General features: G+C 37.9%; 113 protein-coding genes and 1 riboswitch (2 of these 114 only partly in view). Of the genes, 47 read left to right on the top strand and 66 right to left on the bottom strand.

Going from position 1 to position 115,343, the window contains the following annotated elements:
* The 3 genes from ABJH98_RS03340 to ABJH98_RS03330 all read left to right on the top strand — a co-directional run.
* Positions 1–650, top strand: partial view of an ABC transporter permease gene (locus tag ABJH98_RS03340; RefSeq protein WP_348306209.1) — the 3' portion only. The gene continues 70 nt to the left of window position 1, outside the view; the window shows 650 of its 720 coding nt (coding positions 71–720); its start codon lies off the left edge, out of view; the stop codon is at positions 648–650.
* Positions 651–701: 51 nt separating this feature from the next.
* On the top strand, positions 702–977 hold the full coding sequence (locus ABJH98_RS03335) for a hypothetical protein (protein WP_348306208.1): 276 nt from the start codon (positions 702–704) through the stop codon (positions 975–977).
* A 96-nt stretch (positions 978–1,073) separates the two neighbouring features.
* Entirely contained in the window at positions 1,074–1,235 is a 162-nt protein-coding gene (locus tag ABJH98_RS03330; protein WP_348306207.1) for a hypothetical protein, read from the top strand.
* A gap of 16 nt (positions 1,236–1,251) precedes the next feature.
* Here the strand turns inward: ABJH98_RS03330 and ABJH98_RS03325 are convergent, their stop codons facing one another.
* The 5 genes from ABJH98_RS03325 to pyrF form a co-directional block, all read right to left on the bottom strand.
* Complete coding sequence (locus ABJH98_RS03325) at positions 1,252–3,474, bottom strand: amino acid permease (RefSeq protein ID WP_348306206.1); 2,223 nt, start codon at positions 3,472–3,474, stop codon at positions 1,252–1,254.
* Between the two features lie 3 nt (positions 3,475–3,477).
* Entirely contained in the window at positions 3,478–6,204 is a 2,727-nt protein-coding gene (locus ABJH98_RS03320) for a hypothetical protein (RefSeq protein ID WP_348306205.1), read from the bottom strand.
* 212 nt (positions 6,205–6,416) lie between these two features.
* A complete protein-coding gene (locus ABJH98_RS03315; RefSeq protein ID WP_348306204.1) occupies positions 6,417–7,559 on the bottom strand; it encodes a class I SAM-dependent RNA methyltransferase in 1,143 nt (380 codons plus the stop codon).
* A gap of 95 nt (positions 7,560–7,654) precedes the next feature.
* Complete coding sequence (locus ABJH98_RS03310; RefSeq protein WP_348306203.1) at positions 7,655–9,016, bottom strand: dipeptidase; 1,362 nt, start codon at positions 9,014–9,016, stop codon at positions 7,655–7,657.
* Between the two features lie 116 nt (positions 9,017–9,132).
* Positions 9,133–9,933, bottom strand: a complete 801-nt coding sequence (gene pyrF / locus ABJH98_RS03305; RefSeq protein WP_348306202.1) for an orotidine-5'-phosphate decarboxylase — start codon at positions 9,931–9,933, stop codon at positions 9,133–9,135.
* A 564-nt stretch (positions 9,934–10,497) separates the two neighbouring features.
* Here pyrF and ABJH98_RS03300 point away from each other — a divergent pair.
* Genes ABJH98_RS03300 through ABJH98_RS03290 form a run of 3 tightly spaced genes read left to right on the top strand, consistent with a single transcriptional unit; the run spans position 10,498 to position 12,056 of the window.
* Positions 10,498–10,797 (top strand): hypothetical protein, encoded by a 300-nt coding sequence (locus ABJH98_RS03300; RefSeq protein WP_348306201.1) that lies wholly within the window; start codon positions 10,498–10,500, stop codon positions 10,795–10,797.
* Complete coding sequence (locus ABJH98_RS03295; protein WP_348306200.1) at positions 10,782–11,060, top strand: hypothetical protein; 279 nt, start codon at positions 10,782–10,784, stop codon at positions 11,058–11,060. The genes ABJH98_RS03300 and ABJH98_RS03295 overlap by 16 nt, the downstream gene beginning before the upstream one ends.
* A gap of 9 nt (positions 11,061–11,069) precedes the next feature.
* Complete coding sequence (locus ABJH98_RS03290) at positions 11,070–12,056, top strand: radical SAM protein (RefSeq protein WP_348306199.1); 987 nt, start codon at positions 11,070–11,072, stop codon at positions 12,054–12,056.
* Here the strand turns inward: ABJH98_RS03290 and ABJH98_RS03285 are convergent.
* The 3 genes from ABJH98_RS03285 to ABJH98_RS03275 form a co-directional block, all read right to left on the bottom strand.
* Positions 12,040–12,789, bottom strand: a complete 750-nt coding sequence (locus ABJH98_RS03285; protein WP_348306198.1) for a DUF2490 domain-containing protein — start codon at positions 12,787–12,789, stop codon at positions 12,040–12,042. The genes ABJH98_RS03290 and ABJH98_RS03285 overlap by 17 nt on opposite strands.
* A gap of 107 nt (positions 12,790–12,896) precedes the next feature.
* Positions 12,897–13,307, bottom strand: a complete 411-nt coding sequence (locus ABJH98_RS03280; RefSeq protein ID WP_348306197.1) for a hypothetical protein — start codon at positions 13,305–13,307, stop codon at positions 12,897–12,899.
* A 36-nt stretch (positions 13,308–13,343) separates the two neighbouring features.
* A complete protein-coding gene (locus ABJH98_RS03275; protein ID WP_348306196.1) occupies positions 13,344–13,760 on the bottom strand; it encodes a VOC family protein in 417 nt (138 codons plus the stop codon).
* A gap of 215 nt (positions 13,761–13,975) precedes the next feature.
* Between ABJH98_RS03275 and nqrF the strand changes: the two genes are divergently transcribed.
* Complete coding sequence (gene nqrF / locus ABJH98_RS03270) at positions 13,976–15,280, top strand: NADH:ubiquinone reductase (Na(+)-transporting) subunit F (protein ID WP_348306195.1); 1,305 nt, start codon at positions 13,976–13,978, stop codon at positions 15,278–15,280.
* A 180-nt stretch (positions 15,281–15,460) separates the two neighbouring features.
* Positions 15,461–16,615 (top strand): formimidoylglutamase, encoded by a 1,155-nt coding sequence (locus tag ABJH98_RS03265; protein WP_348306194.1) that lies wholly within the window; start codon positions 15,461–15,463, stop codon positions 16,613–16,615.
* On the opposite strand, the gene ABJH98_RS03260 is transcribed toward ABJH98_RS03265, so the two are convergent.
* The 6 genes from ABJH98_RS03260 to ABJH98_RS03235 form a co-directional block, all read right to left on the bottom strand.
* Positions 16,612–16,794 (bottom strand): PspC domain-containing protein, encoded by a 183-nt coding sequence (locus ABJH98_RS03260; RefSeq protein WP_348306193.1) that lies wholly within the window; start codon positions 16,792–16,794, stop codon positions 16,612–16,614. The genes ABJH98_RS03265 and ABJH98_RS03260 overlap by 4 nt on opposite strands.
* Before the next feature lie 61 nt (positions 16,795–16,855).
* Positions 16,856–17,059 carry a hypothetical protein gene (locus ABJH98_RS03255; RefSeq protein WP_348306192.1) on the bottom strand — a complete coding sequence of 68 codons (204 nt, stop codon included), beginning with the start codon at positions 17,057–17,059 and terminating at the stop codon, positions 16,856–16,858.
* Positions 17,060–17,226: 167 nt separating this feature from the next.
* The gene (locus ABJH98_RS03250) at positions 17,227–17,598 is read right to left on the bottom strand and encodes a hypothetical protein (protein ID WP_348306191.1); all 372 of its coding nucleotides are present in this window, start codon (positions 17,596–17,598) and stop codon (positions 17,227–17,229) included.
* Between the two features lie 66 nt (positions 17,599–17,664).
* Positions 17,665–18,903 carry a dipeptidase gene (locus ABJH98_RS03245; protein ID WP_348306190.1) on the bottom strand — a complete coding sequence of 413 codons (1,239 nt, stop codon included), beginning with the start codon at positions 18,901–18,903 and terminating at the stop codon, positions 17,665–17,667.
* A 92-nt stretch (positions 18,904–18,995) separates the two neighbouring features.
* Positions 18,996–20,873, bottom strand: coding sequence for an ABC-F family ATP-binding cassette domain-containing protein (locus tag ABJH98_RS03240; RefSeq protein WP_348306189.1), 1,878 nt, complete (start codon positions 20,871–20,873; stop codon positions 18,996–18,998).
* Between the two features lie 44 nt (positions 20,874–20,917).
* Positions 20,918–21,199, bottom strand: coding sequence for a hypothetical protein (locus tag ABJH98_RS03235; RefSeq protein ID WP_348306188.1), 282 nt, complete (start codon positions 21,197–21,199; stop codon positions 20,918–20,920).
* A gap of 125 nt (positions 21,200–21,324) precedes the next feature.
* On the opposite strand from ABJH98_RS03235, the gene ABJH98_RS03230 reads away from it, so the two are divergent.
* Together ABJH98_RS03230 and ABJH98_RS03225 are read left to right on the top strand one after the other, a co-directional pair.
* Complete coding sequence (locus ABJH98_RS03230) at positions 21,325–21,942, top strand: uridine kinase (RefSeq protein WP_348306187.1); 618 nt, start codon at positions 21,325–21,327, stop codon at positions 21,940–21,942.
* A gap of 108 nt (positions 21,943–22,050) precedes the next feature.
* Positions 22,051–22,467, top strand: a complete 417-nt coding sequence (locus ABJH98_RS03225) for a CBS domain-containing protein (RefSeq protein WP_348306186.1) — start codon at positions 22,051–22,053, stop codon at positions 22,465–22,467.
* Between the two features lie 82 nt (positions 22,468–22,549).
* Here the strand turns inward: ABJH98_RS03225 and rocD are convergent, their stop codons facing one another.
* Positions 22,550–23,785, bottom strand: coding sequence for an ornithine--oxo-acid transaminase (rocD, locus tag ABJH98_RS03220; protein ID WP_348306185.1), 1,236 nt, complete (start codon positions 23,783–23,785; stop codon positions 22,550–22,552).
* Positions 23,786–23,897: 112 nt separating this feature from the next.
* Here rocD and ABJH98_RS03215 point away from each other — a divergent pair, with 112 nt between their 5' ends.
* Together ABJH98_RS03215 and ABJH98_RS03210 are read left to right on the top strand one after the other, a co-directional pair.
* Positions 23,898–24,065: a DUF5522 domain-containing protein gene (locus ABJH98_RS03215; RefSeq protein ID WP_348306184.1), complete on the top strand. Its 168-nt coding sequence runs from the start codon at positions 23,898–23,900 to the stop codon at positions 24,063–24,065.
* Between the two features lie 45 nt (positions 24,066–24,110).
* Entirely contained in the window at positions 24,111–25,571 is a 1,461-nt protein-coding gene (locus ABJH98_RS03210) for an aminoacyl-histidine dipeptidase (protein ID WP_348306183.1), read from the top strand.
* Positions 25,572–25,626: 55 nt separating this feature from the next.
* Here ABJH98_RS03210 and ABJH98_RS03205 read toward each other — a convergent pair whose 3' ends face one another.
* Together ABJH98_RS03205 and ABJH98_RS03200 are read right to left on the bottom strand one after the other, a co-directional pair.
* Positions 25,627–26,934: an AarF/UbiB family protein gene (locus ABJH98_RS03205; protein WP_348306182.1), complete on the bottom strand. Its 1,308-nt coding sequence runs from the start codon at positions 26,932–26,934 to the stop codon at positions 25,627–25,629.
* Positions 26,931–27,599, bottom strand: a complete 669-nt coding sequence (locus ABJH98_RS03200) for a TetR family transcriptional regulator C-terminal domain-containing protein (protein ID WP_348306181.1) — start codon at positions 27,597–27,599, stop codon at positions 26,931–26,933. The genes ABJH98_RS03205 and ABJH98_RS03200 overlap by 4 nt, the downstream gene beginning before the upstream one ends.
* Before the next feature lie 159 nt (positions 27,600–27,758).
* Between ABJH98_RS03200 and ABJH98_RS03195 the strand changes: the two genes are divergently transcribed.
* The gene (locus ABJH98_RS03195; RefSeq protein ID WP_348306180.1) at positions 27,759–28,328 is read left to right on the top strand and encodes a hypothetical protein; all 570 of its coding nucleotides are present in this window, start codon (positions 27,759–27,761) and stop codon (positions 28,326–28,328) included.
* Here the strand turns inward: ABJH98_RS03195 and ABJH98_RS03190 are convergent.
* Entirely contained in the window at positions 28,325–30,589 is a 2,265-nt protein-coding gene (locus ABJH98_RS03190; protein WP_348306179.1) for a UvrD-helicase domain-containing protein, read from the bottom strand. The genes ABJH98_RS03195 and ABJH98_RS03190 overlap by 4 nt on opposite strands.
* A gap of 148 nt (positions 30,590–30,737) precedes the next feature.
* Between ABJH98_RS03190 and ABJH98_RS03185 the strand changes: the two genes are divergently transcribed.
* Both ABJH98_RS03185 and ABJH98_RS03180 read left to right on the top strand, forming a co-directional pair.
* Positions 30,738–32,051: a Na+/H+ antiporter NhaC family protein gene (locus tag ABJH98_RS03185; protein ID WP_348306178.1), complete on the top strand. Its 1,314-nt coding sequence runs from the start codon at positions 30,738–30,740 to the stop codon at positions 32,049–32,051.
* 9 nt (positions 32,052–32,060) lie between these two features.
* Positions 32,061–32,513 carry a GNAT family N-acetyltransferase gene (locus ABJH98_RS03180; RefSeq protein ID WP_348306177.1) on the top strand — a complete coding sequence of 151 codons (453 nt, stop codon included), beginning with the start codon at positions 32,061–32,063 and terminating at the stop codon, positions 32,511–32,513.
* On the opposite strand, the gene ABJH98_RS03175 is transcribed toward ABJH98_RS03180, so the two are convergent.
* Together ABJH98_RS03175 and ABJH98_RS03170 are read right to left on the bottom strand one after the other, a co-directional pair.
* Positions 32,510–32,845 carry a helix-turn-helix transcriptional regulator gene (locus tag ABJH98_RS03175; protein WP_348306176.1) on the bottom strand — a complete coding sequence of 112 codons (336 nt, stop codon included), beginning with the start codon at positions 32,843–32,845 and terminating at the stop codon, positions 32,510–32,512. The genes ABJH98_RS03180 and ABJH98_RS03175 overlap by 4 nt on opposite strands.
* A 65-nt stretch (positions 32,846–32,910) precedes the next feature.
* Positions 32,911–35,520, bottom strand: coding sequence for an ABC transporter permease (locus tag ABJH98_RS03170; RefSeq protein WP_348306175.1), 2,610 nt, complete (start codon positions 35,518–35,520; stop codon positions 32,911–32,913).
* A gap of 203 nt (positions 35,521–35,723) precedes the next feature.
* Between ABJH98_RS03170 and ABJH98_RS03165 the strand changes: the two genes are divergently transcribed.
* Both ABJH98_RS03165 and ABJH98_RS03160 read left to right on the top strand, forming a co-directional pair.
* Positions 35,724–36,206, top strand: a complete 483-nt coding sequence (locus tag ABJH98_RS03165; RefSeq protein ID WP_348306174.1) for a lipocalin family protein — start codon at positions 35,724–35,726, stop codon at positions 36,204–36,206.
* 7 nt (positions 36,207–36,213) lie between these two features.
* Entirely contained in the window at positions 36,214–37,047 is an 834-nt protein-coding gene (locus tag ABJH98_RS03160; protein WP_348306173.1) for a hypothetical protein, read from the top strand.
* Here ABJH98_RS03160 and ABJH98_RS03155 read toward each other — a convergent pair.
* Entirely contained in the window at positions 37,031–37,810 is a 780-nt protein-coding gene (locus ABJH98_RS03155; protein ID WP_348306172.1) for a DUF2520 domain-containing protein, read from the bottom strand. The two genes, ABJH98_RS03160 and ABJH98_RS03155, sit on opposite strands and share 17 nt — an antisense overlap.
* Positions 37,811–37,849: 39 nt before the next feature.
* Between ABJH98_RS03155 and ABJH98_RS03150 the strand changes: the two genes are divergently transcribed.
* The 3 genes from ABJH98_RS03150 to ABJH98_RS03140 are packed head-to-tail and all read left to right on the top strand — an operon-like array spanning position 37,850 to position 39,346.
* Positions 37,850–38,713 carry an alpha/beta hydrolase gene (locus ABJH98_RS03150; protein ID WP_348306171.1) on the top strand — a complete coding sequence of 288 codons (864 nt, stop codon included), beginning with the start codon at positions 37,850–37,852 and terminating at the stop codon, positions 38,711–38,713.
* A 42-nt stretch (positions 38,714–38,755) separates the two neighbouring features.
* Positions 38,756–38,998: a hypothetical protein gene (locus ABJH98_RS03145; protein ID WP_348306170.1), complete on the top strand. Its 243-nt coding sequence runs from the start codon at positions 38,756–38,758 to the stop codon at positions 38,996–38,998.
* A gap of 3 nt (positions 38,999–39,001) precedes the next feature.
* Positions 39,002–39,346: a type II toxin-antitoxin system PemK/MazF family toxin gene (locus ABJH98_RS03140; protein ID WP_348306169.1), complete on the top strand. Its 345-nt coding sequence runs from the start codon at positions 39,002–39,004 to the stop codon at positions 39,344–39,346.
* Between the two features lie 62 nt (positions 39,347–39,408).
* Here the strand turns inward: ABJH98_RS03140 and secDF are convergent, their stop codons facing one another.
* The gene (gene secDF / locus ABJH98_RS03135; protein ID WP_348306168.1) at positions 39,409–42,393 is read right to left on the bottom strand and encodes a protein translocase subunit SecDF; all 2,985 of its coding nucleotides are present in this window, start codon (positions 42,391–42,393) and stop codon (positions 39,409–39,411) included.
* 101 nt (positions 42,394–42,494) lie between these two features.
* On the bottom strand, positions 42,495–42,869 hold the full coding sequence (locus ABJH98_RS03130) for a hypothetical protein (RefSeq protein WP_348306167.1): 375 nt from the start codon (positions 42,867–42,869) through the stop codon (positions 42,495–42,497).
* An 81-nt stretch (positions 42,870–42,950) separates the two neighbouring features.
* On the opposite strand from ABJH98_RS03130, the gene ABJH98_RS03125 reads away from it, so the two are divergent.
* A complete protein-coding gene (locus tag ABJH98_RS03125) occupies positions 42,951–43,889 on the top strand; it encodes a glycosyltransferase (RefSeq protein ID WP_348306166.1) in 939 nt (312 codons plus the stop codon).
* A gap of 6 nt (positions 43,890–43,895) precedes the next feature.
* Here ABJH98_RS03125 and rsgA read toward each other — a convergent pair whose 3' ends face one another.
* Positions 43,896–44,819, bottom strand: coding sequence for a ribosome small subunit-dependent GTPase A (gene rsgA, locus ABJH98_RS03120; RefSeq protein ID WP_348306165.1), 924 nt, complete (start codon positions 44,817–44,819; stop codon positions 43,896–43,898).
* A 182-nt stretch (positions 44,820–45,001) separates the two neighbouring features.
* Entirely contained in the window at positions 45,002–45,631 is a 630-nt protein-coding gene (locus ABJH98_RS03115) for a peroxiredoxin (protein WP_348306164.1), read from the bottom strand.
* A 210-nt stretch (positions 45,632–45,841) separates the two neighbouring features.
* Between ABJH98_RS03115 and ABJH98_RS03110 the strand changes: the two genes are divergently transcribed.
* Entirely contained in the window at positions 45,842–46,942 is a 1,101-nt protein-coding gene (locus tag ABJH98_RS03110) for a DUF6588 family protein (protein ID WP_348306163.1), read from the top strand.
* Between the two features lie 190 nt (positions 46,943–47,132).
* Here the strand turns inward: ABJH98_RS03110 and ABJH98_RS03105 are convergent, their stop codons facing one another.
* Positions 47,133–47,303 (bottom strand): hypothetical protein, encoded by a 171-nt coding sequence (locus tag ABJH98_RS03105; RefSeq protein ID WP_348306162.1) that lies wholly within the window; start codon positions 47,301–47,303, stop codon positions 47,133–47,135.
* Between the two features lie 152 nt (positions 47,304–47,455).
* Between ABJH98_RS03105 and ABJH98_RS03100 the strand changes: the two genes are divergently transcribed.
* On the top strand, positions 47,456–47,911 hold the full coding sequence (locus tag ABJH98_RS03100; protein ID WP_348306161.1) for a low molecular weight protein-tyrosine-phosphatase: 456 nt from the start codon (positions 47,456–47,458) through the stop codon (positions 47,909–47,911).
* Positions 47,908–48,765, top strand: coding sequence for a fructosamine kinase family protein (locus ABJH98_RS03095; protein WP_348306160.1), 858 nt, complete (start codon positions 47,908–47,910; stop codon positions 48,763–48,765). The genes ABJH98_RS03100 and ABJH98_RS03095 overlap by 4 nt, the downstream gene beginning before the upstream one ends.
* On the opposite strand, the gene ABJH98_RS03090 is transcribed toward ABJH98_RS03095, so the two are convergent.
* Positions 48,748–50,034, bottom strand: a complete 1,287-nt coding sequence (locus ABJH98_RS03090; protein WP_348306159.1) for an aspartate kinase — start codon at positions 50,032–50,034, stop codon at positions 48,748–48,750. The genes ABJH98_RS03095 and ABJH98_RS03090 overlap by 18 nt on opposite strands.
* 143 nt (positions 50,035–50,177) lie before the next feature.
* Here ABJH98_RS03090 and fbp point away from each other — a divergent pair, with 143 nt between their 5' ends.
* A complete protein-coding gene (gene fbp, locus ABJH98_RS03085) occupies positions 50,178–51,191 on the top strand; it encodes a class 1 fructose-bisphosphatase (RefSeq protein ID WP_348306158.1) in 1,014 nt (337 codons plus the stop codon).
* On the opposite strand, the gene ABJH98_RS03080 is transcribed toward fbp, so the two are convergent.
* Genes ABJH98_RS03080 through yihA form a run of 3 tightly spaced genes read right to left on the bottom strand, consistent with a single transcriptional unit; the run spans position 51,188 to position 52,572 of the window.
* The gene (locus ABJH98_RS03080) at positions 51,188–51,499 is read right to left on the bottom strand and encodes a hypothetical protein (RefSeq protein ID WP_348306157.1); all 312 of its coding nucleotides are present in this window, start codon (positions 51,497–51,499) and stop codon (positions 51,188–51,190) included. The two genes, fbp and ABJH98_RS03080, sit on opposite strands and share 4 nt — an antisense overlap.
* Before the next feature lie 7 nt (positions 51,500–51,506).
* The gene (locus tag ABJH98_RS03075; RefSeq protein WP_348306156.1) at positions 51,507–51,938 is read right to left on the bottom strand and encodes a DUF5606 domain-containing protein; all 432 of its coding nucleotides are present in this window, start codon (positions 51,936–51,938) and stop codon (positions 51,507–51,509) included.
* A gap of 37 nt (positions 51,939–51,975) precedes the next feature.
* Positions 51,976–52,572 carry a ribosome biogenesis GTP-binding protein YihA/YsxC gene (gene yihA, locus ABJH98_RS03070; RefSeq protein ID WP_348306155.1) on the bottom strand — a complete coding sequence of 199 codons (597 nt, stop codon included), beginning with the start codon at positions 52,570–52,572 and terminating at the stop codon, positions 51,976–51,978.
* 192 nt (positions 52,573–52,764) lie between these two features.
* Between yihA and ubiE the strand changes: the two genes are divergently transcribed.
* Both ubiE and ABJH98_RS03060 read left to right on the top strand, forming a co-directional pair.
* Positions 52,765–53,487, top strand: coding sequence for a bifunctional demethylmenaquinone methyltransferase/2-methoxy-6-polyprenyl-1,4-benzoquinol methylase UbiE (gene ubiE / locus ABJH98_RS03065; protein WP_348306154.1), 723 nt, complete (start codon positions 52,765–52,767; stop codon positions 53,485–53,487).
* Positions 53,436–54,212 carry a porin family protein gene (locus ABJH98_RS03060; protein ID WP_348306153.1) on the top strand — a complete coding sequence of 259 codons (777 nt, stop codon included), beginning with the start codon at positions 53,436–53,438 and terminating at the stop codon, positions 54,210–54,212. Before ubiE ends, ABJH98_RS03060 begins: the two co-directional genes overlap by 52 nt.
* Here the strand turns inward: ABJH98_RS03060 and ABJH98_RS03055 are convergent.
* The 3 genes from ABJH98_RS03055 to ABJH98_RS03045 form a co-directional block, all read right to left on the bottom strand.
* Complete coding sequence (locus ABJH98_RS03055) at positions 54,209–54,505, bottom strand: hypothetical protein (protein WP_348306152.1); 297 nt, start codon at positions 54,503–54,505, stop codon at positions 54,209–54,211. The two genes, ABJH98_RS03060 and ABJH98_RS03055, sit on opposite strands and share 4 nt — an antisense overlap.
* A gap of 127 nt (positions 54,506–54,632) precedes the next feature.
* A complete protein-coding gene (locus ABJH98_RS03050) occupies positions 54,633–55,559 on the bottom strand; it encodes a GNAT family N-acetyltransferase (RefSeq protein WP_348306151.1) in 927 nt (308 codons plus the stop codon).
* A complete protein-coding gene (locus tag ABJH98_RS03045; RefSeq protein WP_348306150.1) occupies positions 55,552–55,959 on the bottom strand; it encodes an FdtA/QdtA family cupin domain-containing protein in 408 nt (135 codons plus the stop codon). The genes ABJH98_RS03050 and ABJH98_RS03045 overlap by 8 nt, the downstream gene beginning before the upstream one ends.
* A gap of 159 nt (positions 55,960–56,118) precedes the next feature.
* Between ABJH98_RS03045 and ABJH98_RS03040 the strand changes: the two genes are divergently transcribed.
* On the top strand, positions 56,119–57,186 hold the full coding sequence (locus tag ABJH98_RS03040) for a tetratricopeptide repeat protein (protein WP_348306149.1): 1,068 nt from the start codon (positions 56,119–56,121) through the stop codon (positions 57,184–57,186).
* Between the two features lie 3 nt (positions 57,187–57,189).
* Positions 57,190–57,789 (top strand): YigZ family protein, encoded by a 600-nt coding sequence (locus tag ABJH98_RS03035; RefSeq protein WP_348306148.1) that lies wholly within the window; start codon positions 57,190–57,192, stop codon positions 57,787–57,789.
* On the opposite strand, the gene rlmN is transcribed toward ABJH98_RS03035, so the two are convergent.
* Both rlmN and ABJH98_RS03025 read right to left on the bottom strand, forming a co-directional pair.
* On the bottom strand, positions 57,786–58,832 hold the full coding sequence (rlmN, locus tag ABJH98_RS03030) for a 23S rRNA (adenine(2503)-C(2))-methyltransferase RlmN (RefSeq protein WP_348306147.1): 1,047 nt from the start codon (positions 58,830–58,832) through the stop codon (positions 57,786–57,788). The two genes, ABJH98_RS03035 and rlmN, sit on opposite strands and share 4 nt — an antisense overlap.
* Before the next feature lie 22 nt (positions 58,833–58,854).
* Positions 58,855–59,265, bottom strand: a complete 411-nt coding sequence (locus ABJH98_RS03025) for a (4Fe-4S)-binding protein (RefSeq protein ID WP_348306146.1) — start codon at positions 59,263–59,265, stop codon at positions 58,855–58,857.
* A gap of 116 nt (positions 59,266–59,381) precedes the next feature.
* On the opposite strand from ABJH98_RS03025, the gene ABJH98_RS03020 reads away from it, so the two are divergent.
* Entirely contained in the window at positions 59,382–59,993 is a 612-nt protein-coding gene (locus tag ABJH98_RS03020; protein WP_348306145.1) for a DUF6134 family protein, read from the top strand.
* Positions 59,994–60,088: 95 nt separating this feature from the next.
* On the top strand, positions 60,089–62,899 hold the full coding sequence (locus ABJH98_RS03015; protein ID WP_348306144.1) for an insulinase family protein: 2,811 nt from the start codon (positions 60,089–60,091) through the stop codon (positions 62,897–62,899).
* Between the two features lie 5 nt (positions 62,900–62,904).
* Here the strand turns inward: ABJH98_RS03015 and ABJH98_RS03010 are convergent, their stop codons facing one another.
* From ABJH98_RS03010 to ABJH98_RS02885, 26 genes are all read right to left on the bottom strand, one after another.
* Complete coding sequence (locus tag ABJH98_RS03010; protein ID WP_348306143.1) at positions 62,905–63,414, bottom strand: phosphoribosyltransferase family protein; 510 nt, start codon at positions 63,412–63,414, stop codon at positions 62,905–62,907.
* A 6-nt stretch (positions 63,415–63,420) separates the two neighbouring features.
* On the bottom strand, positions 63,421–63,903 hold the full coding sequence (locus ABJH98_RS03005) for an Lrp/AsnC family transcriptional regulator (RefSeq protein ID WP_348306142.1): 483 nt from the start codon (positions 63,901–63,903) through the stop codon (positions 63,421–63,423).
* A gap of 281 nt (positions 63,904–64,184) precedes the next feature.
* On the bottom strand, positions 64,185–69,962 hold the full coding sequence (locus ABJH98_RS03000; protein WP_348306141.1) for a PKD domain-containing protein: 5,778 nt from the start codon (positions 69,960–69,962) through the stop codon (positions 64,185–64,187).
* 269 nt (positions 69,963–70,231) lie between these two features.
* Positions 70,232–71,452, bottom strand: coding sequence for a glycosyltransferase (locus ABJH98_RS02995; protein ID WP_348306140.1), 1,221 nt, complete (start codon positions 71,450–71,452; stop codon positions 70,232–70,234).
* A gap of 4 nt (positions 71,453–71,456) precedes the next feature.
* Positions 71,457–72,575: a UDP-N-acetylglucosamine 2-epimerase (non-hydrolyzing) gene (gene wecB / locus ABJH98_RS02990; RefSeq protein WP_348306139.1), complete on the bottom strand. Its 1,119-nt coding sequence runs from the start codon at positions 72,573–72,575 to the stop codon at positions 71,457–71,459.
* Positions 72,572–73,390 (bottom strand): glycosyltransferase family 2 protein, encoded by an 819-nt coding sequence (locus tag ABJH98_RS02985; protein WP_348306138.1) that lies wholly within the window; start codon positions 73,388–73,390, stop codon positions 72,572–72,574. Before ABJH98_RS02985 ends, wecB begins: the two co-directional genes overlap by 4 nt.
* Entirely contained in the window at positions 73,387–74,421 is a 1,035-nt protein-coding gene (locus tag ABJH98_RS02980) for an acyltransferase (RefSeq protein WP_348306137.1), read from the bottom strand. The genes ABJH98_RS02985 and ABJH98_RS02980 overlap by 4 nt, the downstream gene beginning before the upstream one ends.
* 78 nt (positions 74,422–74,499) lie before the next feature.
* Positions 74,500–75,339, bottom strand: a complete 840-nt coding sequence (locus tag ABJH98_RS02975) for a sulfotransferase (RefSeq protein WP_348306136.1) — start codon at positions 75,337–75,339, stop codon at positions 74,500–74,502.
* 1,188 nt (positions 75,340–76,527) lie between these two features.
* Positions 76,528–77,364, bottom strand: coding sequence for a 2OG-Fe(II) oxygenase (locus ABJH98_RS02970; protein ID WP_348306135.1), 837 nt, complete (start codon positions 77,362–77,364; stop codon positions 76,528–76,530).
* An 18-nt stretch (positions 77,365–77,382) separates the two neighbouring features.
* Positions 77,383–78,480, bottom strand: coding sequence for a hypothetical protein (locus ABJH98_RS02965; RefSeq protein WP_348306134.1), 1,098 nt, complete (start codon positions 78,478–78,480; stop codon positions 77,383–77,385).
* Positions 78,477–79,331, bottom strand: a complete 855-nt coding sequence (locus ABJH98_RS02960; RefSeq protein WP_348306133.1) for a hypothetical protein — start codon at positions 79,329–79,331, stop codon at positions 78,477–78,479. Before ABJH98_RS02960 ends, ABJH98_RS02965 begins: the two co-directional genes overlap by 4 nt.
* A gap of 30 nt (positions 79,332–79,361) precedes the next feature.
* Positions 79,362–80,024: a class I SAM-dependent methyltransferase gene (locus tag ABJH98_RS02955; protein ID WP_348306132.1), complete on the bottom strand. Its 663-nt coding sequence runs from the start codon at positions 80,022–80,024 to the stop codon at positions 79,362–79,364.
* 40 nt (positions 80,025–80,064) lie between these two features.
* Positions 80,065–81,054 carry an NAD(P)-dependent oxidoreductase gene (locus tag ABJH98_RS02950; RefSeq protein WP_348306131.1) on the bottom strand — a complete coding sequence of 330 codons (990 nt, stop codon included), beginning with the start codon at positions 81,052–81,054 and terminating at the stop codon, positions 80,065–80,067.
* A 9-nt stretch (positions 81,055–81,063) separates the two neighbouring features.
* Positions 81,064–81,525 (bottom strand): dTDP-4-dehydrorhamnose 3,5-epimerase family protein, encoded by a 462-nt coding sequence (locus ABJH98_RS02945; RefSeq protein ID WP_348306130.1) that lies wholly within the window; start codon positions 81,523–81,525, stop codon positions 81,064–81,066.
* Positions 81,509–82,582, bottom strand: a complete 1,074-nt coding sequence (gene rfbG / locus ABJH98_RS02940; RefSeq protein ID WP_348306129.1) for a CDP-glucose 4,6-dehydratase — start codon at positions 82,580–82,582, stop codon at positions 81,509–81,511. The genes ABJH98_RS02945 and rfbG overlap by 17 nt, the downstream gene beginning before the upstream one ends.
* On the bottom strand, positions 82,582–83,361 hold the full coding sequence (gene rfbF, locus ABJH98_RS02935; RefSeq protein WP_348306128.1) for a glucose-1-phosphate cytidylyltransferase: 780 nt from the start codon (positions 83,359–83,361) through the stop codon (positions 82,582–82,584). The genes rfbG and rfbF overlap by 1 nt, the downstream gene beginning before the upstream one ends.
* 43 nt (positions 83,362–83,404) lie before the next feature.
* Positions 83,405–84,157, bottom strand: coding sequence for an FkbM family methyltransferase (locus ABJH98_RS02930; RefSeq protein WP_348306127.1), 753 nt, complete (start codon positions 84,155–84,157; stop codon positions 83,405–83,407).
* 117 nt (positions 84,158–84,274) lie between these two features.
* Positions 84,275–85,429 carry a glycosyltransferase family 61 protein gene (locus ABJH98_RS02925; protein WP_348306126.1) on the bottom strand — a complete coding sequence of 385 codons (1,155 nt, stop codon included), beginning with the start codon at positions 85,427–85,429 and terminating at the stop codon, positions 84,275–84,277.
* A 4-nt stretch (positions 85,430–85,433) separates the two neighbouring features.
* Positions 85,434–86,558 carry a glycosyltransferase family 4 protein gene (locus tag ABJH98_RS02920; protein ID WP_348306125.1) on the bottom strand — a complete coding sequence of 375 codons (1,125 nt, stop codon included), beginning with the start codon at positions 86,556–86,558 and terminating at the stop codon, positions 85,434–85,436.
* Positions 86,555–88,306 carry an asparagine synthase-related protein gene (locus ABJH98_RS02915; RefSeq protein WP_348306124.1) on the bottom strand — a complete coding sequence of 584 codons (1,752 nt, stop codon included), beginning with the start codon at positions 88,304–88,306 and terminating at the stop codon, positions 86,555–86,557. Before ABJH98_RS02915 ends, ABJH98_RS02920 begins: the two co-directional genes overlap by 4 nt.
* Positions 88,303–89,274, bottom strand: coding sequence for a glycosyltransferase family 2 protein (locus ABJH98_RS02910; RefSeq protein WP_348306123.1), 972 nt, complete (start codon positions 89,272–89,274; stop codon positions 88,303–88,305). Before ABJH98_RS02910 ends, ABJH98_RS02915 begins: the two co-directional genes overlap by 4 nt.
* Before the next feature lies 1 nt (position 89,275).
* The gene (locus ABJH98_RS02905) at positions 89,276–90,193 is read right to left on the bottom strand and encodes a glycosyltransferase family 2 protein (protein WP_348306122.1); all 918 of its coding nucleotides are present in this window, start codon (positions 90,191–90,193) and stop codon (positions 89,276–89,278) included.
* Positions 90,190–90,876 carry a sulfotransferase family 2 domain-containing protein gene (locus ABJH98_RS02900; RefSeq protein WP_348306121.1) on the bottom strand — a complete coding sequence of 229 codons (687 nt, stop codon included), beginning with the start codon at positions 90,874–90,876 and terminating at the stop codon, positions 90,190–90,192. Before ABJH98_RS02900 ends, ABJH98_RS02905 begins: the two co-directional genes overlap by 4 nt.
* A 47-nt stretch (positions 90,877–90,923) precedes the next feature.
* Positions 90,924–92,678: an ABC transporter ATP-binding protein gene (locus ABJH98_RS02895; RefSeq protein WP_348306120.1), complete on the bottom strand. Its 1,755-nt coding sequence runs from the start codon at positions 92,676–92,678 to the stop codon at positions 90,924–90,926.
* Positions 92,675–93,991 carry a hypothetical protein gene (locus ABJH98_RS02890; protein WP_348306119.1) on the bottom strand — a complete coding sequence of 439 codons (1,317 nt, stop codon included), beginning with the start codon at positions 93,989–93,991 and terminating at the stop codon, positions 92,675–92,677. The genes ABJH98_RS02895 and ABJH98_RS02890 overlap by 4 nt, the downstream gene beginning before the upstream one ends.
* Positions 93,991–94,905 (bottom strand): polysaccharide biosynthesis protein, encoded by a 915-nt coding sequence (locus ABJH98_RS02885; RefSeq protein WP_348306118.1) that lies wholly within the window; start codon positions 94,903–94,905, stop codon positions 93,991–93,993. Before ABJH98_RS02885 ends, ABJH98_RS02890 begins: the two co-directional genes overlap by 1 nt.
* Positions 94,906–95,019: 114 nt before the next feature.
* On the opposite strand from ABJH98_RS02885, the gene ABJH98_RS02880 reads away from it, so the two are divergent.
* Both ABJH98_RS02880 and ABJH98_RS02875 read left to right on the top strand, forming a co-directional pair.
* The gene (locus tag ABJH98_RS02880) at positions 95,020–96,009 is read left to right on the top strand and encodes an NAD-dependent epimerase/dehydratase family protein (protein WP_348306117.1); all 990 of its coding nucleotides are present in this window, start codon (positions 95,020–95,022) and stop codon (positions 96,007–96,009) included.
* Between the two features lie 19 nt (positions 96,010–96,028).
* Complete coding sequence (locus tag ABJH98_RS02875) at positions 96,029–97,102, top strand: glycosyltransferase family 4 protein (RefSeq protein WP_348306116.1); 1,074 nt, start codon at positions 96,029–96,031, stop codon at positions 97,100–97,102.
* A gap of 1 nt (position 97,103) precedes the next feature.
* Here the strand turns inward: ABJH98_RS02875 and ABJH98_RS02870 are convergent, their stop codons facing one another.
* The 5 genes from ABJH98_RS02870 to ABJH98_RS02850 form a co-directional block, all read right to left on the bottom strand.
* On the bottom strand, positions 97,104–98,264 hold the full coding sequence (locus ABJH98_RS02870) for a tetratricopeptide repeat protein (RefSeq protein ID WP_348306115.1): 1,161 nt from the start codon (positions 98,262–98,264) through the stop codon (positions 97,104–97,106).
* 78 nt (positions 98,265–98,342) lie between these two features.
* On the bottom strand, positions 98,343–98,963 hold the full coding sequence (locus ABJH98_RS02865) for a PAS domain S-box protein (protein ID WP_348306114.1): 621 nt from the start codon (positions 98,961–98,963) through the stop codon (positions 98,343–98,345).
* 158 nt (positions 98,964–99,121) lie between these two features.
* On the bottom strand, positions 99,122–100,297 hold the full coding sequence (locus ABJH98_RS02860) for a homoserine dehydrogenase (protein WP_348306113.1): 1,176 nt from the start codon (positions 100,295–100,297) through the stop codon (positions 99,122–99,124).
* 2 nt (positions 100,298–100,299) lie between these two features.
* Entirely contained in the window at positions 100,300–101,472 is a 1,173-nt protein-coding gene (locus ABJH98_RS02855) for a PLP-dependent aspartate aminotransferase family protein (protein ID WP_348306112.1), read from the bottom strand.
* Between the two features lie 132 nt (positions 101,473–101,604).
* Positions 101,605–101,715: riboswitch (SAM riboswitch) on the bottom strand.
* Between the two features lie 86 nt (positions 101,716–101,801).
* Entirely contained in the window at positions 101,802–102,611 is an 810-nt protein-coding gene (locus ABJH98_RS02850) for a VOC family protein (RefSeq protein ID WP_348306111.1), read from the bottom strand.
* A gap of 160 nt (positions 102,612–102,771) precedes the next feature.
* On the opposite strand from ABJH98_RS02850, the gene sufB reads away from it, so the two are divergent.
* From sufB to ABJH98_RS02780, 14 genes are all read left to right on the top strand, one after another.
* Complete coding sequence (sufB, locus tag ABJH98_RS02845) at positions 102,772–104,217, top strand: Fe-S cluster assembly protein SufB (protein WP_348306110.1); 1,446 nt, start codon at positions 102,772–102,774, stop codon at positions 104,215–104,217.
* A 44-nt stretch (positions 104,218–104,261) separates the two neighbouring features.
* A complete protein-coding gene (sufC, locus tag ABJH98_RS02840) occupies positions 104,262–105,017 on the top strand; it encodes a Fe-S cluster assembly ATPase SufC (RefSeq protein ID WP_348306109.1) in 756 nt (251 codons plus the stop codon).
* Between the two features lie 11 nt (positions 105,018–105,028).
* Entirely contained in the window at positions 105,029–106,330 is a 1,302-nt protein-coding gene (gene sufD / locus ABJH98_RS02835) for a Fe-S cluster assembly protein SufD (RefSeq protein WP_348306108.1), read from the top strand.
* 5 nt (positions 106,331–106,335) lie between these two features.
* A complete protein-coding gene (locus ABJH98_RS02830; RefSeq protein ID WP_348306107.1) occupies positions 106,336–107,565 on the top strand; it encodes a cysteine desulfurase in 1,230 nt (409 codons plus the stop codon).
* Between the two features lie 25 nt (positions 107,566–107,590).
* Entirely contained in the window at positions 107,591–108,019 is a 429-nt protein-coding gene (locus tag ABJH98_RS02825) for a SufE family protein (protein WP_348306106.1), read from the top strand.
* 1 nt (position 108,020) lies between these two features.
* On the top strand, positions 108,021–108,335 hold the full coding sequence (locus ABJH98_RS02820; RefSeq protein ID WP_348306105.1) for an iron-sulfur cluster assembly protein: 315 nt from the start codon (positions 108,021–108,023) through the stop codon (positions 108,333–108,335).
* A gap of 103 nt (positions 108,336–108,438) precedes the next feature.
* Complete coding sequence (locus tag ABJH98_RS02815) at positions 108,439–108,855, top strand: BrxA/BrxB family bacilliredoxin (protein WP_348306104.1); 417 nt, start codon at positions 108,439–108,441, stop codon at positions 108,853–108,855.
* Between the two features lie 86 nt (positions 108,856–108,941).
* Entirely contained in the window at positions 108,942–109,496 is a 555-nt protein-coding gene (locus ABJH98_RS02810; RefSeq protein WP_348306103.1) for a thioredoxin family protein, read from the top strand.
* A gap of 124 nt (positions 109,497–109,620) precedes the next feature.
* Complete coding sequence (panB, locus tag ABJH98_RS02805; RefSeq protein WP_348306102.1) at positions 109,621–110,439, top strand: 3-methyl-2-oxobutanoate hydroxymethyltransferase; 819 nt, start codon at positions 109,621–109,623, stop codon at positions 110,437–110,439.
* Between the two features lie 2 nt (positions 110,440–110,441).
* A complete protein-coding gene (locus ABJH98_RS02800; RefSeq protein WP_348306101.1) occupies positions 110,442–110,726 on the top strand; it encodes a hypothetical protein in 285 nt (94 codons plus the stop codon).
* A 238-nt stretch (positions 110,727–110,964) separates the two neighbouring features.
* Positions 110,965–111,807, top strand: a complete 843-nt coding sequence (locus tag ABJH98_RS02795) for a 1,4-dihydroxy-2-naphthoyl-CoA synthase (RefSeq protein ID WP_348306100.1) — start codon at positions 110,965–110,967, stop codon at positions 111,805–111,807.
* 291 nt (positions 111,808–112,098) lie between these two features.
* Positions 112,099–114,321, top strand: a complete 2,223-nt coding sequence (locus ABJH98_RS02790) for an NADP-dependent isocitrate dehydrogenase (RefSeq protein ID WP_348306099.1) — start codon at positions 112,099–112,101, stop codon at positions 114,319–114,321.
* 399 nt (positions 114,322–114,720) lie between these two features.
* Complete coding sequence (locus tag ABJH98_RS02785) at positions 114,721–115,188, top strand: NADH-quinone oxidoreductase subunit A (RefSeq protein WP_348306098.1); 468 nt, start codon at positions 114,721–114,723, stop codon at positions 115,186–115,188.
* Between the two features lie 132 nt (positions 115,189–115,320).
* Positions 115,321–115,343: the beginning of an NADH-quinone oxidoreductase subunit B family protein gene (locus tag ABJH98_RS02780; RefSeq protein WP_348306097.1), read on the top strand. 499 nt of this gene lie beyond the right edge of the window; the window shows 23 of its 522 coding nt (coding positions 1–23); the start codon lies at positions 115,321–115,323; its stop codon lies beyond the right edge, outside the window.

Genomic DNA, 115,343 nt, shown 5'->3' with positions numbered 1-115,343 from the left:
TTTATGTGTTGTGGAAGTGGAAACAAGGGGTGAAGACATCGATCTGGGCAATAGCCCGTATGGTTATTCAGTTGATATTGGTGGGTTATGTTCTCACCTATATATTTGAATCTGATAATGCGTGGATTGTGATGGGCGTGCTTTCCATCATGCTTTTCTCATCGAGTTGGATTGCGCTACGAACGCTCAGCGACAAGAGAAGCGAATTGATAGTGAAAGCCCTTGTTGCCATAGTTGTAGGCGGAGTGGCAGTTTTGATATTGATATCGCAAGGGGTTTTGATGCTAGATCCGTGGTATATGCCGCAGTATTTGATCCCTCTGGCCGGTATGATTTTCGCCAACGCTATGAATAGTGTAAGTCTCGCTGGAGAGCGGTTGACTTCAGAACTGACTCAAGGCGTCGCATATACGGATGCCCGAAATACGGCTTTGAGGGCTGCATTGATACCAATCACTAATTCTTTGTTTGCCGTAGGATTAGTTTCACTTCCTGGTATGATGACCGGTCAGATATTGTCTGGTGTTTCGCCTCTTATAGCCGTACGCTATCAGATTATGGTGATGTGTATGGCTTTTGGATCAGCAGGACTTTCGGTGGCTCTATTTCTGGTACTCGTTAAGAATAATTTTAGTGAAAATGCCACGTAGGTAATTAGGTATGCTTGCCGATTATAATGCTATTCGACTTATCATTGCAAAATGTTTCAGCTATTTCAAACTACAGTAATCCAATCTGCCATCTATTTCACCAATGGCTGGTTAGTCTATAACATGGCATCCAAATACATGTCAGACCATGACCAATCTGCACTATTTCTTTGGGTGGGCATTCCTGCTATTGGTTTGGTAAATTATTTATTGGCTAAAATCATGCACCTGGATGATCCCAAAATGGGGAAACATTTTACACACAGTGCTATTCTCATACTACTAATCTGGCTTCCTTTACTTTATTTTCTTCCATCCTATTTATAATTTGAAGCAATAAATTTTGCCTTTGAGTAGGGTATAGTTGGTTTTGACCTTTCTACGAACAGAGAAAAGTTTATAATAAAATAAAATACCAACAGTATGTCTACGACAAAATCAAACCCTTCGGTTGAATCATTAATTACAGAATCAGCTGATTTAGCAAATTCAAAGATTGAGAAAAGTGATGATCGATTTTATATTACTTTGACCAGCCTGGCCCTTATAGGCTTAGTTACTTTATTGGTTTTGGCGCTGAATTAGAGCATGTAGACTGAACCTATTTTATCTCTTTTGATTTGGTACTATTTACGAAAAGTACATCACCGATGGAATCATAACCCTGGAAAATTTCTTCTCCCAGTTGTTTGATGGCTTCGGATCGAAAACCTAAAATAGTAAGGTCTGCATCTTTCGAATGTTCATTGATGATTTGTCGATTATCCACATCGATCGTCCTTTCAATAATTCGAACATTATTGGCTGAAATAGGTAGTCTACCTGTTTTGATTAGATCGAGGAGTTCTTCTTTTTGTTGTTCGAGTTCTTCATCATTTACGATAGCCGAAATTTTAATTTCGGCTTTTTTCCATTGCGGATGCCCCAGTATCACAAATCCCAGTAGGATCATCAGGTTAGCATTGTTGAAATCGGAAGGCATGATCCATATATGAATCTCAGCCTTAGATTCTAATCCACGATCACTACTGGCCAAAATACAAGCATCAAATCCAGAAGCACGGACCATGGCATAATTGTCCATGATGTCTTTCAAATCTTCTGGATTATTTTTTGAATACTCGAACAGCATCATATTGATGTCTTTTCCAGACACACTAGGAAGTTGCAAAGCTTGAGCTATGGCTGTAGTGTATGATGGCGATACCAATGTGTCGACATAAACATTACTTTCTGATATGTCTGCCACTCTTATGAGGCGTGCTAGTTCTTCTTTTGATTCCAGATTGGTTTCATTAGAATAGTAACCCTTGATGTAATGCAAATAAGTACCGAATCCATAACGATGTGATATCCAGCTCATCATTTCAAAAGCAGTTGGTCGCTCAAATGAGGAACCCGAAATGCAGATGACTGAGGGACGCCAGTTATCATCGTCTTTGTCTGCCTTTTGGATAAATACTTGAATCTGGCGAATCAACTGAAAGATAACGCCTTGAAATATATTGGCCATTCCGGCTTTTTCTTCATTGAACTTGGTCAAACCAAAATAGATCAAAACCATAATGGTAATGGACGCAATGGCATAGGCAGCATCCATTTTGAATATCAGAAAGAGGCACATGATAGCGCCTAATAAAGAGATGTACCACTTCGACCGAAAGGCAGGTCGATAAGACGGATCTGCAGCAAAATGCTGAAAAAAGGAAATGGTACAAATGGCGCCGTAGGTGACCATAAAGAACATGGAAATCACTTTGGCCACTGTATCTATGCTACCCATACTCACAAAAAACAGTGCTAGCCCGACTGTGATAACCGTGGCATTTACTGGTTCGTTTGTATTAGCTTTTCCTTTGGACAAAAAGCTGTTGATGCCGGCAGTTGGAAATATGTCGTCTGCGGCTAAGGCTTGTAGAGTTCTGGGTGCAACCATGATAGATCCCAAAGCAGAAGAAATAGTCGCAGCAGCAAGGCCTATAGGAATGATGGGTCCCCACAGCGCAATTCTTGACATGATGAGTTGGTCATTGACCAAATCTTCAGGACTGGCATTTACAGCCAATTTGTACCCAATAAAAACATAGATGACCATGCCTATTAGTGTAGCTGAGAGTGTTCCCCACGGGATAGATTTTTTGGGATCTTTTAAATCTCCTGACAATCCGACGCCAGCTGTCATTCCTGTGAAGGCGGGAAAAATGATAGCGAATACAATAAAAAATTCTTGTCTATCAGTCACACGAGCCATGATATCGAACTTCTCCAAACTAGCGTTGTAGTCTGTGCTGCCTAGAAAGAAAAAGGTCAATGAGACAAAAAGTGTTGCCACTACAATGTAGAGCGCCTTCATACCAAGGTCTGCTCCTTTGGTGAGCATCAAAATACTGAGCAAAAGCACCGCGGGAATTGTGATCCATCTTTTATCATGGATACCTAGATGGTAGACCTCGTTGACCCAGGTAATGGCTGGATCGAAAGCCTCTCCGAAGGCAATCACATAGAATGCCACACTAATAGCCTGAGACAAATAAAGGGCTATGCCGATGGAGGCACCAATATTGATTCCAAATGACCGAGAAATGATGTAATACTCACCGCCACCTTCTACTTTTTGGTTGGTGGCAATTTCGGCTATTGACATGGCCGTAGGGATAGTCACCATATGACCGATGATCACAATAGCTACAGTTCCCAAAAAGCCTACGCTTCCCACTGCAAATCCAAAACGGAGGAACATCACTGCTCCGAGAATGGTGGATATAGCGGTTAAGAAAACCGGCAATGTGCCAAAATTAGCCTTTTTGGATAGGAGGTCATTCATGCTTTATTTCTTCAAAGAGACAATGTTGAGTTGGTTGCCATTACTGCAATATAGATCATATTGCCCTTTGCTTTCTTGAAATAGTACGGCCAATTCATGACTTACCACCAGTGGTGATTTATGTAGCAGCCTTCCATCTTGATTATAGATATACCCTTCGTTTTTTTGTTGGTTGATGATAATGATCAATTGATTGTCTACACCAAAGTAGTAGTATTGATAGATCAACGATTTGGAGTTTATTTCTATCTGAAATTGCTCCACAAGTGCTTCATTGTAAATAAAGAGTTTGTTATCATTTTTCTTAATTACAATAAATTCTTTTTCGGTACCAGAATTAACCAGTGAGAATATATCCTGGTCATTTTCTCGAACAAGTTGTCTTCTGTCAGTCACTACACCAGCTAAATTGAAAGATACCAGCTCCCCCAAATCTGTCAAAGCGCTTATTTCGGTATTGGCTGGTTTACTGCCTTTACTTATGAAATAATCTTGAGAGATAGTTCCTTTCAAGTCTATCGGGAATCCATCTCTGGTTTCTCCTCTTCTGTTTAGGTTTTGGAAAATGCCATTTTTTTGAACGAGTAGCATATAGTCGTTTTTCTGTACTCTTACGTGCCGTCCTAGTGTGGCCGGACTACTACTCATTTTTTTTGGGTCCCAGCCGTCTAGTAGTTTGCCTGCCTTGTTATATAAGTAATAGTTTCCTTTGCTGTCGGCTACCATGATTCGATAGTTTCTCGATTTATCATAGTCTATTAACGAGAGTTCACTTATCTGCTGACCAGATTTCAGTTTGAACGGATAGCCTGGAATATAAGTGCCGTTTCTGTCAATCATGTGTACGCTTTGGTCCAAGGCAAACAAGTACTGCAGTTTCCCATTTTTGTAATAATCAACCTGATAAATCTTACTTTTCAATTTTCCTTTCAAAGGAATCTGAAGGGCTGGTTTGAGATTAACATCCAATAAATGAAGGGTAAAAGCTTCATCTTGAACTATCATTTCTAATGTGCGATCATTGTGGTTGCGTACAGCAAACGGTTTTGAAATCAAATTGTTGGCAAAGCCTTGCTGCTTTTGTATTTCAAATGACTGAGGCTGAATCTGTTTGATTAATTCCCCAGGATGCTGTAGAAGCAAACTCGTATAATATTCTCCATCCACATGCGTAAACTGAATGGCCGCATATTCGATTTGAGAAAGAATGGTTTTGTTGACTTCTAAGTATTTCGCCCAGTTGTCATTCAAAACTTTACCTACCTGATTCAATGCACCGTTGGACTTGACAAACATGCTGAAATTAGCGTCCTCATGAGTAGATTCTAAAAAAGCATTGGTACGTACAGAGCGCCTCCATGTATTTTCATTGTCTATATCGTCGATTAGAATTTCCAACACTTGCTGGCTGTTGCCAAAATAAACGTAACTGCCATCTATGAAATAATAGGAGGATGGAAAACCGCTGTACATCGACCCAAATAGTCTGGACGGAATCTCGTCTATATTGATATGTCTGATTTGCCTTTCGGCATAATTTTCTAGGTATAGCGTGGAATCAGTATTGGCTTTTTGGGCTAATGATTCAAAAAATTGAGTAGCCAACTCCTGACTTTTATGCTCAATGCAAAAGATGAGATCTGAATTGAATGATCGACTGGATTCTAAAACGAAATAACCTACTTCGTCTGACATGAACTCATAGAAATCCCGAATATTGAAATCGAATCGATTTTCCAGTTCCCCAATTTGTGTAAGTTGAGCAGGCTCATGTTTTCTCCAATAGTTTTTTAAGCCAATATGCCATTGGCTCACATCTTCCACCGAGGCGTGCAAAACATAAGAAGTATTGGCGGGCACGATATTCTTCATATCAAACCCTACGCCTCGAATGCCATCGAAAGCACTCAAATAATTGATTTTGGAAGTATCGTTGACAGCAAAACCTGACAAATGGATTTTGTCATTCTCAAAATTCAAATCCATATACATCAAATGGGTCAACCATTTTAATGGCGTGGTATCGATTTGAACTGGGTTGGCAAAAATTCCAGCTAGTTTATTAAGATAATTTGTGTTGATATAGCATCGACCAGCTCCAGAATTTCCCTGGGCTACTTGAGCTACTCGCAGCTCAGTTTCCTGATAGGTATTCACTTTACTATCAGTTATCATTCGGATGGCATCTTCTACTAAAAAAGGTGAAAAACTGGCGATCAGAAAATTCTTATGGAAAATATAAGTCAGTGTAGTTTTTTCCTTTTTAAATTCTGTGATGAGATAGTCCTGATAGTTTCTATTACTAGGTTCAAATTTGAGGCTGTCTTTGAGATATTGCTGTACATCGCTCAATAGGCTATGTTGCTGGAGTTCTTGGACTTCTAATATGTAAAGAGCGGCTAGCGATTCATTTGTATTTTGATGAAAGGAGATGAGTAAATGCCCTTGATCTACTACTTTGGAAAATTGAAAGTTGGTGACTGAATCTAAGCGATTGATGACCTGCTGGATGGAGTCCAATTCAGGCAGTGACTTAAGGTTTTTGACTATTTTTCGTTTGTCATCAGTACGCCAAAGATAGGTGAAGTCATTAGGCTCGAAAACAAGGATCGAGTTGTCTGGTACAAACGACCAAATAGTGATTCTGCTTTGTTTCCAGAGGTGAAAACCACCCCATCCAGCAGCTGCTAGAAGGGCTCCAATTAAGATGACAATGAGTGCTTTTTTCAATCTTGCGCTTTTGTTGCAAATTATGGAGCAGAGTAATAGAAAGCAAGAAGATTCCCTGTCATTTCTAACAAGCCGCTCGGTGGAGCGGTGACGTGAGAAATCTTAGGATGATAAGGCAGCAAATTGTTAGGTTAGACAACTTCTACGTCGAGGTGACAAATTGAAGATTGTTGTCTTGAAAATATCTAAAAATGGCACAAGATTATAAGAATCTACCTGCGGCTCCCCTCGTACAATTCATACTCCAACAATCGACACTCAATACGAGCGTTCATGAATTCTGTACGAGTTTTAGTTCGAAGTCCAATGGATTTGGCCAGATTAGAATTACCTGTAAAAATATAGCCCATTTTGCCCCCACAGGATTGTTTGAAAAAGTCACCGATGTCTTTATAAACGGACTTGAGCATAGACTCTTCACCTAGTCGTTCACCATATTCTGGATTGAGCATCACGATGCCTGGGCCAGAAGGAACAAATGTCTTTTCGAATGGCACCTTATCAAAGTCAATCATTTTTTCGACACCAGCGGTTCGTGCGTTGGCTCGCGCTGCTTCTATGGCGTCTCCATTCCAGTCTGTGGCAATGATGCTAGACTTGATTCGGTCTTTGTATTCGGCTTTCGCCAGGGTTTCTTTCCATAGAGATGGGTCATATCCATCAATGTGCATAAAACCAAAATTGTCACGATGCAATCCTGGAGGAATGCCTGCTGCCATTAAAGCTGCTTCAATGGCTAAGGTTCCACTTCCACACATCGGATTGATGAAGGCACCTTTTTTGTCGTTCCATCCCGCGGAGATCAGACAGGCTGATGCTAAAGACTCCAGCATGGGTGCTTTAAAAGGCAATTTTCTATAACCATGCTTGGTGATCGTTTCACCAGAAGTGTCAAAATACACATGTACCTTGTTCAGATGCCAGAACATATAAATGACAGTCTGATCCTTTTCATTGCCAGAGTCTGGTCGAGTGCCTGTTTCTTCTTGCATGCGGTCTACGATAGCATCTTTGAGCTTCAGGTTGGCAAAACGGCCATCTCGTATAAAGTCATTTTTTACATAGGATTGCACCGATATTTTGGTGCCTTCAGGAAGAAGCTTGTGCCAAGGGATTTTTTTGGCTTCTTCATACATTTTATCTGGGTGATTAGCCTCAAAGGACTTAATTAACCAAAGTACCCGTGAAGCAGTTCGAAGATTCAGGTTGAGGTGCATCACTTCTTTCCAGCCACCTTCTAAAGTAATTCCACTTTTTTCAGCTCTCAGAATTCGATACCCTAAGTCCTGCACTTCTTTTTTGAGAAATGGCGAAAGTGAGGGCTGGCAGTTGATGACTAATTTGGATTGACGCAAGGTGATGGAGTTTAAAGTTTAAAGTAAAAAGTTGAAAGTCTGTTTCAGTATCAAAGTTTAGCTTTTGACTTTGCAAACTTTCAACTTTAGACTAATTATTTCTCTGCAAAGTATTTATAGAACCACGTGATGGTTTCAATGCCCTTCATGTAATTGAAAACACCATAACTTTCGTTTGGCGAATGAATAGCATCTTCGTCAAGACCAAATCCGAGCATCACAGAATCCAATCCAAGTACATCTTGAAACAAGGCTACAATTGGAATACTTCCACCATCTCTCATTGGAATAGGCTCCTTACCCCAGGCTTGGACGAAAGCTTTACTTGCTGCTCTGAATCCATCCGAGTCTGTTGGGATTACTGCTGCCTCTCCTCCATGATGAGGCGTTACTTTTACCTTCACATGCGAAGGAGCAATACTTTCTATGTGATTTTTCACCAATGCTGTGATCTCATCACTGTTTTGATTAGGTACCAATCGAGTTGAGATTTTGGCGTAAGCCTTAGATGGTAATACTGTTTTAGCACCTTCTCCAATATATCCACCCCAGATACCATTGACATCCAGCGTTGGTCGGATACCAATTCTTTCTAAAGTAGTAAATCCATCTTCGCCTTTCACATCGGCAATGTCCAATTCTTTTTTGTATTCTTCTAAATCGAATGGGGCTTTGGCCATCGCTTCTCTTTCGGCAGTGGTAAGCTCTAATACTTTGTCATAGAATCCTGGAATGGTAATGTGTCCTTGGTCATCGATCAGGCTAGAAATCATATCACAAAGTGTGTTGATAGGATTTCCCACGGCCCCACCGTACATGCCAGAGTGTAAGTCTCTGTTTGGCCCAACTACTTCTACTTCTAAGTAGCTCAAGCCTCTGAGTCCTACAGTCATGGATGGGCAATCGTTGCTGATGATACCAGTGTCTGAAATTACGATCACGTCGGCTTTTAATTTTTCCTTATTGGCTTTTACAAATTCTCCAAGATTTTCAGAACCCACTTCCTCTTCACCTTCGATCATGAATTTGACGTTACATGGCAACTCGTCATTAGCCATCATGGCCTCAAATGCCTTCACGTGCATATACATCTGACCTTTGTCATCACAAGCACCACGAGCATAGATTTTGTCGTTTTTGATCACAGGCTCAAACGGTGGAGAATCCCAAAGTTCGTAAGGATCTGCTGGCTGTACATCATAATGTCCATAAACTAGTACAGTTGGGAGGCTGGCATCAACCATCTTTTCTGCATAAACGACTGGGTGTCCTTTGGTTTCGCAGATTTCTGCTTTGTCCACTCCAGCGGATTCGAATTTTTCTTTGATAAACTCAGCCGCTTTACGCACGTCCCCATCAAATTTTGAGTCGGCACTTACAGAAGGTATTCTGAGTAAGTCAAAAAGCTCGTCAAGGAATCTTTGTTTGTTGTTAGATATATATTCTATTGCTTTCATATTCGGGAGTTAAAAGTTGTATAGTATAAAGTTCTTAAAGTTGAAAGTAAAAAGTTAAAGGGTTTTGATGAGTCCACTTAACGGCTTTGATATTTCTAGAAATTCTATTTATTTTTTTATAAAAAATATTTCATTTCAGTTTGTAGTTTCCGTGCCTCTGCATTTGCCACCTCGGCAAAATCTTCTCCCGAAGAAGCGTAGATAATCCCTCTGGTAGAGTTGATCAACAATCCACACTGATTATTCATTCCGTTTTTGCAAACGGCTGCTAAGTCTCCACCTTGAGCGCCTACACCTGGGACTAAAAGGAAATGATCAGGAATGATTTTTCTGATGTCTTGGAGATACTCAGGTCGAGTGGCACCTACCACGTACATCATGTTTTGGTCAGACCCCCACCGTGAGGAAGTCTCCATCACGTGTTGGTAAAGTGGTTTGCCATCTGCTTCTAAGAATTGGAAATCTTTTCCGCCTTCATTAGAAGTTACGCCTAATAGGATGACCCATTTGTCTTTAAATTCAAGAAAGGGTTTTACAGAATCTGAGCCCATATAAGGAGCTACTGTCACAGAATCAAAATTCATGTTTTCGAAAAAAGCTCTTGCATATAAAGACGAAGTATTTCCAATATCTCCACGTTTGGCATCTGCAATAGTAAAAATATCTTTAGGAATATATTCGATTGTTTTTTCAAGAGATGACCATCCCGCTGCACCTAGCGCTTCATAAAATGCGATATTAGGCTTATAGGCTATAGCAAATTCTTTAGTAGCATCAATGATCTGCTTGTTGAATTCGAAAATCGGATCTTCGGCATCCATAAGGTGACTTGGAATTTTTTTGATATCTGTATCCAAACCCACACAGAGGAAAGATTGTTTCTGTTGGATCTGATCGAATAGCGCCTCTTTTGTCATGTCGCAAAAATAGGTTAAAGCATAGAATTAACCGTTTGAAGCGTCTGGAGATTTAAATAAATCCAATAATGTGCTAGATGTAGTTTTTAAGAGAAATATAATCAACGTCGTTTTAAACAGATTTTCTGTAAAAGAGCAATTTTAGCTGTTACCGAGAGCTCCCTCCTCAAGCCGGAGTGGCTCCTTCTTTTCCGATGAAAAGTAAGCAAAAATCTTGGCTGTAATTCATTTTTTAACGCTTCTTAAAGTTCAAAATCAGGAAACAAAATAAACTCGTCTAGCTCTATTCATCTAAACAATTTTACTTATTCAAGGACTCAAACAACCTTTTGATTCTCATCTGATTTTGAACTTTAATAAACTAAAATGAATAAATGCCATTAATAAGGAATGATACCCCTGATTTCCGCCTTTGTTGGTCTTGTGACCAACAAACCTACTACAGCTATTCTAACTCACACCACCACCCCAACTTTATAGAGTGATCCTCTATTATTCAATGAATCTCAGAATCGAACATGATAGGTTATTTCGTTTCAAATAAAAATCCATAATTTTGACTTAATGGATTCTATTCTCATTAGTCCCAAAACTGAAAAGGAGCTTAAGTACATACTTGAGCTGTTGCATTCTCTGGAAATTGAGGCCAAAGAAATCAGCGAAAAAGATCGTGATGATTTTGAGCTGGCTCAATTGCTAAAGAATGTGGATGCATCTGGAATAGTGAGAGAAGAAACTAAAGCAATAAAGCTGACAGAGAATCAAAGAAAGTTACTAGAGCTAAGTGAAGCCGAAATGGCTGGCAAAACCGTAGTACCAGAAAAAGCTATCCAAGTAGAAGAAGACGAATGGCTAAGCAAGTAATTTGGACAAATACGGCTCGAGAAGAAAGACAGAATATTTTGGAAAAATATTTCAAAAGGGATGGTCATAAAAATGAATGCAAAAAATTAGCTTTCCTTATAAGGTCCAACGTCAAATTTCTTTCTAATTATAATTTTGCTGGTATCGAATCGAGTTATACGGGCATGAGAGAAACTACCTGTGGTAGTTGCACGCTCTTTTACAAAATCCGTTCTTCTTCTCTGACTATTACGGGTATATTTGAGAACAAGTCAAAGAAATAATCAACAGGGATGAGACTCATCAAACATCCCGTACTGTGCAATTATTATGTGACCTATCGCTGCAATGCCAAGTGTGGTTTTTGCGATATATGGGAAAAACCCTCTCCCTACGTGACATTAGATCATGTCAAGGAAAACTTATTGGCACTGAAAAAACTCGGTGTCAAAGTGATAGACTTTACTGGAGGAGAGCCTCTGCTTCATCAGCAAATTGATCAGTTTTTTGCTTTGGCAAAGGATCTTGGCTTCATTACCACGCTCACCACAAATGCCATGCTTTATCCTAAATTTGCTGAAAGACTAAAAGGCCAGGTGGATATGCTTCACTTTAGCTTGGATACGGCCGAAAAAGAAAAACATGACACCATGCGTGGCGTGGCTTGTTTTGATTTTGTGATGGAGTCGATTCAGCTGGCGAAGTCTCTCGGCGAACGACCTGATATTTTATTTACCGTTTTCGAAGAAAACAAGAAGGACATTCAGGCTGTATATGAAAAAATCTGTCTGCCTAATGATTTGGTTTTGATTCTCAACCCTGCCTTTGAATACAATCAGGTAGGAGACAGCTTATCATCGGAGACGCTGGACCAACTCGAACAATGGGGCAAAAAGAAGAACGTATTTCTTAATCAAGCTTTTATTGAGTTAAGAAGGGATGGGGGAAATCATGTCGAAGATCCAGTTTGCAAGGCAGCCAGTACTACTTTGGTAATTAGCCCTGAAAATAAACTGATATTACCGTGTTATCATTTAGGCGAAAGATCGTTCCAAATTGACGGTAACTTGGACTCTCTTTATACTTCTAAAGAAGTCCAAGATCAAATCGGCACAGAAGGGAGGCTACCTGCTTGCGAAGGCTGCACGATCAACTGCTATATGCAGCCGTCCTTTTCCGTTGAAACCAGCAAATACTTCTGGAAGTCATTGCCAAGTATGATAAAGTATAATCGAGTGAAGGGAACATGGAAGCAGATGTTGCTTAGTTCAAATACTTAGACCATTTCCTCAATGTTTTATATATTTTCAATTGGAAAATCATATCCGAAATCTGAGTTTGATCCTCCGACGTTTGTGACCCCTGCCAATTGAGCATGAATATGTATTTCCAGTCATTAGAAGGATCATATCCAAGTCCAATACCAGTTCTAAATTTATTTTTATTGAATTCTACTTTCTTATTGGGGTTATGGAAAACTTCAGCGTAAAAAGAAATAAACCAGAACCTCCCGCGCTCATTCAGTTTAAAAGTATAATCGCCAAATATTTTATATCTGCCTATAAGGTCTACCGTATGGGACCAGTCGCTTACTTTGTATGATATTCTTTCTTCTAACCTTAATAAATGATAAAAATTGAGTGGACCAAAGGAAGGCCAATCTATTCTCACCCCTTGCCTCGGTGTGATTAGCAAATGATCCTCGTTTAACCTTGACCAATCATAAGCAACACTCATACTTATTTGAAAACTGAGGATATCACTATACTGATATTTGATTGCAGGTCTCATAAAGAGTTGAGCCCAACTGTTTTCATCTACGATTTTCCTAAATCCAAAATCTCCGATGTAATGCCATTTTTCCCCAAGTACAAGATGTGGATACATATCCAACCAAATCTGTTGAGTGACCTCACCATCCACATCTTCTTCAGATTGAGCAAAAGCCAAGGTTTTTGAAGTCAGTAAAAACAGAAGGAAAACGAAGAAATTGAGATAGGTTTTTATAGTCATTGAATTATCGCACTTTTTACGCGTATCGCAATTGGAAAGGCACAAGCCATTTGCAGCTTAAATCTAATGTGCATAATGTTTGTTATTGCAGCATTTGATAATTCAATTTATTGTTTTTCGCTAATCTTCCAACCCAACCACGCCATTGGTAGATAGGCTAAAACAAGATCCATCACATTGAACCACATAGGGCTAGAAAAATCTATAACCATAGAAATTCCTCCATATAAAAACCATACACCGATAGCCAGAGCAAACTTGAGTTGATGATTGACTGCAATTTTGGCTGTGGTAAAAGCACCAATTAGTGTTCCCAAAGCATGCGCCAAAAATGGCCCAACAAAGTGCTTGGCTTCAAACATAGGCATGAAAGTCTTTAGACTTTCCATGTCCATAGGGTTCATTCCTGCTGGTGGTGGGACGAGCAAGTGACCAAGCAAAATCAAACTGATGTTGACTATACTGCCAGCAATAATTCCTGCAACAAGTGCGAGTATATTTTTAAGTATTGGGTTCATGATCTTCCAATTTAAGGTTCTACAAGATACGGATTTTTACCTTGTGGTTTGTCCGTCGTATTCTTTGGTGAATACAGAATCGATCGGTTCCCAGAGCTCTATCTTATGTCCTTCAGGGTCCATGATCCAGGCAAATTTGCCATATTCATATTCTTCCATTTTGCCTACAATTTCAACACCTTCATCCTTAAGAACTTTTAGTAATTCAACTAGGTTTTCCACACGATAGTTGATCATAAACTCGTTTTTGGATGGCGCATAATAATCCGTATCTGCGCCCATCGGGCTCCATTGTAGATAGCCGATTTTCTCTGGATCATTTCCTTGTCGGAATTCGAATAATGAGCCATATTGATTCGTGACCAGACCTAAATGTTTGCCATACCATTCTCTTGCTTTTTGTGGGTCTTTGCTTTTATAAAAGATACCACCAACTCCTGTTACTCTTTTCATGATTTTTGATTTTGGTTTAATCAAATATAGCTCTGGAAGCTATTTTCTGGTTCACCCGAAAGTATGATTTCAACAGAATTGAATATAAAGTCTTTTTTTCCTCAAAAAAATGAGATTTGGACGCATTTAAATGCAGAAGCCACAGGGATTATTTACTATTTATTCTTTTATATTTGTGCCTGAAAATTGGAGACGGAAAATTTAATTAAAGAAAGATGTCCTTTATCATATTTACATCAATAGTCGCATTTACGCTCGTAATTCTTCTATTGGTATTTATCCTACTTTTTGCACAGTCTAAATTGGTTCAATCAGGTGATGTAAACCTCATTATCAATGGAGATACTTCAAATCCAGTGGTGGCAGCTGCAGGTTCCACTTTGTTGACAACATTAAGTGCACAAAAAATATTCTTACCTTCTGCCTGTGGTGGAGGTGGTACTTGTGCCATGTGCAAGTGTACCGTAACTGACGGCGGTGGAGATGTGCTGCCTACTGAAGTAGGTCATTTGAGCAGAACTGAGCAAAAGGAGCATGTTCGATTGGCTTGCCAGGTCAAAGTGAAGCAAGACATGGACATCGAAATTCCTGAAGAAATTTTCGGGATCAAGAAATGGGAATGCGAAGTTATATCTAATTACAACGTTGCTACATTCATCAAAGCATTTATCGTGAGACTTCCAGAAGGTGAAAACCTTGATTTTGAAGCGGGTGGATATATCCAGATCGATGTGCCTAAGGTAGAGGTTGATTTTAAAGACATTGATATTGCTCCAGACCCTAAAGATCCAGCTGGGCCAGACAAATTCAAGGAAGATTGGGATAAATTCGGTCTTTGGGATTTGAAAATGAAAAATGATGAGGAGATCTTTAGAGCTTACTCTATGGCCAACCACCCTGCGGAAGGAAACATTGTGATGTTGACTATTCGTATTGCTACTCCACCTTGGGATAGAGCAAAGAACGCTTGGATGGATGTAAATCCTGGTATTTGTTCTTCTTATGTATTCTCTAGAAAGCCAGGTGATAAAGTAACTATCTCCGGACCTTACGGTGAATTCTTCATCAAAGAGACTCAATCAGAAATGATATATGTCGGTGGAGGAGCTGGTATGGCGCCAATGAGGTCTCACCTTTTCCACCTTTTCCACACGTTGAAAACGGGTAGAAAGGTAACTTACTGGTACGGTGGTAGATCTAAAAGAGAATTATTCTACGAAGAAGATTTCAGACAAATCGAAAAGGAGTTCCCTAACTTCCAATTTGAGATTGTACTTTCAGAGCCTCTACCAGAGGATAACTGGACGGAGAAAAAATCTATAGATGATAAAGATGGCGACGGGTTCTTAGGATTTGTTCATGATGCAGTAATCAATCACCAATTGAAAGCACATGAAGCACCAGAGGACATTGAATTCTATTTCTGTGGACCTCCAATGATGAACCAGGCTGTTCTGAAAATGTGTGATGATTGGGGTGTACCTGATGAAAATGTATCATTTGATGATTTCGGTGGATAATTCTAAAACAGAATCAAAAGAAAATAAACAAAAAACCCTGTCGGTCTCGTCAGGGTTTTTTTGTGTCGTGTCCGAAATGAACATTTGCCTTGCTGTCAAATAGTTGTATAATAAATCGCAAATGTTCATGAAGGATTTATGTAGTTTTGACAGAGACATCACCTTAACAATGCCTGAAGCATGGACTTGAAACTCTATTTCGATCCCGTAGATCAAAGCCTTTCAAATCGTAGATTTTCTACAGACTCTTTTATTCAATCTGTTTATCTCAATGAGGATAAAATGCCTGGATTGGAGCTGATGGATGTCGCCATCATTGGACTATTGGAAACGAAGGGTAGCACCTCACTCAATTCCACTGGGGTTAAACTGATTCGGGAAAAATTATACGGTCTTAAAAAAGGGGAAGGCTCGTGCAATGTGGTTGATTTGGGGAATCTGAGAAACGGCCCTGATTTGGATGAAACCTATAAGCGTATCCAGTCCGTTTGTCATTACCTCATGGCTCAGGAAATTTTGCCTATCCTAATCGGCGGTTCACATGATTTGGATCTGGGTCAATATTTGGCTTATCAGGAAGAGGATAAAATGGTGAGTATTTTGAATGTTGATTCTCGTTTTGATCTGAATGATAAAACGGAATCAGATCCGAATGAAAATCATATTCATCGCATTTTCACTCATGAGCCGAATTATTTATTCAACTACAGCCAACTCGCTCATCAATCTTATTTGGTGAATGCCTCAGCAACTAAAGTGCTTCAGCAGCTTAGTTTTAATCCTATACGTTTGGGTGCTTTGAGAGATGATATCAAAAGAATGGAGCCTTTGATTCGAGAGGCTGACATGTTGAGTTTTGACCTTTCTGCCATACAATCCATTTATTGCCCTGGTGGGAATCAGAGCGAGATTTTTGGACTGACTGGAGAAGAAGCTTGCCAAATCATGTGGTATGCAGGTATGAATGACAAACTGAGTTCGGTGGGTATTTATGAATACAATCCTGAAAAGGAAACAGCTGAGAATCCAACCGCTATGGTAATCGCAACGATGTTATGGTATTTTATAGAAGGATTTAAAAATCGAAAAGGAGAGAAAGGATTCCAGACCAATGACTATATGAAATATGTCGTAGCTATGGATGCTGAACCCGAGTCTATCGTTTTTTATAAAAGCAGACTGTCCGACAAGTGGTGGATGGAAGTTCCCAATGCCACACACATTGGGATTTATGATCGACACTATATAGTACCATGCGATTTTTCGGATTACGAGTTGGCTACCAAAGGAGAAGTGCCCGAGCGTTGGATCAATACGTATTCTAAAATGACTTAATCAGGCATGATCAACCAGAGAATACCATAAACCAGCATACCGGGAAATCCTACAGAACATATGGAGAGTACAACGTAGGCTATTCTAACCAGTGTTGGGTCTAAATCAAAATAGTTGGCAATACCTCCACATACGCCGGCAAGCATTCGGTCTGATGATCTTGTAAGTCGTCTAGTCATAATCTTGGTGTTTGATTAGTAATTTAAAATCTAAAGATGTACTTAGGAATTAATTTAGGTACTATTTGAGCAGGCTAAGCAGTTTCAAGTGTATTTTTCCCGAGTTATCGTATGCAGGAGATTGTTGTTCGATTGATTCTTGCTCTTGAAGATCAGATTCAGAATCAAAACCTACTGCATTGGATTGAAACCCAATGACGATTGCTACCAATACACCTAATAAGATTAGGAGCACTTTTGCGTATCTGCCATTCAATTTCTTCATTACAGTAAGTTTAAATTCTTTGAGTAAAATTTGAGTTTTTGACCTTGCTCAATTTTTTGCAATACCTGTGCCAAAAAATGTAACTTACTGTATTTGAGTTATTTATACCGGAATAGCCTTTTCTGTCAATGAAATTGTGTATCGAATACGGACACACCTTGGTGTGTTTATGATCGGTTTGATTTGCTTTCAATTAATTCGTAAGCCTCTTCCATTGTACTTACTTCGTAGGCCTGATAACCTACCTCGCCACTGGTTCTATTCAATTGTATTTTAGTAATTGGGTTATGTGTCACTCTAATGACTAAGCTCACGCCATTGTTAAGTACATGGGCTTGAGCTCGCTTGATTTCGGCAGCTCCAGCTGGGGAAGCTGGCTTCATTTTAGAGATGTCATTAATGATAGAATACCCTTTAGTTAATTTGTTGGACTCAGATATGCATAAATCTACACCGGTTTTTAGTTGGTCATCGGTCAGAAAACCTTCCAAGTGAAGAATTAAAATATTTTGATCCGTATCCGCTTTTATATCTATCACAAATTAAAAGAGTTTAGCAGTTTGGAAGGGAGGATGTTTTTATTGAAAAAACATCCTCCCTTTTCTTTATTGTTTGCCTGCAGCAGTCAAGACAGCATCCCAAACACGGAATACATTCTTGTAGCAGATTTTTTCTATATCCTCTTCACTGTATCCTCTTTCGAGTAATTCTTCTATAAGTTTTGGATAATCAGCCGCTGTTTTTAATCTTGTCGGCAATGAATTTCCAACTCCATCAAAATCTGATCCTAGTCCTACATAGTCCACACCTACAAGGTTGACTACATGATCTATGTGATCTGCTGCATCTTTGACATCCGCGAAGAAGTCATGGTCTTCCATCCATTGATTTTCATAAATAGTCCATTCTGCATCTGAGGCATCAGGATTTTGCATTTTGAATTCTTTTTTTACTGTTTTGAGTGTGTCATATTTTTTAAGTGACTTGTCCAATAGGAAAGTTGAACCAAAATTGATTTGAATGACCCCTTTTTTAGAAGCCAAAAGTTTTATCATATCGTCGCTCATATTTCTTTCAAATCCAGGAGTGAATTTTCTTACAGAAGAGTGTGAAGCGATACAAGGCACCTCAGTCATTGCCATCACTTGGTAGAAGGTGCTATCCGAGACATGCGCTATATCAACCATGATACCTTGAGCATTCATCTCTTTCACCACTTCTCTTCCGAATGGGCTCAGACCATTCCATTTTCTTGTCGGATCATAAGAAGAGTCGCAAATCAAATTATTTTTAGAGTGGGTTAATGTCACGTATCTAATGCCTCTGTCATAGAAATATTTTACGTTTTCTATTTTGTCCTCTATCCCAGATCCATTTTCCATACCCATAGGTAGTGAGACTAAACCTTTTTCGAAGTTATGAATGGCTTCGCTCGGACTGCCAGCTAATGCGAAATGGTCGGGGTATGTAGAAGTAATTTGCTCAACCATGGTAATTAGCGAATCAGCTAGTAGCTTAGAAGCCCCAGGCGTTTTTTGCAATGAAGCAGGTAAATAGATCGACATGAAAGGTACGTCCAATCCGCCTTGCTTTGATTTGGCAAAATCAAAATTGCCATCTATCTCACCAGACAAATCTGGAATTTCACCTTTGGCCATGTATCCTTCTTCGGCCAATTTGTAAGGCAAATCAATATGTCCATCGGTAATGATGAATTTTTTAGCCAACGTTTCTGCCTGAGTTTTGACATCAGGTGCAACTTCTGGAGCTGCAGCCTCTTTGGGTTTGTTGCAACTGTATAGGAATATTGAGGAGAGGGTGGTAGCAATCAGTAATTTTCTCATGTTATGTTATTTAAAAACCAAGCTGGAAATTAGATAATTATTCAGAGTTAAGAAAATATTATTGTTCAGTGGCGAATCAATCCAATGATCGGTTAGCCCAATTCTGACAATTCCAGCCACCGTAATTCTAATTCATCTAATTGCTCCACAATTTGCTCTACTTCTGTGGACCACTCTGTCAATTGCACGTGGTCGGTTTCGCCGGAGTTGAGTAGGTTGGCAAGCTCTTCTTTTCTAGCTTCGAGCTTGGGCATTTCTTTTTCAATGGACTCAAACTCCTGCTTTTCTTTGTAGGTAAGTTTTCTTTTGTCTTCTGTTTTTTCTTTTGTCTCAACCTTAGCTGATGTAGGAGTGGGCTTGAGAGAAGGTTTTGGTTTGGGTGGTTCCAGACGATAATCCGTGTAGTTGCCATGAAAATCACTAATGGCTGTACTTTCATCTAGAACAAATAAATGATCAACTAATTTGTCCATAAAGTACCTGTCGTGGGATACGATAAGCAAGCAACCACCAAAATTCTGGAGATAATCTTCCAGGATATTGAGCGTTACGATATCCAAATCATTGGTAGGCTCATCAAGAATCAGAAAATTTGGATTGGCCATCAATACCTTTAGCAACTGTAGTCTTCTTTTCTCTCCACCACTCAATTTCGAAATATGTGAATACTGGGATTTGGGTGGAAATAAAAACTGATTGAGCAATTGAGATGCTGTCACTGTACTGCCATCTTCAAGCGTAATCACTTCTGCAATATCCTGGATGGCCTCAATGACCGTTTTTCCGCCATCTTCTTGTATCGTATCTTGGGTATAGTACCCGAAAGAAGTATTGAGTCCTTTATCTATGGTGCCAGAATCTGGTTCAAGCACACCAGTAAGTACATTCAAGAAAGTAGACTTTCCCGTGCCATTTTTTCCTACTACACCCACTTTTTCACCTCGGGTGAAAATATGAGAGAACCCAGCGAAAATGGCTTTATCTCCAAATGACTTTGAAACCTTGTCCAATTCAAGAATTTTCTTGCCTTGACGTTTGCCACTGATTTTGATCTCCATTTCGGATTTGCGAAGATCTACATTGGCCTTTTCTTTGGTTTCGTAGAAGGCGTCTATTCTATACTTGGCTTTGGTGCCGCGGGCTTTAGGTTGCCGACGCATCCACTCCAATTCTTTAGAAAGGAGATTTTTAGCTTTGTCTTTCGCTAGTTGTTGCCATTCTTCGCGCTCAGATTTCTTCTCTAGAAAGTCACTATAGTTGCCATTGTATTTGAATATCTGGCCTTGATCGATTTCTAAGATTTGGTTACAAACTTTATCCAAAAAGTAACGGTCGTGAGTCACCATAAGTATGGCAAGATTTTGAGAAGAAAGATATTCTTCCATCCATTCTATGATATCGAGATCCAGATGGTTGGTTGGCTCATCAAGTATAAGAAAATCAGGCTCGTCTAATAAGGCTTTGGCTAAAGCAATTCTCTTTTGTTGACCGCCAGACATGTCTTTGATAGATTGGTTGAGGTCATTGATGCCGAGCTTGCCTAATACCTCTTTCAATCTGTGTTCGTAGTCCCAGGCGTTTAGACTATCAATCTTTTCAATGAGGTCTTGCATTTTTTCCTGATCCTTTTCAGATGGATCAGGTTTTTCAATAAGCTTCCAATACGCGCTCAATACTTTTGCCTCTGGATGGTCGCCACCTGTTATTGAATCCAATACCGTACTAAACCCACTCAAATCGGGTGCTTGATCTAGAATGGAAACTTTCAAATCTCTTGCAAAAGAAACGACACCTTCATCTGGATTCATTTGCTTGGCGACGATGTTGAGAAGAGTGGATTTCCCACATCCATTTACACCCACAAGCGCTACTTTTTGACCTTGTTCTATCCCGAAGGTGATGTTTTCAAAAAGTTGTTTGTCATTAAAACTCTTAGTGAGTCTTTCTACAGAAAGTGCAATTGGAGGCATGCGGAATTAATTTTTCCGCAAAGCTAATCGAATACTTTTAGCAATTAGCGATTTCTTTTAAAGGCTGCTTCTGCAGCTTTTCTAATTTCTTCAGCTGCTGAGCTTAGATGAGCTTTGATCTCATCCCATTTACCTTCATTTTTATCCTTAAAAGATTGAAACTCATCGTCAAGTTTTACCTTTTTCTTTTTCAGTTCTTTAATCTTTTCCTCAACGTCATCTCGGATATCATCTTTAGCGTCTTTGGCTTCAATAATTAAATCATCTATTCTTTTGCCTAGCTCCTTTAATATTTTTTCGACTTGTCCTTGATGTTCTTTACTCATGGTAATTATTGTTTTTATTAAAATTAACTATTAATACTCAATTTTCAGTCTTGAGTTTTGGATGATGCGCACTTAATTTTTATCTAAAATTGCATATCTTTTTAAATTAGTCAAATTGCTATACCATGACCACACCTTATATCGTCGGGATTACAGGCGGAAGTGCATCAGGAAAAACATTATTGCTCAACGAGCTTAAAAAATCTTTTAAGGAAGATGAGTTGTGCATTGTGTCGCAAGACAACTATTATCGACCGAGAGAAGAACAGCCAAGGGATAAACGAGGCATTCAAAATTTTGACAAGCCAGAGTCAATCGACCAGAAAGCTTTTGCTGAAGATGTAGCCAGATTGAAAAGAGGTGAAACCGTGACTCGACAAGAATATACGTTCAACAACCCGAAAATCACTCCTAAGATGTTGACCTTTAAACCTTCGGCGATCATCGTGGTGGAAGGCATTTTTGTGTTTTATCTCAAAGAAGTCATGGAACAATTGGACTTGAAAGTATTTGTTGATGCCAAAGACTTTTTGATGCTCAAGCGTCGAATACTTAGGGATGCCAAGGAGCGAGGCTACGATTTGGACGATGTACTTTATCGTTTTGACAAACATGTGATGCCAACTTATAAGAAATATATAAAGCCCTATAAGCAGGACGCAGATATCATCATCCCAAATAACAATGACTCTTTGAAAAATGGTCTAGGTGTATTGACAGGTTATTTGAAGGGGAAAATTTAAGCTGCCCTAATGTACAAGTTGATATAAATCACATTTTTGTCTGATTTGTGGCTTGAATGAGCGTTTGGTTCTGAACTAAATTGATATTCAAACAAAAGCCATCATCAGATGAAAAAACGGGAAAATGTAGCGACAATAATGACCAAGGATGTCTTAACTGTCGGAATCAATCAATCTTTACGAGAAGTAAACGAAATTTTTGCCAAAAACCATATTAGACACCTTCCTGTAGTTTCTGGTCGTGATTTGGTTGGGATTATCAGCCAAACGGATATCCTTCGAATCAGCTTTGGAAATACTTTTGGAGAAGGACAGGAAGGTGCAGATGAAGCCATATTTGATATGTTGTCTATCAATCAGGTGATGAAACAAAATCCAATGGTGATTGGAAAGGATCAAACGATTAGAGAAGCTGCACAGATTTTTACTGAGCAGGAATTTCATGCTTTACCTGTATTAAGTGGACACAGTGTTGTCGGTATTGTGACGACCACAGATATTATCAAGTATTTTCTTGAGGCATAAAAAAAACCCGTGAAGAATGTCTCACAGGTTTTGCTTAACTTTTTTGAACCGTCGACCTACATTAGGTCAGGTTAATGAAATTCTATTTTTTGAATTCTTTTATTGTCTTCTCGATGATATCACAGCATTCATGCAATTGCTCTTCGGTCATGACCAAAGGAGGAGCAAATCGGATGATGTTACCGTGTGTCGGCTTGGCTAACAATCCATTTTCTTTGAGTGCCACACAAATGTCCCAAGCCGTAGAGCTATCTGGCGTATCATTGATGATAATGGCATTCAACAGTCCTTTTCCTCTGACGAGTGTCACCATATCTGTAGTCTCGATGAATTTGTTCATTCGCTCTCTAAACAATTCACCAAGTTTCTGAGAGTTTTCTGCTAGTTTTTCATCTTTCACAACCTCTAAAGCTGCCATCGCAACTTTTGCCGCGATTGGGTTTCCACCGAAAGTAGATCCGTGCTGACCAGGTTTGATCACATCCATAATGCGATTGTCAGCCATGACAGCAGATACAGGATACACACCTCCAGAAAGAGCCTTACCCATAATTACCATATCAGGTTTTACACCTTCGTGATCGACAGCTAGTATTTTCCCAGTTCTGGCTATTCCTGTTTGCACTTCGTCTGCTATAAACAGAGCATTGGCCTCTGTACATGCTGCTTTTGCTGCAGTCAAATATCCTTCGTCTGGAACGAATACACCTGCTTCCCCTTGGATAGGTTCTACTAAGAATCCAGCGACGTTAGGATCTTTCAACGCTTCTTTCAACGCATCAATATCATTATGAGGGATTTTGATAAAACCGCCAGTGTAGGGTCCAAAATTCTTTTGCGCATCTGGGTCATTTGAGAATGAGATGATTGTAGTTGTACGTCCGTGGAAGTTGTCTTCAGCTACGATAATCTTCGCTTCGTTTTCTGGTGTACCTTTTACTTCATAGGCCCATTTTCTACATAGCTTGATAGCAGTTTCAACAGCCTCAGCTCCTGTGTTCATTGGCAAAATTTTGTCGAAGCCGAAGAATTCGGACATGTACTGTTCGTACTCTCCCAATGCATCATTGTAAAATGCCCTAGAGGTTAAGGTCAAGGTTTTAGCTTGCTCTGTTAGTGCACCTACAATTTTTGGGTGACAGTGCCCTTGATTGACTGCTGAATAGGCAGAAAGAAAATCATAGTATTTCTTTCCTTCCAAATCCCACACGTACACACCTTCTCCACGCGACAATACCACTGGTAATGGATGGTAATTGTGTGCGCCGTATTTATCTTCTAAGGCTATCGCCTCTTCGCTCGTTAGTTCTCTGACCATGATCGTATATTTTGGGTTGCTCAAACAAAAATGAGTTCTTTGCACAGAACTCATTAATTTCGCTCAAAATTACGAAAAGCATTTTGAATAACACAACAGAAACCTTTTTGCTTTGAGCGATAAAAACAATGGTCAGCAGTCAGATTCGGACGATTCTCCGGATTATTACTTCAACGAACAAGGCCTCATGGTCTTTACTGCGGCCTATCATCTTAAAAGAGGATATTGTTGTAAAAATGGATGTAAACATTGCCCGTATGGGTATAAAAAGAAAAGATAAAATCTGACTAAATTTCATTAGTCAATAACTATAAAACACTACCCAATGAGTGAAGAAGTAAGAAATCTCGAACCCAAAGACATGTGGAACTGCTTTGCCGATCTAAATGCAGTGCCGCGCCCTTCAAAAAAAGAAGAAAGAGTAATCGCTTTCGTTAAGAATTTTGGTGAAAGCTTAAACCTCGATACTTATGTAGATGAAGTAGGAAACATCATTATCAAAAAACCTGCTACTGCTGGAATGGAAAACCGCAAGACCGTATGTATACAAAGTCATATCGATATGGTTCATCAGAAGAATGCTGAAACGGTTTTTGATTTTGATACGCAGGGGATTGAGATGTTTGTAGAAGGAGATTGGGTGAAAGCCAAAGGCACTACCCTAGGAGCTGATAATGGCATCGGCGCAGCTTCTATCATGGCTTTATTGGCCTCGAATGATATTGCACATCCGGCTATAGAAGGTTTGTTTACGATTGATGAAGAAACTGGAATGACCGGTGCTATGGGTCTGAAGGGAGGATTGTTGGATGCAGATATTATGCTTAATCTAGATACTGAAGATGATCATGAATTGACCATAGGCTGTGCGGGTGGAGTAGATGTAACGGGCGAGGGTTCTTATACTGAAGAATCTGCTTCTGGAGATCGAGTAGGGCTGGAATTGAAAATGAAAGGGCTTTCCGGCGGCCATTCAGGCATGCAAATTGATGAAGGATTGGGTAATGCCAATAAACTGATGAATCGCTTATTGTATGCTTTGGATTCAGAATTCGATATTCGAATTGCCAATATTGATGGAGGTGGATTAAGAAACGCGATTCCAAGAGAGTCAGTAGTTGTTTTGTCAGTATTGAAATCTGAAAGAGAAGAGCTAGAAAATGAGATCATAGGCTTAGCCGAAATGATGATCGAAGAACATGATACGACTGATCCAGAAATGGAAGTTGATATCAGCGAAGTATCAACACCATCTAAGGTGTTAACCAAAGATTTTCAGCAAAAACTATTGCGAGCGGTTTACGCTTTACCGAATGGCATCTATCGCATGAGTCCAGATATGGCAGGTTTGGTGCAGACTTCGAATAATGTGGCTCGAGTTTCAGTGGCGAATGGTAAATGTTCGATTCAATGTTTGACGAGAAGTTCTGTTGACACGGAGAAAGTGGATGTGGCATTGAATATTAAAGCCATCTTTGAATTGCTAGGAGTAGAAACTACGATGGATGGCGACTATCCTGGCTGGACACCAAAACCAGAAGCGGATATCGTGAAATTGATGGATGAGTTATACCAAAAAACTTTTGGGCACAAAGCGGACGTAAGTGCTTGTCATGCAGGTCTGGAATGTGGAATCCTCGGAACGAATTATCCAGAAATGGAAATGATCAGCTTTGGCCCGAACATCCGCGGGGCACATTCACCAGATGAAAGAGTGCAGATTAGCTCTGTACAGAAGTACTGGCCTTTCTTGGTGGAGACGCTGAAGAATATTCCTTTGAAATAAAAAATACCCTCCGAGTTCAATTACTGAACCGGAGGGCTAATAGAACTAAATCAAATCAGAAATACTTTTTAAAATGATTGATCTCTACTTTACTCTTTAAGCTGTAAAGCAGATTGTACAAGCCAAAAAAAGTTCTATTCATATATAGAAAATGCTTAGAACCTCTGTTTTGGTTCATCTTTTTGAATTCTGGATTTTTAGAAAGCTGCTGGCCCTTCTCTGCGATAGCATTAAAAAATTCGTCATTGTTGAAGTCAAAATTCTTAAGGTTGAAAGGGAGCGTGAACAAGCTCAATAATTCCTTGAAGAAGGTCTTAAAAAATATTCGTTCCCTTTCGCTATCATCTTCTCTCAATATCTCTAGTTCATATAATTTTTGTTCGAATATGGTGGAGTCTTCCATAACCGCCTGATTAGAAAGCTCAAAATAAGGAACATAGAATTCATCTGGAATTTCTTTGATACATCCAAAATCAATGGCAATCAAGTTGCCTTCAGCGTCCACAAGGAAATTTCCTGGATGCGGATCTGCATGTACTTCTTTTAAACCATGAATTTGGAACATGTAAAAATCCCACAAGGTCTGACCAATTTGATCTGCTAATGGCTGATCTGTATTGGTACTAGTGAATTCAGACATATGAACTCCGGTCATCCAATCCATGGTGATGACTCGTTCATTTGATAAATCCTTGTAATATGTAGGGAACTTAATGTTGGGAATAACTCTGCATGCTTGAGTGATAAGTTGACTGCGATCTACTTCTAATAGATAGTCTGTTTCTTCTAAAAGTTTTCCTTCTACCTCCTTGAAATACTTTTCCAACTCCTTCCCTTTGAGATTTAATAATTGTTTGGCAAACGGCTTGACTAAAGCTAAATCGGAAGAAATACTTTCTGCTACTCCGGGGTACTGAATTTTAACGGCCAAAGCATTGCCATCCTTCTCCGCTTTATGTACCTGACCTATACTGGCTGCATGAGTGGATTCAGATTCAAATTTATCATAGAGTTCTTCTGCAGTTTTTCCAAAGTACCTCTTAAAGGTTTTTTGAACTAGCGGTCCGGATAGAGGCGGGACTGAAAACTGGGATAGAGAAAATTTATCTACATAGGCTTCTGGCAAGATGTTTTTATCCATACTCAGCATTTGAGCTACTTTCAAAGAACTTCCTTTGAGTTGACTCAGCCCATTATAGATGTCTTCGGCATTGTTGACATCAAGATTTCTCTTAGCATTTTTAGGATCGGTGATTTTCTCTCCATAATACTTTAATTGATTTGAACCTACCTTGATACCTGTGGAAAGCAGTTTCCCAGCTCTGCTGATTTTTCCTACAGGAATACTATCTATAGTTTTCATTGATTGACCGTTTCCTTGAAAAGAAATTTAGCATAATCAACTACACTTTTTATTGGAGTAGTATCTACCACGTCAAATGTGGTATTGATTGTTTTTTCAATCATTACGTCTGTTTTTTCGAATCTTGTGGAGTCGTCTTTAATCCAGAATCGAAGAATGACTAACATTTGGGCCCAGGCCAATTCTTCAACAGCTTTGGACGAATAATGCTTGATTTGCTCTTCATCATCAGTTTTTAGTTCAGCTAATCCTGAGATGTACTCTTGAAAAGTATGGCGCAATATCGATAATTGTGATAAGTCAAGAGGACCCTTTAGGGTGAGCAATATATAGCTTCGGTTCAAAGTCAGGATTTCAAAGAAGGTGTAATAGAATGTCAATAATTTCTCTCTTTTATTGAATGAGCGGTATTCTTTGGATTTTGAAATGACAGATAAGGCTTGATTAATAAATTCATCCCATATACCCTTTTGAAGTGCTTCAAAGCTTCCGAAGTATTCGTAGAATTGATTTTCTTCTATATTACTTTCTTTGCAAAATTTATAGATTGACTCAGGTTTTTTTTCTGAATCAAGTATTTTATCCATATACGCAGAAATCAAGTCACTCTTAGAAAAAGATGATTTGGGCGCGGACTTGCTTTTGTTTTTTTCTTTGGTTGCCATAAAATGTTCTTTGCCTTACATAACGATTGTTTAACAAAATAGTTTTATAGTTAGACAAAAGAATGCAATTACATGGATGAATTTACGAGTCAAGAACTTATCCTTATTACCTTCTGTTATAGACTTTTATTATTTTACAGAGAACCAAAAAACTAAACTATGGAACCGTTTGAGTATGTAGTTGTATTGATTTCATTGATTTTAGGTTTAGGTGTCGCGCAGCTCTTGAATGGCGTGGCCGATATGGTTGCACAGTTCAAAAAAACTAAATTCAGTGCAGCACATTGCATTTTTATTGTGGTCATCTTTCTGGTGTTTTTTCAGGATTGGTGGTACACCTTCCAATACTCAAATCAAATCACGGAGTGGACGCAGTATATCATACTGGCTTTGCTTAGTTTTCCAATCGCCCTATTCCTATTGGCTCGTTTTATGTTTCCTACTGGTTCGAGAAGTCAGGAGACAGATATGCATGCTTATTTCTATGAAAATTGGAGATGGCTTTATGGCTTGTTTGCTTTTACCATAGCTATCAGTATCATTCAAAATATATTCATATCAGATTATACCTTGATTGGGCAAATTCCCTTGTTGATTTATTTGACGTGGTATATTGTGATTATTTCACTCAACATCAAGAATCCTAAATTTCACAATACATTTCAGGTAGCCCAGCTATTATTATGGCTGTCATTCTTTGGATTGATAGATAACGGAATGTTGAACTAGTCCAGTATTCTGAGTTTCGCAAAGCTGAGTAACAAAGTCTTATCACCAGCCTTATCAAAACTGATGTGTGCTTTTTTGTTCGATCCCTGAATGTCGATTTCAGTCACTTGTCCGAATCCAAATTTTGGATGTTCCACTTTATTGCCTACCGCTAATTTAGACGTGTCGCTAGGTCTGAAGTCTGCAGATGGCTTGTGAAACAGTTGATTAGGTGGAGGTTTGGGTACCGCACGTTGTACGTTGCTAATAAAGGTCTTGGCGTACTGATCACCTGGAGAGGGTGTACTGCTCATCTTGGCGTTGAACTTCAAAAAGTCCTTGTCAATCTCTTCTAAGAATCGGCTAGGCTCGCACGTTTTCAATCGTCCAAAACGGTATCTGGTGAGTGCGTAACTCAAATAAAGTTTAGTCTCAGCTCTGGTGATGGCGACATAAAATAGTCTTCTTTCTTCTTCCAGATCTTGCCTCGAACTGATCATCATCTGAGAAGGAAAAAGGTCTTCTTCCATACCCACAATAAAAACATTTTTGAACTCAAGGCCTTTGGCCATGTGAATGGTCATCATGGTGACCACATCTTTGTCTTCGTCTTTGTCTTTGTTGTCGGCGTCTGTCAACAATGCAATTTCTTGCAAAAACGCAGACATGGACTTGTCTTCATTTTCAGGATTGTCTACAAATTCTTTGATCCCATTTAGGAGTTCTTGCACGTTTTCGTAGCGATTTCGCCCTTCAATGGTTTTGTCATCGTAGAGCTCCTTCATCAAACCAGAGTTTTTAGCGATCTGAGAAGCGGCTTCAAAAGCGTCTTTCTTTTCAACCGCTAGCTTGAAGCTTTTAATCGTCGTTACGAATCCATCAATGGCAGTCGCTGTTCTGCCGCCAATGACACTTTTGGCATTTTCCAATACTGACCACAAATCAAGATTCTGTTCGGCAGCAGCTACAAATAGTTTATCAACTGATGTTCCTCCAATCCCTCGCTTAGGCAGGTTGATGATCCTTCTTAGCGCCTGCTCATCGTTCTGATTGACGGAGTAACGAATGTAGCCCAATAGATCTTTGATCTCTTTCCTTTGATAGAAAGACAGACCTCCTACGATCTGGTATTTGATATTGTTTCTACGTAAGGCTTCTTCCATCGCCCTCGACTGGCTATTGGTTCGATAGAGAATGGCAAAGTCTGCATTTTTGTATTGGTTGTTGTTTTTAGATTCAAAAATGGCTGAGGCTACTAATTTGCCTTCTTCGTTATCTGTAGTGGCTTTGATCAGTTCGATCAAGTCGCCTTCATTGTTGTCGGTCCAAACGCTCTTGCGCAGCTGGTTTTTATTTTTGGTGATGACTGAGTTGGCGGCATTTACGATCGTCTTGGACGAACGATAGTTTTGCTCCAGTTTGATGACTTTCAGTTCAGGATAGTCCTTTTCAAAATTGAGGATATTCTGAATGTCCGCTCCTCGAAAAGCATAGATACTCTGCGCATCATCACCTACAATACAGATGTTTCTCCGAACAGCTGCTAGCTTTTTGGTAATCACATATTGCGAAATGTTGGTATCCTGAAACTCATCCACCATCACATAATGAAATCGCTGCTGATATTTGTTCAGCACGTCGATGTGGTCTCTGAACAGCACATTGGTATTGAAGAGCAAATCATCAAAATCCATGGCATCGGCCTTGAAGCAACGCTGGGCATACTCTTTATAGATTTTTCCCATTTCTGGCTTGCCATTTTCGGTATCATCGGCTAGGTAGACAGGATTGTTGGTGTATTCTTGCCAAGAGACCAGTCTGTTTTTGGCGCTGGAGATACGATTGAATACTACATTCGGTTTGTAGACTTTGTCGTCAAGCCCAAATGACTTTACGATCTGTTTGATCAAGGATTTAGAATCGTCAGCATCGTAGATGGTAAAGTGACTGGGATACCCCAATTTATCCGCTTCAGACCTTAATATTCTAGAGAAAACAGAGTGAAAAGTACCCATCCAAAGATTGCGAGCGTCAGTACCCACTACATCTTCGACTCGGTTTCGCATTTCTTTAGCGGCCTTGTTGGTAAAGGTCAAAGACAAAATATTGAATGGATCGACGTTATGTTTTTTGATCAAGTGGGCGATCCGATAAGTCAATACACGGGTCTTACCCGAACCAGCACCTGCTATGATCATCGATGGTCCATCTACATTTTCTACTGCCTCTCGCTGTGGAGGGTTCAGTCCGTTTAAATAGTCTAAATCCGCATTTTCCAACATGGTTGCAATTTACGAACTGGAAAATTATTTTGAGACATCAACGTAGAGAAATGGTTGGCTTATTCTGAGCAAGCTCAATTTCCTTTTTCATTCGAATCTCAATAGCTTAGCGATTGGCAAAAATGACTTGACTAAAAAGTTGCTAATTATGGAAAAACAAGGAAGTTTTAAATCACTGATACCGCTGATGGTATTCATTTTTTCCTTCTTAGGAATAGGCATTTTGTTGGATGATTTTTATGCCTTACCAGCGCCCATTGCAGTGATTATGGGCATCATGGTAGCATTTGCGTTGTTTGGTGATAGTCTGGAAGAAAAAACTAAACAGCTGGTAGAGGGCTGTGGAGATTCCAAGGTGATGACCATGGGAATCATCTATTTGTTGGCGGGGGCTTTTGCTACCGTATCTAAGCAAATGGGAGCCGTGGACTCGGTGGTCAATTTCGGTTTGGATTTTATTTCTGTTCAATTTTTACCTGTTGGTGTTTTTCTAATCGCAGGTTTTTTGTCGATCGCAACAGGAACTTCAGTAGGGTCTATCGTAGCATTAGGGCCAATCGTGGTTGGTTTGGCGGATCGATCGGGCACTTCGTTAGCGTTGATGTCCGCAACTTTGTTGGGTGGAGCAATGTTTGGTGACAACCTTTCTATTATATCGGATACGACCATAGCCGCTACTCAGTCATTGGGTGTGAAGATGAAAGATAAATTCAGAGCGAATGTATATATCGCGTTGCCTGCTGCCATTGTTACGGTTGTGCTTTTGCTGGTTTTTGGTTTCACGAAGGATCTTTCAGGAATAGAAGCATTGACCGAAACTGGCGATTATGAATTGGTTAAGATCATTCCCTATTTATTGGTGATCGTTCTTGCTGTGATGGGTGTTCCCGTTTTTCATGTATTAATCATAGGTATAATTGTTAGTGGATTGATGGGCATTTCGTTCGACAGTTTTTCTATGATGGGGTTTGCCAAAACTACTTACAAAGGTTTTGAAGGAATGACGGAAGTGTTTCTCTTGGCCATATTTAGCGGTGGGTTGGCGGCATTGACAGCTCATGATGGAGGTATCAACTATACACTCAGAAAAGTAAAAGAATGGGTAAAAGGCAAGAAATCGGCTCAGTTTGGACTAGGAGCTCTTATAGGTATTACCAATTTGGCTATCGCCAACAATACCGTGACGCTTCTGATTACTGGAGACATATCCAAGGAGATTAGCGAAAGCTATAACGTGGACAAAAGAAAGGCTGCAGCATTGATAGATACTTTTTCTTGTATTGTACAAGGCTTGCTTCCTTATGGAGCGCAAGTACTGATACTTTTGAAGTTTACAGATGGAAGATTGAATTTCTTCGATTTGGCTGGTAATGTTTGGTACCTGTACTTGCTACTGGCGTTTGCTGTTTTAGCAATCATCGTTAAGCCTTGGGATAAGAAAATTTCAGAAATGGCCGAATAATAAGAAGATATGAATGTAAGAAGAGCAAGAGCAGAAGAGGCTCAACATATTATAGATTTTCAGATTGACATGGCTCGGGAAACTGAGGATGTAACACTAGATAAAAATATTATCACATCTGGAGTTCAAGCCGTTTTCGAAGATAAATCTAAGGGCTGGTACTTTGTAGCTGAATTGGATGGAAAAATAGCAGGGAGCTTGTTGATCACCTTTGAATGGAGTGATTGGCGGAATGGGATGATTCTTTGGATTCAATCGGTTTTTGTAAGCAAAGAATTTCGTGGCAAAGGAGTATATAGCGCACTTTATGGACATATTCAGGATATGGTGAACAGCTCAGATAATAATTATTGTGGAATTCGCCTCTATGTTGACAAGACCAATACCCATGCACTCAAAGTGTATGAAAAGCTAGGAATGGATAGCCAGCACTATGGTATGTGCGAGTGGATCAAGTCTTAATTGATTCCACTAAATACCACATCAGGAATATTTCCCCAAAGCTGATCCCGTTGTTCTTTTGCTTTGATCAAGGCTGCCTTACCTGTTTGAGATACTTCGAAAAAGCGCTTCCGACGTCCACCACGCGCTTTGGTAGCTTCTCCTAATCTGGAGTTGATTAGTTCTTTCTCTTCCAATCTATTCAAGACGGAGTGTACAACGCCGAGTTTTACCTTACGTCCTGTGACTCGCTCAATTTCATCACAAATAAGTACACTATAAGCCTGATCTACCTGAGAGGCTATGGTGAGTAGCACTAGCTCTTCAAATTCGCCAATGTTCGTTCCTTTCATAGTTTATAATTCAATATTTAAAATTCAACTTTGGGCCAATAATGACTATCACTGGCCCAATGCTGTTATTCATTTCTCAAGGTATCTGCCGGATTGGTCTGTGCCGCCCGGTAGGTTTGAAAACCAACCATTACTAACCCAATAAAAAACACAACCATTAATCCACCAAGCACATCCCAAATGGTCATTGGAGTGAGATAAGCAAATTCCGGAAGTATGACCTCATTTACCAAAAAGTAAGTGAGAGGTGTTGCAATAAGGCTGGCAATGATCAACAACCATACATAACCTTTCGATAGAATGTACACCAGCTTGAAAGCTGTAGCGCCCATCACTTTTCTAATGCTGATTTCCTTAATTTTAGTTTCTACAGCATATACACTCATGCCAAACAATCCCATCGCTGCAATAGAAATAGCCAAAAGTGCCAGAAAGGCTACAATTTTGATCAGCATTTCAAAAACGGCATAAGTATTTTCAATATGTTCGTCATAGAAGGTGGCTGAAAATGGGTGCAACTCGTCAATTTGGCTCCAGACTGCTTCCAGATTATCTATGGTGGCCATGTAATCCTTGGTTTCCACCAACAGATTTAGGTATTCATATTCGGTGGGCTTGTATCTGAAGGCATAAGGTTCAATAGCTGTGAAGAGCACGGCATGATTGAAATCTTCTACTACCCCGATGATGGTGAGCCATTGATCTTCTATTTCTATCTTTTCACCTAGCGCATTTAATTCACCATCCATTTCAAAGCGCTCTAATAACTTTTGATTGACTATTACAAATTGCTCTTTTGTACTATCAGGTCTAGACTTAAAATTTTCACCTGCCAACAAATTGAATTGATGATTGATGAGATAATTTTCGTCAATGAAGTTGTAATGAATTGACGTAGAATCTTCAGGATTTGTGTATTTACCATAGGCCGTACTCGTTCTCACACTATGTACGATATCACGGCTTTTGGAAATAGATTTCACATCTGAAACTTGTGCAAATGCACTTTTCAATACTTGATGATTATTGCCTTGAAGTTCAATGTTAATTATTTGCTCCGTCGAAAAACCAAGGTCATAATTCATTGCATGATGATACTGCTTATTCAAAATGATTGTCATCAAAATGAGAATAGTAGAGATAGAAAATTGTGCAACCAAGAGCACTTTTCTCAACGTCATGCCGGCAAATATCTTGACGCTTGCTGTGCTTCGAAGTACCGTGAGTGCCTGAAACTTAGACAACGTAGCAGCAGGGATCAAACTAGCGATGATTCCAGCAAATACAGCAAACCCTACAAACCATAAAATTACCATAGCATTGATAGGCAAGCTGACACCGTCGCCATCGAGCATAACTAAAAATTGCGCTCTCAATGGTACAAATAGAAACAAGGAAACAACAAGAGCCATTAGCGCAATTATGACTGATTCAACTACAAACTGGGCGAATATATTTCCTCTGGTAGCGCCGATTACTCTCCGAATACCAACTTCGGTAGATCGTCTGAGCGATCTTGCAATCGATAGGTTGGTATAATTGAAGCAAGCCGTGAGCAGAATGATCAGCGGTAATATCGCAAATACTACTGTGGCCATTGTGGGTACGGTAGGGCCGATCTGATTGCCTAGCGGTGAACCTGTGAAAATATCAGATAGCGGTTGTAAACGCGCTGTAATTTTTTCTGGGGCTATGCGTTCGTTCTCAGTTTCGCATATCTGATTTATCGATTGTGAGAGCTGATTATAAGCTGATTCCGTAGGCACCTTCAGGTATATGTATGTCCTCCACATATTTTTGGATTTTCCCCAATTGGGATCATCTTTTGACAGATTCACCAGGGTATTAAATGAGGCTAAGGATTCAAATTTAATATGAGAATTGGCAGGTGGGTCTTTCATGATACCTTTTACGAGATAATCCACTTCATTCACGCGTAATATTTTGCCCATGGCAGATGCATCACCATATATTTTTTTGGCGGTGGTTTCTGTCAAAACCAAACTGTTGGATTCTGCAAGTGCTGTTCGAGGATCTCCTTCAATCATTGGGAAGGTAAAGACATCAAAAAAGCCGTTAGAGGCCCAAAGCCCAGAAAGCACAAGTTTTTTCCCGTCAGCATTGGCGTCTCCTCCAAAGCTTTTGTACAGTGTAGTTTTGGCTTGATATCCGTCGTATTCGTCCAGTTTATCACTTATGAAATATGAAGTAGAAGCCATATCCATGACTTCGCCATTTGCTCTTATTCGCGTGTTCACCACTCGGTAGATTTGATCCCCATCATCATGAAAGTTGTCAAAGTGTTGTACTTCAATAATCATTGTGATGACGACCAACCCAACCGACATGCTAATGGCCAATCCAATGATATTGATAAAGGAAAAGAGTCTGTTTCTGGCAAGACTCCTTATCGAAGTCTTAAAGTAATTTTTGAATAGCATGTAACTGTTCATCTTGTATTTGTTTTTGAGTTTTTTGAATGTATAAGACCTAAAAAATTTGAGTACATCTAGAATAAAAATAAGATTGGCTCTTCTTTTTCCTTTTTCGAGGTTTCGATCATAATACTCATATAAATCACCTTGTAGGTCTTCAAGCAAGTCCTCTCGACAGTACCATTCCAGTAATTTGTTGGCCCATTTGGGTGGGCGATTATGATCTCGATTTGTAGCCAATTTTATTTATTCATTAAATGTATGAAATATTAGACGCAAGTTTTATTAACTCAGTTACATTTATTCATTATTTGTATGTAAAATGAATTAGTTACTCCATACAAAACGTAAAGGAACATATTTCTAAAGATTGATGTTGATTTGATATCTCTGTGATACTTCTGTGATTAATAAACCGTATTATTGGACTAAATTCAACTAATATGAAATCAATCAAATGCGTCCTACTATCATTCGTAGTTCTAGCTTCCTTTTCCTGTAGTGTGGTAGAAGAGGGAAATTCTGATACTGATGATACTTCGATCACATTTGAAGATCATTTTCCGAATAGTGTGATAGATGTAAATGCTTATTTGCTAGGTGGGTCTTCACGTACTTGGAGCACCTTGGGTTTTACAATAGATGGCGTCAATGGTTTTCAAAACTGTAGATTGGATGATGAGATTCAACTAAATGCAGACCAGACTTATGACTATAACGGAGGGGATATGCTCTGTGGAGCTGAAGATAATCAAAAACTCAAATCAGGAAATTGGGAAGTGGATACTGAGGCTAGAACACTTACATTTGATAAAGGAACTGATCAGGAAGGTGTATTTTTCATCGAAAGCTTGAACGAAGATGAAATAGTAGTGAGCTCTCACTATTATAGCTGGAAGGTGCTGGGAAAATTCACCCATGATTAATAGATGCATGAAGAAAATTGTTCTATCAAGTCTGTGCCTATTGTGGGTAGGAAATTGCTTATTTGCTCAAAACAGCCTGCAGCAATACACGCCATCAATTCTTCTAAATAAAGGGCAGATGGAATTGAAGGTTTTTAATAATCTATATACTCAAACAAAAGTTCGAGATGAGGATGGGACTAATATCGAACTGGGCGAACGTCAGTCTTTTTTGAATAATCAAATCAGATACCTTTATGGCCTGTCCAAAGAAGCTAGGTTTAACATTGGCTTAGAAACTAATCTTACAACCGCTTGGTATGGTTCTGAGTCTAGCGATTTAATGTTCACATCAATAGGTCCAACGTTAAAATTTGTACCTATTAAAAACCTAGGCAATTTCAGTGTCCAAAGTACATTCCTATTTCCGCTTAATAGAGATGATTTAGAAAAACCCTTTATCAATCATAATAGATACACTTGGTGGACGCAATTTTTTTATGATCACTCCATAAATTCTAAATTGAATTTGTTCTTAGAAGCAGACCTGATTTATAGATTTGCAGTGGAGGATTATCAAAACGATTTCTTTAGAACACCTTTGAGCCTGATCGTGAGTTATTTTCCAACATCCAAGCTTACACTTTACACCAATGTGCAATATGCTCCGGCTTATGGCAAGCTCCCTGGGGTTGAAGATATTGAATTTGGCAGGATGAGATGGTTTACGCAACTGGGATTGGGTACCAAGTATTTGATTCAGAGTAATCTGGAATTGGAATTGTCTTATGCCAATTTTGTTTTGTCCAAGCGTGACGGTGCTGGCAGCGTTTACAATTTTGGGATTAGGTTTTTGAGATAATCATTTTTGTGAGTTCCATATAGATGGATTTGAGCTCTGGTTTTTCCTCTAATGCATTCAAATGGTTTTGTATGGTTGATTGATCCCCTCTTTTAGCTGGGCCAGTCAATGCTTGATCTGGGTTGGATTCAAAAGCATTTTGAATCGACTCAAAAACCAAGGGTTTTAAAATATTCAAATTCAAGGACGTATCATTTAAAATTTCTTCCGAAGCAGCCAACATTCGATTAACAAAATTACTTGCAAATACAGCGGCTATATGAAGTTTTTGGCGTTCGGCTTCAGTTGTAATACTCACTTGGGAGCTAATGATTGCACCAAGTTCTTTTAATTTCTGAGTGTCTGCATTACTTTTTCCATCAATCAGAATGGGTACTTGTTGAAAATCGACTTTTTTACCAATTGTGAATGTTTGCAGCGGGTAAAATATACCAGATCGTGAATGCTTTAGAGTATTTAAGGAAACCGTACCAGATGTATGCGCGACTAATGATATTTCTGGAAAAGAAATTTTTTTTGAAACTTCACCAATGGCATCATCGCTTATGGCAATAATAAAGATGTCTGATTGACTTTTAGAGAAATCAAGTGAGTTAGTAGCAGTTGAACTAGAAATTGCCGCACTCAATTTATTAGCATGATCTATTGAGCGACTATAGATTTCATTTACAAGAATACCCTTGGCCTTGAATGCATGCACTAAGCTCGTTGCTACTCTTCCAGAACCAATGATACTTACTTTTTGATCTAAAATATGACCCATTCTGATTTACTTATCTTTAATAAACGACTAAGCGAATCTATGGAAAATTGTTCACTCGATCAGTGGTATGATCCCGCCAAAAAATTTGAATGGAAAGGCCACTCTATTAGGTACAAAGAGCATCAGGCTGAAGACGAAACGCTTTTATTGATTCATGGATTTCCTACGGCATCTTATGATTGGTGCAAAATTTGGAAGCCATTGACCGAACGGTTTTCACTGATTGCTCCAGATATGATTGGCTTTGGGTATTCGGATAAGCCTTACAATTTTCCCTATTCAATCATGAAACAAGCGAACATGATTCTAGATTTGCTCAGTAATAAGGGGGTTACTTCTTTTCATATACTGGCGCATGACTATGGGGATACAGTGGCTCAGGAAATTTTAGCCAGAACGAATTACGACCCCAAGTTTGATGTAAAAACTGTTTGTTTGCTGAATGGAGGCATCTTTCCAGAAGCGCATCATCCTATTTTGATCCAAAAGTTGTTGATGAGTCCAATAGGATTTATTCTAAGTAGAATGCTCAATCAACGGAAATTCGAAAATTCATTCTCAAAGGTTTTTGGAACCAACACTAAGTTGAATAAAGAGGAATTAGCCATTTATTGGAAACTTGTTTCTCGAAACAATGGCCATAAAATCGCTCACAAGATTATTAAATACATGAGAGAGCGTGTAGTCAATCGCGAACGGTGGGTCGGTGCACTTCAACATTATCCCAACAAACTTGGTTTAATCAATGGGCCTGAAGACCCTATTTCAGGTAAGGTAATGGTGGCTCGATTTAGAGAAATCATTAGTTCAGAAAATATTTGGCTATTGGATGGCATTGGGCATTATCCTCAAGTGGAAGCACCTAATGCAACACTTGACTCTTTTTTCGAGTTTTTGAAATAGTATATACTTTAAGTGTATTTGTTGGGAAAGATAAGTAATTCCATGAAAAATTTATCACTCAAATTGGAAGAGGGTATTTTCGAAGATACTGAGGAGATCCTTGTAGAAATAAACAAGAAACGTAATAAGTACATTAACGAAGCAGTGGCTTTCTACAATAAGCTATACAAACGAAAGCTTATGCGTAATAGTTTGGCCGCTGAATCTGCGGAGGCTTATGGCTCTTCTATGGAAGTATTAGAAGAGTTTGAAGCACTTGAGGATGATCTCGATTTTCTGGATTAGTTTATGAAAAGATTCGAAGTCTGGTTGGCTAATCTAAACCCACAAAGCGGGGCAGAAGTGGGAAAAGTTCGTCCAGTTTTGATTGTTCAGTCCAATTTGCTCAACGACGTCGGTCATCCTGCCACCATCATTTGTCCGATTACCACTAATGTGAAACCTGAACTGAAAACTTTAAGGGTGAATTTAAGTCAGGGTGAAGGAGGTTTGAGCAAACCTTCGGCTATAATAATAGATCAAATCAGAGCTATTGATAACAAAAGGTTGATCGAGTGGAAGGGAGAAATTTCTAAGAAATCTGTCAAACAAGTAAAGCACAATTTAAATGTAGTGCTGGATTTGAATTGGTAGGACAAAAAAAACCTTGAAGGTCTTTAAGACCTTCAAGGTTTGAATAAAATGTTTTTAGAATCTTATTCCTTCTCTTTGTTAAAGTCAATTACTACAGGTGTAGCAATGAACAACGAAGAGTAAGTACCGATCAAAATACCGATGATCAGCGCGAATGAGAAACCTTTCAATACTGCTCCACCAAACAAGAACAATACAATCACTACGATCAAAGTCGTAACAGAAGTAATCATTGTTCTATTGATCGTGCTATTCAATGACTCATTAAAAATGGCCTTCATATTGCCACCTGCTTTGATGTCCATATTTTCTCTAACTCTATCAAATACAACCACGGTATCATTGATCGAGTAACCGATAATGGTCAACATCGCCGCGATAAATACCTGATCAACCTCGAAAGAGAAGCCCAACATGTTGGCAATAGCAAAGGCAGAAAGCACGAACAAAGTATCGTGGAATAGCGCAATAATTGCACCCAATCCAAACTGCCATTTTCTAAACCTTACTAAGATATATAGGAAGATGACTACCAATGCGAAGATGACTGATTGAGAAGACGCGTTTTTGATATCATCAGCAATCGTAGCTCCAACTTTAGAAGAACTAGCAATGGTGAAGTTTCCTTCGCCTGCTTTAGAATCGTCTTGTACGTAACTCAATCCAGTGAATTCTGATACACCACTCACAAGTGCAGCTTTTACATTGGCATCCGCCTCGTCTGACTCGTCATTGATCAAATAACTAGTAGTTACTTTCAATACATTATTCGCACCATAAGTTTTCACTTCCACACCTTGGTTGTCGAACGACGAACCTAGAGCCACTTTCAATGCAGATGATTCTACTGGATTGTCGAAAGACACTACATAAGATCTACCACCTGTAAAATCAACACCATAAGTCAATCCTTTGATCAACATAGCCACGATCCCAATGGTGATAAATACGGTAGAGAATAAGTAAGCAAATTTTCTTTTAGAGATGAAGTCGAAGTTCATTCCTGCCAAAGCATTCTTAGAAAGGCCTGTCATGAATGAAATTTTGCTCTGATCTCCTTTTTTGCTAAACCATTCTACAAATACTCTTGTAATAAATACAGCAGAGAAGAATGAACAAGCTATACCTACCATCAAAGTAATAGCGAATCCTTTCACAGGACCTTGACCCAATGTATAAAGAATGATTCCTACTAAAAATGTAGTCACGTTCGCATCTACAATAGATGAATATGCTTTTCTATAACCAGAAGAGATAGCTTGTTTTAGGCCAGCTCCATTTTTCAATTCTTCTTTGATTCTTTCGAAAATCAGTACGTTTGCATCAATCGACATACCAATAGTCAATACGATACCAGCGATACCAGGCAGGGTCAATGCAGCGCTAAGCTGAGCCAAGATTCCTAAAATGAAGAATACATTGAAGAACAAAGCCAAGTTCGCGATCATGCCACCACCTGAGTAATAAGCAATCATAAATACAATTACGATAGCCAAACCAGCGAAGATGGACAGCATCCCTTGATCCTGAGCCACTTTACCAAGTGTTGGTCCGATCACTACGTCTTCAACAATAGTAGTTGGGGCCGGTAGTGATCCAGCTTTCAAAATGTTAGCCAAATCTTTAGCTTCTTCCAAAGTGAAGTTACCCGTGATTTGAGAGCTTCCGTTTGGAATTTCGCCTTGTACGTTTGGAGCAGAGTATACATAGTTGTCAAGTACGATGGCGATGCGTCTGTTTACATTGTCGCCAGTCAACTTCTTCCATTTTTTGGCACCAGTTGCATTCATGTTCATGCTGATCGCAGGAGCAGTTCTCTGATCCAAATCCTGACGAGCATCTACAATTACCTCACCACTCAAAGGTGCTTTGCCACCTCTGTTTGTTTTGATAGCGTACAATTCCAAGAATTCGTCTTGACTCAGTTCATCTTGATTTTTGATTGGCTTCACCAACCACATGAATTTGATGGTAGAAGGAACCACCTGTTGAACTTTAGGGTTCTTCAACATTCTGTTGACTTGTGCTGTGTCTTTCAAGTCGTACACCAATCCATACTGCGCTTTCAATAGGCTAAACAATGGAGAAACTTGTGAATTGAATGTAGAATCAACAGCTGTACTGTCGCTAGCCAATTGTGCTTCTAGATCATCAGTGTCTAAAGAATCAGTTTCAGAGTCATCAGACAATAAATCACCCAAATCATCAGATGCTGTAGTTTCGGCAGCTTCTTCACTAGAAATCTCTGGTAATTCAGCTTTCATTTCTTTCACCATCACGTCATTCATAGCTTGAAGCGTTGGGAAAATTTCTTGCATTTCGTGTACTTCCCAGAATTCCAGCTTAGCTACACCTTGCAAAAGTTTTCTAACTCTTTCAGGGTTGTCAACACCAGGCAATTCAATCTGAATTCTACCTGTGCCTTGTAGTCGTTGGATGTTTGGCTGTGAGGTACCGAATCTATCAATTCTAGTTCTTAAGATGTTGAATGATCTTTCTATTGCACCATCAACTTCAGTATTGATCAGATCTAAAACTTCGTCGTCTGTTGTACTCAAACTGATTCGGCCCCTATTCGCTGCAGTAGCGAATACACTAGCTAGAGACTGATCAGGAGCGATTTCTTTGTATGAGTTGTAAAATTCAGTAACGAAATCTAGCTGAGTGCCTTTTACATTCTGCTTGGCCATATCCAAGGCTTTCAAGAAATTGGGGTCAGTGCTGTTGCCGCTGATTCCTTTGACGATTTCTACCGGAGAAACCTCTAAGGTCACGTGCATACCACCCTGAAGGTCAAGCCCAAGGTTCAATTCTGTTTCTTTGATTTCTTTATATGTGAAATCCACACCAAAAAGATTGTAAACAGGCTCATTCCATACAGAATCGAGGTATTGTTGTTTCTTTTGGTAATCTGTAGTGTTATCTACAGTTGCTGCATCAATTGCTTGCTGGTTTACTCGCTGCGCCACGAATGTGAACGACAGGTAATAAACACAAAGTAAGGAGACTACAATCGTGAGTAGTACTACTCCGCCTTTATTTTTCATTTGTATAAATGTTTAAAAAAGTAATTACGAACTAAATATTTTTATTGAGTGTGCGGCCGTGAGTGACCGATTATGGTTTGCCAAGAGGCATAAGAAGATACTTAGGGTGCGTTAGGGGCAATGATAATATTGAAAAGCACCTTGAGAAGCTTTTCTGGTAGTCGGACTGCCAATTGATCCAACCTTTGAGTTTCAGAAGTTTCAACCTCAGGTTGATCGTTCAGAATAAAATCTAACGGAGAAAAGTGAATCTGAGCAGTAGGTGCTACTGCCTCCAATGTAGAAATCTGCGCTGCATTAGGATTTTCATTTTCAGTTTTACCCTCTTCCTCTGCTACATCTTTATCTAGTTGGCAAATGAATTCACAATTAGCATACGTCTTCAGTATCGGCTGGCTAATAATGCCAACAGCCGCCACCATTCCTATTACAAGAATGAGGGTTTTGTACTTCGATATGTTATTGATGATATTCATCCAGCCACAGGTTCGTCTGCCGCAAAAGTATATAAATATTAATTAGATGGAAGAACCCAACAAATATTTAGTTTTGATCTTGTGAAAAAACCATTGGTATCGGTCATTTGTCTTTGTTATAATCAGTCCAAGTTCGTAATAGAATCCTTGGATTCGGTTTTAAACCAGAATTATGATTCAGTAGAATTAATCATAGTGGATGATGCCAGTACGGATGGAAGCAAAAAAGTGATCAAGAACTGGTTGAAAAACTATCCTGAGGTTCCTTTTTTGGATTTGCCTAAAAATTTAGGAAATACTGAGGCTTTTAATCAAGGTCTGTCATTAGCTAAGGGCAAATATATAATTGACTTGGCAGCAGATGATATGCTATTGAACAACCGAATCGCTGAACAGGTGATCTTTTTTGAAAAGCAAAGAGCCAATGTTGGAGTGATCTATTCCGATACACACTATATGGATGAAAATGGCCATCTACTATACACGCATTTTGAAGGGCTGAATTTGGTTCCTTTTGAAGGCGATGTTTATGAGAGGCTTATAGATACCTATTTTGTTCCTACACCCACCATGATGGTGCGCAGTGATGTATTGACTGAATTGAGTGGATATGATGAATCTTTGGCCTACGAAGACTTTGACTTTTGGATCAGGTCGTCGAGAAAGTGGCACTATGCCTATCAGCCCGAGGTATTGACTGCCACAAGACTCGTCTCGGGATCTCAATCCACTTTTTTTTATCATCAAAATGATAAAAAACTTTTCTCAACACTTAAGGTATGTAGGAAAATACAGCATTTGAATAAATGTAAAGAAGAAGACCTTGCATTGAGCAGAAGAGTCAAATATGAAATAAGACATGCTTTTTTAGCTGGAAAAAAAGCCGAATTGAATGGTTTTTTCTCATTGTTAAAAGAATTAAGTCATATTCCTATCAAATACAAAGTAATACAATGCATCGGACAATTAGGTTTTAATTGGAATTGGATGAAAAACCCTATTTATTTTATAAAAAAATAATAAGTTTTACCTCCTGTTATCATCTCCCATCAGCATACTTAAATAACTGTCGTACCGACTCTGAGATATTTCGCCTTGTTCATAAGCAGTGGCGATGGCACAACCAGGTTCATGGGTATGTGTACAATTATTGAATTTGCATTGACCAAGTAACTCTCGCAATTCTGGGAAGTAATGACTCAGTTCTTCTTTTTCAATTTCCGCTAAACCTAGTTCTTTGATACCAGGGGTATCTATGATGTAAGCGTTTTCGGCGACTTTAAATCTTTCGGCGAAAGTGGTGGTATGGATGCCCTTTTCTGAGAATTCTGAAATTTCGGAGGTCTTTTGCTCAGCTTCTGGAATCAGTTGATTGACCAGTGTGGATTTACCTACGCCCGAATGTCCAGATATTAGGGTGGTTTGATTGGATAATGAGTTTTTGAAAGTCGCTATATCTTTTGGGTTTAGAGCAGAAATGAATCCTGTTCTGTAACCCAAAACTTCATACTCCTTCATTTTTTCTTTTAATGCTTTCAATTCTTCGTTAGAAAGCAAGTCAATTTTGTTGCACAATATCATAGCAGGAATGCGGAAAGCTTCTGCGGTAACCAAAAACCGATCAATGAATCCCAAGGATGTTTTGGGATTGGCAACAGTGGCTACTATTACGGCTAAATCAATATTACTGGCAATGATATGTCCATGCCCTTTTTTTTTCGGGGAAGTGCGAATGATGTAGTTTTCTCGTGGAAGAATTTCTGATATGATCCATGCTTCGGCATTGCCTTCATCTTCGAGGAGTTCTACCTTGTCGCCAACAGCGACGGGATTGGAGATCTTTTTGTTCTCCAATTTGAATTTGCCTTTGAGCCGACATTGGTAGCTGGCGCCGTCAGACCCTTCTACCAAATACCACAATCCCATTGATTTTGTAACTATTCCTTGCATGTTGGTTTTTTGGAGAGGCTAAATTAGTCAGAGCGATTCACAAAAGTCAAAAAAAAACGTCATCACGAATGGAATGAAGTGATCTTAAAATTCAATTATGAATCGTAAGCTTAAGATTACTTCATGCTGTTCGCAATGACGTATGACTTTTGAGAGTACTCTAAATTCCTCAGTAAAGACTTTTAGTGCTTAGACAGATAGTCAGCTACACCTTCTCTGGTGGCATGCATAGCATCTTTACCTTCTTCCCAGTTAGCAGGACAAACTTCTCCATGCTTTTCTACATATTGAAGAGCATCTACCAATCTGATCATTTCATCAATGTTTCTACCTAATGGAAGATCGTTAATAGTTTCGTGTCTTACCGTTCCTTCTTTGTCGATTAAGAATGTGCCTCTGAAGGCGATTGGCAAACCTACGAAAGACAATTGCCCATCTTCGTTATAATCCCAATCTCCAGCAAGAACACCATAATTGTTAGCAATTGTTTTGCTTGTATCAGCAACTAATGGATATTTTACACCTTCAATTCCACCTTTATTTTTGTCAGTCATCAACCAAGCCAAATGAGTTTCTTCGGTATCAGTTGATGCTCCTACTACTGCTACTCCTCTTTTTTCAAATTCAGCCAATTTTTCTTGGAAAGCCAAGATTTCAGTTGGGCAAACGAATGTAAAATCCTTAGGGTAGAAAAAGAATACAACTTCTTTCTGACCTAAATACTGATCTAAAGAGAATGATTCAACTATTTCGTCTCCGTTTACTACTGCAGGTGCAGTAAATAATGGTGCTTTTTTTCCTACTAATGACATATTTCTAAATGTTTCTAAATTAAATTTTATGACTTCAAAATTAGCCATTGAGTATTTGCTTTGAGAACGATTAAATCAATTTTATTTATCGGTCGATAGAATTCTTTTTTTGCTAGACAAATACTAGTGATTCGGCTAAGAAAAGTTCATTTTTTGTGTAATTACTGTAATTAGCCTTATTTTTAAACTACGAAATAAAAACTGATAATCATGAGATTGAACTTTACTAAATCAATAATTATACTGGGGACTGTTTTTTGTCTTGCTCCAATAACAAAATCCACTGCACAGGACTTTGTGAATATATTCAGAGCTTCTGAAGAGGATGTTACTCAGTATATGGATAGTTACATTGAACCCGCTATGTTTTCGTTTGCGAATGGAATGGCAGGTGGTTGGTACAATACAGCCAAAACGCATAAACCTTTGGGTTTTGATTTGACTTTTACGGTGAACGTAGCGAACATTCCTAATAATGAGAGGCTATTTTTGTTTAACCCTGACGACTATGGCAACGTACGCTTGGCAGGCGATGTGACTTCCTCTCAAACAGCTGATTTGCCTACATTGGTTGGAGGTAATACTAGCGAGAGATTAGAATTATATGGGCAATATACAGCGCCTGATGGCAATACTTATGAATATGCTACAGGTGATAATTTTCAGGCACCAGATGGAATTGACGTATCAAGCTTGCCATTAGCTGGTGTTCCTGCACCGACGATACAGTTAGGTATTGGTATTATTAAAAACACTGATTTGAAGATTCGATATGGTAGAGCGAAGGACATGGAATTGGACGACAACACTAACAATAAATATGGTGTGGATATATTTGGAATTGGTGTGATGCATGATTTCAAACAATGGATTCCAGGGATCAAGCATTTGCCTTTGGATATGGCTCTATTTGTTGGATATTCAAGGTTTAAGTCAACTATTGATTTTGATGAAAGCAATGTGAGTTTTGACGCTGAGGGAACTGCGGAGTTGATAGCAAATAATACTTCGATTCAGGCATTAGTTTCTAAAAAGCTCTCAATTTTAACTTTGTATGGTGGCTTAGGGTACAACATAGTGTCTAGTGGTATTAAGGTTGAAGGAACAATTGAGAATTATGAATTAACTGATATTGTTACGGGAGAGCCATATACTGTGGAAGACCCTGTAGATTTCAAATATGATGGAGGAAGTACATTTAGAGCTACCTTTGGAATGAGGCTTAAATTGGCTTTTCTTACTTTACATTCTGATTATACATTCCAGAAATACAATATGTTGTCTGTTGGTTTAGGAATGAGCTTTAGATAAGAAACACAAAACCATATAAAAACGAAAAGCCCCGATTGTGATCTCGGGGCTTTTCATTTTTGATAAAAATGTTAAACAGGTGTATGAATAAAATTTGTGTTATGTACTTCTTTATACTAGATACATAAACAAAGTAACCACCCGTAGTAACTTTTTTTAAATATTTTTTAAAATCTGATTTTTAAGGAGATTAATCCCTTATAGAAGCGGTAATCACTGAAATGCTATCCTTAGGAGTAAAAGCTTGCTTGGTAGCAGAAAGAATATCACTAGACCTATTTACTTTGCTTGCTAATAAAATTAGAAACAAGAGGGATAACTTAAGTATAAAGGTTAGTTCCGACTTTGCTTTTCTCGACATGCTTTGAATGGTTTAGATTTCTCTAAGGTAAAATTATATAATTATAAGGCAGGGCAAATTTCATTTCGATGAATTGGCTGATTTAATAGACAAATGTTAAAATGAATCCATATTTATTAAATTTCCACATCAAATTAATAGACTGGTGACAAATGAAAAACGTTCTATTCGTATGTCTGGGCAATATTTGTAGATCACCGTTAGGTGAGGCAGTTTTTAATCATAAAGCTGATCCTTTAAGTATGAGAGCGGACTCTGCCGGAACTGCTGCTTATCATGTAGGTGAAAATCCAGATCATCGTAGCATTTCCGTAGCCAATAAATATCATGTACCTATACATCATAAGGCTCGAAAATTTGTAGCTGAAGACTTCGAGCGATTTGACTATATAATAGCTATGGATAGAAATAATTATGATGATATGAAAGCTCTAGCTCAAGGTGGTATAGATCATTTGTTTCTATTACGAGAGTTTGATCCAGAGGCCGATGGTGATATGGACGTTCCAGATCCATACTACGGAGGAAGTGATGGGTTTGAGCATGTATTTCATATGGTTTCTCGTTCAATTGATGAACTGATCAAGCATATAGCATCTGACCAATGAACTTCTTGAATGAGGTGATTTATCAATTATTTGGTGAAAAGACTGATTGTAGCGACTTACAATCGGTCGGAGGAGGGTGTATTCATCAGGCGGGTTCTTTTGTGCATAATGGTGAAAAATATTTCCTGAAATGGAATTCCAATGCTTCTGTCATGTTTGAGACTGAAGCAAAGGGATTGGCTTTGCTTAAAGATACAGCTACGGTTAGTATTCCTAAGATTATAAGTACAGGAAGTGTGAATGAGGTTGATTACCTCTGTTTGGAATTTATAGAGCAATCTGCTCAAGCACCTGGCTTTTGGGTTGATTTTGGCCGTCAGTTGGCTGATTTACATCAAAATTCTGCTTTAAGGTTTGGGTTAGACCATCACAATTTCATTGGAAGACTACCACAGTCCAATGAACAAAAGTCTAATTGGGTCGATTTTTTTATCTCTGAACGACTTATGCCACAAATAAAAATGGCTAGAGACCAAGGGGTGGTGGATGAACAACTTCAGCTTAAGTTTAATACTTTAATGAAGGAGCTGCCGAATCTGATTCCAAACGAAAAACCAGCATTATTGCATGGAGATTTGTGGTCGGGCAATTTTTTAATTGGTAGTCACGGACAACCTGTCATTTTTGATCCAGCAGTATATTATGGGCATCGTGAAGCAGAATTGGCTTTTACTAGATTATTTGGCGGTTTTGATGCTGTTTTTTATCAGACCTACCATAATACTTTTCCACTTCAACACGGACATGAAGAAAGAGTAGATATTTTTAATTTATACCCGCTTTTAGTTCATGTTAATCTGTTTGGATCGTCATATCTCAATGGAATTGTTGAAACCTTACGCCGATTCACTTAATTCTTTGTGTTTTTGTTCAGGCACATAGAGTAAGTGATAGACGTCCTTAGATTTTTGTTCGAGCAATACTTCCTTTCGGTCATATATTTTGTCTAATGCTTCTTGATCATATCCTTTCACCGTCAGCATCTCAAGATTGTCACGCATTTCGATATTGAAGGTGTCACTTAGGCGCTCCACTAGTTTTTCGACTTTATCAAACTTTTTATCAATACAAATCGAAAAACTCACCGCAGAGTTTTGCATCAAATTGATCTTGATATTTAATTGATCTAGTGCATTAAAAATTAGGCTCAATTTTCGTTCGTCTATGAAAGTAAAATCAGTGACCTTAAAATCAATAAAAACCTGCCTAGTTTTTAAAATGAAAGAGGCTGGATGTTTGCCTGCCTTTTCAGCTCCAATGACCGTTCCTAGCTCTTGAGGGGCATTAAATGGTCGAACATATAGTTTGATGCCGTTTTGTGCCAGAGGTTTAATGGTTCTTGGATGTATGATCGAAGCGCCGTAGTAGGTCATTTCTGAGGCATCAGTATAACTCAAGGCTGGAATAATGATGGCATCGGGCATTTTACTTGGGTCGGCAGTCATCACTCCGGGGACATCTTTCCAAACCGTAACAGATTCAGCGTTTAACCCAGTAGCAAATATAGCGGCACTAAAATCCGAACCTTCTCTACCTAGTGTTGTCGTTTTGCCTTCACCATTAGATCCAATAAAACCTTGAGTAATTACAATGGCATCTTTTGCAAATTCAGGAATTCGACTTTTGATATTTTGCTTTGTTATATCCCAATCTACTCTTGCATCTATGTAGTTATAATCCGTTTTCACGTAATTGCGTGCATCTACCCAGATGGTTTTGTGGATGTTTTGATTCAGATAATTTCGAATAATTCTGGTAGAAAGTAACTCTCCTTGGCTTACCATTTCACTGTAGACTTCCATATATGGCTTGCCTGCAGCAAAACTCAAGTATTTTGCAATCCCCTCGAAAATTGATTCTAGTCTTTCAAATACTTGATGGTCTTTTTCAAATAGCCCATTTGATATTTCTAAATGAAAGTTTTTGATTTCTTGCAATTCTGCTTGCCAGTTACCTTTTTCAAAATATACGCTAACTAATTCTTCAAGTGCGTTTGTGGTCTTACCCATTGCGGATACGATCACTACTAATTCATCCTTGCAGAATTGCTTAATTACTTCGGCTACATTTTTTACGGACGGGGCATCCTTTACAGATGCACCACCAAATTTGAATACTTTCATTACGGATAAAATTAAGGTGGCAAAATTACCTATGGAGGTAGAATAAAAAAATAAAAGACAAACTATTGAAGGGATAATCTCTTAACAGTGACTTAACATTAAGCGGATTATTTCTATTTTTGCAACTACCCAAAACACTTTTAATGGATAAGCAATCACTCGGATCTACTATTGGAACTACTTTAGATAGATTCATCAATGACAAACAAGGCGAATTTCCTTTTGCCACTGGCGAACTGTCTCAACTGCTGAGAGACATTGCACTTGCAGGGAAAATTATAAACAGAGAAGTAAACAAATCAGGGTTGCTGGATATTGCGGGTGCATTTGGTACTACCAATGTACAAGGCGAAGAACAGCAAAAGTTGGATGTGATTGCTGATATTAGGTTTACTCGTGCGTTGAAGAATGGAGGCGAAGTTTGTGCAATTATTTCTGAAGAAGAAGATGATTTGATCCGTTTGAATGAGAATAGTCGCTATGTAGTAGCTATGGACCCATTGGATGGCTCTTCGAATATTGATGTGAATGTCTCTATTGGCACCATCTTTTCCATTTACAGAAGAGTATCTCCGATTGGAACTCCAGTTCAAATGGAGGATGTTTTGCAGAAAGGAGACAATCAAGTCGCTGCAGGTTATATTTTATATGGATCGTCTACCATGTTGGTTTATACTACTGGCCATGGGGTGAATGGGTTTACGTTTGAGCCTACGCTTGGAGAATTCTTACTCTCTCACCAAAATATGAAATGCCCCAAAGACGGAAAAATATATTCTATCAATGAAGGGTCGTATCAGAGTTTTGAACCTTCAGTAAAAGAGTACCTTCAATATTGCAAGTCAGAAAATTATAGCGCAAGGTATATTGGATCTCTAGTTGCCGACTTTCATAGAAATTTGTTGAAAGGCGGAATATATATATACCCAAGTACAGAGAAGGCGCCAAACGGCAAACTTCGTTTGATGTATGAATGCAACTGTCTGGCTTTTATTGCCGAACAAGCAGGAGGTATGGCCACAGATGGTCAACGTCGGGTGATGGAGATAGAACCAACGGAATTACACCAAAGAGTCCCATTATTTATAGGTTCCCCAAATATGGTCAATAAAGCACATGAATTAAGGGGAGAAGAAGCTATAGTGCAGAAAAGTTAAAAATTTCTATACTTTTCTCTTGTTATAACCTTTTGCATTTCACGCTTGATTACTTCACGAGCTAGAGCCATTCCAATTTGATCTGGCGCTTCTGATGAGATGATTTTTTTGAACATTGATTCATCTAAATCTATCTTATAGAAAGCATTCAGCAAACGAGTCATGTCTTGATTGAGCAAGTTATTGATGATGGAAGCCAATGCATTTTCAAGATCCTGTTCGGAAGATTGATAAGGTGCCAGCTCCTCCTCTGGGAGCTGGAAGTGTTTGGTGATCAGGGCCGCGCAAGATGTGAGTGAATCACTCATCCGAAACTTATTTCTTATCAGTTTCTTCTTTGCTTTCTTCTTTCTCCTCAAATAATTCTGGATATCCACTGCTCAACAGGTGGTACCATTTTACCAATTTCTTGATATCAGAAGCATAAACGCGATCTTCATCATAGTCAGGCAGAATGTGCTTTAAAAAAGCTTTGAGTTCTTCGTTGTCCGAATTTCCAGCAAGACCTGTGTCACCGTTGAATTCTTTGTGAATTTTTTTCATCACTTGCTCCAGCGGACAAGATCCTTCTTTGTCGTTGGTATAAATCGATATCTCACCAAGAACAGAAACTTTAGAATTGACATTGACCACCAATTTCTTTTTCTGTTCGTCCATTGATTCGAGGATCATTCCTCCACGGGTAGGAGCGACTACGCTAAATAGTCCGCCTTTGCCTGATACCGTTGCTATTTCGTTGAAATCCATAGTTAGTTATTAAATCGGTCGCAAAATTAATATTTTCTTATACACTCTCATTGATTTGACCGATGTATTCTAATATTTCCTTTTGTCCTACTTTTTTTGCAGATGAGGTCACAAATGTAGGAGGTAATTCATCCCAGAATTTCTTTAATTCTGTTTTGAAATTGGCAATGTTTGATTGGATTTTAGAATTGTTGGGCTTGTCTGCTTTCGTGAAAATAATGGAGAATGGAATTTGATATTCTCCCAGCCAATTCAAAAACTCAATATCTATTTTTTGAGGTGGGATTCTCGAATCAATTAAAACAAAGACATTGTATAAATTTTCTCTCTGACCTAAATAATTTTTGGTCATGATGTCCCATTTTTCTTTCATTTCCTTGCTCACCTGGGCCCAGCCATAACCCGGCAAATCGACCAAATACCAAGCTTTATTGATCAGGAAGTGATTGATCAATTGGGTTTTACCTGGTTTGCCTGAAGTTTTGGCCAGTTTAGTCTTATCGGTCAACATATTAATCAGTGACGACTTGCCTACGTTGGACCTCCCAATGAAGGCATATTCCGGCATATCTGGTGCAGGGCATTGCTTGTAGTCTGTATTGCTGATGACGAACTCGGAACTTGTAATTTTCATTGGGATTAAATTTCTGCAAAAATGCTCAAATCCTAGGTGTTACTCTATGTATCCATTATTTATTTAACTCCTTGAAGGTAAACACAGCACGAAAGCCATGAAAATTTCAATCCAATCTGTGTTGGTCACTCGGATTGCTAATTATTTCGGGGAATCCATGTAATATTGCAACAAAATAAAAATACGAAGCAATTGGCGGTACTACCTTACAAAAATCAGGAGCAATCTAAGAAGCAACAAGTAGCTGACATGTTCAATAAAATCAGCAAACGTTATGATTTTCTCAATCACTTCTTGAGCATAGGTATTGATATTCTCTGGAGGAAGAAGGCTATTCGTCAGTTGAAATCACATCATCCAAAATTGATTTTGGACATAGCTACGGGTACAGGTGATTTGGCCATCGAAGCTTTAAGGCTTAACCCAGACAAAATCATCGGAGTCGATATTTCGGAAGGAATGTTGGAAGTAGGCCGAAAAAAAATGATCGAGTTAGGCGTAGAGGATCAAATAGAATTGAGAATGGGGGATTCAGAGCAGCTCTTATTCGAAGACAATAAGTTTGATGCAGTGATCGTTGCCTTTGGCGTAAGGAATTTTGAAAATTTAGAGAAAGGTCTTGCTGACATGAGACGAGTTCTTAAAGATGGAGGGAAATTAGTAGTACTTGAATTTTCAAAACCAACCAAGTTTCCAATGAAACAGCTTTACGGTTTTTATTTTAAAGCTATATTGCCATTAATCGGGAAATTGGTGTCAAGTGACAATTCGGCTTACACCTATTTACCAGAATCAGTGGCAGAATTCCCATATGGTCAAAAATTTCTAGATATTCTAGAAAAAACAGGATACAAAGACACACAATGCAAACCACTTACATTTGGTATAAGCTCCATTTACACAGCCTCAAAATAGTTTTAGGTTTTGTCATTGGATTTTGTCTGGTTTCAGCTGAGTCTAAAGCACAACTTCCAGGTACATTAAACCTTCCGAATTTTGATGAGCAAAAGGTGCATTATGGATTCCTGATTGGAGGCCATTCTTCAAGGTTCAGGTTAAAATATTCTGATGAATTCATTACACCTGATATGGATTCTGTGCATTCTATTCTTCCAACTCATAAGTTTGGGTTTAAAATCGGGTTCATAGTTAATTTTCACTTTTTTCAATATTTGGATGTTAGGGTAGCACCTACTTTTAGTTTTTACCAATTAGGTCTTGACTATAGGTATAGTGATGGGACTACCTGGCCAGAATTACGAGATCCTACATACTTTGAATTACCTATTCTCTTCAAATACAAATCAGTTAGAAGGGATAATAGAGCTATTTATTTGTTGGCGGGTATTACTCCAGCGATTAAAGTATCTGGAAATAAGAAGGACTTAGATTCTTCAGAACGTCTTTTAGTTGAAAAATATAATCTTTCAATTGATGTAGGAGTAGGGCTCGATTTGTTTCAGCCACTATTTAAGTTTTCACCAGAAGTTAGATACTCGTTCGGTTTATTGAATGTGCTGGATGAAGAAGAAAATGATTTTAGCGCAGGGATTGAAAGCTTAAACATCCATAGCTTCACGATATACGTGACATTTGAAGGCGGACCATCAACTTTCAGAAGAAAATCTAGGAAATATTAATTAGTGGGAGTTTCGACTTCTGCTTCATTATCCATGTATTTCATTTTATACACGAAATAGAACAAGAAATTGAATTTGTTTACTGAATAATAGCTGGAGTCTGGCTCGGCATCTAAATTTTCAGATTTTTCTACTGATTCCGCCTCATTGTTACTTTCAAGTTCCTTAGCCTCTTCAGTTTTTTCAGATTCATATCCTGATCCACCAGTATTATTATTGGCGGTTTTCTCAGTATGGGCTGCGAGAGGCAGACTGAGTAAGAAACAAAAGAATATGGAAATGACTTCCTTCAACAATTTTGGATTATGTTAATGAAAGCAACGAATTTATAGAGAATATTGTTACAATGGATACTCCAAACAAATTTTCTATTGGTTTTTGACCAAAATTAGGTGATTTACTTAGATGGTTTGTAATGGTTTAAAGGTTCATTTGATAGCAAAACCGTTCGGTTTGCACACCACCCATCCTTTCTTTGAAAGCAATAAGTTTCTTGTTGGCCTCATTGTTCAACATAGAAGTGCCTAGATCCAATACTTCAAATTGTTGTTCTTGGCAATATTGATAAATATTGGAAATCAAAAAAACCATGGGACTGTAGGAGTCAAATGATTTAGCGCTTGCTGGAAGAAAATTATACATCACTTTTTCATTCACAATAACGCAAATCGTGGCTCCAGCAAGTATACCATTATGGTAACAACTGAAAATCAAATATTGATCAGGAAGTAAGTCGAAGGCGGATTGTATTTGATCAAAGGACATCGACAAAGTGTGATTTCTGTCTTTTCGGCAAGTACTTATAAATTTAAATATTCGGTCAAGATCAGATTCCTTTTCTTTTTTGAAAAGAAAATGGGACGTCATACATTTTTTCAATCGTCTTTTTTGCATTGGCGAAATGTGGTCGATTAGGGCACTCTGATTGATATCAATGTGGTGATTGATGTCTGTAGAGTGTATTGAAAAGTGTTTGTCATAAAAAATGGACGCCTCATCGAAATTGTTTAACCCATAAAAAGGAGGTGCTGATTTGATCATTATTTGTGAAATTCCCATTTTCTTGAGTTGATCAATTACATAATTCAAGAACTTGTCAATTGGAGTATTATTAGTGGTTTGATAAAAATAAATCCCTCCAAATGGAGCTGAAATTAAGCTTGTGGCTTTCTTGCCAGATATTTGAAAATGGATAGCACAATTGAGCTGCTTCGTAGTTCGATCTATTGCGCAAAAACTACTTAAATCTGATTCATGTTGACTCAGGTATTTTTTGGTATAATAAACTGGAATATTTCCAGACTCTGATAAAGCTGGAATTTCAGTAAGGAAGTCGAAACTATCCAAGGTTTAATTTTAACTCTTGAGATTTGAACACATCATAATTTCTAATGTAATCATTAGCATCATATTCCTGAGAGGCCATTACTAGCACAATGGCATCCTTTTTATATTCTATTTTGCACCAATATTGAGATGGGATCAAGATCATCTCATTAGGGTTTCTGAGCTGGAAGGTTGATTTGTTTCCATCAATATCTTCAAGCCCAATATTAAGTTCACCATGTAAGCAAACAAGCAATTGTTGGCATGACTTGTGTGCATGCTCTCCTCGAATTTCGTCCTTTTGATTAGATGTGATCCAATAAATACGCTTGACAGTAAAAGGGAGATCTCCTCTTTCAGCGATAGTCATGATCGAATTTATATCAATGGTTGGAAGATTATATAACCGAGGAATTGTCATATCATAAATTTAGTTTCAAATTTGCCGATTATTACGCGTAAAAAAAACGGAAATTGCTCATTACCACAAAATCTCAAGATTATTCAACCACTTTATAAAAATATTCTACTGATCATCTTTTTCTGTTTTTTAGTAGCAACTAGCGGATTTGCGCAAAAATTGCCCCTATTTAATAATCCTGAGTTGTTAGATATGGTGGATCGTGGAGGTGATTATATATATAATCAAGATTTCAAATTAGCAGAAAAAGTAATAGACTCTTTGGAGAAAAAATTACCAGGTCACCCTATAGTACCCATGATGCGTGCTATGAACTGGGCTTGGAGAGATCAGCCACTTCGTACCTCAAGTCCAGTTTATGCTCAACATGAGAAATATTTGTTGGAGACCATAGCTGCTTCCAAAAAAATCAGTAATAAAGACACCAATAACCTGGAAGCTATGTTTTTTGAGATGTCTGCTCATGGCTTATTGGCTGAATATTATGCACAGGAGGGAAGTAGTTTCAAGGCTATGTCTCAAGCCAAACAAACTTATAATCTTATTAAAAAAACTATGGAGCATACGGCTAAAAGCCCTGAGTTGCTCTTTTTAGCTGGATTGTACAATTACTTTAGAGAAAAATACCCAGAGCGACATCCTATTTACAAGTCTGTTGTGTGGATTTTTAAATCTGGTGATATTGAAAAGGGGCTCATTCAGTTAGACAGCGCTGTTCATCACAGTAAAATTGTGAAAATTGAGGCTGGCTTATACCTCTCCTATATTTGGCTTCGCTATGAGAATCGAGCGGACAAAGCGAGATATTATTTAGAAAGGCTCCATAAAATGTATCCAGCCAATGATTATTTCAAAGCCAAATATCTTGAATGCCTCATTCGGCAAAAAGATTATACGATCGCGCTGCCATTGATTCAAGCCCTTGAAAAGCATCAAAAACCATATTTCAAAATGTGTGGAGAAATATTTCATGGTGTCTATTTAGAGAAAGTCAATTATTCTATGGCTGAGGCCAAATCATATTATGAAATGGGATTGGCTACTGGAGCCGAATCGCCAGACCGTGGCGAATATTACCGAAGTATTGCTTATTTGGGGCTTGGACGAATAGCTGAGACCAATAGTGATTTGAAATTAGCAGCCGAATACTATGAGAAAACCATAGACCTAGACGAAACGAATTGGATGACCGAAGAAAGTGAATTCCGACTGGAGAAAATAGATTAGTGAATGGCCGAATCTTATCGTATCATAAAATTGCCCACTGAAGGTTTTTACAAGGAAAAAGGAAGCAAGTTTTTGGCCTTTGCCTATCAAGTGAACTCACTGGAGGAAGTAAAAGATAAACTCGAAATCTTAAGAAAAGAATATTACGATGCACGCCATCATTGTTATGCTCACATAATTGAAGATGGCCAGCATCAACTCATACGTGCTAATGATGACGGAGAACCGAACCATTCTGCTGGAGACCCTATTTTAGGACAAATCAGATCTTTTGAGCTCACCAATACCCTTGTAGTTGTGATTCGTTATTTCGGAGGTACAAAACTCGGCGTCAGCGGCTTGATTCATGCTTATAAAGTAGCAGCAGAAGAAGCCTTACGCAATGCGAAAATTGAGGTGGTGGAAATTAAGCAGGATTTTAAAGTGGAGTACACTTATGATAAAACCAGTGAAGCCATGCGCATCATCAATGATTTTGGTGTGGAAATTAAAAATCAGGAGTTTATGGAAATATGCACTTTGTTCGGTCGCATAGAACCTGAAAAATTTGAAGCTCTGAAGGATAAGTTATCTCTTATTCAAGTGATTGCGCGAAAGCTTTAATTTTTGTTGGCCAGCTGGCCACAAGCTGCATCGATATCTTTACCTCTGCTTCTTCTGACGTGCACATTTACTCCTTTATTGGTTAAGTATTTTGTGAAATTATCCAATGTATCTGCGTCGGCATTTTTATAATTAGCCTCAGCTATTGGATTGTATTCAATGATGTTAATTCTTGCGGGTACTCGTTTCCAAAATTCATAAAGCTCTTTGGCATCTTGCAACGAATCATTAAAATCATAAAAGAGGATGTACTCAAAAGTGATTTTATTGCCTGTTTTTTTGTAAAAATAATTGAGTGCTTCCCTTAGCGCTTCTAAGGTATTCGACTCATTGATAGGCATGATTTTGTTGCGCTTCTCGTCGTTGGCGGCATGAAGTGACAACGCAAGATTAAACTTCACTTGATCATCTGCCAATTTTTTAATCATCTTGGCAATTCCCGCTGTAGAAACAGTAATCCGTTTTGGAGACATGTTCAATCCATCTGGAGATGTAATTCGATCTATGGACTCCAGAACATTTTTATAGTTAAGCAAGGGTTCCCCCATGCCCATATAAACAATATTGGACAACGGTTTATCAAAATTTTGCTCAGCCTGTTTGGCTACAACTACGACTTGGTCATAGATTTCTGAGGCATCAAGATTGCGTTCGCGATCCATGTAGCCCGTTGCACAAAACTTACAGCTCAGCGAACAGCCCACTTGTGAAGATACACAGGCTGTCATTCGCTCATCTTGTGGGATAAGTACACTCTCAATCAAATGATTGTCGTACAGTTTTAGAGCTGATTTAATTGTGCCATCATTGCTTTTTTGTTCTTTGTCTACTACAGCTGGTCGGATGGTAAAATGAGCCTTCAGCTGGTCTCTGGTGGATAGAGATAAATTAGTCATATCGTCAATCGACGTAGCAGATTTTTTCCAGATCCATTCGTGAATTTGTTTCGCACGAAACGGCTTTTCTCCTATTCCAGAAAGGAATTGAGAAATATCTTCTTTCGATGATTTTCTTAAATCTATTAGCGTAGCTGCTTCACTCATGATGCAAAGATACCGCTAAATATCAGCCTACGAAATCATTTTTTTTGTGAGAACCATCACAGTAGGGTTTATTTTCAGATGCACCACATCTACAAAAAGCCGTCGCCTTACTGTCTTTCACAGTTTCTTCTCCTGCGTGTTTGATTTTCATGTTGCCATACACCATCAGGGGTCCGTTTGGCATTGTTTCCACGATGGTTTCCTGACTAACGGTAGTTTTTTGATCCTCATTGGCTATAGACAAAGCGCCAGAAGGGCATTTGCCAACTTGAGCAATGATTTCTTCAGAATTTGCTCCGTCTATGTTGATCCATGGCCGTTCTTTTGGATTAAAGACTTTAGGTAATCCATGGAAACATTTTTCTGAATGTATGCAAAGTTCTGATTGCCATTTTACGGTGACTTTGTCGTTTGAGTAGTGTTTAATTGCCATGATTTTCGAATTTTGGTTTCTATATAAATTTAATGAATTTAAGATTCCGCTTTTACTAAAACTGGGCTATCTTCCATCGCGATTATTTCATTAAACCAAACGCATTATTTTCTCATATGAAGGGACTTTCTTCTCCTTGTTATCGCCCACTTTTTGTTGTTTTATGCTTGAGTCTGATCATTGCAAATAAGTCATTGGCTCAGAGGTTGGAGTACGATGTGATAAAAGGGGATAAGAATGTAGGATCTATGATTGCTGAAAAAAAGGTGAAAGGTGATTCTGTTTTTTATTTTATTGAGAGCGAAACGACCATTAAAATGTTACTGACTTTTAAGGTGCATTATACGTTGGAAGAGTTGTATGTAAATGGCGTCTTGGTAAGTGGATCGGCCGAAAGTACCCTGAATGGCAATTCCAGAACAAAGTCTAAAGTTTGGATGGAAGGGAAAGAATATGTGGTAGAAGTGAATGGTTTTGAGGAACTTAGATTTTCAGAGCCGTCAATTTCGTATTCAGTTCCCGAACTTTATTTTTCAGAACCTGGCAATAAAGAAGAAACTTTTTCGCAGCAGTTTGCTGAGTATCTGATTATAAAAAAGGATGAAGAGCATATGTTTACCTTGTATTCTGAGGATGGAAAAAATACTCATACTTATGAAGACGGGGTTTGCACTTATGTGAAATTAAATCGAACCTATGCTTCTTTTTATTTCCAATTGAAACAATAATTTGCAGTTGGAAGCACGTTGTAGCCTACAGTCAAAAATTGCTACCAACTATTCTGAAACTGACCTACTTTTATTTTAATATCAAATTCTACTTTATGAATTCTCCTCAAAATTTATTTTTAATCGTTCTAGTATTTATAAGTTCTTGGCAAGTAAAAGCGCAAGAACCTACTCTAGAAGATAAAATTCCTTTTGATTCTTCCATTAGAACAGGGACACTGAGTAATGGGCTCAAGTATTTCATAAAGAAAAATATTAAACCAGAGGATCGCGTGGAGCTGAGGCTTGTGGTAAATGCTGGATCTGTATTAGAAGACGATGATCAACGGGGCCTAGCACATTTTACCGAGCACATGGCATTCAATGGATCTGAGCATTTTGCAAAAAACGAATTGGTGGATTACCTGCAGTCAGTAGGGGTGAAATTTGGTGCTCATTTGAATGCATATACCTCTTTTGATGAAACAGTTTATATCCTACCAATTCCTTCGGATGATGAAGAGATTATTGATAAGGGACTCACTATACTGAAAGACTGGGGTGGAAATTTACTATTTGAATCTGAGGAAATCGAGAAAGAAAGAGGTGTAGTGATAGAGGAGTGGCGACTTGGGCAAGGAGCGCAAATGCGGATGGTTCAGGATTACTTACCAGTCATATTCAAAGGGTCAAAATATGCTGAAAGACTACCAATAGGTACTAAAGAAACTTTAGAAACCTTTGCCCCAGAGACTATTAAGAGATTTTATTACGATTGGTATAGACCAAATTTGATGGCGGTAATTGCAGTGGGAGACATTGATGTAGATGCAATGGAAGCTAAAATCAAAAAACAGTTTTCTTCATTTAAAAATCCAGAGAATGAGAGGACACGAGAAGATTTCAAGGTGCCGGACAACTCAGAGCCTTTAGTAGCTGTAACATCAGATAAAGAAGCCACAAACACCATTTTCAAGATCATGTACAAGTCAGAACCTGAAATAATGGTGACGGGTGAGGATTTTAGAAATGCAATTATCCAAAGTTTGTTTACGTCAATGGTGAACCAACGACTTAGAGATTTGCTACAAGAAGCAAATCCACCATATCTATATGCTTCAACGTCTATCGGTTCATTTATTGCCAGAAGTAAAAGTGCATTTTCTTGTTTTGCAGTTCCCAAGCCAGATGATATTGAAGGGGGTATTCGCACTTTGATGAATGAAATAAAACGAGTGGAATTACATGGTTTTAATGCCTCTGAGCTAAAGACAGAAAAACTTAACCTCATGGAAGCCTTTGAAAGTATGTATAAAGAAAAAGACAAAACAGAATCGGAGGCTCTCGTTAATGAATTGGTTGATCATTTTCTTGAAATGACGCCTGTTCCGGGAATCGAATATGAATATGAATTTGTCAAAAAACACCTTGATGGAATCACTTTGGACGAAGTGAATGCCATTATTGGAGATCAAATATCGGAGGAAAACAGAGTAGTATATCTCACAGCTCCAGACAATGATAATGTGAATTTGCCATCAACAGACGATTTATTGGCTTGGGTAAAGGCTTCTGATGAAACCACCCCTGAGCCACTCTTGGAAACGATCATAAGTGATCAATTGATTAAAAAAGATCCAAAATCAGGACGGGTGACTAATAGTTCAGTAATTGATCCCTTGGATGTCACATCTTTGGAGCTTTCAAATGGAGCTCGAGTTTTTATTAAGTCGACGGATTATAAAAATGATGAAATTCAGTTTTTGGCTCATAGAAAGGGGGGGATTTCGCTAGCTGAAGACGAAGACTATTGGTCTGCAACTTTTGCCGCTAATATTGTTGCATTAAGTGGTGTAGGTGACTATTCTTATACTGATTTACAGAAAGTATTGGCAGGCAAGTCTGTAGGCCTACAACCTTATCTAAATGATGAGGAAGAAGGCTTTCGTGGGAGTACTGCACCAAAGGATATAGAAACCTTATTACAATTGACCTATTTGTACTTTACAGAAATAAGGAAAGACGAAACTGCTTTTCAATCTTTGATGCAACGCAATATGGCTTTTTTGACCAATGTAATGTCAGATCCTAACTACTACTACCAAGATCAAATGGCTAAAATTCTATCTCAAGGAGATCTGAGAGGGGGAGGAATTCCAACTATGGAAGACTTAGAAAAGATTGATCATGCTCAGGCGCTGGAGTTTTTCAAGGCAAGATTTGCAAGTCCAGGTGATTTCACTTTTTGGTTTGTGGGCAACATAGATGAGCAGGAGTTAATACCCTTGATTGAAAAATATTTAGGGTCAATTCCAAGTACTAAAGAAGAAACTTGGGTAGATCGAGGCATCAGACCTCCAGATGGTATGGTAAATGAGAAAATTTTTAGAGGCTCAGAACCAAAAAGTACGGTTAATATGATCTTTACGGGAGAGATGGAATATAACAGAACTGAATCTTATCATCTGCGCTGCTTGAGTGAAATTCTGGATATCAGATTAGTGGAAATTCTGCGAGAAGAAAAAGGTGGTGTCTATGGAGTTGGTGCTTCAGGCTTTGGTAGTCAATCACCGTATGAAAATTTTGAGTTTACTATTAGCTTTCCTTGTGGACCTGATAATGTTGACGATTTGGTGACGTCTGCCATTGAGGCTATTCGAGAGATTCAGAACGAAGGAGTTTCTGAAGAGAATCTCAACAAAATAAAGGAAACTCAGCGTAGAGAACAGGAACTCCACTGGAAAACCAATGGATACTGGATGAATGTTTTAAAGGTTTATCATGTCAATGACTATGATTATAAGGATATTACCTGGCTGAATGAAAGAATTGAAGATTTTACGGCAGAGGATATTCAGCAAGTAGCTAAAAAATACCTCAATCCTGAAGAGTACATCCAAATTGTATTATATCCAGAAGAAGAGTAGAATATTTAGAATAGGTAAACCCCTTTATTTTTTCCTTTGATTACTACTTCTACATGTTCGTTGATGGTGGTGGCCAATTCATACCCTTTGTATTTGGGGTAGATAGGAAAAGCTTTGTGGCTTCTGTTTACCATTACACAAACTTCAATTTTCTTGATGTTGGTGTTCAAAAATGCTTTAAGAGCAAAAGCAGCTGTTTTCCCTGAATTCAGAACATCGTCGAAAAGTACAATTGATTTTTTAGTCAATTGCTTCTCTTCCAAATTATCAATATGAACGTCCTCCATGAATGGTGCCTCTTTATTGATATCCACCCTAACTACTGAAGTCTTAAGTGGGGATATTTTTTCAAGTTCCTTGCTCATCATTGAGGCAAATACAAAGCCGTTGTCAGAGACACCGGCCATGATGAGATGTTTTTCGTCGAGATTGTTTTCGTAAATTTCGTATGCCATTCGCACGATCCTTTGATCTATTTGAATGGCATTCAAAATCAGGTTTTTTTCTTTGGTCATACAGACTTAATTATCCGCTGGCACAGGTACTTCCTTGCTATTTTTAAAGGTAGAAAGTATCACCATAGACTGCAAGCTATCAACGATATCAATATCACTTACTTTTTCCAGCATGAGCTGTTGGTAAGAGGCGATGTCCTTGGCTACAATTCTCAGAATAAAATCACCAGATCCAGTAATATGGTGGCATTCAATGATTTCTTCTATATCAGATATTCTACTGAGAAAGGTGTCAATGTTTGGTTTGTTGTGTCCCTTGAGAGAGACTTGAACAAACGTATTAACACCTAAACCTAGCATAGCAGAATCTAATTCTGCATGATAACTCTTGATAATACCTGAGTTTTCGAGTTTTTTCACCCTTTCCAATGTAGGAGCTGGAGACAATCCGATCTCCTCGGATAGCTTAGCATTGGTAATTTTACCATTAGCCTGTAAAATCTTTAAGATTTTCCTGTCTGTTTTGTCGATTTTCGTGTTGCCGATCATTAGCATTTGCAAAATATTCTTCGGTTCAAAATTAGTAAGATTAGTAATTATTCTATATCAATAATGAAATATTATTATTTCAATAGAATGTTTTTAATTTGAGTTTACGGGTGTTTGATTGACTCTGTGAAAACAAGGATATATAGAAGCCACCCTATCAAAATCTTACCCTTAATGCATAAATGACGGATTCAGGACATTTAAGATGTTTATTTGGATTTTTTGTTTGCAATGTCGTGAAGGGGTCAAGAAAATCTTACTGAATTCGCCCGATGAGAATATTAAATTTTCACAAATCGCTGGGTAGACTCGGTTTGGTCGTAAATGACTTTAATAAAATACATTCCCTTTCTATAAGAATAGATGTCAATAAAAAAGCTATTTAGTCCAGATACGGTGTCTGAGTAGATGTCTTGATACAATATGGCTCCTGTTGCATCCATTAGAAATATCTGGACTGGAGCTTTTGAAGGCAAAATCATATTGAGTCTAATCTGTGCGTCATTGCTACTTACGGGATTAGGATAAGAGTTTTCTACAACAACTTTCTGATTAAAATCGATACAGCCTTCATTGTTGATCAAATTGATATCTTCATATTCTTCCTCTGAGTCAGTGAGGGTGACACAACTATAGCCAATATTGTTGTTTTCAGCGGAAAAGGTAAAATTCAATGGAAAAGTAACAGATTCATTTTTGAATAATGTACCAGCATATGTTTCATAAACTGAAGAATTGTTATCCAAATCAATTCTTATGTCAAAATTCCTAATGGCAACATTTCCATTATTTCTAACAGTTAGAAAAATATTTGTTTTCCCCTCTGATTCTTCTTTGGTTATTTGTACCAATTCTAAGTCTTTAATTGGTTCGGCCACGGTAATTGGGAGCATGGTCGTGTCACTGCATCCAAATTCATTTCTTGAAATAAGCTTAGCTTCATATTCTCCCAAATCTTGATATATGAATTGAGGATTAGTTGCTGTGCTCGTAGAATTATCAGCATCATCAAAACTCCATAGATAACTTTCAGATTCAATAGACTGATTGAAAAACTCAATGTCAAGTGGGGCCGGGCCAATATCTCTGTTTACATCAAATGCAGCAATAGGCGATGAATGGATCGTGATGGTTTGTTGTGCGTTGCTTTCGCAACCCACCTCATCTGTAATAGTAAGTGAGATGTTATAATTACCAGCCTGTTCAAAATTATGTGTTTCGGGATTATTGCTGCCTGTTCCTTCTTCATCAAACTGCCAGTGGTAATCAACTATTGAAGTAGTAGCTGAGGTTGAAGCATCATTGAATATAGTATTTTCATTATCACAATTTTTGTCAGTAGTAAAATCTGCAATGGGTAATTCATGAATCGTGAATTCTTTTGAAATTGAGCTTACACATAAATTATTTGGAGTTACAGTCAAAGTAGCCGAATAGACTCCAGGCACGCTAAACACCTGAGATGGATTTTGAGTATTGGGTTTGATGTCTCCATTTATATCCCAATACCAAGTATTGATTGGGTTTTCGCTTTCTGACTCACTTTGATCTAGAAATTGGGTAGTAGCATCCAGACACCCTAAGTCAATGTCAAAATCAACTGTTGGAGCGACTTGAACACTAACGTTTTGTGTTATCTCGTCTACACATCCATAAGTACTTTCTATTGCTAATGTCACTTCATATGTGCCCTGAGATTCAAAAGTATAAAATGGGTCTTTTTCTGTTGAATTTCCTTCTTCATTAAAATTCCAAGAATAAGATTCAATGTTAGCATCGTTTACTGTCGATTGGTCTTCGAATCCAATTTCCTGACCTTCACATCCAACACCCATATTAAAATCAGCTACAGGTTTGTCATCAATAGTCAAAAGTTGAGTAAGTACATTATTGCATCCGCTGGAATTGCTTACTGTGAGTGTAACATTGTAACCGCCAGTGCTACTGTAGGTATGAGTAGGAGAATTATCTGTTGAACTACCTAAATCTCCAAAGTTCCAATATTGGCTGGTAATATTGTCGCCAGTAGAGTTATTTATAAACTCGGTATCTTCTCCTAAGCATTTGTTTTCATAAGTGAAATCTACTACAGGCCCTACAATTAAATTCAATTCTGTGTCGTCACTGGATGTGGTGCATCCAGGAATTATGGCTGAAAGCGTCACAGTTTTAGAACCATCCGTATCAAAATTGAATATTCCATTTCTATCTGTACTTGACCCTTCATCATTGTAGTTCCAAACATAAGTTAGTGTTGCTCCATTATAAACGGATTCATCAAAGAGATTTGTAAAACTTATATCCGCTCCAGTACAATATGGAGATCCCGAAGTGAAAAATGTAGGTGTATCCGGGACAGGGTATATAGATATGGTTTCTTGAACAAAATTGGAGCAAATGCCGTCATGGACAGTTAAAGAAACTTGGTGATCCCCTACTGAACCTAAAGTGTGCTCTGGGCTTGGGTCAGTACTATCAGTAATTCCGTCATTATCAAAATCCCATGCATAAGTTAATCCTCCATCGTCCATGGTAATAAACTCATTGGATTCAGTTATACACTCATTGTTTTCTGAGGTAAAAGATATTTCTGGAGCTGTTTCTGAACTTACAGTTACAGAATTTGTTATTTGGTCTGTCACGGAATCATCATTGGATGCAATAAGTTCTATCCCGAAAGTACCTGCGGATGTATACTGGATATTCGGATTTGTTTCAGTACTGTAAATAGTTGAAGCCCCACAGTCAAAGTCAAAAACGGTTTTTACAGAACTGGAACCGTGTGCGCCAAGTACAAGGTATGTGCTATTATCTTTAATTATATCGAATCCTTGCATGGCCGAAAGAGTGGTGCTATATGAGATTTCGATTGGGGTATTGGCAGTCGTTAGATCACCAAAATTGTAAACCAAAATAGCTGCATTGTTTCTACTGACCGCACCGTAATAAACACCTCCATCCAGAATTAATTCTATGTGAAATTGACTACCACTACTTGCCAGATCGTAATAGGCTTCGATCGTAGGTGTGTTTAGTAAGCTGCTGCCATAGTTGTACCTAACCATATTTGTGGTGCCATTTCTCGCAACGGCATGTACTATATAGTTACCTTCTATTAACTGAATATCGAAGCCGTTGATATTGTTCATCGAAGTGGCAGTGGTTGATTTATAGATGTCATTTTCTTCATCTATGACATTGTCAAATGAATTTCCGTAATCCACAACCCAAATTTCTTTTGCATCATGATTGGAAAGCATGAGCAAGAGGTTACCATCTTCTTCGAAAAGTTTTACTTTCCTTACTTCATTAGATATCCCAAAATTGCCTAAGTTGACTATTGAGGGTTCGTTATTAGTTGGGTCACTTCCGAAGTCAAGTCTGATTAGATCTCCTCCTGGTGAATCATAAGATATTACCCCATACCATTCATTTTCAAAGAATATCATTGAGATATCCTCTGGAGATTCTGTGAAAGTACCGTCTGGAATGATGAGTTCTATTATAGCTGGGTCACTATATGGATCTGTTCCATAATCAAATCGAAAAACAGTTTTATTTAGTTTGTCGACAGCATATCCATACCAATTATCTTCGGATTGAATGACCTCATATCCAGAAGCACCCGTCATAGTCTCTTGTTCAGTCGATGTGATAATAGGGTCTTGATTAAAATCGCCTGTGCAGAAATCCCAAAAATAGGAAGTGGCGTTAACCGTATAGTTTTTTAAAAATAATTCTTCATTTAGGCAGGCTTCACTGTTCACTTCAAAATTAGAAGTAGGAGCTGTGGCTTCTAGAACTTCTATTGCCAGTTCAATCGTTTCATCACACCCTTGTGTTGTGCTGACTGATAATGATATGTCATAAGAAGCTGGTGTATCAAAGGTGAAAATAGGATTTTGTTCAGTTGAAGACCCTAAACCATCAAAGTCCCAATCCCATGAATTTATAGCATCATCACTTAGTGTCAAGTCTTCAGCCGAAAACTGAATGGGAACATTTTCAATTGCTTCATCATAAGCAAAGCTAGCTTTGGGATCGTCTGAGACCGTTATAGACTGAGTCGATGGTGTAGCACAGCCACTAGTGTTTGTTACAGTCAGTGTGACGTCATAATCTCCAGTACTCGCATAAGTATGTGTTGGATCAGTATCTGTGCTTGGTGCTGAAAGGTCATCAAAATCCCAGCTGTGCTCAGTAATGTCTCCTGTAGATAAATCCGTAAATTCTATCGCTTCACCAAAGCAATTATTTGTATAAGTAAAATCTGATACCGGTCCTTCTTCAATTACTGCTTGTTCGGTATGAACGGCAGTTGTACACCCTGGGATCATTGCAATAAGTCCGATATCTTTTGTGCCAGATGTACTAAATGAATAAGTAGGGTCTTTTTCTGCGGAAGTTGACTCTCCATCGAAGTCCCACGAATAGGTGATGACAGCTTCAAGTCCAGTTTCATCAGTTAAATTATTAAATGCAACATCAGCATTGCTGCAAAGCGCACCTACAGCAGTTTCGAAATCGGGGGTAGATGGTGCATTGTAAATTGAAATTTCCATTGAAGAATTATTGGAACATCCGTCATTACTTATTACATCAAGGGTAACGGTATAGGTTCCTGTTCCATCAATCGAGAAGTCATATGTTGGGTTGGGTAAAGTGCTGTTTTCAGTATCATCTCCATTAAAATCCCATGAATAGCTGGCTATGTCTCCATCATCTTCAGAGGTAAATGAATTTGTATTGTCAATACATCGATTGGTGTCTACAGTAAAGCTAATGTTTGGAGCCGTGTTCGTAGAAATAGTGACTGATTCTATTGCGTTATCATCTTCACAACCATCTTTAGAAGCTATCAAATTAATTTCGAAACTTCCGTCAGTTTCATAAGACACTTGTGGTACTTCTTCAGTGCTATACATTATGGATGCCCCACAATCAAAATCAAAAACTGTTTTAATATGATCAGCTCCTTGGGCACCTAAAACTAAATATGAGCTATTATCTCTGATTAATCTTAAACCTTGTATAGTTGATAGAGTGGAGCTATAGGTAATTGCAGTGGGAGTGATGGCTGTGGTTAAATCACCAAAATTGTACACATAAATAGCCCCATTGTTTCTGCTAACCACACCATAATAATCCTCACCGTCTTTAACTAATTCTATGTGAAACCTACTACCACTGCTGGTTAGTGAATAATACGCATCTATTGTTGGTGAATTGAGTAAGCTGTTGCCATAGTTGTACCTTACCATGTTTGTAGATCCATTTCTGGCATTAGCATGTACAATATAATTGCCATTCACCAATTGAATATCGAAGCCGTTGATATTGTTCATTGACGTGGCAGTGGTTGATTTGTAGATATCATTTTCTTCATCTATGACATTGTCAAATGAATTTCCGTAATCCACTACCCAAATCTCTTTGGCATCATGATTTGAGAGCATGAGCAATAGGCTGCCGTCTTCTTCAAATAACTTAGTCTTTCTAATTTCATTGGTTATTCCAAAACTACCTAAATTGACTACTGTGGGTTCATTGGTAGTAGGGTCACTACCAAAATCTAGTCTAATCAGATCTCCTCCTGCGGAAGTATAAGATACGACGCCATACCATTCGCCATCAAAATTGATCATTGAAATATCTTCTGGCGTATGTGTGAATGTTCCTTCAGAAATGGTGAGTTCTTCTATAGATGGATCGTTATTCGGGTCTGTACCATAATCAAATCGGAAAATTAATTCATTGGTTTTGTCAACTGCATATCCATGCCAATTGTTTCCATCTTGAATTAGATCAAACCCTGTTGCACCAGACATATCATCTTGACTTATAGAGGTAGTGGTAGGATCTTCATTAAAATCTCCTATACAAAAGTCCCAAAAATAAGAAGTAGCATTAGTAGAAGAATTGGTGAAACTCAGTGATTCATTAAGACACGCGGTGCTTGTTACTGAAAAATCAGAAGTTGGGCATTGTGCAAATAAGAACGTTTTACTACTTAAGAGTAGAAAAATGATCGTATAATATGGTAGTAATTTGGTTACCAATTCTATTTAAGCGATTTATAAATATTGTAGTTCCTAATTCTCAAAAAATCGCTATGTATCATTCTTAATTAAAGATTCTGAACGCTGCTAGCTGATTAATTTCAATACACAAAGATAAAACCAGAAATGAGTGAAAATTAAAATTATTCGATGAACGGTCTTTTTCCTTCAATGAATATGCCAAAAAGTGCTTTAATGTGCTGAAATTCAATCTTATTCATAATGTGAAGTGATTTTCCTTTTCAATTTGACTTAACTAAGAATTATGGCTATTCATTTAATATTGGAACAATTGTTTTGATTGCATTTTCTATACCTCTGTATTCAATGCCCACTTGTCTGCATCTTTTACGAAGTGTATTTTTATTTTCATTAATTAGTTGCTCTATCCTTTCTATCCGAGCAACTATATCAGGTTTATGAAAACTTTCTACAACCACGCCTACATTATATTTCTCAGCATACTCGTCATCTTCTGAAGTACCGACTGTTACGATATAAGGTAGTCCGCAGCAAAGATATTCTCCAACTTTAGTTGGTGAACAATATTTTTTTGAAGGAAAATTAGCTACAGTTACCAATCCAATATCTGCTGCCGATAAAAATTGATTAACTTCTTCAAATGGTACACGACCTATAAAGTATGCAGATTCTGGGACATGGACTTGGTCAAATAGTTGCTTCAGTTCAGCAGGATTATGACCTGTCAAAAATACAAAAAAGTAAGTCGAATCGTACGTGTAGAGTGCTTGGCACAACTCAAAAATCTCTTCTTTGTAATACAAGTCTCCAAATTTACCAGTGTAGATGACCACTTTGCGTCCGTTGATGTTTAGTCTTTTTCGAACTTTGTCCCGTGCTTCTTGAGAAAAGACAAAAACATTTTGATCTACACTAGTAGGTAATCGATAAAGTTTGGACTTAGCTCCCCAAGCTTTGAGCTGCTCAATCATGTGTTTTGTACCTGTAATGATATGATCACCATGAGTGCCCAACCTTTTTTCTATAGAATGAAGAAGTTTGTATTTTAAAGACGATTTACTCCAAAAACCCAACTCTTCTAAAAATTGACTATGAGGCTCATACGAAAACACAATGACCTTCCATCTAAATATTTTAGATAAAATATAAGAGAATGAACCAGCTATATTGGCAAAGGCTAAAATTTGCTTTGGCCTGAACTTTATTTGGATAATCAATATTCTGATAAATGCCTGAATAAGGTCGTAAGCCTTTTTAAACAATAATAACCGACCCGTATGAAAGTCCAGCGGGTACCAATTGATGTTGATATTAGCTAATTCATGCTTAATATTTTTTTTCTCACTCAGAGGTATGTGATACGCTTCCTGTTCAAATGTGATGATGTGAAAATGGAAGGTATTATTTTCAGCTATTTCTTTAATGTATCTAAAGAGTAAACCTTGAAACAAAGGGTCATTAAAGCTATTATAAATGAATACTAGAATGTGTTTTTTCTTTACCTGCACAGGCTTAGATGTTTTTACTTAGATATTGAGCTATTCTTTCAGAGGTTTTGCCATCTCCGTAGGGGTTAGGCACATTACTCATCATTTTATATGTGTCTGAATCATTCACTAATAAGTCGAAGGAATCAACAATCACTTTTCTATCCGTTCCGACCAATTTCGCACAGCCCACATCAATGCCTTCAGGTCGTTCTGTGGTATCTCTCATTACTAGAAGTGGTACATTAAGACTTGGAGCTTCTTCTTGAATACCACCAGAATCTGTCAAAATGATGTAACTCTTACTCATTAAAAAAATCAATTCATCATAAGGTAGAGGTGCTAGCAATGAAATATTGGTAACATGCCCAAGTCTCTCTTCAACCTTGTCCTTGATCAATGGATTCAAATGCACTGGATAAACAAATTGCATGTTTTCATACTTATTAGCCAATTCATGTAGTGCTTGACATATATTATCAAATCCTGACCCTATGTTTTCCCTACGGTGACCTGTTATTAAAACCAGTTTTTCTAATCCCAGCAAATGCTTGAATTTTTGTTCGTACTGGCCAATGTTGCTGTGTAATTTCTCCAAACAGAGGTTGAGACTATCGATTACTGTATTTCCAACATTGATGACATTTTCTTTTTTTTCAGCAACTAAAGTATCCAATGCTTTTTGAGTGGGCGCAAAATGAAAATCAGCTACTGACCCGATGATTTGACGGTTGACTTCTTCAGGATATGGTGAGAACCGATTGTATGTTCTTAGGCCCGCTTCCACATGAGCCACTTTTATTTTCGAATAGAAAGATATCAAACCTCCAACCATGGCGGAATTGGTGTCGCCTTGTACGATTACGATATCGGGCTCAAGTTCTTCAATTGTTCTTCCTAAGGCATCCATCAGTGTAGTAGCCAATTTGACTAATGATTGATTTTTCGTCATTACTGCCAAGTTGATATCTGCTCTCACCTCAAAAAAGGTAAATATCTGTTCTAACATCTCCTTATGCTGACCAGTAGAAATGAGTCGTACGTCAATTCCCAGACTTTGACTATTTTCCTTCATATAAAGATATAAAGGGATCAGTTTGATGGCCTCGGGTCGTGTTCCAACAATTATGGCTGCTTTTTTCATAGTTGACTCAATTTGAAGAAAGATCGAATGGCTTTGTAAATCTGTTTGTTTTGCAAATATGAAAGAAACATTATTCTTCGAATTCTTTTCTTGAGATAAATTCTATCTTCTTTTTCGAGGTCTGTTACCTGTTGCAATACATAATTGTAATAATTGACATAACTTTTTTCAAGACCTGATAAATCGCTCATTGCTGACCCATCGTTTCGTCGATAGATCAATACTTCTTCAGGAGTATAATCGTATAATCCATGGTCGCTAATGGAAAGAAAGAATGCTACATCTTCACTATGAGTCCAGCCTTCCTGAAAGCTATATTCAATTCCTTCCACTCTTTTGATCAGCCAAGTAATAGCAACTAATACCGCTGAACTGAGTCTTACAATTTCTTTTTTTGGTTGACCACGAAAAGAGGGTGTTTGGGTACTCAGTACAGTGTCTAGTTTTGAGTCCATTTGTATCACTTTACCACTTACAAAACCGATATTGCTGTCATTTTTAAATACGTCTAATCTAGCTTTAATGGAGTTTGGAGGTAGAATATCGTCTGCATCAAGGAAGCAAAAATAAGCTCCTTTCATTTTTTTTAATCCAAGATTTCTTGCGGCTCCAACACCTTTGTTCTTTTGAGAAAAGTATCTGATTCTTTCCTCTTTGAATGAAAGCACTTTTAATTCTGTAGCGTCCGAGGAGCCATCATTTATAATTATCAATTCCCATTGACTATAAGATTGCTCCAAAACAGATTGAATTGCTGCTTCTACAAATTGTTCAGCATTGTATGCCGGCATTATGATTGAAATCAATTCTTTCATCCAAAAGGTATATTTATTCGATTGATTAGTCTCTTACCCGGCATTTCGATCAAGTAATAAGATAGATAGGAGCAAATCAAGAGTACAACTACAAATACATAAAAAAACAGTTGCTTGTCAGTATAGCCAGCTTGATTGTAGCAATAGAAGGTAATGCTATGTATGGGCACCTGTAAAATATAAATCGCATAACTAATTTCTCCTAATAATATTAGCTGATGATGCGCAAATGCCTGTTTTAAGGATGAGTTATTTTGACTCAATCCTAATATGACCAATCCAAAAATAGGTGCTAGAAAGCCATTTTTATAGTTGACCCATGGAAAAGGAAACTTAATCAGCAAGAGTAGCATGATGATAAGTCCAACCAAGTGCCAAGTATTGATTCTATAAGCAGTACGATTTAATAAAAATAGTAGGGCAAACAAATTTCCAATTACGAACTCATTAAGGTGGATTAAAGGATGAAAATTGACAAAAAGCCATATGGTCTCGCTTTCAACATGACTTTTCAACAGATAACTGATCAGTTGGCTGAAAACCCACAAAGACAGAGCAATTACAATATTTACTTGGAGCTTATTCTTATTGAGTAAAACCATAATGAATGGAAATAGTGAATAGAATAGCATTTCTACTGCCAATGACCAAGAAGGATAGTTCAGAATAAGTGAAAATCGTGGATACCAGGGATGAACTAATAGTGATTGAATGAAAATTTCAAAAAGTGGTGCTTTTCTGTCTACCATAGAATACGAAATCAGAAGTAAAACTACTCCTAAGATATGCACGGGATAAATTCGTGCGATGCGCATTTTTAAATATCTGAAAAATTCGATTTTCTTGGAATGGTAAGCGATAACCATTACAAAACCTGACAAAACAAAAAAGAAGCTCACAAAAAGATCTCCATTATCGAACAAAAATGACCAAAAGGGGGCATTAAATGGAAAGACATCTCGACCGAAATGAAAAATTACAACTAGGAACGCTGCTAAAAATCGTGTGAATGTAAGTTGTTCAATTTTCATAGAGTCCAAAATGACTGCTTATTCATTGGTATAGTAAATATGGTCATTACTAATGGCATAGGTAATCATACTGGATTATTAATCTATCTCGAATCCCATTTCATTTACAAAAGCTAATTGTTCTGACGAAAATATGCTCAGATCTTTATTTTTATAGCGGTTGTTTGTCCCTGCATTTTTAGGGATTTTGTATAATTCGTTGAGTAACTCTTCAGAGCATTCGATTTCAGTAAACCTCAAAATTGCATCAATCTCTGATTTTGGATTATTACAGAAATTAGAATGGTTGAGTATTAAAACTCGACTCTTAAATTTTTCAGATTTTTTCAATACATCTTTAGTGGATTGAACCCAATATTCGAGTTGTTTTTGTGCTAGTTGCGACTTGTTTTCTGTTCCATCCAAATGGATATCATACTTCCAACCCCAATTGTTTAATTGTTGTCTATTGTTAGAGAAAGCCATATCGAGTCCATGGCGTATCACATGAATGTATTTCAGTTTGGGGAAAAAATCCAAGATTTCCTCAGTATAGATTTGAGTATTAGGTTCTTTCCATCCCCAGATACGTAGCGCTTTTTTACTATCCCACAATGCTGATGTTTTCTTTAGATAATAGATGATACTGGTATCAATTGCAGCATTTGAATTGGAAGCTTTACAAAGTTCTATATATTCATTCAAGTTCAAATGGCCTGATTTCATATAATTTGAGAAGAGTTCTAACCGTTTATTTTTCTCTTCAATACTTGTTTTTTGATGCCACAAAGGATTTTTGAAAAGCCTTGTAAATAGTAAATTGTCATTGGGCTCATTCAAGTCATCACCCATGTAGATTCCCAATCGAATGAATAATTCAGCCACTGCTCTAGTTCCACTTCCTCCTAGTGCGCCAATAGCTATTATTTTTTCTTTCATACTAGTTTTATTTCTACAAGTATCTATTTAAAATGACATGTAGTATTTCACTTTTCAGATAACGTTTTATAGATACTTCAAGCTGTTATTATTGAGTATTAAACTTTTCCTTGATCCTTAGAAATGGAAGTTCAAAAAAGTAATATGACAATGATGCTATTACTATAGTAAATAGTATTGCTAGAAAATATATGATTCCATTAAAATATAAAGCATTTTCAAATTTTGAGAAATCAATTTTGAAAATGAATTCTAGAACCAACCAATGATACATATAAACTCCGTAAGATATTTTACCTAAATATTTTGATACAGTTGTATCCAAATTTATTACTTGATGATTGGAGGCAATTACTAAAATTGAAAGGGCGAATAAAACTCCATAAATATCTGCTGAGAATTGAATAAAGTGCACACCAAAAAACCATAAGACGAATGGAAGTAAAATTAAGGAATAGCTAATTGGAAGCTGAGAATTGAGCCATTTGAGTATTCTGGATTCTTCAATGTACAATATTGCTGCAAGACCACCTATTGCCATACAATTAAATTTCATCCCATAAAAAAGCTTATTTATCAGAATTATGTTCTCGGAGGCGGGGCTGATTCTAGACCAAATGAAGATCAGGAAATGTGGAAAAATGGTAAGGACAATTATTAGAAAAATTACAAATGGCCTAATTTTTTTAACTCTTTTAGCTATATGAGGCCATATCAGATAAAATTGTTCTTCAATTCCTATTGACCATATCTGTGGACTGGCCATCCATGAAGCACCTGTGGCTAAAGCGATGTTTGGAAAAATGGTCAAGCATAGCAATAATGTGTTAGTTGAGGGATTGTAATCGATTAAAAGATAGGATATCAGAATGATGAAATAGTACAGTGGCCAAACTCTGAGTATTCTCCGAAAGTAGAATTTTTTAAGATTGATGTGGTTGTGTTTTTTTCTCTCTTTTAGAAGCAACAGTGTGATTAAAAAACCACTGAGCGTGAAAAACATAATGACAGCAATATAACCGCCAGTATATCTAAAGAAAGGAAGACTTAAAAAATTGTTAAGGTCATGCTTATCCTTAAAGAGCTCAATATGCTGTGCCAAAACAACAAATGCCGCAATAGCCCTAAAAGTATCAAGCCCATTGATATAATCTTTGCTCAAGTGGTTAGAGAGATTCAATTATCTTCTTACTTTATTATTTTTCTAACTCCTTTGACCACAATAGGAGGTATCAAATCTTTGATTAAATCTCGTGCAGTATATTTTGGTTTTTGGAAAGCAACTTGATCAGCTTTGTCATCCATACGGGGCACAAAAAGGGTTTCTGTATCGCTTTTTTCAGGATTAATTTCATTCTTAGGCCTGCCATTTGAATAATAGTATAGGGCAATGGATTTTCTACTCATATTTTCAGGGCAGGTCAATGGATTAGGGTGACCGTGAAAGGAAAAATCTGTCGTTGAAAAAACAGCTAGTGTGTTGAAGTTAGGGAGTATTTTTTTCTCACAGTTTTTTATTTCAGTGTCCCACAATTCGAAGTGACCGCCATATTCTTCTTTCCAGTTTTTGTTCAAATAGACCAATGCATTAATCCTTCTGTCCAAACCTAAAAACTGATGTTTTTTGAAATCAGCATGAACTTTTAGTAATCCGTCTCTTTTTATTTCGTGTAAACCACCACCGACTAGATATGGATCTGGTAGGATTGATTCTTGAATACCTGTAAGTCCTTGAAGGAACTCTAGAAAAGGTTGAGAATTGAGGAAGTGAACAAATTCTTTTGTCTTCTTCCCAAATGATTTTTCGCCTCTGCCTGCAAATTTCTTCTGTAACGAGTCATCAAATTTGATTTCATCACTTTTTGATAGGTCAGGAAATTCTTCAAGCACCTCATTGAGTATGATCTCATTGAAGAAATTTTCAAAATACATATTAGGAAATGGAGACGAAGTTTTATACTCTGACTGTATATTTTCCGGGTGATAGAAAATGTCCTGATATTTTTTATTTATATACTCGCTCATACCTTCATATTTTATGTCCTATGTGATTTTCTTCAAAATCAAATTAATCTTTTTTAATTGATTTTTGTAGCTATTAGAAAGAGCAAAAGTTATTCGCTCTTTCTGCTTTTCCTGAGAGTTGTAAAGAGTAATATTGTTGACGACTTGCTCAAACTTAATGACTATATCTTCATTGGGCATTGCCATTTCCAACAACTCCTTATTGTTCTTGTACTCATCACTATAGCTGCTTACAATTACTTTTCCACTGCCCAAATATTCCATAGTCTTATGTAGATTGGAATGTTGCTGTACATCCTCCTTGTTTTCAATTTTGTAAGCGCAAAGCAGGATATCAAATTTCTTCAAATAGCTTGGGATCAACTGACTGTTTTTTGGTCCAAGCAGCTGGACATTTTTGAAACTATTAAGTCGATCTAATGTTTCAGAATTTAGATTTTGATCAGAGAGGTTAGATTTTTTATAATTCCCTATGAAGTTAAATTCACAATTCGGGTGATTTTCAATTATTGAAAAAATGTTCGGCCAGTCTATGGCTTTTCTTGACAAATTACCAACATAACCAACCTGAATATTAGAATTAAAACCTTCTTCTATATCATAGTACTCAGCATTTGAATGATACCCGTGGTTAATCTTATGGACATTTTGATTAAATGGATTCAACTCTTTTACGATAAAATCTGAAGTACAAAAGCATATATCAGAAGTTTGAGCCAATAAATTTCGCTGAATGTTTTCGGCCATATCTACTATATGGCAGATTTTTAGTTTGTTTGAAAAAAGATTTAGATTAAAAAAACGAGATGAGTCGAAATTCCAGATCACATCAAAGGTTGTGTGAAGCTTTTTTTCCAAATGTTGTATTTCTTTTTTTATCAGCCATTGATTTAAGAATGTGGGTAATTTTCTCAGGCCTTTGAAAAGCGGTGAGTAATCAACTGTGATCAACTGATCATTTATTTTTTTAGTTTGAAATCCTGCAGAAGGAGGATTTAGAAAGTAGACCATATTCTTATTCGAAAGTTCTATGGCGTAATGATGCTTAGAAACAAAATTTTGTCCCCAGGCCTCTGGAGAAATGAGTAGTATGTTCTGGTTTTCAATATAGGTCATACTTTGTTACCTCGACGTTTCGAAGCAGCGGCTGTTTTAGAAAAACCTAATCTATGAATAAGTCTGTGATAATAGTTAGTACAGGACATGAAAAACTGAAAAAACCAATTTTCAGATTCATAATAATTGAAACTCTTGATCGTACCACGCTCTAAGAACCTAAATTCGTTTACATATAAGGTAGGTTTTCCTGAGCTTAAGTGTTCGATGGCCTTTTCAAAATCATCGTATCTTCCATGAAAAATTTTGATAGGGTATCCATTAGCAGATATGTTGTTGGCGTACATACTGAAGTTGTATTCTTGAGGGAGAGTGAAAAATTTTGGTTTCACTTCCCAAAGTGATTTTCTAAAAGATGGCTGATCTACGGTCATACCACTAGCTTTTCTCATCTTAGAAAACTCAATTTCCCATTTTTCAAAAAGTGTTTGAACAATTTCACATTTGTTGTATAGGATTATTCCAGTGCTGTATTCGCAAAACCAATCTGGAACATTTTCCAAAGGATCATTTATCCTTCCATTGTCAAAAGTGAAGGCCAAATCATAATCATCTAGAATTGCCCATAGCTCATCAATATTTTGATTAAGATACGTGTCTGAGTCAATAAATAACGTTTTTTCAAAAGGTGAATTGACCAATGGTGCGACCTTATCTAGAAAGCAATAGGCAGGACTATCAATGATTTCGACATGATCGAAATGTTCTTCTGCTGTTTCTTTATTAACTACATCTGTATATATGACTGCTGGTAAAGCATTGTCAAATCTTTTGAAAGAAGCGTATGATTTGATGGCTTCACGGACGTATTTTTTGCCAGTTGCGACATATAGTAATCCTTTATTCACCATAGTATATTCGTCAGAATCAATATTTCAGTATTATACTTTTTCAGCTACAACACCATACGATTGACCGATGGATTTTTTGTCTATAGTTTCTATAAACTTGCGAACCAAGTAGTAGGCAATCTTCACAAAAAAAATCGGATTAATTGTAAATTTGGGAAAACTAGCTTTGCACATCAAGGTATAAGTGTCTTTAATTTTAAAGCCATTTTCCTTCAATAGTTTTTCCAGTACATAAGGCCAAACTGTAAAAACGTGATGGTTGTTGTTCATATCTTCTTCTGTGAAGTTTGGGAAGAAACCTAATATAAAGAACTTAATTCTATTGATGGACCAAAAAGGATTTGGCGTAGTAATGATTATATGCGTTCCTTTTTTTGCTGCCTCCGAGATGTGCTTGATCGCAAATCCTGGATTATGTAAATGCTCGATCACCTCTAGAAAAAATATGACGTCAGGACTGTCTGTTCTATCAATGGATTCCGTTTCTATATTCCATTTATGAATAAAATCCTGTCTAGGAATATAATCAAAACCAATCCATTCAGCTCCATGTTGTTCTACTCTTTCTTTGAGTATATTATTTCCCGCGCCAATGTCGTATACGACCTTTCCTTTACCATCTGGTACCAATTCTTTCAGCTTATTGATCGCTATATCGTACCATGATAGCTCGTAGTATTTTTCAATTTTCATTTTTAGTAGTTATTCAACATGAGCCTACCAATATTCGGATTTATAAATCTAAATGAATTTTTAGTTGTTCCTTGTTGAGTTCCAAATAATCAAACAATTCATCTATTCCTGATTCCATTTTTTTAAGTTTAAAATCTGCAATCGTTGAAATTTTTGAATTATCTATGGTGTATTTTTTAATATTACTAGATTCAGAAACCTCCACTTCCTGATCTTTATTGACATATACTTTTATTTTTTCATTGTATTTATCTTCAAAGACCTTTTTTACTTTCAGTGCTATTTCTAGCATTGAAAAAGTTTCTCCTGAGCTCATATTAAAAACATATTTGCTCTGATTTTGTGAGGTTGTAATTAGTGTTTCTGTATAAGCGACCACATCAGAATAATGGATAAAATCTCGCAATGGTGATCCATCTGACATGAGAATTATTTCTTTGTTGAAAATGGCAGTCAGGCAAAGCTCATTAATGACCAATTTCCAACATTTGTTTTCAACGAATACAGGATTACCAAAACTATTGGAAAGCCTTACATTGATACAAGAAATATCACTGGTTTGGTTATAGAAATCGCAAATTTCTTCTGATAATTTATGTGTTAGTCCGTATGGATTTTGAGGAGACGTTGGATAGGTTTCATCAATATTAATGTTAGGCACTTTTCCGTAAACGTGAATAGTAGAAAAGTATAGAAACTTGCCAGTAAAACCGTTTTTAGATAGGAGATCAAGTAGTGTCCATGTGGCCAAAACATTTATATCTGAGACATTTTTTGGGTCACCATTAGATTGGTGATGATCCAATGATATCAGATGGATAATACAGTCTACTTTTTGAGAACAGATCTGTTCAACAAAGTTTTGGTCTCTGATATCACCAATTAATATTTCCTTCATCTGAGAAGCCCATTCACTATCTTTTATAGGCTTTGAGTGGCATACAGCTGTTACTTGATGTCCTTGTTTGGCCAATTCAAAAGACAGTCTTGAGCCTAAATATCCGTTGCTACCTGTTATTAGTATTTCCACAATTGATTATTACCTGTCTTTAATTTCCCATTTATAATCAATGATACCATTCTCATGCGGATCCATTCGATCTATTTCTTCTGGGTCATGAGGGATATCGGTGAAATTAATGACTAACGCTTCCTCCAAACCTATTCCCATAAAACCATTCCAAACGAAAGGGGGCACAGTCACCCGAACATAATTGTCTTGTCCAATATATATTTCCTGAAGCTTTCCATAAGTTGGAGAATCCTTGCGAGCATCGTAGAGTACGAATTTTATATTGCCTTTGAGAACTGCATAATTGAGTGTCATTTTTTTATGAATATGCCAACCTTTCACGATTCCAGGATAAACCGTAGAACAATAAACCTCACCAAACTGATTAAATTCAGGATCAGAGCTTTTCATAATATGCATGATCCTGCCTCTATCATCAGGTATTTTTCTAAGTGGGGTGATTATTACACCTTCAATTACTTCTTGCATTGTCACTAAATGTTAAAATATTTTGTTCAGTAAGTTTCCTTGGATCTTCACCTTCATTCAATCCAATATACCATTCTACAGTATGTTTTATAGTGTCTTCAAAACTCCAAGTAGGTTGCCATTGAAGTTCGAAGTTGGTTTTGTCACAGTTAAGGTGAAGCAATGAAGCTTCATGTTTTTGTGAGTCATTGGTATTTATATGGAGAGACCCAGAACCATAGTTTTTAATTATTGTATGGGCCAATTCTTCTACAGTTTTGATTGCCGTATGATCTGGTCCAAAATTCCAGGAACCACTAAATTTTATTGGTTCGTGATATTGTTTCATGGCTAAGAGCATATAGCCTGACAGTGGCTCAAGAACATGTTGCCAAGGTCTCGTGGAGAGTGGGTTTCTAATTTTAATTTTTTCATTGTTTTCTAGTGCTTTCATACAATCAGGTACAATTCTGTCCTTGGCCCAATCTCCTCCACCTATCACATTTCCAGCTCTGACACTAGCTAACCCAATGTTTTTGTTTTCTTTGAAAAAGGAATCCCTGTACGAAGAAAAAACTATTTCTGCTGCTGCCTTCGATGCACTATAGGGATCATGTCCGCCAAGCTCGTCTGTTTCTCTATATCCATATACCCATTCTTTATTTTTGTAGCACTTGTCGGATGTAACATAGATAACAGAGCGAACAGATTTGCAATGTCTGACAGCTTCCATCATATTGACACTTCCTCCCACATTGGTGTCAAAAGTGAGTTTAGGTTCATCATAAGAAAGTCTAACTAGTGCTTGTGCCGCCAAGTGAAAAACTACTTCGGGCTGATGCTGTTGAAATGTTGCATTCAATTTTTCCAAATCGAGTAAGTCTCCATCTACATGTGTAATATGGTCTGTTAAATTCAAGATATTGAATAGGTCATTTTCTGGCGGCAGTGCATACCCTATCACTTCTGCTCCTAACAAATTGAGCCAATAGGCAAGCCAAGATCCTTTAAAGCCAGTATCTCCAGTGATCAAGACTTTTTTCCCTTTATAGAAGTCTGCAAAATCAAGGTTATTCATTACCATTTGACCCAAGGGGCTTTGTTTTTGTAAAGGTTATTTAATAGCAGGAATTCGCGATAAGTGTCCATGGGTTGCCAAAACCCATCATGTGTGTATTGTGCCAATTGCCCATCAGAAACAAGTTGTTTCATAGGTTCTTGTTCGAATACTAAACTATCATCATCCTTTAAGTAATCAAATATTGAATAGTTTGCTACAAAAAAACCGCCATTGATTCTGCCTTCTGTGGCTTGAGGTTTTTCGTTGAATTCTGTAATTGTACCACTATCATCAGACATGAGTTCTCCAAAACGGCCCGCTGGTCGAACACCAGTAAGTGTCAGTGTTTTGCCATGTGCTTGATGAAAGTCGATAAGAGCTTTAAGATTCACATCACTAAGTCCGTCGCCATAGGTCAATAAAAAAGACTCTCCATTTTCAATATACGGCTTAATTTTATGGACTCGAGCGCCAGTCATCGCATGAAGACCTGTTTCAGCAAAGGTGATTTTCCAATCCTCTTCTTCTACTTTGTTATGAAATTCAATTTCATTTTTTTTACCCAGTTGAATAGTGAAATCAGAAGTGTGTGCTTCATAATTCATAAAATAATCTTTGATTACCTCACTTTTGTACCCAAGGCATAAAACGAATTCATTAAATCCTTGATGAGCATATAACTTCATGATGTGCCATAATATTGGATAATTACCTATTGGGATCATAGGTTTGGGAATATTTTCAGCAACGTCTCTTATTCGCGTGCCTTGCCCTCCACATAGTATAACTACTTTCATATTATTGCATTCATCAGTTGGTATTCGAATTGTTATAACTTAATCAGAAATTCATTTTTCCAATTTCAGGATATTGATTTAATATATTTTCACTTACTGCTATGGTGTCTAGGTCGTAGTAGAATACTTTGTATTTCGATTTTTTAAGATTTTTAATCAATTGCTTATAACTCTCAATATCCAGATGTACATGCTCAAAAAGTAAAATATCTGGATTGTATTTTTCGAAATCTATAGTTGCAATGATTTTGTCGTCATTTCCTTCAGTATCCGTGTGGATTAAATCAACCCTGTCAAAACCATGCTTTTTAACTAAGGTATCAAATGTCACCGACGGTAAACTTAATTCTTCTATATCATGATCCACGTCCGGGAATTCATTTTTAAGCTTGGCCACCATGTCTCTACTCACGGACCCCAATTGATCTACATATTCAGGGTACTTTTCTAGGGCTTCTTTTTTTATAGAATAAAAATGTTCGGTTCCATCTTTCGTAGATATAATGGAACACTCGAAGTTTATATTTTCATCAAACCCTTGGTAGTTTTTCTTTAATTCTGCGAAGACATGTGGAACAGGCTCTACAAGGATGCCTTTCCAATTTCCTACGGTCAGATGTGGCCTTAATGGATCATTAGCTACGCCATCATTCGATCCAATCTGCACTAGGTTTCCACTCTTTTTACAATCAAAGTATCTCTGTAGGATAAGCTCTGTTTGCATGAGATGAGGTCTCCAAAGTCCATTTTTCAATTTACTCAAGGTGGAATACAAATACGAATTTGGTTTGATCATGTCAATAATTAGCTACAACCGTACGGTGATTTATAAAGAGTCAAAGTAAGCAAAATAAAAATTGAATCATTTGAATATTAGTAATGATATTGAGCTGATTAGATACTCAATTTCAGATTAAAAGATGAGTTTAAGTATGTTTTCAAATTGCTTCTGATCAACTCTCATATCATCGTCATTGTTTATGGATGGAATTTTGATGTGAAAATGCGTGTGATTAAAATGACTTGATATTTGATGGAATGATGAATAGTATTTCTGATTTTCCGGAAATAATTCAAGCACTTTCACCTCATCAGAAAAAAGTAGGTTAGTAATTCCGGCCCCATGTGGAGCTATTATTCTTTTGGCTTGTCTGAATAAATTTATTTTTTCTGGAACTGAAAAGTCCTCTAAATTAATTTTTTTAATGCCGTAGGTATCAAAAAGGGGTTGTAGCTCATGCTCGTTGGTTACATTTCTGCGAAAGGCGCGATTTCTCGATATATAGATATTTTCATACCCTAGAATTGGAGTTATTGGTATTTGATTTAAAAAAGTATTTCTAATCCATATCAGCGCTTGTTTGGAAATTATATCTGTTTGAAAGTCACGCGTTTCTAAATAGGTGTTTCTATAAGATGATACTATCAATTTTTCGAAGGATTCGCCCGTGCTTGACCATTCAAGAACGTTTTCTTCAAGGCCAAGCGCACGTAAAGATTCAAGTTGAAACGAGGCGGCTTTTTTTCGTATGAAAATTTTGAATTTAGCATCTTTCTTAAGTTCATCATAGACGGGTTGCAGGGTTGGTAGAATATCGATGAACCAGTGATAATAGTTGTTGCTTAGAATGTTGACTAAAGAGATGGCTTTTTTTATTTCTTTATTGGGTATTAAAGCGGAACTCTTTTTTTGAAGATATTTTGCATCCCCGGTTTTGTTGAGGTAAGCAATTGAATTGTGTGTGGATTCTAAAACTATATTTTTTCCAAAAACAGCTACTGCCATGTGACCAATCAGTGACCCATTTGGGATGCAAATATGAAAAGGTTGTGAAAGCTTGATCGTGTTTTTAGAAAAATAAGAGATAAATGATGGTAATACGTCTTTTGAGGTGAATTCAATCTTGGAGAAGTCAAATTCTATCTTTTCTTCTGAATCGTAAAAAGTAATGTGATTTTGGTGATTGGCTAGGAGTGGAGCTCTATCTAAGATGTTCGTTTTGTATTTCAGTCTTTTGTGCCAATTGAAATACTTTATTTTCAATAAAAGTGATCTAACCCCTTTCATAAAATTAATTTTTGGAGATAAGGTTAGAATAAATTGAACCAAGCTTATTCATTTCGTTAGTTCTATTGCAAGTATCTACAATGATCTGTTTGTTCTTATCCAATGCTATGGACAAGTCACCATCAAGGATATTAGAAATGGATTTAGTAACAGAATGCGGCTTGAAAGCTTCAAATTTTGGAATCAGTCCAAAAATCTCTTGATCATAATCCAATGGACTCAGTAACAATGGAGTGCGCAAGTACATCAATTCCATTGCTGAGACCGGTGAACCATCTGAATTAGTTGTCATCACGGCTAAAGTGGCATTTTTCATTAGTTCAATGATTTCTAATTGGTCCAATTTTTTTAGAAAATGAAATTTTACCTCTGGCATTTCTTTCATCTTTCGCTTAATGCTGTCAACGTAAGCTGAGGCATTAGAATCTTCATCAATAAATACAAAACTGTATGCTTGTTTAAACTTATCGTCTAGGAGTTTTATGGATTCAAGTGCCAGTTCATGATTGTAGACTGGCTGCATATTTCTTGGAAACAGAATGTATTTTTCTTTGATTCTTGATTCTTTCTTTTGATTCAGGCACTGGTCTATAAGTTCAATGTCAATCCCAGTTTTTATCAAGTGTAATTTTTCGATTGATACTCCTAGTTTTTTAGTTTCAGTGATTTGAGATGTTGACGTGCATGTAATAGCACTGCTTTTTTTAAATGCTTGTCTGTACAACCTCGCTACAATAAGGTTGAGTAGAGATTTGCTTTCAATGGTTCTTTTTATGGTTAGCAGTATATCCGAACCTCTGGTTGTTGCTACGATTGGTACATCGAACTTCTTGTGATAAATAGACCACAATATGTTTGGTTCCGCAAATAGTATATGGATCAAATCGATGTGGTGTTCATTAACCCAACCTTTAATTTTATCTGCTTCGGATCTATTTTTCCAAAAACGAGCGGTAGTGAAATCATTAATACTTCCTACATGTTCAATTTGGTAGGTGGCCAATTTCTCTTTTGAGATCTTTGTGTGATGAGATCTGGTCATAATAAAGCATGGGTTGTCTTTGCTGAAATAGGACATCCATTTGAGGTCATGAACTGAATTAGGATCCGCTAGATATAGTATTTTCATAGGGATACTTTATTGAATTTAGACCACTCTTCAAAAGACGCTAAACTCAAAGTCAGATAAATTATCTTAGGATCCACAATGTCTTTTTTCACATTGTTTCTCCATAAGAATCTTCCTAGCGGAGTAAGCATATTTATAAATTCTCCCTTTTCAACGATTGAAACAAAATAGTTTTTAATTTCTTTATTTTGAAACCAATGGTAAATGGGGTTGTTGAGACCTACTTTTTTTCTATAAATAAAGTCTTTTGATTTATAATCTTCCAATATTTTTTTTAATGGATACTTAGGTATGCCATTTATTGATTTTTCAGACCAAGAATATTTTCCTTGATCAGTTAGCATTGAGCGATGTAGAAACGGTAGTTCGATGGTTGAATCAGGGAACATATCATAAAATTTGACAGAGGTCTGCCGGCAAGCATAGAGCGCCAATTTCACAACGGTGTATTTAGCCCATGAATCTCCAGAGTGTTCGGATGGAATTAAGCGGTACAATTCCTGGAGTTTGGGAATGAGCGTTTCAGTGTATGGCTTAGAATTTTTTAAACCTAAATTGGCATATGCCCCCAAATACCATAAAACTTCCTGAAAATTTTGATCTTTTATGTATTGATCTCTTGGTAGGAATGACTTGTTTGATTTGGGATTAAAAAAGTCATTAAATGTAGCGGCATACTCTGCTAATTTTAATGTCAACGAACCTTTATCAACGCCTTGAAAAAGGGGCACACTATAATCTCTGGTACCATAGCAACTATCGGCACCAGTACCATCTATAAGTATATCTGGGCCTTCAATTTTAGACGAAAGAAAGGCACCAACGAATGCTGAAGAGGCATCTATGGTGGGATAGATCATTTTGGTGCATGCCGAATGAAATGATTTGATCAGGTCTGATCCATTCATTTCATGAAAATGCAATTCGGCTTTTGTTTCTTTTATTGCTTCTTGAGCGAATGGAATCTCTTTGTCGTTTTGACTAAAACTAATGTAATGAGCAGGGTAACTCGTAAGGCTGATTTCGTCAAACAGACAATTTAAAAGTGTCGAATCAATTCCTCCACTAATCAATAAGTGTGTGTTTGAGCCTTCCATAGGACCTAGTACGTCTTGCAACGTAGTTTTTGTATTAGAGATATTCCCACCAGAAAAGGAGTAAGGAATTTTATAATATTGCTGGAAATGTGTGTTTTGAATTGGTGCTTCCATATTAAAAAAAGTCAACTCTGAAGAGTTAAAACATAATTTGGAAGAAACAGGTACACTATATATATCAGAAATTACGGTTTCCCCTTCAGGCGTTTCCCCAAATTTCAGAATGCTAAATGCAACTTGTCTATTGATTTTTTTCTGAGAGTATGGAAGCAATTGGCGCATATCCGAAGAGAAAAACACTCCACTAGCACAAGTGATGTAATACCACCGTGCGCGAGATAGTTTTACAGATGCTAGCGAAATTTCAAAATCGTTCTTGCCGAATGTTAGCCATAAGCTGAGTGTTTCATTTTCAAGTTGATTGAGCAAATTATCGTGCGATTCAAATTGAGACCATTCGCCTTTTATTTTCTTATTCTGGGCATTTTGGACAAGCATGTAGTCTGAGCAAAACTTGAACTGATTTGACTCTTGTTGGACAAAATTCTTTCCATTCAATTCGGTATGAGCGAAAATATATTTCTCATTTGAGAATACTTGAGTAAACTCATTATTAAGTGAAGTTAGTTTCCCTATGTAAAACACACTCATTTAAGCCGCAATATTTTTTTTGTCAAGAATAACTTTATGCAATATAGAAGTAGCTTATAGTTTCCCCAATTTTCAGGATGTGCTTTGATGGCTGTCCAAGAGATTTTGATCGAATTAGAGTATAACTGATTGTAATTGGATAGAGAGGCATACTCATGAAATACTTTTGATGGATCATCCATATAAGGTTTTTTCCATTTCAGGAATTTATCTTTTATATCGTATGGAGAATCATCGTTTAAATCATAAGTCAATCCTTTTTTTCTAATTTCGGCAAAATAATGTACCGCTTTTGCCGAAAGAATTTTGTTTACATCAGCCGTTTTGGTGATAGAGTTTTCCACTTGACGGTAATAGTACAAGCTTTCTTGAATGTTGTAGCCTTTGTATTTTTCAATAATTCGATAAGCCAAATCATAGTCTTCACTGGCAATACGGTCAAAAAACACATGATATCCACCAATATCATTAAGGATTTCCTTAGTGTACATCATGGTGGCACCCCCAAACTGATTATTTATTTCAATTTTACTGACAATATCTTCATGTAGCTCTGTTTTTCGGTTCTTACGAATAAACCGTCCTCTAGTGTCGACTACGGATACTATTGTGCCACACAACCCTAGATCAGGATCTTTTTGAAAAGCATCTAATTGTTTTTCAATCCTGGTAAGCTCTGACCAATCGTCAGAATCCTGAAAGGTAATGTAGTCGCCAGTGCATTGATCAAATAGCCTATTGCAGGTTCTTAAGTAACCTAAGTTAATTGAGTTGTGGAATGTTTTGATTCGTTTATCCTTAAAAGAATCAATTATTTTGAGCGTTTGATCTTTTGACCCATCATCAGCAATTAATACCTCTATATTTTCATGAGTCTGATTCAAGATGGAATTGATCGCTTGAGTAATATAAGGTGCGGCCTGATAGGCGGGCATTATTACAGAAACTAATGGGTTTGAATGCCGCATATTATCTTTGCGTTAGTTTCGATTTGATTAAGAAATACAATGCTTTTAAATATTTCATTCTCAAATTTTTCTTTATTTCACTGGCAAGCTTAGGAAATTCTGAAGTAGGAATAATAGAGATTTGAGTGTAAATGAAATAGAGTACATTGTCCTTCACATAATAAGAGCTTGGCTTCCCTTTATATTCAAAGTACAAATCTTTTTGTTTTTCAAACCATTCTAATAATTCAAAACGAGCGAATAATTTTCTCTTAAAAATGGTGAAGTTGTTGATGGACGAAATATTTGTTTCACTCATTCGGTAATAGATGTTGGCTTCAATCGTTCTGATTCCTTGCTCTCGAGCAAAAACTAGCCAAGTCGCAATATCAGAACCCCAAGCCAAATCAAATGTTACGTACCCTTTATTTTTCAAATAAACCTCCCGACTAAATACATATTCTGGTGCAGAAAGGGAGTACTTTTTTAAAGTGACTGATTTGAAAAATTCAGTGGAATTTTCAAATTCCGGAAACTCTTCTTTATTGGTGGTTTTACCTTTTGAATCAATAATTGTCTTACGAAACCTAAATATTGGTTGGCCTGGATGTTGATGAATAGCATTTTGCAAGGCTTCAATGCAATCTAAGGAAGAAATATCATCATCTGAAAACATCCAAATCCACGGTTCGGCCGTGAGGGCAATGCATCTTTCCCAATGCTGTACTAGTGATATCCCGCCTAGATTTTCTTCAAATTTATGATATGTAATATTCGTTTCACTTAGATAAGGAGAGACTTTATCATCAATCTCATGTGGGCTGTTGTCATTAAATATGTATAAATGAAAATTAGGATTGGTCTGCTTGCAAAACGAATCCAAACAGATCTTTAAGTATTGGCTTTTATAAGCCGGAATTATGACCGCAATCTTGCTCATTTGACAATGGCATTATAGATTTTTTTCAGACCTGACCTCTGATCGTCGAAGTGATAATTGCCAAGCACTATGTCTGAAGCATACTTTTCTTTGATGATATTAATTGAGTGATTTGTGTACCAATTAGAATAATGCTTGGTATAGGAAGTATTTTGATTCAACTTAATATCAAACCGCGGAAGGCTAAGGGAACCAAAAAAGTTATTTAGATCGTGATCTAAATTTTCAAAATTGATAATGTTTTTCACTGCCATTTCTCCATCCAATTTTAAAAAATCGATTTGAGGGAAGATATGATCACCTTTAAAACGAATGTGTGATCGGTCAGTAAGTAATGAACTGAAATCGCCTCTTACCAGTAGGTAATCCATAAAATTCCCTTTTATTTTGCTCTTTTCTTTAAGCCAGATAAAATCCGATACAGCTCTTTCCCAAGGATTTCGTATGACAGCAAATTTTGTATACTCGTCCCAAGTTTGGCGGTCTATTAGATTCAAATCAATCATTTCTTGAGGAGTGGCATGCTGAAGATGGATTTGTCTATCAGGACACCATCCATAAAGCAAGTCGTAATTGGGTACATCCCATTCTAATCCAAAATCTGGGCGTAAATATTTTTCAATACTAGTGCCTGCATTTTTTGGGATATGCAAGAATATCATTTTGTTTTCGTGTATGATCATTTTTGATTGGTCACCCCAGCCTTTTATATCCGCGACTTTAAGTCTAACTATTTATTTTGTAGTGCATTATCAAATGGCTTTATTTCACCCTTTTCAATTTTAATAATGCGATCGCAGTATTTCAACGTACTCTTTCTATGCGCTACTATAATCATGGTCAAGTTTTCGTTCTGCAAGGAACGAATAGCTTCTGTTATTTCAGTTTCAGTTTCATCGTCAAGTGCAGAAGTAGCTTCATCAAACAAAAGTACTTTCGCTTCATGATAAAGTGCTCTAGCTATTCCTATTCGTTGTCTTTGGCCACCGGATATTTTAGAGCCACGTTCACCAATCAGTGTGTCAAATTTTTCAGGTAAATTTTCGACAAACTCTAATAGTTGTGCTTTCTCCAATGATTTTTTGAGTCGATTTTCATCCACTTTATCAGCAGGTATACCGAATGCTACGTTGTCGCGAATACTCCCGTCAATCAAAAATACGTCTTGTCTAACATAGCCAATTTTGTTTTGCCATGACGCAAGATTGTGTTGTTCTAGTTTAACTCCATCGATTTCTATATTTCCATTATAATTATCAACAAAACCCAAAAGGATATTGATCAATGTAGTTTTACCAGAACCAGATTTCCCAACTATCCCAATTGACTCACCTTTTTTCACGACAAGATTGATTTCTTTAAGTAGTGGAAATTCACTATTAGGAAATTGAAATGAGAGTTGATTTATTTTTATTGAATTCTGAAAATCACCAAGTTGAACTACCTTATTTGATTCATTATGGGGAAGAAATTCTTCCATTATTTTCAAATTGAACATTTGCCCCTTTACGTTCATCAATGCAAGCATCAATCTGTTGATCGAAGGTAACGCTCTGTATGCTGCTAAGGCAAAAACGCTAAGCATAGCTATGATTTTTTCTGGATCCTGAAGATAATAGAGTCCATAAATCAAAATGGTCAACACGGCCAGTATAACACATATTTCGACAAGCCTGTTAGGAATGCTTTGAATAGTATTTAATATGATTTTAATTTTTTTACTTTCCCTGATTTTATCTTGGTAAGCATTCTCGAATGAATTAAATACATTTCCTATGACGACATCTACATAACCAAAAACTATTTCAAAAACAGGTTTTCTTACCAAAGGGGAAAGTGCATTAAGTCTTGCAAAGTAATATGCAATTCTCTTCTTTGTGAGGTTATAGAATAGAAGAAAAACAGGTATTACAATTAAGGCAAGAGTGATCAGAATTTTATAGTCGTAAAGAGCGAGAGAAGTTATGATTAATACGAGCATTAAAAATTCACTAATAAATAAAATAATTTGTACGAGTAGCGATTGACTGAAATTCTGAGGAACAGTTATGATGCGATTCAGGATTTTGTTCGAATTATTTTCATTGAAATAGCTGTAGCCTTTTTTATAAATTGACCGAAGCATATCTTTCGAAATACTTTCATAAGCACTCCAAATGAATCTCATTTGAGATCGTTGTATCCACAATCCAAATAGATTTTTAGAAACTATAAATAGAAAGATAATTGCACAAATGGAGACGATAAATATTTTTTCGTCGGTAAATTCTAGAGCATGGTAGGTGAACGATAAAGATTCTGATTCTTGAATAAAACCAGGTTTAAGAATTAAAGCTAGAATAGGAAGAATTGCTGCTAAGCTTAACAAGTCGAGAATAGAATTAACGACTATCCCCGCCAATAATAATAATGATTTGATTCTATATTTTGATGGAAGTATTTTCAGTGATATGCTGATACTTTCGATTATCACATTTTTCTTCATCTTCTTACAGTTTTGGCAATTGTTAAAGTTATGAGATAAAAGGGGATCACTGGAATTTTATAGCGCATAAGTGTGCCAAAATTATATGTACTTACACCTACAGCAAATGCGAATAGCAATGAAAAAGTTAAACAATACAAGACAATAGGGTCGTTTAATTTCACCCACAATTTTATTGGTGAATTGAAGATTGCACCGATAAACACTAGGACTGAGAACACAAGTATTATTAAACTCTCTGTAGCTGCAAGTAGCATAAGTGGATTTTTTACTTCCCAGGGCCATGGACGGAAAAGTGTGACTATCACACCTTTAGGAGCAAGTCCCAAAAAACTGCTAAAACTTCCATCTAGATTGCCAAGGGTATAGCCAGAATTGTCTCCATCTCGTGCGCCCCAGCCATACCTAATATCATGGGCAGTAACCATTGCCGTATGTGCTATTTTATCCAGTGCATAACGTGAATCACTTTGACTGATTTGCTGAAGTACAATATATCCTAAGCCTAAAAATAAGACCATTAAAAATGGCTTTAAAAATGTCCTTAATAAAGCACTATTTATTTGACTTGAAAATTTGGAATAAAGAAAGATCGAAGTGGCAGCCAAAAAGCATAATAGGATATAAATTTTTATGGAGAATAATATCCAACCAAAAAAAACAAGGAGAAAAATGTTTCTTAATGGGTTTGATTTCCAAACCGTGATTTGAAATAGTGCATATGTCATCCAACATAAGGCACTAAGCGTGATAGAATCTTTTAATATTCCAGAGCCCCAGAAAATCACTGAAGGTACAAAAAGGCAGGCAATGGCCAGATATTTAGTTTGGTCTGGGTATAAGCGTTGAAAAGTTGAAAATAATGCCCAATGGCCGCTGAAAGCAAATGCTGCAAAAAAAAGTGCAGTCGCAGAGTATGTGCTGCCTGTTAGGATATCAAAAAATGATGCTATTTTTATTACGAAATAGGAAGCTTCATCTCTATAGAGCCAAATGTTAGAAGTGTATTTGAAAATGTCTCCTTGGAATTCCCCACCACTATTTAGCCACATCTTTACAGCTAAAAATGGATGATCCATAAAGGCCTGCCAAATCAATCTGCTACCATGTGTATGAAATGTAAAGGTATCCCCACCTTGGTAGTAAAACTGATAAATCAACCCTAAGGAAATTGCCCCAACAATCTTTGCCAGAAGTCCAATGATAAAATAAGACTTAGTTGCCGAATTAGTAACTAATGGTCTAATTACAAACGCTACAATGAGTAAAATGAAAAAATAGAATGGGCTTATGATGAGATCTTGAATGCCCATTAGTTTAATTGATATTTGAGCAGTGAATTGCTATCTAGTTGTTGAAATTTCGGAGAAATTAGTTGGTCTGATTTGTTCTTGGCAATGATCCAATATTTGTCAGATTCATGTAGTCTGTCTAACTCTATGTCTGACACTAATTTCTCTCCAACTTTTTCAAAACCTCTAAGGCCAATGGTTTTGTGGACACAATTTGGTGCAATTTCTTCCGCAATGTCAGTAATCTTTCTAACTGTCATTTTGGGTATCAGAATTTCACCTCCTTCTATATACTGAAGGGCATAAAACAAACTATCAGCTGATTGCTCTTCTGAGCAGAAAAATCTAGTCATTTCTGGATGGGTTATAGGAATAATGCCCGTTTTGGCCAATTCTTTGAATAGGGGTACCACTGACCCTCGTGATCCCCATATATTGCCTAATCGAAGAATAGAAAACTTGCTTATTTCATTTCCAGCATTCAAAAAAAGTTTTTCTGCCGCTTGTTTTGAATTACCATAAATTGAAATCGGATCTACGGCCTTATCTGTAGAAGCAAGTATTACCTTCTTTATTTCATTTTCAAGCGCAGCATGAATCACATTTTTTGTACCCTCTACATTGGTTTTTAGACATTCTTCAGGGTTTTCTTCGCAAATGGGTATGTGTTTCATAGCTGCCGTATGAATCACTAGGTCGGCACTTTTCATTTTTTCACTTAACCTTTCAGCATCCCTAATGTCTCCAATCACCCATTGGATCATAGGAAATTTGGTAGAAGGATACTGCCGACGTAGTTCATATTGCTTCATCTCATCCCGCGAATAGATCGTAATTGTTTTGAGTTTTGGAAACTTGCTCAAAGCTCTTTCAATGAATGCTCGACCCAGAGTTCCTGTTCCGCCTGTAATAAATATGGACTGATGATTCAGCATGGTTCGAAGTTAAAGGATTTGGGTAAATGATGATTCCATTATTTCGACGAATTAAGAAAATTGATAGACTGATAACCAAACAGATGAACTTATTTAGATTTGAAAAAAAATACAATGCCTACATCATTAGTCACCGGCGGAGCTGGATTTATTGGAAGTCATGTTGCAGAAGAGCTTTTGGCCAAGGGTCATCGGGTTATTATTGTAGATGATCTCAGCGGAGGGTCATTGAAAAATGCTCCAAAAGATGCAGCCTTTGTTGAAGGTTCTATTCTTGACGAAGCATTTCTGAGTAGCATTTTTGACGAATATGCAATTGATTATATATATCATTTGGCAGCTTATGCAGCTGAGGGATTGAGTCACTTTATAAAAAAATTCAATTATCAAAACAATCTAATAGGTAGTGTGAATCTGATCAACGAAGCTGTGAAGCATGAGATAAAGTGTTTTGTTTTCACTTCATCGATTGCAGTGTATGGCAGCCAGCCAACTCCAATGACTGAAAAAATGATTCCTCAACCAGAAGACCCCTACGGGATAGCCAAATATGCCGTTGAGCAAGAACTGGTGGTGAGTAAGGAAATGTTTGGATTGGATTATGTGATTTTCAGACCTCATAATGTTTATGGTGAAAGACAAAATATTTCAGACCCCTATAGAAATGTGATTGGAATTTTCATGAACCAGTTAATGAATGGAGAATCTTTATCCATTTTTGGAGATGGTCATCAAACCAGAGCATTTACCTATATCAAGGATATTGCTCCTATATTAGCTAGGTGTGTGGATAAAAAAGAAATGTATGGTCAAGTATTTAATATTGGGGCAGATCAGGAAATTTCGGTGAGAAATTTGGCCAAAATGGTAATGCATGCTATGAAGACAGAATCAACTATTGATTTTCTGGAGGCTAGAACTGAAGTACTCCATGCTTTCTCTTCTCATCAAAAACTAATTGATTATTATGGGAAGATTCCAAGTACTCATTTGAATATAGGCTTGGAAAAAATGGCCAAATGGGCTCAGTCTGTCTCTCATGAACCAACCAAAAAATTCGACCAGATAGAGATAACTAAAAATTTACCTTCTTTTTGGAAATAGCATAAATTACTGATCGATTATGAGCAGGTCAAAAAGAATACTCTTTATCACACCATACCCAAAGGATACTGCTGGATCACAACGATTCCGTTTTGAGCAATATCTGAATTTCTTATCAAATGAAGGGTTAGCTTATGAAACACAGTCTTTTATAGATGATTCCACATGGTCTATATTGTATAAAGAAGGACGACTATTTCAAAAATTCTGGGGGATAATCAAAGGTTTCGTCAGACGAATCTGGTTGCTTGCTAGATTGCATCGGTTTGAGTTTGTTTTTGTGCATCGAGAAGCTACACCCTTAGGTTTTCCTTTATTTGAGTGGGTGGCGTCCAAAGTTTGGAGAAAAAAAATGATCTATGATTTCGATGATGCTGTTTGGTTGCCGAACACTACTTCAGAAAATCAACTAATCGCATGGTTCAAATACCCTGAAAAAGTTAAAAAAATTATTTCCTGGAGTTCCAAAGTGAGTGCTGGCAATCAGTATTTAATTGATTTTGCTTCACGATTTAACCAGGAAGTATGCTATAATCCTACCACAATAGATACCAAAAACAGACACTTACCTCAAAATAATGAATCAGATGAACTAATAATTGGCTGGACGGGTACTCATTCTACCTTGAAATATCTTGAAGTATTGAGAAAGCCTTTGGAAAGGCTTTCTGAGAAGTTTCAATTTGAGTTTGTGGTCATAGCGGATAAAGTGCCAGAGCGTCCTTATCCAAATCAAAATTTTTTGGAATGGAATAAGGAAAGTGAAATTACCGATTTGAATCAAATTGATATTGGAGTAATGCCTTTAGAAGATGATAAATGGTCTAGAGGTAAATGTGGTTTCAAAGCGCTACAGTTTATGGCCCTGGAAAAGCCTGTATTGGTTTCGCCAGTGGGTGTTAATCAAGAAATTGTTGAACCAGAGGTCAATGGATATCATTGTGAAACAACTGAAGATTGGGAAACAAATCTGCGATTGTTAATGGAAAATAAAACGCTTAGAAAACAATTGGGACAAACGGGCAGGAAAAAAGTGATTGAAGAATTTTCAGTCGAATCCAATGCTAAGAATTTTCTTCAGTTATTTAAATGAGCTAAAGACTCTTCAAATACTCTTTAGCCAAATCATGGGTGCGTGCTTTTTTATTTGACAATTTTTTGACCATTTTAAATTTCTCCTTCGCTTCTTCTTTATTTCCTCTGTCTGCATCGTATCTTCCTAAATTAAGCATAGAATACAGGTAGTACCCTTTTTCTTGCGCACCAATTTCATCTCCATATTTGACACAGAGTTTATAGTACTTTTCAGCTTCTTCGGGTTCATCTTGATGTGCCTTGATTTCTGCAAGAAAAAAAGCGGCATATCGACCACTGTTTTGCTCATATCCTACAAAACCACTATCAATCTTAGCGATGATCGATTTAGAAATATCTTCTGCCTCAGTATATCTTCCTGTCGTATAAAGCATGCGTGCATAATAGCGCTGGAAATATGCATTATTTGGGAAAGTCTGATTTAAGTATTCAGCAATAAATAGTGCTGATTTTTTATCATGCTCTTCATCGGCTTGGATTCTCATCAAAAAATACTGCGCTTCTGTCCTCGTGAAAAAAGCATTGTTGGCCACTTCCTTGAGTTGTTTCAGTCCTAATTCTTTATCCCCATCCCTAAAAAACATCATGATGGGTTTTAAAATTGGATAGTTCTCGGGAATCCAAACAGAATAGTAATTATATAACGCATCACCGAATAATATTTCTGGTCCAAATTCTTCATGACCTCTGCAATAATCCAAGTACTTCATTGCGTTTTTTCCTGCGGTTGCAGCTTTTCTCCAGGCGTGCCTTTCGGCATATAGCCGACCCTTAAATGCATAAGCCGCTGATAAAAAGAATCCACCTTCAACACTGCTGCCATGCTCTAAAATATTTTCGGCAATAAGTATCGTACTATCCATATATACGAGCATGGCCGAATCATACTGTTCATCTTGAATATTTGGCACAATGCGCCACCATTGACTTAGACCTAATAAAAAATAGGGAAGCGGGTGCCAACCGTATTTGCCTTTGAGCCATCGAAATTGTGAATCAGCTCGGTTAAAATCAAAATTATACATGCTATTGATTCCTTCCGTACACTCGATTTGGATTTCAGTGTCGGTAAGTAGCACAGGTATGCTGTCTGTTGGATTTGCTTCAACTCTAATCGAAAAAAAACAGAAAAGGGCAACTATAAATAACAGTGTTCGCATCAATTCTTGCTGAGAAATATTCAATGTGCATAAAGCTAATACAAGCTAAACAATTACGTGAGATCTTTTAGGTTGGATTTAAATTTCTTCGGTTTTACTTACCAAGCTTCGAAGTTCACTATCAATTTTACTTGAAAGGGTTTTGATTTTTTCGATGTATAATTTGGTGTCTGACCAATCTTCGGGTTGGTTTGAAAGTAAATTAGTTAACCCCAATAATGAAGTGATCGGGCCTCTCAGTTGATGGGCAGATACGAAGGCTACTTCTTTTAGTTTTTTGTTTTGAGCGGTGATTTTCTTTTCATAAAGTTTTTCTCTAGTCACATTTCTAAATGACAAGGCCACTTTATTACTACACTTGGGAAGGGTTTTGACGGGGTGGTATTCTACCGCAATCCACATGCTTCTTCCATTTTTTGTGGTAAAATGATGCTCACCATTCACTATTTTTCCATTTAGTGCTATATCAAACTCCCTTTTGAAATCCACAATGTTATCAGGGTGTACAAAGTCAGTGCTCATTTCACCAACGCATACTTCATGTGACCAATATTTTAGTAAAAATTCCCGAAATCGTCGATTATATGAGACTATGCGATAGTCAGCCGCTACAACCAAATTGGCCACAGTCGTACTGTCCTGTATAGCTTCTAATAACTGCAAGGTTTCCTGCAGGTTTTCGGCAATCCTCTCTTTCATAGCTGATGGTTAGGTATGAAAATTTATCAATATGATTTGAAAGTTATAGCCTGAATCGAAATTAATTTTAGGAGTTGCGTTAAAATATTAAAAAAAGAACCCCATCTGCCGGCTGCAGATAGGGTTCAGGTTCTCAATTATGAAATTTTAGAGATATTTTAATTCAGTACAATCGTATTGATGCTTGCTTCTTTTAACCAATTGGAGTTTTTTAGGTTTTTTAATTTGATACAGCCTACTAAGAAGTTTCCTTTTTCACTGTAGTATTTTTCTTCAATAGAATCGAAGTCCTCAAAATTGGGGGAGGTCCCATCATATCTTACATAAAGCCTCAGGTCGAAGTCTTCGCATAATTTAAATTTGCCTTGATTCTTTGACTTCTTTTTATACTCATACCTATAATTGTGATTGAGCGCAGAAATATCTGATAAGACGGCAGAGCCTGTCGGCTTATCTCCAGCTCCTTTTCCATATAAAAGCTGACTTTCGGAAAAGGCACTTTCTAGTACTACAGCGTTGTATTCATTGCTGGTTTGAGAAAGTACTGAACCTATAGGAATGAATGTGGGTAGACAATAAGCTTCAATTTTATCACTGTTTCTTCTGCACTTAGAAATCAATTTGATTGTCAGGCCTCTTTTCTTAGCATAGTCAATGTCAAACTCATTGATTTTAGAAATGCCATAGTTAAATACCTCTTCTGGCTTAGTTACCAGACCAAAAGCATGAAATAATAGGATGCATAATTTGTATTTAGGATCTATGCCTTCGACATCAAGCGTGGGATCGCTTTCTGCAAAGCCCAAATCTTGAGCTTCTTTCAGCACTTCATCATACGTTTGAACACCATCCAAAAGTTTGGACAAAATGAAATTAGTTGAACCATTAAATATGCCTTCAAGCGAAGACAATAAATCATTGTCATAGTACTCTTCGAGATTTCTGATGATTGGAATACTCGCACAGCAAGAAGCTTCATACAAAAAGGATACTTTGTTTTTTTCTTGTAGTTCCAGTAGCTCTTCTAGGTGTTCAGCGATCATTTTTTTATTGGCTGATACTACTGATTTCCCATTATTCATGGCTGTAGTCACAATTTCAAACGCTGCTTCTGCATCATCGATTAACTCTACGATTACATCTATGTTATCATTTTGAAGCAATTCATCTTTATTGTCTGTGAAATAAGAAGCATCTAAGGATCTGGACTTATTCAGATCCTTGATGCATATTTTCACTATTTCTGAATTGATGGAGTTGGATTGTTGAAGAACATGGTATAAGCCTTGCCCAACACAGCCGAAGCCGAAAATGCCTAGTTTGAGGTTTTTCATTCTTATGCTAATACAGCGTTTTTTTCTTTTGATTTAATTTTTTCAAATGCTACTTCTAAATCTTGAATCAGATCTGAAGGATCTTCCGTGCCGACTGATAATCTTACCAAAGAATCTTGGATGCCAGCAGCTCTGCGGATATCATCTGGCGTACCTTTATGTGTCATGGTGGCTGGATGACAGCAAAGACTCTTGACACCACCCAGACTTTCTGCCAATTTGAAAAGCTGCGTGTTTGTTACCAAATCGGTGGCTTTTTCTATCGAATCTTCTTTGAAAGCAAAAGACACTACAGCTCCGTAATATTTTTGTTGCTTAGTGGCCAAAGCATGACTTGGGTGTTGTTTTAATCCTGGATAATTTATGATTTTCAATTCGGGTTTGTTAACCAAATACTCAGCGATGATTTCTGCATTTCTACATTGTTTTTCTACCCTTAGCCCCAGCGTCTGAATACCACGAATGGTCAACCAACTGTCCCATGGTCCAAGGATACTTCCAGTTGCATTCTGAATAAACTTGATTTCTTCGGCTAGTTCTTTTGTTTTAACGGCCACTAGGCCAGCGATCACATCAGAATGACCTGCGATATACTTCGTAGCACTATGCAATACGATATCAGCGCCTAAATCCAATGGTTTTTGAAGAATTGGAGAAGCGAAAGTATTGTCGACCACCACAAGGCAGTCATACGAATGTGCGATCTTCGAAATGGTTGCGATGTCAGTGATTTTAAGGGTAGGGTTGGTTGGAGTTTCCAACCAGATCAGTTTGGTATTAGGGGTAATGTTGTCGATAATGTTTTCTGGTTCAGTAGTGTCTGTATAGTGAACCGTGATACCAAATTTCTTGTATAACTTTTCAAATGATCGGAAAGTACCACCATAAATGTCATCTACAGCGACAATCTCATCTCCAGCCTGGCAAAGTTTGATTACTGCATCTACTGCAGCTAATCCACTCGCAAAGGCGAACCCACCAGCTCCATTTTCCAGTTTAGAAATTGTGTCTTCCAAAACTTGGCGGGTAGGATTGTTGGATCGACTGTAGTCGAAGCCTTTGTTTACTCCTGGTGCATCTTGCACAAACGTGGAGGTTTGATAAATGGGAGTCGAGAGTGCACCGGTCAACGGATCTGACAGGATGCTGTGTAAAATTTCTGTTGTCTCTTGCATGTCTTTATTTTTTTAAAGTTTACAAGGAGACTTTTCAAGGGTCCATTGTCTGGAATGGACAAAAAAAAATGTCCTTTCCAGACAAGCTAGAAAGGACATCGTATATTTTTTTGATATTGAGTCTATCCAATCCGCTTATCTGTCCCGATTTTCATCAGGATTGGAGTTAGCACCTTCTGTTGTTTCCAACAAGGGTTGCTAAGGTTTCACAGGGCCAAATCCCTCCACCTTTCTTGATAAGTCATCCAATAATTTACTTAGAACGAGTCACAAAGATATGGGCTAGAATTTTTCTTGTGCAAGAAAAATTGTGAAATATTTATTTCGGACTAGTGCAGCCACCGTACTTTGTTGGCATTATTATCCATCTCAAATGAACTGGTTTTTCCTGTTTCACTTTTGAATTTAATTTCATCAAAACCTCCGAATTCTCGCCCTAATGGCATAAATTCTGTAGTTTCCAGTGACTCATAAGGAAGGTGAATAATTTCAAAAATGACATCGCCTTTGTGCAATAAATTTTGATAGTGAATTTTTGATTCGTCGACAGTTTTAATTTCTGCGAAATCAATATTCTCCTCGTACCATTTCATGGTATTGATGAAATCAGAAGAAGTGATCGAAAAAAACATGGCTTTGGTATTGGCACTATCCGCTGGATTTGGTTTATCAAATATTTGCACTTGATTTCCGTCAGGATCTGCAGTAAGAAAGTACCTCATTTCAAGATTTTTATCCTCAGTTACATCTTCGATTATCTTTTGATTAGAGGCTAATAATTTTTCTTTTATCTCTTCGAATTTGTTTGTGGAGAACCCGATTTTAGAAATGCCATTCACATACTTTTTCCCTTTTGGAAATTGAACCTGACTCTTGAGTAATACATTTTTCCCCTGCTTAATGTATAAGTTGAAATTCCCTGTTTTCATCTTTACATGTTGTTGTGGTTTGTATTCTTTGATCGATATATCCAAATACTTTCTGTACCAAGTAGCCGAAAGTTTGACATCTCGAGCTATGATAGTTGCGCCACTTAATTGAAAATCAGTTTCATCCGTTTGGGCAAAAAGTTCGTATGAAGTCGTACAGACAAAGGAAATCAGAATAATGATAAGGGCAGTTTTTGTAGATTGAATCATAGCTTTTTGAAAGACTTCTTATTCAAAGTAAAATAAATCTCGCGATATAGGCTCAGTCTATCTCCATTTCAAAAAAAATTATAGGTTCGAATCGACATCCTCAATTAATCGTAGTAATTTTGAGCCTATTTAAAATGAATCTAAATTATTCCATTTTCGAATGAGTAAAGATGATCAAATATTAGAGGAATTTACCTCAAAAGAATACGAACATGGCTGGTCAGTAGACTTGGAAGCTGATGAGGCACCCAAGGGACTGAACGAGGACATTGTTCGATTTATTTCAAAAAAGAAAAACGAGCCGGAATGGTTGCTAGATTGGAGGTTGGATGCGTTTGCTAAATGGCAAGCGATGAAAGAACCTACTTGGCCCAACGTAAAATATCCTAAAATCGACTATCAGGACATCAAGTATTATTCTGCTCCCAAGCAGAAAAAAACACCTGAAAGTTTGGATGACGTAGATCCAGAATTGCTCGATACTTTCGAAAAACTTGGAATTTCACTAACGGAGCAAAAGAGATTGACAGGAGTGGCTGTAGATGCAGTGATTGATTCTGTATCTGTGGCGACTACTTTCAAAGATACTTTAGGCAAGTTGGGAATCATTTTCTGTTCGTTCAGCGAAGCGGTAAAAGAGCACCCTGAGTTGATTAAGAAATATATTGGGTCTGTCGTGCCGAAGTCTGACAACTATTACTCAGCATTAAATTCGGCAGTGTTTTCTGATGGATCTTTCTGTTACATCCCTAAGGGCGTAAGATGCCCGATGGAGTTGTCAACCTATTTCCGAATCAATGCGGCCAATACCGGTCAGTTCGAAAGAACACTGATCGTAGCGGATGAAGGTTCTTATGTGAGTTACTTGGAAGGGTGTACTGCACCCATGCGGGATGAAAATCAGTTGCACGCGGCAGTAGTCGAAATAGTAGCACACAAGGATGCTGAAGTAAAATACTCAACCGTGCAAAACTGGTACCCTGGCGACAAAAATGGCAAGGGTGGTATTTACAACTTCGTAACCAAACGAGGTATCTGTGCCGGCGATCATTCTAAAATCTCATGGACACAAGTTGAAACGGGGTCAGCCGTAACCTGGAAATATCCTTCTTGTATTTTGAAAGGAGATTATTCAGTAGGTGAATTCTATTCAGTGGCTGTAACTAATAACTACCAGCAAGCAGATACAGGTACCAAAATGATTCATTTGGGTAAAAACACCAAGTCTAGAATTGTATCAAAAGGTATTTCTGCGGGTCATTCGCAAAACAGCTACAGAGGACAGGTACAGGTTTCAAAACGAGCAACTAATGCTAGAAACCACTCTCAGTGTGATTCTTTGTTAGTTGGTAACTTGTGTGGAGCTCATACTTTCCCATACATTGATATAGAGAACTCATCTGCACATGTGGAGCACGAGGCAACTACTTCTAAGATTGGTGAAGATCAAATCTTCTACTGTACCCAGCGGGGAATTGATGAGGAAAATGCAGTGGCATTGATCGTTAATGGTTACGCTAAAGAAGTACTCAATCAATTGCCAATGGAGTTTGCAGTGGAAGCTCAGAAGCTTCTAGCACTAACCCTAGAGGGCTCAGTAGGATAATCTCCAATTACTAATACATTCAATAAGAAATAAAATTTGCAGCAATGCTTAAGATAAAAAATTTACAGGCACGAGTAGAAGAGAAAGAAATTCTCAAAGGGATCAACCTTGAAGTAAAACCAGGTGAGGTACATGCTATTATGGGACCTAATGGTTCTGGTAAAAGTACTTTGGCTTCTGTGTTGGCAGGTCGTGATGATTACGAAGTGACTGGCGGTGAAGTAGAATATATGGGTCAAGACTTATTGGACTTGGCTGCTGAAGAAAGAGCAAGAGAAGGTATCTTCTTGGCATTCCAGTACCCAGTAGAGATTCCTGGAGTGACTACTACTAACTTCATGAAAACTGCACTGAATCAAATCAGAGAGCATAAAGGACAGGAGCCTTTAGATGCAGTGGCTTTCTTAAAGCGAATGAAAGAGAAGATGGCATTGGTTGAGATCGATCAATCATTGTTAAGCCGTTCATTGAATGAAGGTTTCTCTGGAGGAGAAAAGAAAAGAAACGAAATTTTCCAAATGGCGATGCTCGAGCCAAAGTTGGCGGTATTAGATGAAACAGATTCTGGGTTGGATATTGATGCCTTGAGAATTGTGGCTAACGGAGTAAATGCTCTAAAATCTGCAGATAATGCTACCATCGTGGTGACTCATTACCAGAGATTGTTGGACTATATCGTGCCGGATTTCGTGCACGTCTTGTACCAAGGTAGAATTGTAAAGTCTGGAAATAAAGATTTGGCTTTAGAACTTGAGAAAAGAGGGTACGACTGGATCATCAAAGAATTAGAAGAAGCTTAAGCATGAGCGATTTGGATAAAAAAATATTTGGTCAGGAGCTAGTCGATCAGGCAGCGCAATTCGTAGCCAACATGAATGGCAGTGCGATTCCTCAATTGGGGGAAAATCGTAAGAAGGCGCTCAATTTCCTGAAAGACAATGGCTTTCCTGGACCACGAGCAGAAGAGTATAAATTCACTAAGTTGACAAAAGCAATCAGCAAAAATTTCGACTTGTCGAAATACGCTGATATAGACGAGTTACCTCAGGAATTGATCAATGACATCAAAGCCAAACACGAAGGCGCAAATGTTTTGTTCTTTGTGAATGGAAAATATGATACAGAGAATTCAATTGTAGTTTCCCCAGAAGAGCAACTGAAAATTGAGTCATTGAAAGATTATGCAGCTGAGAATGATGTGAATGAATTGTTCAAAGACGACTCAGATCCATTTGAAGCACAAAATAATGTCTATGCCAATGATGGCGTAGTAGCTCAGATTGCCAAAGGCAAAGTAGTGGCTGCTCCTGTGATTTGTTATTATATCTCTGTGAATGACGGCAATGCCAATCACGGATTTATTAAAAATATTTATGTCGCTAATGAAAGTAGCCAGGCTGATTTTGTGCATTTTCATTTGTCATTTGGCAACGAGAGCACCTTTATCAATGAGTCGAAAAACTACATTGTTAAGCAAAACGCTCACGTAAGTTTATACAAGATTCAAGAAGAATCACCAAAGGCAGTTTACATTGGCAACACTCGCGTGTATCAAGAAAGAGATAGTGTTTTCTCTTCTTATGTATTTACGCTTGACGGAGAAGTGGTAAGAAACAACCTGCACATCGAAGTGGATGGTGAAGGCTGTGAAAGCAACATGTTTGGATTGTACTTGACTAAAGGCAAGACGCATGTTGATAACCATACGACAGTGGATCACCGCAAGCCAAACTGTAACAGCAATGAGCTGTACAAAGGCGTGATGGACGATCAGTCTCGTGGTGTTTTCAATGGAAAAATATTTGTGCAGCAAGAAGCACAAAAAACAAATGCATTTCAGTCCAATGGCAACATCCTTTTGTCCGACGATGCCGTAGTAAATACCAAGCCACAATTGGAGATTTGGGCAGATGATGTGAAGTGTTCGCACGGATGTACCACTGGCCAATTGGACGAAGAGGCAATTTTCTATTTGAGAGCCCGAGGGATCGACAAAGAAAAGGCTACTTCAATGATACTGTTAGCCAATGTGGCTGAGGTCATTGAAAAAGTGAATCTCGGTTGGTTGAAAATGGAAATTACCGATAAAGTAATTGCAAGACTGAACGTATAAGTGACATGGTAGACGCAGCGATAGATATTGAAGCAATAAGAAAACAATTTCCCATTCTTCATCAGGAAGTCAATGGTAAACCTTTGGTTTATTTTGACAATGCTGCAACGTCGCAGAAACCTCAGTGTGTCATTGATGCGCTGACACACTACTATAATACCGATAATGCCAACATACATAGAGGCATTCATACTTTGGCAGAAAGAGCCACCACGGCTTTTGAAGACACTCGTATAACAGTGGCGAAATTTCTGAATGCCAATGAAGTAGAAGAAATCATTTTTACCAAAGGCACGACAGAAGGCATCAACTTGGTGGCTGCCACTTTTGGAAGAAAATTCATCAACGAAGGAGACGAGATTATCGTTTCTGCTTTGGAACATCATTCGAATATTGTGCCTTGGCAAATTCTTTGTGAAGAAAAAGGTGCGGTATTGAAAGTGATTCCGGTCAATGAAAAAGGAGAATTGATATTTGACGAATATGTCAAATTATTGTCTGACAAAACCAAATTGGTTTCAGTCAACTATATATCCAACGCTCTGGGTACAATTAATCCAGTGAAGGAAATCATCACTGAAGCACACAAAGTGGGTGCGAAAGTGTTGATTGATGCAGCACAAGCTGCCCCACATGTAAAAATGGATGTAAAGGCTCTGGATTGTGATTTCTTGGCTTTCTCTGCACATAAAGTATATGGACCAACTGGCGTAGGTGCTTTGTATGGCAAACGAGCGTTGCTCGAAGCCATGCCACCGTACCAAGGAGGAGGAGAAATGATCAAAGATGTGAGTTTCTCGGGCACAACTTACAATGACATTCCTTACAAGTTTGAAGCGGGTACGCCGAATATCGGGGAAGTAATCGCCTTCAAATCAGCTATTGATTTTGTGGAGGATTTGGGACAAGAAAATATTGCTCGTTACGAAGTTGAGTTGATGGCTTATGCCAATGATTTGTTGAAGGATGTTGACGGGTTTACACCCGTGGGCACTGCTGATAAAAAAGCAAGCGTGATCTCATTCTTGATCGACGGCGTTCACCCATTCGACTTGGGTCAATTGCTAGATGCCAAAGGTATCGCCGTTCGAACGGGACATCACTGTGCTCAGCCTTTGATGGAATTTTTTGACATCGAAGGAACGGTGAGGGCCTCATTCTCTGTTTACAATACAAAAGAAGAAATCAAATATTTTGTGGACTCGCTCAAAGCGGTCATCAAAATGTTTAAGTAAAGTAAAAGCCCTTTGGGCTCCAAGTATGGCTACAATTAATTCCATTCAGGAAGATATAATAGAAGATTTCGGTATGCTCGATGGCGACATGGAAATGACCATCGGCTATGTGATGGAACTTGGAGCCAAGTTACCTGAGTTACCAGTCGAATATCAAACAGATGAAAATATTGTAAAAGGCTGTCAGTCTAAAGTTTGGCTTCACGCCAAAATGGAAGATGACAAAGTCGTTTATCAAGCAGACAGTAATACGGCTATTACCAAAGGTCTAGTGAGTTTGTTGGTGAGAATATTAACCAATCAAACCCCAGATGATATATTGAATGCTGATTTATTCTTCCATGAAAAAATTGGGATGAATCGTTTTATAGGTACTCAGCGTTCTAATGGTTTCAAGGCGATGATCAAACAAATGCAGATTTACGCCTTGGCGATGAAAGCAAAAATTAACTAAGATGGCAGAAGAGAAAGACTTAAAAGAAAAAGTGCTCGCAGCAATCAAGATGGTCTATGACCCGGAGATTCCTGTGGATGTGTATGAGCTGGGATTGATCTATGAGATCAACATTTTCCCTGTGAATAACGTCTATGTGTTGATGACATTGACTTCACCTGCTTGTCCTTCGGCAGAAGCACTGCCAGAGGAAATCAAGCAGAAAATAGAAGAAATCGAAGGCGTAGGCAAAGTGGATGTAGAAGTGACTTTCGATCCACCCTACGAGACAGATATGATGTCCGAAGCGGCGAAGTTGGAACTTGGTTTTATGTAAACGTTTTTGTCATTTCGACGTTAGGAGAAATCTTACCGCCCTTGTTGGTGTTGTCACCAACAAGTAACAAATTGAAATTAAGAATATTAAATACGAACAAGATATGTATCCAGAAGAACTAGTAGCTCCCATGCGAGCAGATTTATCCTCTGCGGGATTTGAAGAATTAAAAACTGCAGATGCAGTAGAAAAGCATTTGACTGACCACAGTGGTACTACTTTATTGGTAGTAAATTCTGTATGCGGATGTGCGGCGGGAGCAGCTCGACCAGGCGTGAAATTGGCAGTTGAGAACAGTACAAAAAAACCTTCGCATCTAACTACAGTATTTGCAGGTGTAGACGCTGAGGCCGTTCAGAAAGCAAGAGAATATACATTGCCTTATCCTCCGTCGTCCCCATCAATTGCTTTGTTCAAAGATGGTGAATTGGCACATTTTGTAGAAAGACACCACATCGAAGGCCGTAGCGCAGAAATGATCGCTGATCATTTGGTGCAGGTATTCGACGAATTTTGTTAATTAATATAGAATCAAGAAATTAGAGCCAAGAACCAAGATGACATGTCTTGATTCTTGGCTCTTTTGTCTTTTAATCTAAAAGAACTATGGCTAAAACCGAATCTACCATGATGCCCTTGGGTACTACCGCCCCTGCATTCTCACTTCCTGACACAGTTTCTGGAAATACCAAAAGCTTCTCAGATATCAAATCCGACAAAGGCACAGTGGTGATGTTCATTTGTAATCACTGTCCTTATGTGATTCATGTGCAGGAAAAAGTAGTAGCGCTAACTAAGGAATATCAAGAAAAAGGTATAGGCTTCGTAGCCATTAGTTCCAATGACGTGGAAAACTACCCAGACGATTCACCAGAGTTGATGAAGAAGCATGCGGAAAAGTACGGTTTTACTTTTCCTTATCTCTACGATGAATCACAAGAGATTGCTCAAGCCTATCAAGCGGCCTGCACGCCAGATTTTTTTGTTTTTGATGGTAAAGACAAGTGTGTGTATCGTGGCCGATTAGATGGCGCTACACCAAGCAACAACGTACCTATCACTGGCGATGACTTGAGTTTAGCTTTGCGTAATCTAGTAGCAGGCCTTCCTGTGGATACCGAACAACACCCAAGTCTGGGTTGCAACATCAAGTGGAAATAGAACTTACCAATTTTCTTGGCTCTTGATTCTTAAATCTTGCATCTTGTTTTATCTTACGCTGAGGTTTTGGAAATGGGCTTTGTTATAGTCTAAATACTAAAGTCTAACCACTAAATACCCAAATATGTCTGTTCATCAATCCAACATCAAAAGAGTCACCACTCACCAACTCCAGGAAATGAAAAATCGTGGAGAGAAAATCTCCATGCTCACGGCCTATGATTTCTCAATGGCTAGGATTCTGGATCAGGCAGGTATTGACGTGTTACTGGTAGGAGATTCCGCCTCCAATGTCATGGCGGGAAATGAAACCACTTTACCAATTACATTGGATCAAATGATCTATCATGCACAAGGGGTGGTGAGAGCGATCAGTAGAGCGTTTGTGGTAGTGGATTTACCTTTTGGTAGCTATCAGGGCAATTCTTCCGAAGCTTTAAGGTCCGCCATTAAAATCATGAAGGAATCAGGGGCGCATTCTGTCAAGCTGGAAGGTGGAGCAGAGATTCAGGAAAGTGTGACAAGAATATTGAGTGCAGGTGTACCTGTCATGGGGCATTTAGGTTTGACACCCCAGTCGATTTATAAGTTTGGTACTTATACCGTACGAGCCCGTGAGGAAGCCGAAGCAGAGAAGCTAATTGCCGACGCTAAGCTGCTTGAAGAGACCGGTTGCTATGCACTTGTTTTAGAAAAAATCCCAAGCAAACTGGCTAAGCGAGTAGCCGAAACCATCAACATTCCTGTGATCGGCATTGGTGCTGGCCCACATGTAGATGGCCAGGTTTTAGTGACGCACGACATGCTAGGTATCACGCAAGAGTTTCAACCCAGATTCCTACGCCAATACACCGATATGAGTCAGATCATGACCGAAGCCGTCCAAGGCTACATCAAAGACGTCAAAGCCAAGGACTTCCCAAGCGATAAGGAGAGTTATTAAAAATGGGAGAGAGTTTTTCGAGGTGGGCAAATGATTTGAATAAACAGAACAGACAAACCCTGAAAGGAACAAGATCTTCTGGTTATTCTAATTTTGATAAATCCTACATTACCAATTACATCATTTCCAGAAAACCATTAGTTTTCAAAGAAGCCAGTCCCGAATATCTAGAAAAATTGCATCGCAGATTAAAGGCTGCACGAAAAAAGGAAATTAGAAGAAAAATTAAGGCGATGATTATTTCTGCAGTGTTTGTTGGTTGCCTGATTTACTGGGTCTTTGGCTAATTTTACAATACTGTCATTTCGCAAAGAATTCGACGACAGTCGGATGACTGTAGAAATCTTATCAGCTGATGGCAGACTGCTAGTAACAAAGGAGATTCCTCCGCTGCACTACGGAATGACTTTGAAGCAGGTCCTCAAGTTGTACGATAGTCAAAGGCTCATCCAAAATTCTGAAATAGTAACTAAAACCAAGGGATGAGTTCTTACATTTGTAAGACTTCAATTACAAAATACAAGCATGGCAAAATTAGATTGGAAAACCGAAAAAGAATATGAGGAGATCACTTTCAAGACCTTAAATGGAGTGGCTCGAATCGCTTTCAATAGACCCGAATGCCGCAACGCATTTACCCCGAAAACCGTGGACGAACTGTGGGAGGCTCTAATAATTTGTCATGAAAGCCAGGAAATTGGTGTGGTTTTGATCACTGGAGAAGGGCCATCGCCCAAGGATGGCGGTTGGGCATTTTGTTCGGGTGGAGATCAGCGCGTACGTTCAACTACCGGATACAAAGGAGCGAATGGCATTAATCGATTCAATATTTTGGACGTCCAGCGTCAAATTCGGTTCATGAATAAGGTGGTCATAGCAGTAGTTCCTGGATGGGCAGTTGGTGGAGGACATAGTCTGCACGTGGTTTGCGACTTGACGATTGCCAGCAAGGAGCATGCGATATTCAAGCAGACTGATGCTGATGTGGCTAGTTTTGATGGAGGTTTTGGTTCTGCTTATTTGGCTCGACAAGTCGGTCAGAAAAGAGCACGTGAGATATTTTTCTTAGGGGCAGACTATACCGCACAGGAAGCTTACGAAATGGGCATGGTAAACAAAGTAGTTCCTCACCAAGAGTTGGAACAAGTCGCTTACGATTGGTCACAGGAAATCATGACCAAAAGCCCAACAGCCATAAAAATGTTGAAATTCGGATTCAATTTAATCGATGATGGATTGGTAGGGCAGCAGGTATATGCAGGAGAAGCCACCCGATTGGCTTATGGAACTGATGAAGCTGTAGAAGGAAGAAATGCCTTTCTGGAGAAAAGAGAAAGAGACTTTTCAAAATTCCCCAAGTTTCCATAATACAAATGGGCTGGATCAGATAGTCTTGTCCTATTGATAAAGTAGAAGTGCGAAGTGGAGGGTGAATATTTTTTTCAAGCCCTTTCGTTGACGTTAAATATTCTATGCTCAAGCTATTAACTGCCCAATAAATACCCCTTTCTACAAACATTTATTAAATTCGCTGACTTAAAGCAACTGAGTCGCCGATCCGGGCAATCTACGACTCCTGACCCTGCCAACTTTGATAGCTATCGGGGTTGAACCAAAAACAATTTTGTTGGGTATTTAATTAATTGAAGGAAAAGAAAAATGGCACAAAACGCTAAAATTATTTACACGAAGACGGACGAAGCGCCGGCACTCGCCACCTATTCATTTTTGCCTATTGTACAGGCATTTACAAAAGCAGCAGGAGTAGAAGTTGAGACCAGAGACATTTCTCTGGCAGGAAGAATTATTGCTAATCTATCTGAGTACTTAACAGATGATCAAAAAATCGGTGATGCTTTAGCTGAACTTGGACAGCTAGCTAAAACACCCGAAGCAAACATCATCAAATTGCCTAACATCAGTGCTTCGATTCCACAGTTGCAAGAAGCTATCAAGGAGCTTCAGGCCAAAGGATACAAGTTGCCAAACTATCCTGCCAGTCCTAAAAACGACGAAGAAAAGAAAATCAAAGCGGCTTACGCTAAAGTTTTGGGCAGCGCGGTAAACCCAGTTTTGAGAGAAGGAAACTCGGACAGAAGAGCACCTAAAGCGGTGAAAAACTTTGCTAAGAAAAATCCGCATTCGATGGGCGCTTGGGCTTCGGACTCAAAGTCGCATGTAGCGAGCATGAATGAAGGCGATTTCTACGGCAGTGAAAAATCTGTGACTGTGGCTGACGCTACTGACGTGAAAATCGAATTCGTAGGAGCTGACGGATCTACGAAAGTATTAAAAGAAAAGACGTCTTTGTTGGCAGGTGAAATCATAGATGCGTCAGTGATGAACATGGCAGCTTTGAAAGCTTTCATTGCCAAAGAAGTTGAAGATGCAAAAGCAAATGGTGTATTGTTTTCATTACACATGAAAGCAACCATGATGAAGGTGTCAGATCCTATCATCTTCGGAGCAGCTGTAGAAGTATTTTATGCTGAAGTGTTTGAAAAATATGCAGATTTATTTGCAGAGCTAGGCGTGACAGCTACTAACGGTATTGGTGATGTTTATGCGAAAATAGCGGGTCATGCCAAAGAAACAGAAGTAAAGGCTGACTTGGATGCAGTTTACAAAAATCGCCCAGATTTAGCCATGGTGAATTCTGACAAAGGAATCACCAACCTTCACGTACCAAGTGATGTGATCATTGACGCTTCGATGCCAGCAATGATTCGAACTTCTGGCCAGATGTGGAACGCCGCAGGTAATCAGCAAGACACCAAAGCAGTCATTCCTGACAGATGTTACGCAGGTATTTACCAAGAAACGATCGACTTCTGCAAGAAGCATGGAGCGTTTGATCCTACTACTATGGGTAGCGTGCCCAACGTAGGATTGATGGCACAGAAAGCAGAGGAATACGGGTCACATGATAAGACATTCCAAATGTCAGCCACTGGTACTGTGACTGTAACGGATGCGGCTGGAAAGGTATTAATGGAGCAGTCGGTAGAGGCTGGCGATATATTTAGAATGTGTCAGGTGAAAGATGCACCGATTCAGGACTGGGTAAAACTAGCCGTATCAAGAGCGAAAGCGACTGGCAATCCTGCTGTTTTCTGGTTGGACGAAAACAGAGCACACGATGCACAGCTGATTGCTAAAGTGAATACCTATTTGAAAGATCACGATACCAATGGATTGGATATCATGATTAAATCACCTGAAGAAGCAACGAAGTATTCTCTAGAAAGAATCAAAGAAGGAAAAGATACTATTTCCGTTACTGGTAATGTATTGAGAGATTATTTGACTGACCTTTTCCCTATTCTGGAATTAGGAACGAGTGCAAAAATGCTTTCGATAGTACCATTGATGAACGGCGGTGGATTGTTCGAAACTGGTGCAGGTGGATCTGCACCTAAGCACGTGCAACAGTTCAACCAAGAAGGCCACTTGAGATGGGATTCTTTGGGTGAATTTTTGGCATTGACAGTTTCATTAGAGCACTTAAGTCAAACTACAGGCAATGAGAAAGCACAGGTATTGGCGGATGCACTGGATGAAGCCACTGGCAAATTCTTAGAGTTAGGTAAATCACCTTCAAGAAAAGTGAATGAAATTGATAACAGAGGCAGTCACTTTTACTTGATGACGTACTGGGCGGAAGCATTGGCAGCACAAGACAAAGACGTTGAGTTGAAGGCTAAATTTGCAGAAGTGTCTAAGTCATTGGCAGCAAATGAAGATAAGATCAACGAAGAATTGATCGCTGCTCAAGGAGCAGAGGTGAATATTGGTGGGTACTACCAACCAACTGAGCAACTAGCTTCCGATGCGATGCGACCAAGTACAACATTGAACGGTCTTTTGGCGTCAATAGCTTAATTAGAAAATGAACAGTACTTACAACATCCAAACCCTTGATTCAATGCCAGCAAATGCTATTTGTTGTTGTATCAGGCATTAGTGATAGTGTAAGACGTTAATATAGAAATTATAAACCTCGTCTTATGGCGAGGTTTTTTTGTTTGTGGTAACTTTAGGCTAAGATTAAATTCTTCAATCATTTTGTCAGAACGAGAATTTAATTTGGCCTTGAATTAATTCCGATTAAAAATTCAGGCTAAAAAAATTGAAATGAAATCCACTGTTTGAACGAAGCGAGTTTGGATTTCAGTACGGGACAACCTGAATTTTAGGAATTTATTCACAGCCTTGTCTTTTTTTGTTTCGTTTTTTGGGACAAGCTAAAAAATGAAAAACAAGTTATTATAATTGAGTAAAATGGAACTAACCAATTATCAAATCTTATTATTGTTCGCCGTAGGCGGATTAGTAGCGATCATTGGACCGCTGGTGATCAGTCGATTACTACGTCCGAATCGACCGAACGAAGAAAAGCTCACCACCTACGAATGTGGTGAAGACCCAACCGGTACCGCATGGGGAAAATTCAATATTCGCTTTTATGTGGTGGCGTTGGTTTTTGTCCTTTTCGAAACGGAATTGCTTTTTCTGTTCCCTTGGGCGATCGTTTTTGGCAATGAACAATTAAACGCAGAAACAGCTGGTAATTGGGGCATGTTGGCCATGATAGAAATGGGCTTGTTCATACTCATTCTTGCTTTAGGCTTGGTTTACGTCTGGGGCAAAGGCTATCTCGAATGGGAAAAACCAGAAGTGAGTGTATTAGATACAGAAAGCAAAGTACCTGAAATTTTGTACAGTGATTTGAATGAGAAGTATGGATAATATTAGTTGTCATTTCGACGCAGGAGAAGTCTAAAGGTTCCTTTTCTCAATTTTAATAAGATATCTCCTATGTCGAGATGACAAAAACAAAAGTCTTGACTCTAATGTCTAACATCTAATATCTAAAAAAACATGAAAGGCCTACTCGATCAACA

Source organism: Reichenbachiella sp. (genome assembly GCF_039969095.1).
Lineage (GTDB): Bacteria > Bacteroidota > Bacteroidia > Cytophagales > Cyclobacteriaceae > Reichenbachiella.
Note: the sequence above shows the minus strand (reverse complement) of the source record. Positions and strands in the feature narration are given on the sequence as shown.

Coding starts and splice junctions, on each gene's coding strand:
- ABJH98_RS03335 (WP_348306208.1), top strand. CDS start 702: ATGTTTCAGCTATTTCAAACTACAGTAATCCAATCTGCCATCTATTTC.
- ABJH98_RS03330 (WP_348306207.1), top strand. CDS start 1,074: ATGTCTACGACAAAATCAAACCCTTCGGTTGAATCATTAATTACAGAA.
- ABJH98_RS03325 (WP_348306206.1), bottom strand. CDS start 3,474: ATGAATGACCTCCTATCCAAAAAGGCTAATTTTGGCACATTGCCGGTT.
- ABJH98_RS03310 (WP_348306203.1), bottom strand. CDS start 9,016: ATGAAAGCAATAGAATATATATCTAACAACAAACAAAGATTCCTTGAC.
- pyrF (WP_348306202.1), bottom strand. CDS start 9,933: ATGACAAAAGAGGCGCTATTCGATCAGATCCAACAGAAACAATCTTTC.
- ABJH98_RS03300 (WP_348306201.1), top strand. CDS start 10,498: ATGGATTCTATTCTCATTAGTCCCAAAACTGAAAAGGAGCTTAAGTAC.
- ABJH98_RS03295 (WP_348306200.1), top strand. CDS start 10,782: ATGGCTAAGCAAGTAATTTGGACAAATACGGCTCGAGAAGAAAGACAG.
- ABJH98_RS03290 (WP_348306199.1), top strand. CDS start 11,070: ATGAGACTCATCAAACATCCCGTACTGTGCAATTATTATGTGACCTAT.
- ABJH98_RS03285 (WP_348306198.1), bottom strand. CDS start 12,789: ATGACTATAAAAACCTATCTCAATTTCTTCGTTTTCCTTCTGTTTTTA.
- ABJH98_RS03280 (WP_348306197.1), bottom strand. CDS start 13,307: ATGAACCCAATACTTAAAAATATACTCGCACTTGTTGCAGGAATTATT.
- ABJH98_RS03275 (WP_348306196.1), bottom strand. CDS start 13,760: ATGAAAAGAGTAACAGGAGTTGGTGGTATCTTTTATAAAAGCAAAGAC.
- nqrF (WP_348306195.1), top strand. CDS start 13,976: ATGTCCTTTATCATATTTACATCAATAGTCGCATTTACGCTCGTAATT.
- ABJH98_RS03265 (WP_348306194.1), top strand. CDS start 15,461: ATGGACTTGAAACTCTATTTCGATCCCGTAGATCAAAGCCTTTCAAAT.
- ABJH98_RS03260 (WP_348306193.1), bottom strand. CDS start 16,794: ATGACTAGACGACTTACAAGATCATCAGACCGAATGCTTGCCGGCGTA.
- ABJH98_RS03255 (WP_348306192.1), bottom strand. CDS start 17,059: ATGAAGAAATTGAATGGCAGATACGCAAAAGTGCTCCTAATCTTATTA.
- ABJH98_RS03245 (WP_348306190.1), bottom strand. CDS start 18,903: ATGAGAAAATTACTGATTGCTACCACCCTCTCCTCAATATTCCTATAC.
- ABJH98_RS03240 (WP_348306189.1), bottom strand. CDS start 20,873: ATGCCTCCAATTGCACTTTCTGTAGAAAGACTCACTAAGAGTTTTAAT.
- ABJH98_RS03235 (WP_348306188.1), bottom strand. CDS start 21,199: ATGAGTAAAGAACATCAAGGACAAGTCGAAAAAATATTAAAGGAGCTA.
- ABJH98_RS03230 (WP_348306187.1), top strand. CDS start 21,325: ATGACCACACCTTATATCGTCGGGATTACAGGCGGAAGTGCATCAGGA.
- ABJH98_RS03225 (WP_348306186.1), top strand. CDS start 22,051: ATGAAAAAACGGGAAAATGTAGCGACAATAATGACCAAGGATGTCTTA.
- rocD (WP_348306185.1), bottom strand. CDS start 23,785: ATGGTCAGAGAACTAACGAGCGAAGAGGCGATAGCCTTAGAAGATAAA.
- ABJH98_RS03210 (WP_348306183.1), top strand. CDS start 24,111: ATGAGTGAAGAAGTAAGAAATCTCGAACCCAAAGACATGTGGAACTGC.
- ABJH98_RS03205 (WP_348306182.1), bottom strand. CDS start 26,934: ATGAAAACTATAGATAGTATTCCTGTAGGAAAAATCAGCAGAGCTGGG.
- ABJH98_RS03200 (WP_348306181.1), bottom strand. CDS start 27,599: ATGGCAACCAAAGAAAAAAACAAAAGCAAGTCCGCGCCCAAATCATCT.
- ABJH98_RS03195 (WP_348306180.1), top strand. CDS start 27,759: ATGGAACCGTTTGAGTATGTAGTTGTATTGATTTCATTGATTTTAGGT.
- ABJH98_RS03190 (WP_348306179.1), bottom strand. CDS start 30,589: ATGTTGGAAAATGCGGATTTAGACTATTTAAACGGACTGAACCCTCCA.
- ABJH98_RS03185 (WP_348306178.1), top strand. CDS start 30,738: ATGGAAAAACAAGGAAGTTTTAAATCACTGATACCGCTGATGGTATTC.
- ABJH98_RS03180 (WP_348306177.1), top strand. CDS start 32,061: ATGAATGTAAGAAGAGCAAGAGCAGAAGAGGCTCAACATATTATAGAT.
- ABJH98_RS03175 (WP_348306176.1), bottom strand. CDS start 32,845: ATGAAAGGAACGAACATTGGCGAATTTGAAGAGCTAGTGCTACTCACC.
- ABJH98_RS03165 (WP_348306174.1), top strand. CDS start 35,724: ATGAAATCAATCAAATGCGTCCTACTATCATTCGTAGTTCTAGCTTCC.
- ABJH98_RS03160 (WP_348306173.1), top strand. CDS start 36,214: ATGAAGAAAATTGTTCTATCAAGTCTGTGCCTATTGTGGGTAGGAAAT.
- ABJH98_RS03155 (WP_348306172.1), bottom strand. CDS start 37,810: ATGGGTCATATTTTAGATCAAAAAGTAAGTATCATTGGTTCTGGAAGA.
- ABJH98_RS03150 (WP_348306171.1), top strand. CDS start 37,850: ATGGAAAATTGTTCACTCGATCAGTGGTATGATCCCGCCAAAAAATTT.
- ABJH98_RS03145 (WP_348306170.1), top strand. CDS start 38,756: ATGAAAAATTTATCACTCAAATTGGAAGAGGGTATTTTCGAAGATACT.
- ABJH98_RS03140 (WP_348306169.1), top strand. CDS start 39,002: ATGAAAAGATTCGAAGTCTGGTTGGCTAATCTAAACCCACAAAGCGGG.
- secDF (WP_348306168.1), bottom strand. CDS start 42,393: ATGAAAAATAAAGGCGGAGTAGTACTACTCACGATTGTAGTCTCCTTA.
- ABJH98_RS03130 (WP_348306167.1), bottom strand. CDS start 42,869: ATGAATATCATCAATAACATATCGAAGTACAAAACCCTCATTCTTGTA.
- rsgA (WP_348306165.1), bottom strand. CDS start 44,819: ATGCAAGGAATAGTTACAAAATCAATGGGATTGTGGTATTTGGTAGAA.
- ABJH98_RS03115 (WP_348306164.1), bottom strand. CDS start 45,631: ATGTCATTAGTAGGAAAAAAAGCACCATTATTTACTGCACCTGCAGTA.
- ABJH98_RS03110 (WP_348306163.1), top strand. CDS start 45,842: ATGAGATTGAACTTTACTAAATCAATAATTATACTGGGGACTGTTTTT.
- ABJH98_RS03105 (WP_348306162.1), bottom strand. CDS start 47,303: ATGTCGAGAAAAGCAAAGTCGGAACTAACCTTTATACTTAAGTTATCC.
- ABJH98_RS03100 (WP_348306161.1), top strand. CDS start 47,456: ATGAAAAACGTTCTATTCGTATGTCTGGGCAATATTTGTAGATCACCG.
- ABJH98_RS03095 (WP_348306160.1), top strand. CDS start 47,908: ATGAACTTCTTGAATGAGGTGATTTATCAATTATTTGGTGAAAAGACT.
- ABJH98_RS03090 (WP_348306159.1), bottom strand. CDS start 50,034: ATGAAAGTATTCAAATTTGGTGGTGCATCTGTAAAGGATGCCCCGTCC.
- fbp (WP_348306158.1), top strand. CDS start 50,178: ATGGATAAGCAATCACTCGGATCTACTATTGGAACTACTTTAGATAGA.
- ABJH98_RS03080 (WP_348306157.1), bottom strand. CDS start 51,499: ATGAGTGATTCACTCACATCTTGCGCGGCCCTGATCACCAAACACTTC.
- ABJH98_RS03075 (WP_348306156.1), bottom strand. CDS start 51,938: ATGGATTTCAACGAAATAGCAACGGTATCAGGCAAAGGCGGACTATTT.
- yihA (WP_348306155.1), bottom strand. CDS start 52,572: ATGAAAATTACAAGTTCCGAGTTCGTCATCAGCAATACAGACTACAAG.
- ABJH98_RS03060 (WP_348306153.1), top strand. CDS start 53,436: ATGCAAACCACTTACATTTGGTATAAGCTCCATTTACACAGCCTCAAA.
- ABJH98_RS03045 (WP_348306150.1), bottom strand. CDS start 55,959: ATGACAATTCCTCGGTTATATAATCTTCCAACCATTGATATAAATTCG.
- ABJH98_RS03035 (WP_348306148.1), top strand. CDS start 57,190: ATGGCCGAATCTTATCGTATCATAAAATTGCCCACTGAAGGTTTTTAC.
- rlmN (WP_348306147.1), bottom strand. CDS start 58,832: ATGAGTGAAGCAGCTACGCTAATAGATTTAAGAAAATCATCGAAAGAA.
- ABJH98_RS03025 (WP_348306146.1), bottom strand. CDS start 59,265: ATGGCAATTAAACACTACTCAAACGACAAAGTCACCGTAAAATGGCAA.
- ABJH98_RS03020 (WP_348306145.1), top strand. CDS start 59,382: ATGAAGGGACTTTCTTCTCCTTGTTATCGCCCACTTTTTGTTGTTTTA.
- ABJH98_RS03015 (WP_348306144.1), top strand. CDS start 60,089: ATGAATTCTCCTCAAAATTTATTTTTAATCGTTCTAGTATTTATAAGT.
- ABJH98_RS03010 (WP_348306143.1), bottom strand. CDS start 63,414: ATGACCAAAGAAAAAAACCTGATTTTGAATGCCATTCAAATAGATCAA.
- ABJH98_RS03005 (WP_348306142.1), bottom strand. CDS start 63,903: ATGATCGGCAACACGAAAATCGACAAAACAGACAGGAAAATCTTAAAG.
- wecB (WP_348306139.1), bottom strand. CDS start 72,575: ATGAAAAAAGCAGCCATAATTGTTGGAACACGACCCGAGGCCATCAAA.
- ABJH98_RS02985 (WP_348306138.1), bottom strand. CDS start 73,390: ATGAAAGAATTGATTTCAATCATAATGCCGGCATACAATGCTGAACAA.
- ABJH98_RS02980 (WP_348306137.1), bottom strand. CDS start 74,421: ATGAAAATTGAACAACTTACATTCACACGATTTTTAGCAGCGTTCCTA.
- ABJH98_RS02975 (WP_348306136.1), bottom strand. CDS start 75,339: ATGAAAGAAAAAATAATAGCTATTGGCGCACTAGGAGGAAGTGGAACT.
- ABJH98_RS02970 (WP_348306135.1), bottom strand. CDS start 77,364: ATGAGCGAGTATATAAATAAAAAATATCAGGACATTTTCTATCACCCG.
- ABJH98_RS02965 (WP_348306134.1), bottom strand. CDS start 78,480: ATGACCTATATTGAAAACCAGAACATACTACTCATTTCTCCAGAGGCC.
- ABJH98_RS02960 (WP_348306133.1), bottom strand. CDS start 79,331: ATGGTGAATAAAGGATTACTATATGTCGCAACTGGCAAAAAATACGTC.
- ABJH98_RS02955 (WP_348306132.1), bottom strand. CDS start 80,024: ATGAAAATTGAAAAATACTACGAGCTATCATGGTACGATATAGCGATC.
- ABJH98_RS02945 (WP_348306130.1), bottom strand. CDS start 81,525: ATGCAAGAAGTAATTGAAGGTGTAATAATCACCCCACTTAGAAAAATA.
- rfbG (WP_348306129.1), bottom strand. CDS start 82,582: ATGAATAACCTTGATTTTGCAGACTTCTATAAAGGGAAAAAAGTCTTG.
- rfbF (WP_348306128.1), bottom strand. CDS start 83,361: ATGAAAGTAGTTATACTATGTGGAGGGCAAGGCACGCGAATAAGAGAC.
- ABJH98_RS02930 (WP_348306127.1), bottom strand. CDS start 84,157: ATGATCAAACCAAATTCGTATTTGTATTCCACCTTGAGTAAATTGAAA.
- ABJH98_RS02925 (WP_348306126.1), bottom strand. CDS start 85,429: ATGAAAGGGGTTAGATCACTTTTATTGAAAATAAAGTATTTCAATTGG.
- ABJH98_RS02920 (WP_348306125.1), bottom strand. CDS start 86,558: ATGAAAATACTATATCTAGCGGATCCTAATTCAGTTCATGACCTCAAA.
- ABJH98_RS02915 (WP_348306124.1), bottom strand. CDS start 88,306: ATGAGTGTGTTTTACATAGGGAAACTAACTTCACTTAATAATGAGTTT.
- ABJH98_RS02910 (WP_348306123.1), bottom strand. CDS start 89,274: ATGCGGCATTCAAACCCATTAGTTTCTGTAATAATGCCCGCCTATCAG.
- ABJH98_RS02905 (WP_348306122.1), bottom strand. CDS start 90,193: ATGAGCAAGATTGCGGTCATAATTCCGGCTTATAAAAGCCAATACTTA.
- ABJH98_RS02900 (WP_348306121.1), bottom strand. CDS start 90,876: ATGATCATACACGAAAACAAAATGATATTCTTGCATATCCCAAAAAAT.
- ABJH98_RS02895 (WP_348306120.1), bottom strand. CDS start 92,678: ATGAAGAAAAATGTGATAATCGAAAGTATCAGCATATCACTGAAAATA.
- ABJH98_RS02890 (WP_348306119.1), bottom strand. CDS start 93,991: ATGGGCATTCAAGATCTCATCATAAGCCCATTCTATTTTTTCATTTTA.
- ABJH98_RS02885 (WP_348306118.1), bottom strand. CDS start 94,905: ATGCTGAATCATCAGTCCATATTTATTACAGGCGGAACAGGAACTCTG.
- ABJH98_RS02880 (WP_348306117.1), top strand. CDS start 95,020: ATGCCTACATCATTAGTCACCGGCGGAGCTGGATTTATTGGAAGTCAT.
- ABJH98_RS02875 (WP_348306116.1), top strand. CDS start 96,029: ATGAGCAGGTCAAAAAGAATACTCTTTATCACACCATACCCAAAGGAT.
- ABJH98_RS02870 (WP_348306115.1), bottom strand. CDS start 98,264: ATGCGAACACTGTTATTTATAGTTGCCCTTTTCTGTTTTTTTTCGATT.
- ABJH98_RS02865 (WP_348306114.1), bottom strand. CDS start 98,963: ATGAAAGAGAGGATTGCCGAAAACCTGCAGGAAACCTTGCAGTTATTA.
- ABJH98_RS02860 (WP_348306113.1), bottom strand. CDS start 100,297: ATGAAAAACCTCAAACTAGGCATTTTCGGCTTCGGCTGTGTTGGGCAA.
- ABJH98_RS02855 (WP_348306112.1), bottom strand. CDS start 101,472: ATGCAAGAGACAACAGAAATTTTACACAGCATCCTGTCAGATCCGTTG.
- ABJH98_RS02850 (WP_348306111.1), bottom strand. CDS start 102,611: ATGATTCAATCTACAAAAACTGCCCTTATCATTATTCTGATTTCCTTT.
- sufB (WP_348306110.1), top strand. CDS start 102,772: ATGAGTAAAGATGATCAAATATTAGAGGAATTTACCTCAAAAGAATAC.
- sufC (WP_348306109.1), top strand. CDS start 104,262: ATGCTTAAGATAAAAAATTTACAGGCACGAGTAGAAGAGAAAGAAATT.
- ABJH98_RS02830 (WP_348306107.1), top strand. CDS start 106,336: ATGGTAGACGCAGCGATAGATATTGAAGCAATAAGAAAACAATTTCCC.
- ABJH98_RS02825 (WP_348306106.1), top strand. CDS start 107,591: ATGGCTACAATTAATTCCATTCAGGAAGATATAATAGAAGATTTCGGT.
- ABJH98_RS02820 (WP_348306105.1), top strand. CDS start 108,021: ATGGCAGAAGAGAAAGACTTAAAAGAAAAAGTGCTCGCAGCAATCAAG.
- ABJH98_RS02815 (WP_348306104.1), top strand. CDS start 108,439: ATGTATCCAGAAGAACTAGTAGCTCCCATGCGAGCAGATTTATCCTCT.
- ABJH98_RS02810 (WP_348306103.1), top strand. CDS start 108,942: ATGGCTAAAACCGAATCTACCATGATGCCCTTGGGTACTACCGCCCCT.
- panB (WP_348306102.1), top strand. CDS start 109,621: ATGTCTGTTCATCAATCCAACATCAAAAGAGTCACCACTCACCAACTC.
- ABJH98_RS02800 (WP_348306101.1), top strand. CDS start 110,442: ATGGGAGAGAGTTTTTCGAGGTGGGCAAATGATTTGAATAAACAGAAC.
- ABJH98_RS02795 (WP_348306100.1), top strand. CDS start 110,965: ATGGCAAAATTAGATTGGAAAACCGAAAAAGAATATGAGGAGATCACT.
- ABJH98_RS02790 (WP_348306099.1), top strand. CDS start 112,099: ATGGCACAAAACGCTAAAATTATTTACACGAAGACGGACGAAGCGCCG.
- ABJH98_RS02785 (WP_348306098.1), top strand. CDS start 114,721: ATGGAACTAACCAATTATCAAATCTTATTATTGTTCGCCGTAGGCGGA.